This is a genomic window from Leptolyngbya boryana PCC 6306 (assembly GCF_000353285.1).
In the GTDB taxonomy this organism is placed as follows: domain Bacteria; phylum Cyanobacteriota; class Cyanobacteriia; order Leptolyngbyales; family Leptolyngbyaceae; genus Leptolyngbya; species Leptolyngbya boryana.
On record NZ_KB731324.1, the window covers coordinates 364,605 to 479,947 of the forward strand.

The window sequence follows — 115,343 nt, forward strand, 5'->3', positions numbered from 1 at the left end:
TGGACAGTCGGTTAAAACTAGATTGGTATTTGTAACTTAACTGACTTAACTGATAGATTCAGTCTATTTATACGATAGAAGTTTGTCTCTTATCGTCGCGCTAACTTCAATTAGAAATTCAAGATTTTCTTTAGAATTAATTAACTGATTTATTCTGGCTAATTGTCGGTTAATCTCAGTATTTTCTGACTGATTTGATTTAAATAGTAAAGGGATATTGTTATCTGAAGCAGAAAAACTCGCCTCCTCTGATTTAGGGAAGTTATAAATCCTACATAAGAGGGTTGACACTCTATCTTCTGAACATTTCTTGGCTTATGATGCTTTTAGTTTAATTCGCTTAGTACTTGCAATAACCTCGCGCGTACAGCCAGTTCAGCAATCAATTAAGCTCCGATTTATTCTTCTAAAATCAGGCGCTACTAAGCGCAATTAATGTACGATTTCTTGCTCTCCACATTCCAATAATAACTAGGGGGCTTTCTTGAAATGAGGCTTAAAAATTCTCTTCTAGCAGTAGCAGTCTCGATCGCATCTCTCAGTCCTGCAATGACTGCAAAAGCGGACACTGTGAATGCTCGTTGCGATGTTTATCCAAAAGGAGAAGATCGCGCAAAATCTTCCGGCGCTTGTACCTTTTCACAACGACAAGGCTTTGTCAGCATTCAACTTAAGAACGGCAGACGCTATGAACTACGTCCGCGAGGAAATCAGCCTGGTACCTATCTCGACCAAAACGGTCGCGCTGCTTATCGGCAATCGGGACTCGGCAACAAAGGACAAATCTATCGCCTTGCAAATGAGTCAATTTACGTTTATTGGATTCCCACTGCATCTCCTAAACCCAAGCCTGCAAATCCGAATACGATGCAATCTGCAACTCCAATCACCCAAATGACTTCTCGCAACGCAAACGAGATAGCAGCAACCATTACAGAAGCAGAGTTCAAGTTCTCTGGTATCTTGAAGCGCACCTCTGGCAATATGTTTGTGGGATCGGATGGACGGGTGCGAGTCATGTACGATCGCGGTACTGCAAGAGTCGTCATCATCAATGAAGTAACCGGAACTGAGTTTTATAACTATCAGTTCTCGGATGTCAATGAAGGCGGCTTGTAGATCTTAGTGTCGATCGCGAGTTCTGAATGCCCCGCGAACTCGCGATCGCATTATCGAAAACTAGAAGTTTAAACTATGATGAAACGTTTCTTGAAGGCGCTTTTGTTGAACTACGCCCTAGTTCCGATTGTGGTTCTTGCTCAGGCTGCCTCTGGGCAAACTCAGCAGCTTACTGTGAAGCCAATTCGCAATACTCAGATTCCTTGCCCAACCCCGATCAATCCGGATGAAATCGAAGGAAAAACCACTATTTGTGGTGTAGTTACTGTTCCCGAAAACTACAGTAAACCCAACGGGCGGCAAATCGAGCTAACTTACGCGCTCTTGCGAAGTAAAAGTCTCACGCCCCAACCTGATCCCCTAATCGTCTTGCACGGAGGACCAGGTGGAAGTGATATTTCAGCGCTATCATTCTTTACTCAGGCTCATAACCATCAGCGTCAGACCCGCGATGTGATTCTGTTTGACCAACGCGGATCACAGTATTCTGGCGATTTAGCTTGTTCTCAAACCCTCAACATCATTGCACAGGTGCTCACGGTTCCAGGCAGCCCGTGGAAAAAGAAATTTGAAACGTTTGCTACAAAATTCAAAAACGAGCTTGATCCGACAGGTGAATCTTTGGCACAGTTCGCGCTCTGTTCTAATGTTCTAGAACTGCACGGGAATGATCTCACTCAGTACAACACCTCCAACAACGCGAAAGATGTCGTCAGCCTTGCTTCTGCTCTAGGATATGATCAAGTCAATCTGTATGGGATCTCTTACGGAACTTACTTAGCGATGCGCGTTATGCGGGATCATCCTCAACGGGTTCACAGCGTAATCTTAGACTCTACTATTCCACCCAATATCAAGAAGTACGAAGCTAATCCGCTTGACCTTGAAGTGGTAACCCTTAACTTGATTGAGGATTGCCAGAAAGATGCAGCCTGCGATCGAGCCTATCCAAACCTCAAAGCCCGCACGATCGCACTGCTCAAATCCCTTGATAAAAAGCCGATCCCAATACCTAAACAGAATTTTAAGTCAGACAAACCGATTCCAGAGAGTGTTACCCCTGATGCCTTTGCCGATCTGATCACTTCGCTCAATACAGATGCAGACAATCGAATTCGTAACTATGTGCCCTTGATCATCTCTGAACTCGAGCAGGGAGTCACGACAACATATGTCGGGGTTGTATCAGGCAGCATCTTTAAAACCCCTGCAACCAAGCTCATCCCCATTGGTGAACCTCAGAATTTGATCGCTAAATCAGATAAATTAAGGGCAGAGGCTCGAAAGCTACTGACTCAAAGAATTCAGTTAGCAGAATCACAACGACCTTCTCGAAAGTGGGTGAAGCAAGTCCTAGATGCGATCGAGACTTTGCCAGAAGCAGACCGCACCATTGCTAGAGGCAATTTTTACGGAGTAGGCTTTCTCAAGGGACAGCCGCGCGATCGCAATACCTTGATTGCCTCGATCGCCGAAATCTTTCCCAAACAGATGAGAGAGCCGTTAACTCAGCCTTTGAGAACGCTGCCCGATGCAGAAATTCGTCACACTTATGAGATCATTTCAGGGATTCTGACTTCAACATCTTCTGTAGATCACGGGATAGCTCAGGGATCCTTTCGCTCAATGGACTGTCAGGATATGATTGCAGGCAATGATCCCGCCCGGAGTGCTGCGGTGTCCAAAGCAATGGAAATGCCTGAATTGGGACGAGCGCGAGTCGATGCAGGCAGGGCAGCTTATGCGATCTGTCAGTTCTGGTCAGTCAAACCTGCTGCCTTCGCTGGCGTACTCAAGAGCAACATTCCAACTCTCGTGCTACAGAGTCGCTATGATAGCCAAACCCCAACCCTAATCGGCAAAGAGGCAACCGCGGGATTAGCCAACGGCACTTACCTAGAATTTCCGAATGGTGGGCATGGTGCATTGTTATTTTCGCAATGTGCGCGAGATGCCGGGGCTGCCTTTGTCAATAACCCGGCTCGTCCTCCCAAAGCGGAATGTAGAGCGGAGTTGAAGCCTAAGTTTGTTCTACCGCGTCAGTAAGCTCATGATCTGATCTTAGACGATGCGCTGGGAGCCTCGATCGTTGCATTGCTCCCGATTCCACACATTGATGTTCTCAAAGCGATCGCGCTGATTGTTCTCGATTTTTTCCTGATTCTCATTCTTTACCTGCTCAATGACTAGGATGATTACTCTAATCGATCCGGTGGTCAAAGACTACCTGCTGTACAATTCTCGCTGGCGATCGCCTGTCAGCAAGGCGATCTTATTGGGGATCATGGTCGTCGTATCGGTGCTAGCGTGTTTCGGTCTCTACGCAACCAACAACCCATTTTCCGTTTGGCTTTGGGTTCCCTATGCTGCCGCAGGCTCGATTTTGGGCTATTTCCTACTTGCTTTTCTAGATCGAGAGCGGCGCGTTCGCTTCTTTCATTTCCTCACCATCACCAGTGTTGTGTTCATCACTGCTCCTGCTGCTGCATTCTTTAACGATCGATCTCCTTTTCCAAGGGTAACCGTTGGATTTGTCGAGGAGGGGCTAAAAATTTTACCCGTCCTCTTGTTAGCAATTTACATCCCGAACCTGATCCGGACTCGAAAAGACGGTATCGTTTATGGAGCGCTAGCAGGGATGGGCTTTAACGTTATCGAGATAGGAGCCTATATCGCTGATTTGATCCATAAATCTCCTGTGTTGGATGTTATGGTTCAACAATCGACGCGCTTCGGATTGTGGGGATTAGGCACTCACATTATCTGGTCGGCTTTTATCGGAATGGGAATCGGGTTCGCAGCAGAGTCAACACAGCGTAGATGGCACAAGTGGAAACGATTTGTTCTATTTTATTTGCTCATTGCTGTGATGCACAGCGCCTATGATCTGGGTCTGCTTATTGTTGGCATGATGCTTATTGCTAGTGCTGTGGCTTTCTTGCGAGGCATTCCTGTAGACCTTAGCAGCACAAGTCAGATGTATAGTCCGATATGGGAAGGAATGCGATATGGGGCATACATCTACAACATTGTTTTAATCATTATTCTAGTGGTACAAATCAGACGATCGTTTCGGTTGGAGAACAGACTGCAAGCGGCCGAGCTGTCTACTGAAGAATTGACTGTGGTTCCAGAAGAAGAGTTGAAAAAAGTCATGAGCGAACGACTGTTCTTTAAGCGAAAGTATCAGAACTTTCCAAAAGCGCTCGGATCAAAGATGGTACTTTACCAGAATCTATTAGCAATGCAGAAACACACAGCAACACAGTTCGGGCTTCGCATAGACGAAGTAGAGCCTGTTAGCAGACTACGAAATGCAATTCGATCGCTCAGGACAAATCATTGATTCTTGTTCACAAAGGCAGTTTGAGCGATTTGATCATTCTTCAGATTTTCTCCATGTTCAACAGTCTCAGCATGTCCGTAACATGATTCTTAGCTTCAGCAATGTAAACCAGTTTGAAACATCATTTTTAGGAGTGTCATTCCAATGAAACGAAACCTAATTTTACTGTTAACCACGATCGCTTCCGCTAGTTTTGCTGTACCTGCTAAAGCTGATACTGTAAATGCCCGTTGCGAATACTATCCAAATGGACAAAGTAAAGCAACCGTTTCAATGTCTTGTAAGTTCTCTCAACGGCAGGGCAATATTTCCATCGAATGGGCAGATGGAATTCGCAATGAGTTTACACCGACTGGAAGCAGCCCTGGTAACTTTGTCGATCAAAGAGGTGGTGCTGTTTATCGTCAGTCAGGACTGGGAGACAAAGGGCAGATTTTCAAACTGCCTAGCGGTTTGGTCTATGTGTACTGGAGCACAGCTTCTACAACCACCCGACCTGCACCCGCGGCTCCAAGAGGCATTAGTACACTAAAAGCCAGCAGTGCGAATGCTCAGATTAATGTGCGATCGCAGCCGACCGTCAACTCCAGTTCATCCAGCTACGGAGTTCCAGGCGACAAAGTGAGTGTTCTTCAATGTGTCCAAGACAGAGATACTGCTGGGAGTGACCTGAATTGGTGCAAGGTGCAATTTGTCCAATCGAAAGCGATCGGCTGGGTTCGCAGTGACTTCATCCTCTTTGCAGAATAGTAGATCGCGCAGCAGGTAGATCTCCTGCAAAAAAATCAACAAACTGTCCAAATCAATTTGCTTTAAGACAACCCATGAAATCCTCAAAAATTTTAGCTCCTATCTTCCTCGGTTTGCTCGCTCTTACCGGAACAAGTTCTGCTAACGCTCAAGCTGTGATTGATACCTTAGACAATGGCAATCTAAGCGTAACTGGAATGAGACCCAGAAGTGGCTGCACGGTACTGTTTAATCCTCAAGGAGAACTTCTACAAAATGGGCGCTCCTGTAATTTGAGAGACATCAGTGAAGCTCAATCTGTGATCGATAGCTATCTGCGGGAACAAGACTCAGGTCTCTATTAAATTGAATCCGGAGTGGTTGCGTTACAGCGCAATTCGTAGTTTAGTTCCATAGCGGGGTTAAATCTGTAGGAGCTATCTATGCGTAGATTGTTTTTTCGTTCTTCTCTGATTCACTTTGCCTTAGGCAGCGTGTTTGTCTTCAGCTTAGTTCTTGGCTGGACTCCGTTCGCTCAAAGTCAACTGCCCCCACTGCCAACGAATGCTGCTAATCTCAAGGGGTGACAACGAAGCTAGAGAGCAGACTGGATCAAGGAAATGGCATTGAGACCTCGCTGAAAAAAGGGACGTTTTTGCGGCTTGAGTGCCATCAACTTGGTCGCCAGAGTTGACCACAATTGCAAGGGTTCAATCCACAACCTGCCATACAAGCCAATCCAGAAATTGCTATGTCGGTTTCGGGTTCGCTTCGGCTCCTTGACTCGACCGACGTAGCATTGCACTTGCTTTTGGCGAATGCGTCGTCCCTGAAGCGTTGAGAGCGAATAAGCAATGGCAATCAGAACCAGTAGTGCATTGAATCGGCGTGAATCGGCATGGCAATCTTCGAGATGATAGCCACCGGATTTGTAGTCTTTGAACAGCGGCTCAATGGAGAAGCGATTAGAGTAAGCTTTCAGAGTTTGTTCGGCACCGACGAGATTGGTCAGCAGATACCAAGCATCAGAATTCGATTGACGGTAGGCGCGTTTTTGGCGCAAGACTAAATTATGCTTGCCGAACCCGCGATTTTGCGTGACTTGAATGTGCAGATATTGCTCAGTGATTCCGGGCGTTTGTGGCAAATCGTCGAGGCGAGTAAACGCATCGCTGTCATTCGGTTTGATGGTCGTACTTTTCGGTAAACGGAACACGAATTTGACTTGTTTTTCCACACACCAAGCAGCAAGCTCGATACTGTGAAACTCACGGTCTCCGAGCAAAATGAAGCGATACTTTTTCAACAGATGAAATACCGGACATAACACTTTTCGTTGTTCAGCCAGCGAACTCTGTCCTTGCTTGTTCAGCCACATCCAGTGCAATGGGATTGCCCGCTTCTGGTATACAAGACTCACCATGATCAAGTTATGGTTTTGCCATTGCGTCCGGTCAACCACCAGGTGAAGCGGAGTTCTACCTGAGTAATGTCGTTTGATCCACTGCTTGACAATCGGAAACCAGATCGCTTGTGGAGTCAGTTGCGGCAGACTCAAGAATCGCTGAATATTCCGCCGTCTGCTCTCAAATAGAATCGGTTGCGGAAACAGGGTCGCTATCCGTTCAATCGTAATTCTTCGCTCTTTTTGCAACAGTTCGACCAAGATTTCTAGCGTCACAAATTGCGCTTCCGTTAATTGCGATTGTAAACAGGTTTGATAGAATGAGGGCAACATCTTTTAGATTGATGGGGTGAAACAAGTGGAATCACCTCATTTTTTCTGTCTCTCAATGCTGCTATCCGGCATCCTTTCTACCGTTCAGTCGTGTCGTCACCCCTTAAGGCTGCTAATTCTTCGTTCACTCTACCTGATGGGGTAAATCGCTATGGGGAATATGAAACGGCTGCGATTCGATCGCCTTTAGATAGCAAAGTCTTATTTGAGGTAACTTCACCCACGATTCTGAATCGAGACAAAGTTCCAGACGATAAACTACCGATCGAGATTCGAGCCAGTGAGGTGAATGAGCGGTTGTGGCGAGTACTATCTCGAACAATTGAGGCGAAACAGCCTCCAACAGTAGCGATCTCAACTTTGAATAAACACCTAATCCTTCAGATTAGTGACGGTCAATCTACTCGCCCGATTCGATTAGTAACAGTGACAGAACCGGATGCTGACTTCAATGGAAAACCTCTGGACGAATTAGCAGAAGAGTGGAAAAAAATTCTTCAAGCTGAAATGGTTCGGTTCAAGCAGATGACCGCACCAGAAGTCTTACGGCAACGCATTGGACAAGCATCACAAATCTTACTAGGATTGCTAGTGTCGAGTGGAGTGATCTGGTTACTGAGGCGAAGTCTAACTCATCAGCAAAACTTAATAGAAACTCGGTATCAGCAACAATTAGACGCGCTTGTAGAAGAAGAAAAAGCGCAGCAATCAGAGATCCCCGAAGAAACAGAAGCAAGAGAAATTGCAAATCTACGATCGCGGTTTTTAGCAACTTTGCAACATCAATTTAGCCTAAAGCGGCAATTAGACTTTAACAAGTTTCTCAAATGGGCACTGCTGTGGATATTCATCCTGATGTGGTATGTCGGCATTGCTCATATCCTGTCGATCGTTCCCGTTTTGATGAGGTGGGGCTTTTACTTATGGGCAACGCCCGTCGCACTCTTAATTCTCTGGTTTGGCATCAGTTTAGCGATCCGAATCAGCAAAAGTTTAATTGATCGCTTGATGCACTCTTGGAAACAGAGTTCGCTGCTTCCGTTAGGAGAAGCTCAACGGGTCGTCATGAGAAGTACGACGATCGCGGAAGCCTTGAAAGGACTAATTACTTTTGTTTTAGTCATGGTTGGAATCATCTGGACACTGGATCTATTCAGCGTTCCGACGAGTTCAATTTTGGCGGGAGGCGCAGTCATTGGTTTGGCGATTTCTTTTGGGTCTCAAAGTCTGATTAAAGATCTCGTCAATGGTTGCTTGATTTTAGTGGAAGATCAATTTGCGGTCGGAGATGTGATTCAAATTGATCAGCAGAGCGGTTTGGTAGAAAATCTCAATTTGCGGGTAACTCAACTGCGAAATAGCGAAGGTCACCTGATTACAATTCCGAACAGCACGATCGCAAATGTTTGTAATCTCACCCGTCTCTGGTCACGGATTGATTTTTCGATCGTAGTTGCTTATGAAAACGACCCCAAACGAGTGCTTGATGTCCTAAAGCAAGTTTCACAGCAAATGTATGATGATCCCCAATGGCGCGATCGCATACCCGAACTGCCTGAAGTCTTAGGAATCGATGATCTCTCGCATACCGGAATGCTCGTGCGCGTTTGGATTAAAACAGCCCCAATGGAACAATGGAGCGTTGGGCGAGAATTTCGATTACGAGTTCGGCAAGCTTTTGAAGCGAATCAAATTCAGATTGGCAAACCTCAATTGATCACTTATCACACAGATTTCAACAAAATTTCCTAACCTGGAGCATGATTTCGCTCATCATCGACGGAGCAGAACAGGTCTGTTGAACTCATGATGAGGGCAAACTGCCCCCACAACTTATGAGTCAAAATTCCACATTGCTACCAATGAGATCGATCGCTTGATCTGCTGTAATTAACCGTTTCAAAACCACTTGCCCGATCGAGCTTGACTCGACATTTTCAGTAGGCTTGACTTCGACCATTAAAATTTCATCTTCAACACGATAAAGCCAGAGCTTTTCGCCATTTTCCCAAATACAAATATTCAATCGATCAATTTGAGGTTTGCGTCTCCAGGCGGTCTCATTCCACAAGCCACCTAGCTCCCAGACTCGACCCACACTCCAACCATCGGATAGAAAAAAATACTTCACCAGCGTCACCAAAAGCTTAAAGAGCAAAAATTTGCCTAAACCTTAGCGCTAAACTGGGACGATTCAGCTGAATTTAACCAATTTTTCCAAGAGTTCAGAGAAAGCGGGTGCTGTTTAAACTTGAAATCAATCAGCACCCACACTTAACCCCTGCATTTCATCTACTTCCAAACGCGAGTTTGATAGTTCTGCTTGCACGTATTCAAAATTCGCTGATCGTTTGCACTCACTTGTTGAATGCGGTGGTAGCCTTCTAGGCTCACCGGAGATGCAACCGGATTTAAGCGCGATGCAACGGTTGTCTCAGGTTGCTCGGTTGCAATCACATAAGGATTCTCAGAGCGATCGTATGTGTCGATCACCATGAGCGAAAGCTTTTCAGGCTCAACTGAACCATAGGTACAATCGAACGAGGAATTTGGCATGTAGAGTGCGCCAACTAATTTGCCTTGCCGAGATTCAAACACAAAGTAAGCTTGACCAAGTTGATTCGGCTGTGCAGATTGCCCATACAGGTAAACTCCATCCGGCAGTGTGGTTGCCTGCGCCATTGCAGTGTTAACCAGAGTGCGGGGAGCAGCTTGAGCAGGTGCATTCATCGCCATTAAACCTGCAACCGCAAGCGAGAAGCCAGCAATCACGGGGGTTACCTGTTTAACAGGGGCGAGGAGGTAAGTCAGTAATGCTTTCATGGAATGCCCTCTCAATAAATAAAGTCTTTAACAGGGGGTGCGAGGATGCGGTTGACTGAGTTTGATTTCACCACGGGGGCTAGTGAATAGTTTCAGTCACGGTCTACGTATTACTACTCCCTCTTAGGAAGTCATTTCGGAAAGCGGAAGGCAGATATCTGAAAATTTTTCTGATGGGATCAGTCTGATCAACACGGCGGAAAAATGAGCGATCGAACATGCAAATATCGACTCTGCTATTGCATAGCGTTGCCGACACCTTGCCCTAAATCTGCTACATAACCATCAAATCATGCCTGTCATGTTGGGATTACTTGACAACGTGACAGTCCAAATTCTGACTACTTAATCCCTAGCTTCACAATTCACTAATCCTTACTCTGTCTTGAACAATCCAGTTTTGTAGCGGAGCTAACCTTTATTTAAGCTACCATGCGGAATTAAACAGATTTGTTTTAGTAATAATCGTTTACTTATCCGAGATAACCGGATGGCGATAGAGCGATTTAGCCTAGAGATCCAGCAATCCAGGCGGAGGGGTAATCTCAATTCGGCGTTGCGCTAAGTCAACTACGGGCACGATCGCTTCGACAAATGGGATTAAGATCGTTCTGCCTTCCGGCGTAACTTTTTTGACTTCTAATAAATCATGTCCAGCCGGAATCACATCGCTGACTGTTCCAATTAATTCTTGACTAGCTTGTTCATATACCGATAAGCCCAGCAGGTCCGCAACATGAAATTCGCCTTCTTCGAGATCTGGTCGATCGCTATCAGGTACGAGCAGTTGACAGCCGCGCAGAGCTTCAGCAGCATCGCGATCGCGAATGCCTTTAATTTGAATCACATATAAACCTTTGCCATCGAGATAGCGACCGGAGACGAGTTCGATCACTTCGGGTTCGGTTTGGTTAGGGCGCAATAGCCAGCGCTCTCCTGGTTCTTCAAATCGCTCGGGAAAATCTGTGTTGGGATAGACTCGCAGTTCGCCTTTTAGTCCTTGCGCCGCAACAATTTTACCGATTTCTAAATAACCCATGCTTTATCTTCCATAAACTTGCTCTGCAACTTGCGCGAGTCGTTCCATCGCAGTTTGTAATTCTAAATCAGTTCCAGTCAAACTGATTCTTAAGCATTGTTGTTTGTGTTGCCAGTCCTCTCGTAAGCCTGGGAAGAAAGTGCTACCCGGAACAACAATGACTCCAACTTGTTTCAATGCTTGATAAAATTCCCAATCCGTGATCGGTAATTCGTCCAACCAAAGCCACGCAAAGATTGCGCCTTCTCCACGGTGAAGATACCAAGGCAGCGTTCGCGGCATACTACGATCGAGCGTTGCTTCAACAATCTCAATCTTATGTTGGTAGAACGGTCGAATCACATTGGTTGAAATTTCAGCAAGTCTGCCGGATTGAATCGCGCGCGCTGCGATCGCTTGTCCATATCGCGGGGAATGAATGCAGAGATTCGTTTGAAAACATTCGAGGGTGTGAATAATTTCGGGTTCGCCAATGGCAATTCCAATCCGTTCTCCAGGCAATCCTGCTTTCGATAAACTCATACAGTGAACAACATTCCCTCCAAAACGCGGAGTCATGTCTGTAAAGTTTAAGGCTGGATAAGGCGGAGCGTAAGCAGAATCAATCAACACTGGCACATCATACGTTGCTGCCAGTGTTGCAATTTTATTCACTTCATCGTCACTCAGCACGTTCCCCGTAGGATTACACGGACGGGAAAAAATGACACATCCCGTTTGTTCATCAATTTGTAACTGATTGAAATTTGGACGATACTTAAAGCGATGGTTTTCTTGATCGATTTCTAACTCAGGCCGATAGGCAATCAGCGCTTCTGGAGTCAGTGTGACCCCGCCATATCCGGTATAGTCTGGACTCAGAGGAAGAACAATCTTTCTCAGTTCTCCGCTCGCGGTGTAACCCCCAAATGCATTAGCTGCATAGAAGTAAAGGCTTTGGCTGCCGGGCGTGATCAAGATATGTCGATCGCTCAAATTTAAGCCATATCGTTGATTAAAATCTTGAACGATCGCATCAATTAACGGTTGATACCCTTGACTTGCACCATACCGACAAACAACCTCACTGTATTCGGAACTAGCAAGCAGTTCTGTCGTGCAATCTCGCCAAAGTTGTTCTACTTCGGGCAAAATTACTGGATTGCCAGCACTGAGATTAATGAAAGTTTGTCCGGCTCCGGCTCGTAACGTCTCAATAATGTCCTTCATGATTGCCCGGACTCCGGACAGACGCGACATATCGGTTCCGAGTTGGCTTAGCGCAGGATTCATCAGAGATTACAACTAATAAGGGAATCTTGATGCTACCGACGAAAGGCACACTTCAAACATTAATTTTTGCTGCTACCGTGCTTAAGGATGGCGAAACACTTGCTCAATTTTCTGAACCGCTTCGACTTCGCTCAACAAGCGATCGGCTTGACGAAGGGTTTCACAAGTTTTTGGGGCATTACCGATCGCATGATAAGTGACACCAAGCTGATAAAACGCTTGAGCGACCTCGACTTTGAGTTGATAAACCTGTGCCAGTGCCATAACACAACGCTTGGGGAAGGGTGACTGATGCGGAAATTACGGAAGGGGCAAATCTCTCAGGGGGAGTGAGAGATTGCAGATAGATATCGGAATTGCCCTGATATCAGGATCTTAGGGAAAGTCTCACACTTGAGGGCTGAGGGGTGAGACCCCCTAAACATAGACGACCTTACTTCGGTAGACTTGCCTATCTCTACGTAAAAGCATACCTACGCATTTTCCTCAGCACATCCGTAGATACGCATAGGTTTCTCAGTAATTTCTAGTCAGTGTACGGAATTTTAACTGTCACACAGTTCCGACTTCCATTCCGTCTGGCAGTTCTAGCGTGTCACCAATCCGATCGCCAGTATGATACGCCGCTAAAAGTACCTCGCTGGTTTTCCCCCAGCCGATCTCTCCGGTTGCAGTCAGTCCGATTGCGCCAAAATCGCGGCGGTTTTTCTCGGCTTCTTTGAAAGATTTTTCAAACGAGCTGTATAACGAATGTCCATCTGTCACACGAATGACGATTTTTGCGGCTAAACATTCATCGATAATGTCCTCGCCGATGCCAGTACAGCTAATCGCTGCCTCTGAAGTTGCGTAATTTCCCGCAGGCATTGCAGAATCGCTGACGCGTCCAATCCGCTCAAAGCCTTTTCCGCCTGTCGAGGTGCCAGCAGCAAGTCGTCCATGATGATCCAATGCCACAACGCCAATTGTGCCTCGTCCAGCCGATTCCGAGATCAATTCTTTTTCAGCGACAACGCCTGCCATGGCGCGGTTAAAGTTGCCTTCGCGCTCTTGAATCCACTCTTGTAAGCGCAATTCGGTGAGGGGATCATAGAGAGGAAGTTGCAATTCTCGCAGCAATTCGGCTGAACCCATATCTGATAAAACGCGATCGTCAGACGTTTGCAAAAATAAGGCAAGTTCGATCGGGTTTTTGACCCGTGAGGTGTTAATCACTCCGCTAAATCTTTGCCGTGCGCCATCCATTAAGGCAGCACTCATGCGAATTTGACCATCGGATTGCAAGACCGAGCCAGTTCCAGCGTTAAACCGGGGATCATCCTCTAAAAGTTGGCATCCGGTGACAACCGCTTCGGTTGCGGTCGCACCTGCAAGGAGAAGGGCATAGACTTCTTCAACAACTTTGTGCAGCGATCGCCGAACCGCCTCGGCTCCCCCTTTACCTTTGAGCGAACTTCCGGCTCCACCATGAATGATCAACTTGGGCTGAACGCGATCGACAGACATGCTAGGCATCCTCGTAATTGGGATTAGATAGCACAAAAGCTTATCATGTCAGGGTTCTCCGTTACTCAGAGGCACGCTGATTTTTGCGGTTTCGACAGCGATCGGAACAGTATTTCACCTCGTCCCAGCAATCTGCCCATTTTTTCCGCCAAGTGAAAGACAGACCGCAGACGGGACAGATTTTGGTGGGAAGATCGGATTTGGCGCGATGGCGGGGCATGACAGTAGGCGGGATAAGATGAGGTTTGCTTTTCTCTAGCTTACTTTTTACGATTTGATCATGCCGGAAGTTTCTCAAGTTCGGATTGTCTTAGTCGAGCCTGCGGGTGCGTTAAACGTGGGGTCGATCGCGCGGGTGATGAAAAATATGGGGTTGCATCAGTTGGTTTTGGTAAATCCCAAATGTGATTTGCAATCGGATGATGCTCGGAAAATGGCGATGCGCGCGATCGACGTTTTAGAAGCCGCAAAAATTGTGGAGTCGATTCCGGAGGCATTGGTGGGATGTCATCGGGCAGTAGCGACTGCGGTGCGATCGCGGCTGGACACGACATTGGAACATCCTCGTCAGGCATTGCCTTGGTTGTTGGAGCCGGGATTAAATACAGCGATCCTTTTTGGGTCTGAAGATCGGGGCTTAAGTAATGATGAGCTTAAATATGCTCAGCGATTTGTGTATATTCCGACGAGCGATCAGTATCAATCTTTGAATTTAGCTCAGGCTGTCGCAATTTGTTGTTATGAGCTTTTTCAAATGCCAGTAACTTCGGAGACATTCACTGATTTGTGTTCGTTAGATGCACTCGATCGCTATTATCAACATCTCGAATCGGTTTTATTGAAAATTGGATATTTGCAACCGCACACCGCAGCAAGTCGAATGGAAAAATTTCGCCATCTGTTTAATCGGGCTGAACTTTCAGAAGCGGAAGTTTCCTTGCTGCGCGGGATTTTGCGGCAAGTGGAATGGGCGATACAAACAAAAACTTCTGAAGATTAGACAATTGGATCGGATCAGTTTCACGAAGTCAATGTAAAATCCCTAAGACATGTAAGGTGACACAACGCAAATCTCGGATTCAAAAACGAAGACGGATAGCGTGCATTTTGCGAAAAACTTGACGCTTGATCAACGGAGAGAATTTTCAATGTGGGACGGAACTGACGAGTCAGGATCAAATTCAAACCGCTCTGAGATTGGTGTGCGTTCTCGTATTGCACAAGCGCCACGATCGCGCCGTCGTCCGGTTGAACCCCGCCGCAGTTCTGAACCTGAACCGCCTCGCACTCGTCGAGCACGGCGCACGGACAAAACAATGGAAAAAACAGCGGAGTTTCCTAAGTCTCGCACTCAGCAAGCTCGTCGCCGTTTAGAAGTGGTTCCACCGCCTGAGCCGCGTCGTTCTAAACCTGCACGCAAAACAGTAGCCCCGCCCCGTCCCAAAAGCGCATCTGCACTAGCCTTTCTCTACGGCACTCGATTGCTGATTTTAGGCATTGGAATTGGGGTGATTGCAGGAACGAGTTTATCGATTTTTGATCCAGCCAGTCGCACGACAGCAGAAGCTCCTAAAACTGAACAATCCCCGCCTGCTGCTCCCAGCACGCCGACATTGCAGCTAGAACTTGCTCAAGAGATTGGCGGACTGAAAACTCAGATTCAAAGCGCGATCGCACCGCAAACTCAATTAACCCCTGGCTTAATGGTGGTTGATGCAGATACGGGTGCTTACTTTGATATCAATGGCTCGAATGCGATCCCTGCTGCTAGTACGATTAAGTTTCCGATTTTAGTTGCTTTTTTTCAGGCAGTTGATGAAGGTAAAGTTCGATTAGATCAACCTCTGACTCTCAAAAAAGAACAAATTGCAGCAGAGTCTGGTGACTTGCAAGATTCTCAACCGGGTTCGCAGTTCCCGGCAATTCAAGTTGCAACGAAGATGATTGATATTAGTGACAATACTGCGACGAATATGATCATTGATCTCTTGGGTGGAAAAGAGGCAGTGAACCAACGGTTTCAAGCTTGGGGACTGACCAATACCGTCATCCAGAATGCTCTACCAGACCTGCAAGGCACGAATACGAGTAGTCCGCGCGATATGGTAACACTCCTCAGTGCAGTCAATAGTGGCAAATTAGTCTCAATGAGATCGCATGAAAGAATGCTGACCATCATGCGGAAAGTAGTGAACAATTCATTGATTCCACAGGGGCTAGGACAGGGAGCAGTGATTGCTCATAAAACTGGCGATATTGGCATGATGTTGGGAGATGTGGGCATGATTGATTTGCCAAATGGGAAGCGGTACTTTATGGCTGCAATGGTGAAGCGTCCTCACAATGACGATCGCGCGGGTGATGCAATTCGCAAAATGTCTGAGTTGACGTACCAATATTTCAATCAGCAGCCGGAGGCGAGTTCACCGAGTCCGACGCTGAGTCCACAGACGAACCCAACGATGAGTCCGCCTGTCAATCCACAAGGCGCAGAGCCATCGAATCCATCGACGATCGCGCAGCCTTGATGAAATTTTCGGGGTCTAGACCTCGATTTCAGCAGCGCGATCGGCATTAAACCAAGTGCGATCGACCGTACAGCCGAGATGTTGCTGAATGCGTAAGAGATCGGTTTCCGCATTGCCTAAGCAGGTCGTTGCTCCAGGTGAAGGCGTCACATTAAACCGGATTCCGCCGCCTGGATCAATCTCTGCTTGTCCTAGGATTAATTTACCTTGGGTCTTATCAATCAATTGCGGACGAATTCCACCGACTTCGTTCGCAAACTCAAGATCTGAAAGCCGTAATGATGGCACGATCTTTTGAGCATCCTTGAGAAACAGACGACGATTGACAACAGGAATTTCAAAGGCAAAGTTTTTGAAAATGTAATTGCGAATGTCTCGAACCTTGAATAAATCCCAGAGCACACCACTGACACTCCGATCGAGACGCAGCACTTCTAAATAATCTACAAAAGTCTGCAAATTGTAGCGCTCTAGCAGCGGTAACGGCAGTGCTGTCGGTCCAAAGCGCGTCTTTCCAGGCATGGTGACATCTGGATCGCCATGAATGGCAGCAAAAGGCAGTTTGTCATTCTGCACCGTGTAGACTTTGCCATTGAGCACTTGCGGCGTGTAGTAAAAGTTTCCTGCGATCGGTAAACACGAATATTCCAAACCGATGCCCATCCGGTGTGCAAATAGTAAACTGTGTCCGCCTGCTGAGACGACCACAAATCGAGCCGTAATCGTAGCATCTGCGGTCGTAATACGATAATTTTCGCCGACAGGCTCGATCGATTGCACAGGATTGCCTAATCTTAGATCGACGGTCTTGCCTGAAACTTCCTGTGCTTGCTTCACCATCGCCTGTGCCAGAGCACCATAGTTCACGGCAGTATATTCATTCTGAATCGCGATCGCGGCTAATTCTTCCGGTCGCTCCTGCCCATTGAGTTGCACCACATTCGGTTCAAGCTCAGCAATTTGAGCTTTTTCGAGCAGCTGCATGTTCTGAAAATGCGGCTTAAAGTTCTCGTACCGTTGCCGGACAAGATCACTCTCTTGAGATCCAACACCCACAACCATTTTGGGATAGCGGTAAATCACGCGATCGCGAATTGCAGGCGGTAGTTGGGTGGCATAACGCACAAGCATATCTGCGGAACGACGAACTTTCAGCGCTTTTTCCAAGCTGTAATTCGTTTCGATATCGCCGCAATGAATGGTTTGACTATTGTTCGTTGATTTGGAATTGACCGTCGCAACCTGTGAGTATTTTTCAATCAGTGCCACACGTTTCAAATCCGTGAACGTTGCCAGGGAATAAAGTAAAGCGGCTCCTGCAACGCCACCGCCCACTACAACCACATCATAAACTTGCTCTGTCATTTCCTAAGTGCCGATCGAGATTTACCTAGAGGGTGTTTTTAAAGGATAGAAAGACTCTGCGCTCACATTATGATTCCGCACCGAAATAGAATGCTATCAGCGCTCACCTTTAAAACACCTTACCTAGACTAACGTATGCCCGTGTAGAATATGCGCTGGTTTATCAGGGGATCATCACGGTTAATTGATTAACTGCATCCAAGTCACTTCCCAGACAAGCTGCGGCTGAACGTAAGCCAGTAACATTGTTTTCGCTTGTTCTAAAAGTTGCAGAGGTCGCTCCTGATGCTGCATCTGTGCCCAATAGCCTTGCTGCAAGTAATCAATCAGCCAAAGTTGTGTTTCACTATCGGTGTTTTTCGTGATCGCTCTTGCCGTGGTCAAGGCTTCTCGTAATGTTCTCGGAAGGGTCATTGCAGCCTGTAAGAGTTCTGGGTCAATTGAATCGAGCTTTTGCTGATGTGCGATCGCGGCTCCAGGACTGCCCTGTGCTAGTGCTAGTAACTGCGGCTGTGCCAGAATCGCTTCATGTCCAGTTTTACTCAAGACTTCTGCCATTGAAGTCGCATCGAGTCGGGAGAAAGGAATGCGTTGACAGCGAGAAACAATTGTTGGGAGAACTGACTCAAGACTGGGCGCGAGGAGAATAATGGTTGCTCGTCCGGGTTCTTCTAAGGTTTTGAGTAGAGCATTTGCCGCCGCTTCGGGCATGGTTTCAGCTTGCTCAATTACAACGGTCGATCGAACCGCTTCTAATGGCGGACGACTGAGAAATTGGCTGACCTCTCGAATCTGTTCTAAGCGGATCATTGGGGGAGTTTTGCGCTTGACTCCAGCAGCCTCAGCTTCGGCAGCACTTAGTCTTTTACCTTGATGGAGATAAGTCGGTGCAACCCAAAGCAAATCAGGATGATTACGGTTGAGAATCCGCGATCGAGACGATGCGAGTAAGGTTTCGAGAAAACATTCAGCAGCTAGACTTTTCCCAATGCCCGGAGAACCCACAAATAGATAAGCCGGAGCGAGACGATCTTGCGCGATCGCACTTTCTAGCAATTCGACAGCTTGAGATTGCCCGATTAACTCAGCGAAAACAGACATGGACAGCGCTTGTGAAAGACAGAGATCCAGTGTAATCGAAGCGAGTAGAGAATTGCGCAGATTCGCTTGAGAGAGTGCTAGTTTTCTTGCTCCGTTCTATCTCGCCCCGGAATGGAATTCCAGGGCTAACGGTGCGAAGTCCTTAAAAGGACTGAAGACTTGATTCTAATTGGCTGTTAGTCCCTTGAGTGGACTTCGTTCAACTAGCCCCGAATTCCATTCCGGGGCGGGTGAATGCGATGAACGATTACTTTTCTGGGGCGGGTGAACTGCAATGAACGGTACTGTTCAAACATCATCTAAAACACGATCGCATAGTTCCATCAGTCGCCGCAAAATCGAATACTAGCGGCGACTGATTGATCAACTAAGCACCCACTGCTTCTTTCGCAGCGTAAAGAACTTCGGCAGTGATCTGAGTAATATTGCGATCGCGGGCAAATTTCTCAGTGTTCCGCTTCACCTTACCGCGCACAAAGCCCGGAATACGGTTCAGTTCTGCCAGTCCGTCTTTACTCCAGTTCAAATCAGAGTCGGCTGAAACAGATTTGGTAATCACTTCTTTTGTATCGTGACCGCCAAAGATCTCCAGCAGATGATCTTCCATGCCCAAAGTAAACGAGTTGTAGATCAAATCCACAATCTGATTGCTTCCTTCGTAGCCAACAAATGGCTTGTAGCCCACTGGGAAGTTTTGAATGTGAATGGGAGCCGCAATCACACCACACGGAATATCGAGCCGTTTTCCAACGTGGCGTTCCATCTGAGTTCCGAAGATTGCAGCAGGTTCAAGCCGCGCGATCGCATCTGCAATTTGTCCATTGTCATCGCTGACTAAGACATCATCACAGTATTCGCTGACTTGTTCTCTAAACCATGCTTCATCGTATTTGCAATAAGTTCCTGCCAGCAATACGTGAATTCCCATCTCGCGTGCCAGAATCTTGGTCAAGGCTGCTGCATGAGTGTTATCTCCGAAAACGACTGCTTTTTTGCCTGTGAGATTTTGGCAGTCAATCGATCGAGAAAACCAAGCCGCTTGAGACACAAATCGCGTTTGCTGATCAATGAAGGGTTCATAGTCAACATTTGCACCTTGAGCATTGATCACTTGCTGAATTTTGCGAATACAGCGTGCCGTTTCCACAATGCCGATCGGCGTAATGTCAACATAAGGCATGTTGAATTCTTGCTGTAAAAATTCGGCTGCTAGTAACCCTGTTTCGCGATAAGGCACCAGGTTAAACCAAGCCCGAGGAAGGGATTTTAGTTCATGAACACTTGCGCCTGCAGGCACAATCGCATTGACTTCAATGCCCAAATCCGACATTAACTTTTTCAGTTCAGTCGCATCGTGATTGTTATGGAATCCGAGCGTCGTCATTCCGAAAATATTGACGGAAGGTTTTTCGGTTTTCTCAGTGACGAGATTGCCTTGCTTGCGAGCTTTGGCGATATAGAACTGAACGATTTGCTGTAACGTGCGATCGGCGGCTTGTAGCTCATTGACGCGGTAGTGATTCACATCCGCTAACATCACATCGCCTTTGGCTTCGAGTTGTGCTCGCTCGACGAAATTCTGCAAATCTTCCTGCAAAATACTAGAGGTACAAGTCGGAGTCAGCACAATTAAGTCAGGATGTTCTTCAGCATCTTTCCGGGTGATGTTATCAACGACTTTCTCTTGAGAACCCCGCGCCAGCACATGTCGATCGACGACACTGGTTGTGACTGGAGTATAATCACGCTCTCGTTCCAACATCGATCGCATGACGTTGAAATAGTCATCGCCGAGCGGCGCGTGCATGATGGCATGAACATTTTTAAAAGAGCTGGCAATGCGGAGAGTGCCAATATGCGCGGGACCTGCGTACATCCAATAAGCTAATTTCATGAAGCGTGAAATGATGATGTGGAGATTGCTCTTGCATTCTCTCAAAGTTACTGACCGCGTTTGCGCTTGCTTTGTGATGTGTTACGCGATCGCACTGCCATTAAAAAAGCTGCAAACCGTTCTCAGGAGCGGCTAGAGCGTGATTTCACAGCCAGTGATTCTTAATAGTTCGTTGCTAAACTACAACAAACTCTATGAATGAATTTGGAGCGGGGAGAACCTAGAATTAGAGTAATCCCTATCTTCCTATCAGATTTATCGTGGTGAACTAGTTCTGTCGATCGCAGTTTCACAAGCACACGAGCGTGAATATCTCTTGCTCAGAATTGCACAAATAATAGTTAAGCTCACCTTTTGCATTGCCATCAGAAAATACTTCGTGCAAGTTATTCGTACTTATATACTAAACGATGACTCAGCCTAACGTTCCCAATCACCCGCCGCAGATAAGCTCGACCTCTAACCGATAACTTCTCGGCGGTCGGTGTGCATTGGGATTGTTATGGTGCTACATGCTCTGGAACAGGCAGCATATTTCGCCAATAAAACGTTTCTTTGGGTAAGACTAAAGCATCAACTCGCTCAAAGTCTGACCGAACTGGATGAAAGTCAAAATCGGAGCGTGAGTAGTTAAGGGGCGTTTCATTGCAATCGGGAAGATAAGCTCCATAGTGCTGAAGAGTTGCATGAAGAAAACCAAATTTGCCTGTTCCAGATTTAAGCACTGATTTCATTTCAGATTCAGTAACTTTTCGCATGACGCTGCTGAACAAATGCCGCGTCTGAATTGGGAAAGTAGACTGTTGAGATACGAAGTATTCATAAGTTATTTCAAGATCCCAGTAGCCAGCACCCCAACCGCGATCGCCAATCTTCTCATTAGGGTCATCATAGTCATCAGATCCGAAGTGATAGTATTCAGTCCACCTGTCCTGATAGAAGATTTTTACAGTACTCCATTCACTAGTTCCTTGATGAGTAATGACAATAGCCTTGGTTTCTAGGAAAAGAGCAAGTGCAAATGCTACCTCTTCAGACGAAAATGCCCACCAAACTGTCCAGGTATGTCCAGCATATTGCCAAAGAAAATGTTTCTCCTGTTCATTAAATGATGCAGGAAAGATGTCGGCATCATATTCTGCTCGAAAGTAGTTAGCAAGAGTAGAAGTAAAAAGGTGAATTGGAGCTTCGATGAGAACTACACCAAAGCGATTCCAGAACCCATCAGTAAGACCAAATCCTCGCTTTTCTGCAAGCTTCCAACTAAGCATAGAAATTTAGGTAATCACCTCACCAATAATCTCAATCTACCCACCTATACCTAACGGTAACTTGCTTCTTGACTTTGGCAAATAACTTTAAGGTACTGTCTCAATCAAGGACTTACGGCATAACAATTTATTACACTGAAAATTTCGATATATCAACCCAAAGTGGCATACTATACGGAAAAAATCGGTATATCGCACCATTTTGGGATGCTATGCGGAAATGCTTCTGTATAGTACGCTCATATAGATGAATATACGGAAATTTTCCACTTCACATTGAAAAAACAGCTTATCGTTAATATAAACTTACTGTTTTAACAATGGAACCACAGCCTATTTAGTCGTCCTTGAAAAACACTATGCGAAATCGTAGAACCTAAGCAGGTTCTACCTCTAGAACCATCACAGCGCGAAACAATTTGCGAAGATTGAACCCGCACCCTGCGAGTAAAGCATTGAGACTATCGCCAAGCTGCCCTTTGAGATAGTTGCGCCCTAAACAGTGGTCGCTTTTGCTATGTCCAATCACAGGCTCAATGGCACTCCGCCGTTTGAACAATCGTCGCGCCTTCCCGGTGCGTTTGCGGGTGTCACAGACGAGAACTTCGACATCCTGCGGGTGATGGTCTTTGCCCCGAAATCCCTGATCCACGGTGGCATGGTTGGGACGAATGTCTGTGAGTCGCTCGACTTGCTCAATGGCGGGAGTGAGAGTGGAGCCATCATACGGGTTGCCATGCTGGGCAGCAATGCCCACAATCCAATTGCTGGCGTTCGTGGTCGTCAGCACGACTTTGCAGCCAAACTCGTAGGGTTTGTGCGCTTTGCCTTTGGCGATGCACTCGACTTCTGGAGCGTGAATGCTGTAGCACTTGCCTTTGTCCTGCTTCTGCTGTTGATAGATTCGCTTGGCAGATTTGAGCAAGACCGCAACGGCTTCGGGCATCGGCTTCAGTTTGCGTTCTAAATCTCGAATCACTCGTCCCAAGTAGGTGCGTAAGATGCGGGTTTGCTTCTGAGCGCGTCGTCCTTGTCGAGCAGCGGCATAGCGACTTTGTTTGAGCAGTACTTGTTCGCCCACCCGCACGTAAGTTTGTCGCAACTTCACCTGATGTTTTCGGGCCATCCGCACCAGCGTTCGTCTGGCTTTGTCGTACAACCGCGCATCGGTAGGAAACGCGATGGCTTTCTCTTGCACGGTCGTATCGACAATCACTTGCTTCACATCCTGGGGTGACAATGCCTCGCATTGCATGGCGGTCTTGATCACTTGTGACAGCAGTTTTTCCAGTCCATCGACTCCGACTCGTCGTCGCCAGTTCCCTAAACTCGATGGATGACAAGGCAACTGATGCTGAAAGGTCTCTTCTCCGCAAAAGTACTGCCAGTATGGGTTTTCCACCCATTTTGCCACGACTGATTCATCGCTCTCGTTGTACAACGCCTTCAGGTAATGCAGTCCCACCATCAACCGTACAGGCAATGGCGGTCGCCCTCCGTCGGTGGTCATCGTTGTGCCAAAGTCTTGCTCCAAACTCTCCCAGTCCAGCAGATTTGCCAGTTTGAACAACGCATGCTGCGCGTTCAGTTGGGCTTTCAGTTTTGGAGCTTCTGAGCTTGATTTTCCGGATGGTGTTTTCGAGAATCCGGTCATGGGTTTTGCAAGATTTTGAACAGTTTGAGTGATTTTCTTGCAATATTATCATTGTTGCTCATTGCTTAGAAGCCTCATCCCGATTACGCTTCTAGGTTTTTCAAGGACGACTAGGAAACTGCTTGATCGACTTCGCAACACAATTCGTCTGAAACACTACTCATATAGCACTGAGAAAACCTATGTAAACTGGAATCGGCGCTACATTCTGTTTCACAACAAGAGACATCCTCAAGAAATGGGTGCTGCTGAAATCGAGGCTTTTCTCACTTAGCCTTGCGGTTCAGAAAAATGTCGCTGCTTCCACACAAAATCAAGCACTTAACGCGATCGTCTTCCTCTATCACGAAGTCCTCAAACAAGACAAATGCGAAAGGCTGGGAAAGTCGAGTCACGATGCCCCCTCGATCGTCATTCCGCCGTTGCAAGAGCATCTTTGTCGAGTCAGACGACTGCATCAGCAAGACTTGGAGCGCGGATTTGGCTCCGTTTATCTCCCCTTTGCCTTAGCGAAAGTATCCCAATGCAGATAAACGGTCAGTTACGCTTCAAAAGCGACGGTAAGATCAGCGCTTGATCAGCTTTGACCCAGATCTTAACTGAAGAAATCATGGAGTCACGCAGAATTAGAGTCAAGCAGCAGTTAACCTTTCTTGCGGAGAATGTCGATCGTAATCTTGCCATCAAACCCAGGAATCGGAGCGGCTGGCTTGACCACTTTGACTTGCACTTGATTAACCTGCTGATAGTTCAAAATCTTATCTGCGATCGTTTCTGCTAACTTCTCTAGCAAAAGAAACTTTGAAGTTTTAATCAGCGTTTGAACATCGTCAATCACATTGCAATAGTCGAGCGTATCTGCCAACACATCACTGCGTCCTGGCTTGGATAAATCCAACCACAAAGTAAGATCAACCTCAAACCATTGACCCAAAATTTGTTCTTCTGGTAATGCGCCCATGTAACCGTAGCCACGAATTCGGCTTAAGTGAATGCAATCCGTCATGATTTCAAGCCATAGCCTTTACGAACATAGTAATTTTTGATCCAGACTCCAAAGCGTTTTACAGAAATCGTGATCGGCTCAGAAGTACGATCGAATTTTGAGAGTACCACTAATTCCGCCGGATACCAATCATCCGAAACAATGACTGCATCTTTCCCATCAGGTAAATTCCGATGCCAAAAGTCAAATTGATCAATGCGATCGCTAATTGCAATCACATTGCGATTGTTCATTTGATACGCCAAAGCTGAAGCAGACCGATAATCAGAAGTGACAAGCAGCGGTGCGTTCAGCGTTCGAGCTTCAGATTCAACGATCGCTGCAACCTCTTTCCATCCAAATAACATTCGTGAATCTGGATCACTCTGTTGATCAATCAAGGCAGTCAGCGGGAAGACCGTATAGTGAAAAACAAGTACTGCCGAAATAATCAAGCCATAGATTGCCTGTGCTTTGAAATTTCGGAACACAAAAGGCAGCAGCGGAAATAATAATAGATACGCTGTAATGTTCCAGTAATACAATGCAGCCGAAACAAGCGAAATGATAGTTAATCCAATTGTTGAAGGAACAAACACCCAAAACGCTACAGTTGGATAAATCGATTGAATGGGTAAGCGAGTTTTCAACAGTTGATAAAAGCCAATCCAGCTAAACGGCGGAACAACAAACAGTGAAACTAATGTAAACCCTAGAAATGGACCAATTTTGATTCCAGGATCGACTGGGCGAACACTACGATCGACATAATATCGAAAAGACAGAAAGTCGTTTGAGACATTCCAAATGATGATTGGAATTAAAGCCGTCAGCGCGATCGCAATTGCGATATACAGCCTGCGATCGCGAAATAACGGTCGTAATCGAGCCTCTGTGATTACCGTTGCAAAAAAGCCGATCGCGACAAAAATCGCATTGTATTTAGAAAGAAACGCGAAAGAAAGCGCGATCGCGCTTGCGTACAACCGCCAAGTTTCTCCTCTGCCATCTGTTAAATAAGTATCTAAAAACCGAATCAATAAATACGCAGATATAAGTGAAGCTGTGATCAACAAATGATCATGCCAAGCAAAGCCTAGAAATATAAAATAGAGCGGCGATGATACTACCAAAAGCATCACTTTCCAAAACTCTAGATTTTTATGAAGATAAATAACAATTCGATAATAAGTGTAGAAAAAAGCAACATTACTGAACAAGTTCGGGAGTCGGAGCACGAACGCTGAACGTCCGAACAAAGAAGTGCACAGACCTTGTATCCAAGCCTCTAAAGGCGGATGGTCATAGTAAGACCAATCGAAATGTTGTCCCCATAACCAGTAGTAAGCTTCATCCGAATTCGGGAACGCAAACCACCAAAATATTATTCGCAGTAGCAAAAAAGCACAAAAGAAAAAGATCATTAAAACCTATGACACTCTGACAAAACGTCAATTTAGACACAGTGAAAACATCGTGAATATGAAAGGATGACTTCTCAACTGTAGACTTCGCCCTATTCAGCATAGGGTGTTTTGATATGCTTACCACCGGGACATGGCGGAGAACTTTAGAGGCGATCTGTATTCCGATCGGCGCTCTACTGTTTTCACTTTTTCTATTTGGTCTATTCTGCTTCGCAGTTGGGACAAATCCTTTTGAAGTATATGGAGCGATTTATCAAGCTGCATTCGGCAGTTGGCTGTCCTTCCAAAATTCCCTGATCCGCGCCGCGCCGCTGATGCTCACTTCTCTCTGTACCGCCTTGCCCGCCCGCTTGGGGCTAGTGATCATCGGCAATGAAGGCGCACTGGTCATCGGAGGAATTGCAGCGACGATCGTTGGACTCTCTGCGGTCAATCAAGCTCCAGCCACGATTACGCAACTGATGATGGCGCTTGCAGGAATGGGTGCAGGCGGATTGTGGATTGCAATCGTTGGTGCTCTGCGCCATTACCGAGGTGTAAATGAAACCATTAGCAGCTTATTGATGAACTATATTGCGATCGCGCTGTTAAATCATCTCGTCGGTGGCCCGATGCGCGATCCAAGCTCGTTAAATAAACCTTCTAGCTATGCAATTCCAGACCTTGATCGCTTAGGCACAATCCCCCTGTTTCCCAGAGTGCATTACGGTTTGATCTACGGCATTATTGCCTGTGTGATTGCTTACTTCTTAATCCAGCGCACAACGTTTGGATTCGCGGCTCGAACGGCGGGAGGCAACATTAAAGCTGCCCGCATTGCTGGACTTCCAGTCGGACAACTTGCGATCGCCATTTGTTTTCTCGCAGGCTCTTGTGCAGGACTCGCGGGAATGGTTGAAATCGCCGCAGTGCATGGACGAGCCAATGAATCCCTGAACGCAAACTACGGTTATTCTGGCATTCTCGTTGCATTCGTTGCCCGAAATAACCCGATCGCAGCCGGGCTAATTGCCATCTTATTCGGCGGCATTCTCGCCAGCGGGAGCATTTTGCAGCGACGGTTAGGAATGCCCGATGCCACCGTCTTTGTCCTTCAAGGGTTAGTGTTCCTCGTGGTTCTGTACAGCGAATCTTTGTACGGTCGATTCCGAGTGTTCAAAGAACCCGCACCGAAAGTACCCGCAGCGTCCGCAGTTTTAGGAGGTTAATTCAATATGGCAACAGAAGCGATCGGTTGGTGGGGAGTGCCCTTAGCCATTGTGGCGGGAACCTTGAGAGGTAGCGCGCCCTTTTTGTTTGTCAGCTTAGGAGAATGCTTGACCGAGAAAAGCGGCAAGATCAACCTCGGCTTAGAAGGAACGTTGTTGATGGGAGCGATGAGTGCTTATGGCGTTTCTTATCTTACACAAGGGATGGTTGGCAGTGCTCTTTCTCCCTGGCTCGGTGTCTTTGTCGCTGGACTTTCGGGAGTGTTTTTGGGATTCATTCATGCGTGGCTGTCTCAACAACCCAAAGTCAATGATGTCGCCGTGGGGATTGCCATGATTATTTTTGGCAGTGGCTTGGCATTCTTTTTCGGAAAGCCGTTCATTCAACCTTCTGCGCCGCAACTTCCGGCAATTGGACTCGGAGATTGGAGTTCGATCGCACAAATCCAGCAGACTTTCAAAATTAATCCATTGTTTGTCCTGGGAATTTTAATTGCACCTGCGATGACCTGGTTTTTCAAAACAACGCGCTGGGGTTTATTTATCCGCGCTGTAGGAGACAATCCAGAAGCAGCGTTGGCAATGGGCATTTCGATCAAGAAAGTGCGGATGCTCTGCACAATGGCAGGTGGATTTTTAGCCGGAGTTGGAGGCGCGTATTTGTCGCTGTACTATCCGGGAAGTTGGTCAGAACGGATTTCGAGTGGGCAAGGACTGATGGCAGTGGCACTCGTGATTTTTGCACGATGGAATCCCGTTCAGTGTTTGTGGGCTTCGCTGTTATTTGGGGGAGCACAAGCTGTCGGCCCTGCCCTGCAAGCAGTCGGCATCGACGGGGGATATTATCTGTTTAATGCAGCACCGTATGTGCTGACGTTAGTGATTATGATTTTGACTTGTTCCCCGAAACGAACCATCTCAGGAGCACCGGGAGCATTGGGAACTTTGAATTAGAAGGGTAGAGATCCGGGAAGAACCTCCAAAAATCGCCAGGCTTCCCGTCTCAGGATGACAGTCTCGCAGACTGGAAGATTGAAACAATAAGTCAGCCAACGGAACCGAAGCGCAAAGATAACCGCATTAGTAATCATGACAACCGAAATTGAAACCTCTACGATCGAGACTCGAAACGCTCCGCCACTTCTCGAAATTCAGGAAATGACGAAGCGCTTCGGAACGTTTACCGCTCTAGACCATGTGGCATTGACCCTCAGACCTGGAACGTTCCACGCCCTACTCGGTGAGAACGGAGCCGGGAAAAGCACCCTGGTCAAATGTGTGATGGGATTCTATACGCCAACCAGCGGACAGGTGAAATTAGACGGGCAGGCTTGTACGATTGCATCTCCGCGCGATGCCCAAAAATATGGAATTGGCATGGTCTATCAGCATTTCACCTCTGTTCCCGCGATGACGGTTGCAGAAAATTTAGTGATTGCGCGATCGGGAGGAAATTTAGTCATTAATTGGAAAGAAGAGAGTGAAAAGCTCTCGGCTTTCATGCAAACTTCGCCCTTTCAATTGCCGTTAGATGCGCTAGTTGGACAATTGGCAGCCGGGGAAAAACAAAAGCTAGAAATTCTGAAACTGCTTTATCTAAAGAGCAAAATTCTGATTCTCGATGAACCAACCTCAGTCCTGACTCCCAACGAAGCCGATGAAATTTTAGGACTGCTTCGAGAGCAAGTTACTGCAGGCTTACTCAGTGTCTTACTGATTAGCCACAAGATGCGTGAGGTCACAGGCTTTACAGACGAAATCACCGTACTGCGACGCGGCAAATTAGCTGGAACAGGCAGCATGAAAGTTCTCACCGTACCCGACATCACAGAAATGATGATGGGCGAACGGCGCGAACCCAAGCCCGTTGAGAAAGTGACGCATGATGCTCCGATTCCGGTTCTCGAAGTTCGCGATCTGCACGCCGATAAAGATAACGGACTCGAAGCCGTTTCGGGCATTAATCTGAATGTTCGCAGTGGTGAAATTGTCGGAATTGCTGGAATTTCAGGCAATGGTCAGCGCGAATTTGTGGAAGTGCTAGCTGGACAGCGACAGCCCACAGCGGGAGAAGTGCTCGTCAATGGAGAACGCTATCAAGCCACACGAGCGCAAATGTATGAACATCGCGTCTTTGTCCTCCCTGAAGAACCGCTAAAAAATGCCTGCGTGCCGCATATGAGTGTGGCAGAAAATTTAGCCTTAAGAACCTTCGATCGTCCTCCCCAATCGAAAGGAATTCTGCTCTACTTCAAAGCGATTCGAGACGCAGCCCAATCTCTGATTCAAAGTTTCAAAATTAAAACGCCAACGCCTGAGACACCCATTCGTGACTTATCGGGCGGAAACGTACAGCGGGCTGTTCTGGCGCGCGAACTTTCCTCGGATCACATTAAACTCTTGATCACAGCCAACCCCTGCTTTGGTCTAGACTTCGCAGCCGTCGAAGATATTCATGGGCAAATTCTGCAAGCCCGCAATCGCGGCGTTGCGGTGCTGCTCGTCAGTGAAGACTTAGATGAATTGCTGAAATTGTCCGATCGCATTCTTGTGATTAGCGGCGGTAAGTTTTTATACGAAAGTTCAATTGACAATGCTGACTTTAATGAGATCGGACGCAGTATGACTGGGCACTAATAAGGAAGTCACCGACAAGTTCTGTAAAAAATTACGAATTTGTCGCCTTTCCTTACTGAAATCCCGCTATGAAGACACCCCAAGGTGCTCAGATTTGTCTGTTTACATGTTTAAGCCTGATGATCTCACTCGGCGGTTGGCAGCCGTTATCTTTCGCTCAAGTGTCGCCGACGGCTCCGAAATTAATGGAGCCGAGCGAAAGCGATCGCGCCTTTGAACGCGGATTGCAGCAGTTGCGAAGTCGCAATTATGAAAATGCGATCGCGAGCTTTGACCAAGCGATCCGACTCGATCCAAAATTCAAGGAAGCCTATAGCGGCAGAGGATTTGCCCAACTGCAAAGTGGACAACTTGCACAAGCCATGGAGAGCTATAACCGCATTTTGCAAATTGATCCAACAGCCGCGATCGCGTACTCTGGTTTAGCACTCGTGCGCGCGAAATTAGGCGACGATCGCCAAGCCAAACTCGATACTGAAAAAAGTGCTGCACTTTTGGCTCGTCAGACTTCCAGGCATTTATATCAGAGCGAGTTGAGCCTACTCGAACTGCGTGTTGCCACCGCAGGACAACCTCCCAACTCCCAACTCTGGACATTGATCGAGCAAGGCTATCAGCAGATTGATGCACGCAATTTTCGGGCGGCGATTAATTTGTTCAATCAAGCTGTCAAGTTGCTCCCCTCTGGGTCGGCGCGTCCGTATATCGATCGCGGGGTTGCTTATTTCTGGATGCAGGATTATCGAGCCGCGATCGAGGATTTCTCAACTGCAATTCGGTTCAATCCCTTTTATGTCAAAGCTTACGAGTACCGCGCTCGGGCTTATGAACAAATTGGACAAAACCAAGCAGCAAGAGCAGATACCCAGAAAGCGATCAGGCTAGCCCGCCAATTTGGCAGCCAGCCTTTTATCCAAGAGCTAACTCAAGGGAATTCACCCACTAAACTCACGGCGAATTGATCGCAGTCCTAATGGGTTGAGGGAGGGGGGAGCTATTTTCCTCATTCCCCCAACTTGCAAGCTCTGACATATCAAAAGCTTGCTCCAACGAGACTCTATTACACTGACATTCTCTAAAGATCAGACTTTCTAAAGATTTTGTTCACACTGACTCGGTAAGCGACACGATACCCTAGAGGAGTAGATCATTCGTCTCAAAATCCCACTCCTTAACCCGCCCTGGGATTGAGACTAATTCTTCTCAAACCTCGCAAAGTTAAAGGTATCTTTTGTGACTCATTTTATGGCATCTGAGCAGCAAGTTAGACAGTATCTCGCCTACTGGTTACAGTTAGGAAAGCGGCTCATGACACATAATGGACAGCAAGCCGTCAAGCCGACTTCTGTGATTGCAGGCGATCGTTATAGCGATGAGTTTGAGGCTTGCTGGAAGTTAGTGACTTCTCCTGAAGCCGGAGACTGCTATATCGAAGGCACAACTCAGACGATTACAGATTTACTTTCACCCATTTGGGAAATTAATCCTTGTGCGCGGTGTGCAATGCCCGTTCCCACTCGATCTCTGGGGATGCCACCTACCGAATGTCCTTGTTTTGACTTGCCTAATTGGCCTGACAGTCACCTTCCACAACCGCGATCGCCGATCAATACCTCTAATTCTTTGCAAAAGATTCGCGATCGTCTGTCTCGCCCAAGTAACCCATAATAGAAAAGTTGAGTTTGGGAGTTGTAATGCGATCAATTCTTTTCATAAGCGCTGCATTGCTGATTGCGACTCCCGCTCAAGCCGAAACCTTCGAGCTGCAAAATCCAGCTTGGAAGCCTGTTCCGAACACTGAAGTAAATGGGACTTCCTACATTGAGACAAATAGCATTATTAAGTCTGACGACAAAATCATTTACGATCTGGTGAATGCGGAAGCAGCCTATTCGAGAGTGGAAATGAATTGCGAAGCGCAGCAGTTTAGAACGATTCGGATGGGCTATTTTGCCACGCGATCGAGAATCAATTATACAACGGTCAATGATCCGTGGATGAAGCCTGAGACGAATTACCATAAAGCTCTCGCCGCCTTTATTTGCAGTCTGCAATAAGAGAATGTCGAAGTATCAGAAAATCTACTCTGTCGTTCGCCAAATTCCTTATGGGCAAGTCGCAACGTATGGACAAGTTGCAGAGCTTGCAGGACTGCCGAGACAAGCGCGTTTAGTCGGATATGCCCTATTTCGCGCCACAGATGACACGTTAGCTGTGCCTTGGCATCGAGTCGTGAATGCTAAAGGAGAAATCTCGATGTCGCCGCGTCGAGAAGGGATGGATCATATTCAGCGATCGCGTTTAGAAGCCGAAGGCATTGTCTTCAAAGCGAATCAACTGAGTTTGAATCGCTATCGCTGGCAACCGGATCTCACGCAGTTTGATTGAAGACTTCTAAAACTCGCTGACAAAATTCTTTCAATCGCATCACCGATTCGGGTGCGGGTTGACCTTCTCCTTCAGCAATCCAATCCTGAACGGTGGACATCTGCCACTGTTTACCTTGGTGATCAAATCCAGCGGTCTCAACGCCAATCGCTCGTCTGATGTGAGTTTCATCATCTGAGTGAAAGCGAATCTGAATTAGGACACTGCGGCACTGAAACAAGCGACTGCGCCCTGGAAAATGAAATCCGATATCGATCGAGTCTGGATCAACTTGTTCACGGGTGTCTGGGTCATTTGCCCAAGGTTTGAGATCGACTCGTGCATCTGGGAAGTCAGTTTTAATTAAATTTGTAATCGTTGCAATCTTGCTTGCGGTTTCTAAACTAGTCGCTTGTTCTGCTGCATTCACGATCGTGCGGCTCCCAATCAGCGTGAGATAAAAAACTAGATTTTTATCTCTTCATCATACGCAACATCTCAACTCGGAAGCAGTGCGACTTGATACCAAGATTTGTATGTCTCTAAAAATTCTTGACATATTCTTGGGGTTTAGTGTTAATATACGTAAGGCAGCGCGTTGGGGCGTAGCCAAGCGGTAAGGCACCGGGTTTTGGTCCCGGCATTTCCTAGGTTCGAATCCTAGCGCCCCAGTATCTAAACAGTAAAAGGAGCGAGATTTAATCTCGCTCCTTTTACTGTTTTTGAGCAAAAAGAGGAGAAGGAAAAAAGTTTTTCCCAGATTAGGGATTGACTCCCTATCTCCTCATCTCCCTACCCTTAGCGGCGTTGAAAAATCCGAGGAGTCGATTGAACTGCCGGACGATTTGTCCGAGTCTGCACCCCACCGACTAATTTTTCCCCAGTTCCTCGATCTGAACGAGATAGGAAGGGCTTGAGATTAATTGGACCATTCGTCACCGCAGTCGATCGACGACCTCGAACTCCAAGCAGATTCCCCAACTGGTCAAGCACATCAGAACGACCACTGCCATAAGTTAGAACGCCTTGGGTTTGCTGACCACTATCCGCTACTGAGAGATTTTGGAAAACACGATCGCGGGTCGCTAACGGATCTTGTCCATTGGGAACCGTCAACACAATTCGGCAGCTTGGCACCCGATCCGTCGTGACACAAATCGTGTTGTAGCCATTCTCAACGCCAGTCGTCATTTCTCGCAGACCATCAGGGCGATATGATTCAAGACGACGCGCGATTTCATTACACCGACGTAGAGCATCCCAGCCCCCACCCATATTGCTGGGAACTGCCCACGGATAAGCCTGATTCGGCTGATTTTCCGGGAAATACATCACCGTATTTTGTCCATTGTTCACCCGGCACGCAAACCGAGTGCCCGCAGCCGTGGGAGAAGGAATCGTAGTTGAACCGTCCGGATTGGGAACCGGAATCGTGGTTGAACCGCCCCGATCGGGTTCAGTGGGAATGATGACATCGCCTGGAGCCGTTTGTGCTACAGCTGCACTACTTGCGATCATCATCGCACTCAACGAAAGTAACGTTCCTCGAACTACTTTATTTTTATTTTTTGCCCAGCTTACAGGTCGTAGCGACATGGGAATCAACCTCGATCGTTGTGAATTAATTTAGAAAGATTTGAACTCTGAACGGCGTTCTAACTGGATTGACCTAAATTGATCTTCTGAAGTTCCCAACTGCAAAAGAATCTACCTTTAGAGAGAAGCGAACGGGTCGATTGCAAAATCTTAGAAAGCCGTTACTTAACTTAAAGACATGCCTTGACGTATACTTTTCTGAGTATTCGCAAGGAGAGACGGTGTGATGTCGGAGGCGGCAACGAAGCCCCTGACGATTCCAAGGGAGTTACTGGGAGCGCCTGGTGATTTTAATCCAACGTTGTTGATCTTTTTGCTGTCGGTCGCGATCGCAATTATCTCGACGTTAGGATATTGGTTTTGGGGATGGGTGGATTGGATTAGTTTCTGCCTTAATGTCTTGGCATTACATATGGTTGGAACAGTCATCCACGATGCCTGTCATGGTGTGGCTCATCGCAATAAAGTGATGAATGCAATTTTGGGTCACGGGAGCGCATTCCTCCTCTGTTTCTCTTACCCCGTCTTTACGAGGGTTCATATTCAGCACCATGCTCATGTGAATGATCCAGAAAACGATCCAGATCATGTTGTATCTACATTCGGACCCTTGTGGATCATCAATGCACGGTTTATGTATCACGAGTTCTTCTTCTTCCAGCGCAAATTATGGAAGAAAAATGAACTCTTTGAGTGGTTTTTGGCACGGCTATCTTTGGCGCTCGTAATCTACGCTGCGTGCCAGTTTCATTTTCTGGGATATGTGTTCAATTTTTGGTTTGTGCCTTTAGCGATCGTGGGGTTAGTCTTGGGATTATTCTTTGACTATTTGCCTCATCGTCCATTTAAGGAACGAGATCGTTGGTTGAATGCGAGAGTCTATCCGAGTAGGATTTTGAACTGGCTGATTATGGGTCAGAACTATCACTTGGTGCATCATCTATGGCCTGCTGTCCCTTGGTATAAGTATGAAGCTGCTTATTATGCAGCGAAGCCAATTTTGGATGAGAAGGGATCACCCCAATCGATCGGGCTTTTGAAAGAAGATTTCTTAGGATTTGTCTATGACATCTTTCTAGGCATTCGGATTCATCGCAAGCCAAAACGCGAAGAAACTCCGATTTCTGAAGAACCCAAAGTTTCTCTCTCATCCAAGCTATAAGCCATCGTCGATCCGGATCAACTTGGGGATGACTGGGTACATAGAGTAGGCACAGAGAGCTAACAGAAAAATTCCAGTGCTGTTTGTGCTGGAATTTTTTGCGCCTTTGGGTGTTCGAGATTATCATAAGGATCTTCTACTAGTCGGGCAAGACTTAGATCGAGGTACAAGGCTATGCTCACTCTCGAAAAGATAGACGGAGCTAGTTTTTTTGTTGCTAAGATCTACCTGTGGAGTGAGACAATATGGTTCGTATTCTTAGTAATGTACGAAATGCTCTGGTAGAATTCCTAAAATAATACATCTGTTTCTCAGCTTCTTTAAGACCGCTCGGTAGTTTGAGATCGACGATTTCGCCCCTTCTACCGTTTCATTCAACCCTCCTGACAGCACTTTGAATATGAATGGCGAAAATACCGATCGCGCTGGATTCGCTCAGACAGATGCCCCAGTTTCAGAATTGCCGCCTCGTCGTCCGCGCTGGCGTAAATTTCTGATTCCAGGGTTAATTGGACTTGCAGTTGTTGGCGGATTGGGTTGGATTGTCTTTAATCGGATTATTCTGCCTCTGATGATTGTGAGTCAGATGAAGCCTCAACCGACTCCAGTCCCGTTGGCAAACCCGAAAAGTTCAACGATCGAAGATAGCTCTGACTATGCCGCTACCTTAGATTCTCGGCAATCCATTACGCTTCAACCGCAGGTCAGTGGACAGATTTCGCAAATCTATGTCAGACCTGGTCAGCAAGTGACTGCCGGGCAAGCTATTTTACAAATTGACAATCGCGAACAACGTGCTCAAGTTGCGAGTCGGCAATCGGCATCGCAAACGGCAGCAGCGGACATTGATTCAGCCCAAGCAGATGTTGAAAACGAACAGCAAACTTTACGATCGCTGCAAGCTCAGCGTGCGACAGCACTTTCAAACGTGCAATTGAACCAGAAAGAGTACGATCGCTTTGTCGAATTGCAAAGACAGGGCGCAACCAGTAAACAAATTCTTGATCAGCGTTTAAATGCTCTACAGACTGCTCAAGCAGCCTTGAGACAAGCAGATGCAGATATTGCTGCGCAACGTTCTGCGATTAGCCGTGCGCAATCCGTCGTTGAGCGAAATCGCCGAGCTTTTGAACAATCCCAAGCCAATATTGCAGAGGGACAAGCTCAATTGCAGTACTATACGATCACTGCTCCTTTTACTGGAACCGTTGGGGAAATCCCGATTAAAGTCGGTGATACAGTGAGTCCGACCTCCCAATTGTTGAATATTACTCAGAATCAGCAATTAGAAGTTCAGATTCAAGTCCCGTTAGAGCGATCAAGTGCTTTGCGGTTAGGCTTACCTGTCAAACTGCTCGATGATCAAGGCAAAGAAGTACAGACAGGTCGAATTTCCTTTGTTGCCCCGAATGTTGATTCGACTACGCAATCAGTGCAAGCAAAAGCAGTCTTTGAGAATGTGCGGAACTTGCGACCTTCGCAATTTGTGCGCGCGCGCGTTGTTTGGAGTAATCGACCTGGCGTACTCGTGCCCACAACGGCAATCTCTCGATTAGGGGGAAGAGATTTTATTTTTGTTGCTGCTCCGCTAAGTGCATCGGGGTGTTCAGAGCCAGCCGCACCTCAAGGGGGCGGAAAATTTGAAGCGAATCCGGACATGTTAGTTGCAGCCCAAAAGCCGATTCAACTCGGCAGAATTATTGGCAATGAACAAGAAGTCGTCGAAGGACTGAGTGCCAACGATCGCATTATTACTTCTGGAATTTTGCAACTGCAAAATTGTGCTGCGATCATGGATGCTGCTCAAGTTCCTGCTCAACAGTCTTCTCAGCAATAGCCCTCTCACAATAGTCCTTTCACAGGCGTGAATCTATTATGGTGATTTTGTCTGTTTCCGATTTTTTTATTAAACGTCCTGTGTTTGCGACAGTGTGTTCGATTGTCATCACACTGTTAGGGATTGCTTGTATTCCGACGTTACCGATCGCGCAATATCCAGACATTGCTCCGCCTCAAGTTGGGGTAACGGCAAACTACGTCGGTGCGAATGCTGAAGTCGTTGAATCGACCGTCACGAACATTCTAGAGCGCGAGTTGAACGGGATTACTGGCGTTAAGTTCATCAAATCGACCAGTGCCAATAATGGTGTAAGTAACATTAACCTGACGTTTGACTTAGGACGAGATCAGGATTTAGCTGCTGTTGATGTGCAGAATCGCGTTTCGACTGTGCAATCGCGCTTACCTGGTCCTGTGACTCAAACTGGAGTTCAGGTCACTAAAACAAACAATAATTTTCTACTCGCGATCGGGATTTACTCGGAAAAAGACCCCAAGAAAAATCAAGATTTCTATGATGATCTGTACTTGAGTAACTATGCAGATTTGTATTTGAGAGATGCATTGCGACGGCTGAAAGGCGTAGGCGAAGTCCAGATCTTTGGTGAACGAACTTACGCCATGCGGATTTGGCTCGACCCAGAACGGCTTGCTGCTCGAACGTTAACGCCGCAAGATGTCGTGCAAGCGCTCAGACAGCAAAACGTGCAAGTTGGGGCGGGACAGATTGGGCAAGCGCCAGCAGTCCCCGGACAGGAATATCAATATTCAGTCACGGCACAAGGACGACTCAAAGAAGCTGAGGAATTTAATAACTTAGTCATCCGAACGGCACAGTCTGGCGCTTTAGTTCGGCTGAGAGATATCGGTCGGGCTGAGCTTGGGGCTGAGAATTATGGGTCATTGCTGCGATTTACGACGCAAGATCGCGTGACGCATCGAGGCGTTGGGTTAGGAGTGAACCAACAGTTTGGCAGTAACGCGCTAGATGTGGCAAAAGCTGTCAAAGATGAGATGCAACGCTTATCGAGTAACTTTCCGCCTGGACTAAAGTATGACGTAGCATTTGATACGACTGTCTTTATTGAAGCAGGGGCACGTGAGGTTGTTGATTCGCTGATTCAGGCAATTATCTTAGTTGTCTTGATTTTGTTCTTGTTTCTCCAAGACTGGAGAGCAGCACTGATCACGTCGATCGTGATTCCGATCGCATTTCTTGGCACCTTCATCTTTGTCAAGATCCTGGGATTTTCGATCAATACGCTGACGCTATTTGGCTTAACCCTAGCAACGGGTTTAGTAGTCGATGATGCGATCGTGATTATTGAAGACATCACTCGGCGGATTCAAGATGAAGATATGAATCCAGTGGAAGCTGCGATCGCATCAATGAACACTTTATCTGGAGTGGTGATTGCAACTTCATTGGTCTTGATGACCGTGTTTGTTCCGGTGGCATTTTTCCCAGGAACAACCGGACAACTCTATCGACAATTTGCTTTAACAATCACATTTTCGGTCGCAGTTTCTACCTTTAACGCATTGACGTTTACACCGATGCTGTCTGCGTTACTGCTGCGTCGTGGACAAACGGCTAGCAATAACTGGTTCTTCCGGCGGGTGAATTTGGGCATTGATAAAACTCGTGATGCTTATGCAAGAAACCTCGATCGCGTCGTGCGCAAAAAAGGATTAGTCTTGACTTTTTTTGCAGGAGCATTAGCGCTGACCTACTTTGTCTATAACCTTGTGCCGCAAGCCTTTATCCCTGATGAAGATCAAGGGGTATTTATCACAATTGTGCAAGCGCCTGAAGGGGTTTCGCTTGGCTATACCGAAAAAGTTTTAGAAAAAGCAGAAGCGATTCTCAAAGCTCAACCAGAAGTTGCCAACATTTTTGCAGTCGGCGGATTTAGCTTTAGTGGCGCAACTCCGAATAACGGAATCATCTTTACTACCCTGAAACCTTGGGATCAGCGTCGCGGTGCAGATCAATCTTTAGACTCGATTATTGGTGGGTTTTTCCCAAAACCTTTCGGACTGTTCCCCAAGATGGCATCGATTCAGGAAGCGGTTGTGCTGCCGTTTAATTTGCCTGCTATTTCTGGAATTGGCAACTTTGGTGGATTTGAGTTTCACTTGCAGGATCGCACTAATTTAGGCTTCCAAGCAATGGGTGAGACTTTGGGTAAATTTATCGGTCGTGCAACCGCTTATCCTTCACCGCAAAGTCCTCAGATTGCTCAATTACGTCCGAACTTTAACGGAAATACGCCGCAAATCTCGGTAGAAGTGGATCGCGATCGCGCCAATCAACTGCAAGTTCCGCTCGATGATATTTTCAATACCTTACAAGTCTTTCTCGGGTCTACCTATGTGAATGACTTTAACCAGTTCAACCGAGCGTATCGCGTCTATGTTCAGGCGGATCAACAATATCGATCGAACCCTGAAGATATTAAAAAGCTGTATGTTCGTAGTACAACCGGGCAGATGATTTCGATGGGGAACTTAGTCAAAGTTACCCAAAATACAGGGCCATCGATTATTACCCACTACAACTTATTCCGATCGATTGAATTAAACGGTGCTCCGGCACCGGGGGCAAGCTCTGGGCAAGCCATTCAAGCGATGGAGGCGGTTGCTAGAGAAACCTTACCGAGAGGCTTTGGCTTTGAATGGTCAGGGCTTTCACTGGAAGAAATCGAATCAGGGGGCGCAGCATTCTTTATTTTCGGATTAGCGATCGTCTTTGTGTTTCTTACCCTAGCTGCTCAGTATGAGAACTACATTGATCCAGTGATCATCATGCTGACTGTGCCCCTAGCAATTCTAGGCGCACTCTTAGCTGTTCTCTTGCGGGGGACTGCAAATGATGTCTACACTCAAATCGGCTTCGTGATGCTGATCGGGATGGCGAGTAAAAACTCGATTCTGATTGTTGAATTTGCCAACGAGGAGCGTGCTGCCGGTAAAGGAATTGCGAGTGCAGTCGTTGCAGCAGGACGAGAACGGTTAAGACCAATTCTCATGACTGCGATCTCAACTGCGATCGGCGCACTTCCTTTGGTGATTGCAACTGGACCTGGAGCGGCGGCTCGTCAATCTTTGGGAACTGCGATCGTCGGTGGGATGGTTGTCGCAACTTTCCTAAGTTTGTTCATTGTTCCTGTTCTTTATATTGTGATTAAAGGATTTGAAGATCGCTTGAGAAAACCTGCAAAACGTCTAGCTCCAGTTGATGGAAGTTTGGACGGCAATAGTAAACATCCCCGTGAATCAGCAGCGACTTCCGAAAGAGATTGAAATCTACCTGGATGGAGAGGGGATTTCCTCAGCAGATCAGTCACGATTAGGGTTAGAAAAAATCCGTATTGATAGATTTGAGGGAAAACTCATGGGATATGTTCTAACGATTTTAGTGACTGCACTGAGCTTACTTGTCGTCGATATTGTTTTACCGGGCGTGAATATTGAAAGCTTTGCAGTTGCGATGATTGCAGGGATTGTGATTGGTTTAATCAATACCTTTGTGAAGCCGATTTTGTCGCTTTTGACGTTGCCGATTAACTTAGTAACGTTGGGCTTATTCTCGATCGTGATTAACGGTATTTGTTTTACCCTAGCGGCGGCTTTAGTTCCAGGTTTCCAAGCACACGGACTGATTTCATTCCTCGTGGCTCCGGTGATTCTGTCATTGGCAAGTACCTTCTTGAATAAGTACTTTGCAGAACGCAACGCTGATCTGAAGCCAAACGTCTAGATGACTCGAATCTGATCAACCCCCAGTCGGTAGGCGCGACCTCTGGGGGTTTTCAGGTAACTTTCTAATACAGATCCTGCCCTGAAGGATAAAAAAATGTATTATAAGCTACAGATTTGACTCTTCGCTTCAGAGAAGTTTGCTTATGTCTCTTAATTCAGAAATTTATGGGTTCGATCGATCGGGTGCTGGCTGGCAGATGCTTCAAGCACAATCGATTTCCTGCGCTCCGCGATTTACGCCATCGATGTGGGTGCAGTTGCTCAATCCCCCGACAGCTTACAGTTCTGACCAGGGGCGGCTTCTTTGCCAAGTGGCTGAGGATCAATGGCTCGCTTGGGTTCCAGAGTATGGCGAACTTTTGCTGACGACTGATGAGTTTTGCAGCTTGAGCGAGGACTGATTGGCGATCGTCAGCCAGAATGCTGAATTCTACCTGTGCTTTCTGAACTGCATCATACTCTCAGCTTAATATCTATTTCAGCGCCAGTTCTGCAAGAGGCTGGCGCTATTTTATGGTTTTCAAGGAATCTGTAGATGTTTAAGCCTCGGTCTATTAGCCTGATCATCATTGCCTGTATTACGTTTTTCTGGTCAGTTGCTTGTTCTCCTCAATCGACTCCTCTCGCTGTTTCTGCAACGCCTTGGTCTGGCTATTCAGGGCATCATATTGCCATGAAAAAGGATTTTTATGGACAAGCAGGACTGAAAATTCAAGACCTTTTATATCAGTCAACCACTGAGCAAATTGATGCGTTTCTAGCCGGAAAAACGGACTTAGCTTGGGTGACAGCCGGGGATGTGATTGATATGGCTGGAAAAGATCCCAGTCTGAAAATTATCTTTCTGTGTGATTACTCGAATGGGGCAGATGGCATTGTCGGACGTGGAATTAAGACTGCGGCAGATCTCAAAGGCAAAACAGTAGCTCGTGAAAATGTATTGTTTGAGAAGGTTTTCCTGCGGGCTTATCTGGAAAAAGGGGGGCTGAGCGAAAAGGATCTCAAGATTAAAGATATGTCTGCTGCTGCTGCTGCTGCTGCGTTTAGTGCACAGCGAGTAGATGCTGCTGTTACTTATGAACCGTTTCTGACCAAAGCGTTGAAGGAAAGCGGTGGAGAGCTTCTCTTTAGTACCAAGGGCACAAATTTGATTGCAGATGTACTGGTCACACGATCGCAGTTAATTTCCGATCGCAGAGCCGATTTGCTGACATTTCTGAAAGCAGCCGACAAAGGAATTAAATTGCTAGAAGCCGGAGATGAATCTGCGATCGCGCTTGCTGCTCAACGTTTAGGGACTTCCTCTTCAGAACTGCGCGCACAGCTTACGGGAATTGCATTGTTTGATATTGAGGGCAACAAAACGATCGGGTTCAATCCTCAAAATCCGAACAATGCGATTAAAAATTTTGAGCTAGTTGCGAAAGCTGCTTACGATTTCAAAGTCGTTCAACAACCGCTGGATGTGAAATCTATCTACGATGATTCGCTTGTGAAAGCGCTTTAAGAGCGCATTGTAAAAACATCACTTTGCGTTCAATGCTCAAACTTTTTAAGGGGCGACGATCCGCCCCAAATAGTGCATTCTACCGCTTTGATCCTTGATAGATCCGTTGGGCTTGCTCAGCCGTCAACCAAGGCATAACCTCGGTTTGAGGGACAGGCTCAGCGGATTTGACTTGAGAGCGAATCGTCACAGGTTGGCGCAACTGACCATTGCCATTGTCCTCTTTGTGAGGCAAATTACAAGCCACGGGTGGCGCGCTGGTTTTCTCATAAAATGCGCCCAGTTCACGCGGCGAAAGCTGGCTTTGAGGTGGCACATAAGCATGGGTCTCCGGATCAAATGCCAAAAGCTCACCCGTTTCAATGTGATAAACCCAGCCGTAAATTTCTAGCTTGCCTTGATATAGACGGGAATGAACGACCGGATAAGTTTTGAGATTTTCGATTTGAGTCAGGACGTTTTCTGCGATCGTAATTTCAAGCAATTCTTCGCCGCTGTACTGACTGTAATTTTCTTTGACTAATCTGCGAGTTGCCTCAGCATGTTTGAGCCAGTCATATACTAGGGGCATGTCTTCCTGAAGCTTGTTCAACTTCAACAAGCCTTTCATTGCGCCACAATGCGAATGTCCACAGACAATAATTTGCTGAATGTCTAAAGCCGCGATCGCATATTCAACCGCTGCTCCTTCTCCGCCGTTCGCGGCTCCAAACGGTGGAATAATATTGCCTGCGTTGCGAATCACAAACAGTTCACCAATACCCGCTTGGGTGATCAAATTTGGATCAATCCGCGAATCCGAGCAAGTAATGAACAGCACTCTGGGCTTCTGCCCATGCGACAGTTCCTCAAGCTGATCCAAATGAGACGGCACATAGCTTTCCCAAAACTGCTGATGTCCTTGAATTAACTTTTTCATTCTCCCTTCCTGTTATCATTGCCACTCATCGATCGCTTCATCCTTGGTATTCGTATTGCGGCTGGGGGTTTCGCGATTGAACTTCAAATGAATCGATCGCGTTTGTTCCCCATCTTTCGCGACTGCCAAGATCGGATAATCGATTAAACCATCTTGGAAGGACATCTGGAATCGGAAGGTTCCGTCTGGATTGAGCGGAATGATTTGTCCGCCGATCGAGACAGTCGCATCCGGTTCTGTTGCCCCGTAGATAATCAGTTCCGCATCTGCAACCAGCCAGAATTTGCGCGGACGAGCCGGAATCGCACTACCTGAGAACATGCCGACTCCTGACATGCCAATGCCTGACATGCCCGAAACCGTTGGCAACGCCCACATTCCCATCCCCGACGGGAACACAAACGAACTGACAGCGGCAGCGGGAACCTGCTGCATTGAACCGAAAATCGATCCAGCCATGCGTTGCAGTTCTGCGCCTTGTGACAGGTCGAAGATCTGATCATACATGCCATTCGGACTGCCTATTTCACTTTCAGCGGCGGGTGATCCTAATGTCAAGAAAGTTTTACCTGTGAGTTCTTCTTCCCAATCGATCGTGACGAATTGATCGTTTTCCCAGGCAGACGGATAAGCCGGAGGAATGCGTACAGAGTGTGATCGCGCCAGCATCAACCAGCGTCCATCCCCGCTCATGTACCCAATTTCTGCAATGTAATCGCGATCGCTGACAGGAATCGGCAAATACCAATCGCGCGCCATTTCGTCACAGGCAAACTGCTGCAAACTGTGCGGGCTTTGATGCGCTAAATCGACATCCGTGACATCGTACAATCGCAGCACTAAATTCTGTCCGCCTTGATTACGCAGTTCGGATTTGTGTTCGTTAGGAATGTCCCAATAGGCGTAAGCCCATTGCGGATCGCGCGGCATCAGCACAATCCGACTGTCCCCGTAGCCATCTGGTAAATCTGGTAAGCCTTCATCCACATCCGCTAAAGCTTCACTCGACAAATCGGTCTGTCCGACATCAAACCGCGCCGATTCCACGATCGTTTGACCCTCATCCGATCGTGCCATTGCCATACCGACCATTCCGGTAGCGATTCCGCCGACTGCGGCGATTCCGGGTAATGCAGATTCGTCTGTAGATTCGTCTGAAGATGCTGCGCTTGCATCGGGTTGAGAAGGATCAATCATGGCAGGTGTCTCCTGAGTGTCGGGCACTTCTGGCTGAGGAGATTCAAGATTGGCTTCTTGATCTGCTAAGCGAGAACCTGCGATGCCTGCTAACCCTGCTGCTGTTGCGGCTCCACCTAAAGCAGCAATTTCTGGAATAGAAGAACTTGCTTCTACAGATTCGACTTCAGAAGTTGCCGCAATTATAGGTGGCTCCTCAAGTTCGATCACTTGTGCTTCAGAATTATCCATAATTGAGCGCGCTTCATCGTCGGAGATCGGCTCAGCATCGATAATTTCTAGATCAGAAGATTCAACACTCGCAGGAGTTTCGTCGGTGTCCTCTGGCTCGATCACTTCTTCTAACTGCGGTTCTGGATCAATCCCGGAAAAATTATCTCCCGCTTGCCCCATTCCTGCCACTCCCAAGGCAGCAGCACCACCGAATGCAGCAATTTCTGGAATCATGCCTTGAGCATTGTTTGAGTTTTCGACCAGCGGTTCTGTCGCGTCAGTAGCATCGATCGGTGCAACGCCTTGCTCAAACGCTAACTGCTCGTAAGAAGGTTGTGGAACTGCTTCGACAACGCTGGGTGCATCATCAAGATTCAGCTCGATCGCAGGTTGGTCGAGTATGGCATCTTCTGGCGCGTCTAAATCCTCGATCGCATCTAACGTGACAAGGGGTTCCGGCTCGGGTGGGACTCCCGATCGAGTCCGGTTCATCCAAGCCGCAGTCCCTAATCCAGCTAACCCTAAAGCGGCTGCACCAGAGAGATCAAAATCGGATTCAGGCGGAGCTTCGGGAGGTTCGATCGAGGGTGCTGTCATTTCAATCGGCGGCATCTCTCGAATTTCAACTAAGGGGCGCTCAGGCACAGCAGTCGGCTCGACCTCAATTGCAGATGCAGCAGTCGTTGATTCAGGAACGCCCTCGACATCAGAGTGCTCTAATGCTTGCTCTAATTGTGATGCTGCGGCAGCGGCTCCAGCACCCGCAACCTCAGCAGGTGGCTCGACTTCACTTGTGGATTGTGGGATCGGTTCAGGACTGTCACCCGCATCAGCACGTCCTAATTGTGATGCTGCGGCAGCGGCTCCAGCACCCGCAATGACGGCTGCTCCACCCATTGCAGCCGAGGGAATCGTCGGGGGTTGAACTTCCGCGATCGCTGCGCGATCCGATGAAATCACAGATTCCGCGCGAGAAGCCAGACTGATATCAGGTTCGCTCGGAGTCATGAGTGGTGGAGGTGGGGGCGGTGCTGTTGGAGCAGGGGATAGAGAGGGCGCAGCAGGTGGAACTTCAGCAGTTGAGGGAGTCGATCGCCGACCGCGTAAAAGCCAACCTAAAAGCAGTGCTCCCAATCCGAGTGGCAGTAACCACCAGAGCCATCCTGGAATACCACTATCGTTGTTACTCGTGTCGTTGTTAGACGATGGTTGCGCATTGGCAGATCCAGCCGGAACTTGCCCGACGATCGTTGGTTCATTGGCAGATCCAGCCGGAACTTGTTCTGCAATCTTTTGCGCATTAGCAGTTGAATCTGGGGCTTGTCCATCTGGAGCTGTGCCTGAAGTTGAATTTGGAGTAGCAGCCCCAGCAGGAGAGGGGGCGGGAGCGGGAGAAGAACCCGCACCTGCGCCGATATTTCCTGGATTTCCTGGATTCAATGAGGCAACCGTTGCAGCCGTTCCAGCGGCAAAGAGAGTCGCAGGATCTAAAGCGAGTGAAGCCGGATCGCTTTCTGTGGTTTGAACTAAGTTACGTCCTACATCCGAAGTAATGTAACCCAACAGTGCAGCGGCTCCCGGAGAAGGCGTCGCCTTATGGACGTAGTAGAACGGCTGTGAGAACGGATAGCGGGGATCATTGGGCAACGTGTTGTGCATGGGCACGATCCGGACGCTGGAATTCCCTAAAACTTGATTGGCAGGGGCAAAACTGATGCCGTCTTGACCGAGCTGTTGGGCAACCGCTTGGGTGCTGTCTTCAGGGGTACGAATTGGACTGCTGCTGCTGACTGACTCAGACGGTTGAATGAAGACAGAATAGTTCCGAAATGCTGTCCGGGTGTCACTGAGATCGGGGCGATCGATAAACCGAATCTTTCCAGGTGCGCCGCCTAATTCTGACCAATCGGTGATTTCACCCCGAACGATTTTGACGAGTTGAACAACGGTGATCCCGCCTTTGAAGGGATTGTCTGGACTGGTGATAATGGCAATTTTGCCGCGTTCGAGGGCAACAGGCACTAAACCTTCTTGGCGTTCGGATGCGGTGAGCGGACGACCGATCGCAGCGAGGTCGATTTTGCCATCGCGCAATGCCTGTAATCCAGCTGGCGTGCCCGAGTAGTTGAGATTAATGGTGCTGCCTGAAAATTGCTGCTCAAATCGTTGTTTCAAAGCCTGGTTGATGGTTACCATACTGCTCGAACCATCAATTTGAATCGTTGTCCCTGAGGGCACAGAAGACGGAAACGGGAAACTTGTGGGCGCGGCTTGAGCCAAAGTTTGAGGAACAAAGATCGATTCTAGGGGTTTTACCGTTGCAACAGTCGTTAACAGCAGCGCAAAACCGAGCGCAGACGATTTTTGGTTTGGCAACATTAATTCAAACGCCTCTTACACCAGTGCAGATCTTGGATTTTGCAAAGTATTATATAGCGATCGCTCAAAATCCGCCTCTGCCAATGCGTTGAGGATCTTGCGATGTGATCGAGCGCACCCGTAAGGATGATTCTATCGCATTGGTAAGCGCCTAGTTTAAATCGGGAACTCTACGAAAGATTCCTGTATGAAGATAGGCAATGAGTGTTGAGCAGTGGACAAACCCCAGTTCCAGCGGGCGCGATCGCGATTATCAGATTTTATTAGACGCAATCCCAGATTTAATCTTACGGATTGATCGCAACGGGGTTTGCCTCGACTATCACCTCCCCAAAAACTTCAAAGCATACGGGCGAGAATTCGATTGGTACGGTAGACGCTTAGATGAAATCATTCCAGCAGAAGTCGCTCAACAGCAGATGGAATATGTTGCATCTGCGATCGCGACGAATGAGATGCAAGTGTATGAACAGCAGATCGAATGGAACGATGAAATTCGATACGAAGAAGTTCGAGTCCGCCGTTACAGTGAGACAGAAGCTTTAGTCCTGGTTCGCGATATCAGTGCCCAAAAAAATGCGGAGAAGGCACTGACACAAAGCGAAGCTCGATTTCAACGTCTGGCAACGAATATTCCCGGTATGATTTATCAGTTTCGGCTTGAGACGGATGGAACTGTGAGTTTTCCGTTTGTCAGCCGAGTTTCTGAGCGCATCTATGAAGTCGAACCCGAATTAATTCAAGAAGATCCAGGCTTGCTAATCGGTCAAATTCATCCCGATGATCGCGCATCATTTGAAGAATCGATTCGACACTCAGCAGAAACGCTTGAACCCTGGAAATGGTCAGGGCGGAATGTTCTGTCTTCTGGCAAGATCAAGTGGATTGAAGGACATTCACAGCCGGAACTGCAAATTGATGGAGCGATCGTGTGGGATGGCATTGTCACTGATGTCAGCGATCGCAAGCAGCTTGAAGCCCAGCGCCAGCAGGCAGAATGCGCGATCGCAGAAAGTGAAGCGCGGTTTCGCAGCTTTGTGGAAAATGCCAATGATTTAATTTGTGCCTTTTCGCCCACGGGTCTCTTTACTTATATTTCTCCTAAAGTCTTTGAAATTTCTGGATTCTTAGCCAAAGAGCTGCTCGGCAAACCCTTGTCCGACTTTATTCATCCTGAGGATTTGCACATTGTTCAAGCTTCCATCGAGGAGCTTTTGAAAACTGGAGAGCGGCAATCTGCGATCGAGTTTCGGGCTAGACGTAAAGATGGAGACTGGTACTGGGCGTTGTGTAATACGTCTAGCATTAGAGGCTCGAACGGAGGAGTCGTCAGTATTTTGAGTATTGTGCGCGATATTAGCGATCGCAAAGCCAATGAAGAAAAGCTTAGACAACAAGCGATCGATCTAGAAAATGCCTTGCAAGAACTTCAAAAAACGCAAGCGCAACTGATCCACAGTGAAAAAATGTCTTCTCTGGGGCAACTCGTTGCCGGAATTGCTCATGAAATCAACAATCCCATTGGGTTTATTCACGGCAACATTATTCACGCCATGAATTACTTTCAGGATCTTGTTGCGTTGATTAAGTTGTATCAAACTCATGAGTGTCATTCAATTCCAGACATTGAAGCGTTTATCGAGGAAATCAATCTCGATTTTATTTACAAAGATCTGCAAAGTATCTTTGATTCAATGCAAACCGGAACAGAGCGAATTCGAGAAATTGTGTTGTCTCTGCGTAACTTTTCTCGACTCGATGAAGCGCAACTGAAGCCTGTGAACATTCACGACGGGATTGAAAGTACCTTAACGATTCTGCAAAGCCGACTGCATCAGGCTGAATCGAAAATCATAGTTTCAAAGTTCTATAACCAACTGCCGAAGGTAGAATGTTTTGCGAGTTCTTTAAATCAAGTCTTCCTCCAGATCTTGACGAATGCGATCGATGCAGTCAGCGAAGTTTGTGCGCCAGTGATTGAGATTCACACCGAATTTATCAGTGCAAACTGGGTGCGAATCCGAATTCTAGACAGTGGTGTCGGGATTCCTGAATCGGTACAAGCTCGCATGTTTGACCCATTCTTTACGACGAAACCTGTGGGCAAAGGTACTGGAATGGGTCTGGCAATTAGCTATCAAATTGTCACCGATCAACATCACGGCAGGTTGAAGTGCCAATCTAAACCCGGTCAGGGGACAGAATTTACGATCGAACTTCCCATTCGTCAATCACAGTAGAGGCTGTTGTTTGACACACTGCTCCAAATCAAGCTGGGCTAATTTCTCGTAGGCGTGATCGATCGCCGTTTTGCCTCGCAGTAAGCCAATATTTCCACCCGGACAAATCCAATTCAACGTATCGCGATCGAAGCGATCGAGTAATTTTTGCACATTGCGAATTTGCCGCAGCCAGTGAAACGTTTTCGCAGTCCTGAGCGGTACAGGATTGCCTTGAGAATCTGCGACTAAATGCCGTCCCGAAAAGAGCACACCGCCGCACGCATTCAAATACACACAGGCGGTTCCAGGCGAATGTCCTGAAGTCCAAATGACCTCTAGATGTGGCGAGATCATTAAATTTTCCTGAAATGGAGTGACGGTAAGATTCGGGAGTAAATAGGCTTCTTGCTCTTGAATGATCACGTCGCAGTGAAACGCCGATTGGATGTCGCGAACTTTGCCGATTCCGCCGCGATGCGTGATCACAAGCTGTTTTACACCCCCTTGGGCATCGAGAAACGATCGCGACTGCTCATCCCACGCTGGGCAGTCGATCAGCACATTTCCCTCTTTTTCTACAATGAGATAGGATGTTCCACCGAGTGTGTCACGATTCGGTGGAAATGCGAAAATTGGGACAAGACGATCCTGCGCACAGGTTTCCTCAGTCAAAACCAGACGTGGAGCTTTTGCAGGGCGTGACTGGGGTGTTAAAGGAATTGAAGATTCTAGGGGCACAAACTTCTAAATCGTTCAAACTAAAGAATATGGCAAACCGCCACCGTTGATTGTGCCAGATCCTGCAATTCTCTTCCATGCCCTAGACCCCTTTTTTTCGGCTCATGATTTGGCTTCTGCTGCTCGGACTGATCACCTATCTATTTATTACCCAGTGGGTCGCAAGTCTCACGCGCACGCCCGTGTGGCTACTGTGGCTGGTGGCAATGCTGCCTGTCTTGATTCTGTTGATCTGGACCGTTGTGTCACAAGGACAGACGATGCCCCTGAGATATACCGCAATTTTATTTGCAGGCTGTTTGGTGTTGTACTTATATCTGATTCAGCGAGGGCGCATTTCTCGATCAGAGCCGATCGATGAGCCAGTTCCGCCCGAACCGATTCCCGATCTGCAACCTCCTAGTCTTGCCAGCCTCCGCCCTCTCAATCCAGCCGAAGAATCGAATTTGCAAACCTGCTTTCCTTGGTCAGTTTTTTACCTGCGGCATTTGGAGTATCATCCGCAGGGAGTTGTTTGCCGTGGACAACTGAGAACTGCGCCGGAAAAGGCATATGACATCATTCGGACCAATATTGAGGCGCAGTTTGGCGATCGCTTTGATGTGATTTTTCAGGAATATTTTCCAGGAGAGCCATTTTTTGAATTGGTGCTGAATTCTGTGCCCGCGTTTGAAGCAAAACATCAGCCGGGTGCGCTGCGTCCTGGATTTGCGTTTGTGCTAGGATTTCTCACGCTATTTACGACGACTTGGGCAGGATTGCAGGTGGTTGGACGAGTGCCAACGATTCCGGCACTATTGGAGGATGGGTTTCCTTATTCGATCGCAATTTTGATGTTTTTTGGTGCGCGCAGTTTTGGGTATTTCATCACGGCACGGAAATTTCAGGTTGCAACGACGTTGCCGTATTTTATTCCGATTATTCCACTGCCCTTTTTCCCCGTTGGGACGATTGGGGGCTTTACGCGGTTGGCATCGCGGATTCCGAATCGCAAGGCGTTGTTTGATATTGGGCTAGTTGGGGCGTTTTTGGGGTTGAGTGTGAGCATTCCGCTGTTAGCGTGGGGCTTGGTGCAGTCGGAATTGGTCGGGGTTCAGGGACAGGCCGGAATTTTTCAGTTTCGGGCGCTTGATCCAAGATTGTCGATCGTGCTTGCCTTGTTTAGTAAGTTAGTCTTTGGGGAAGAGTTGACCGCGGAGGCAGCGATTCGATTACATCCGACGGCGATCGCGGGGTGGATCGGATTATTATTCACGGCATTTAATCTCATGCCGATCGGGCAGCTTGATGGTGGGAGAATGGTTCATGCTATCTTTGGACGGCGGATCGGGGCGAGAATTGGTCGGATTTCGCGATTTTTATTGCTTGGGTTGGCGATTGTGTATCCTCATCTGCTGCTTTGGGCGGTTTTATTATTGTTGTTGCCTGCATTAAATGAACCGACATTAAATGATGTGGTTGAGGTTGATGGATGGCGTGAGGCGATTGGATTTATGGCGTTGGTGATTTTAATCCTTTTAGTGTTGCCTGTGCCAAAGTTTTTAACGGCTGTGTTGGGAATGTAGAGTGATGAAAGGATTGGTTCAGAAATGTCGATCGCTATTGGTGTATCGCGATGTCTTTGAAGATGCGATCACTGGTGCTTTTCTCACTGTACTAGAGAATCTCGATCGCCCTGAAATTGCAATTCAGGCTTACGCAGATTGGTTTTCAGCGTTAGCAAAACTCCGGCAAGGCTGGAAAGATTACTTGCTGAATCGAATTCTGCTTTCAGAGAATGCGTTTACTCAGCAAGCGCATGAAAGTTTTATTCCCGATGAATTGATCCATGCGGTTCGGCGTGATGCCCGAATTCTGCAAGAGGTTTATCAACTTGGGTGTGCTCAATTTGCTGAGTTATTGGATCTCGTTCCTTGGCGAGATCATTTGATTCAGGTCGATAGTCGTTCTCGGTATCAGGAGTTTGAACGAATTCAGAAACGCTTAGAAGTTTCTGAAGATTGGGCAGGTGAGTTTATTGAGTTACTCTCGTTCTATCGCAAGTTTGGAACTGGAAGGTTTGCCGAGTACTCTGCATTCCGTTGGCAGAATGGGAAATTAAACGCGATCGCGACTCCTGATCCGGTGCGAATCGATGCCTTAGTCGGGTATGAGTCTCAGCGCGATCAACTGTTGCGGAATACTGAATTTTTGCTGGCTGGATTACCTGCACTGCATATTTTGCTGTATGGCAGTCGCGGTTCAGGGAAATCGTCGCTGGTCAAATCACTACTGGGTAAATATGAGAATCTGCGATTGATTGAAGTGGCAAAGTCAGAATTGAGAGATTTGCCTGCGATCGTTGAAGGATTACGCAATCTGCCTCAGAAGTTTGTCATCTTTGTCGATGATTTGTCGTTTGAAGAAGATGACGATGCGTATAAGGCATTAAAAGTGGTTCTAGAAGGCAATTTAACGGCTCGCCCTCAGAATGTTGTGGTCTATGCAACGTCGAATCGACGGCATTTGATTCGAGAATTTTTTGACGATCGCCCTAGACCTAGAGATGCCGATGAGATTCACAACTGGGATACTGTGCAAGAGAAACTATCGTTTAGCGATCGCTTTGGGTTAACGTTAACGTTTGAACCTGCGGATCAACCGACTTATTTGAAAATTGTGCATCACCTTGCAGAGCAGGCGGGCATTTCAGTAGATGATTTAGAGTTTCGGGCGTTACAGTGGGCGACGCGACACAATGGGCGATCGGGAAGAACGGCTCGCCAGTTTGTTGATTTTCTCAAATCCGAACTGACGCATGAGTGAATTACTTTGGACAATTAGCGCGATCGCGCTCTTGGATAGTATTAATCCGAATGCAGTTGCAGCGCAGGTGTATCTATTGACCACACCAAAGCCTGTTCCGAGATCGATCGCATTTATTTTGGGTGAAATCTTAGCGGCTTGGATTGCCGGAATGCTGATTGCATTCGGCATGATGCAATTAATTGCAAAAGTATTCAATCAATTGGGTGCAGTTCTATTCATGTTGCAATTTCTTTTAGGAATTGCACTTTTATATCTTGGCTGGAATTTTCAGAAATTGATATCGAAAACAGCAGTGAAACGCCCAAAGTCATTGAAACCGAGCGATATGTTTCTCTTTGGATTCATGCTTGCCTTCACTGAAGCGCCAACGGCACTGCCTTATCTCGCTGCGATCGAACAAATGACTCGCACGAATCCATCTTTGACAGAGTTAGCATTGCTCTTACTGTTTTACGATGTCATCTTTGTTTTGCCGTTGATTCTGCTCGTGGTCGTCTATGTCATCGCTCAAAATCGTTCTACTCAAGCGATCGCGCTCATTCAAGAATTTGTAAGCCGCTGGTTTCCGGTTCTGTTTCAAGTTGTGCTGATTTTACTCGGCATTGTGTTAATCGCTGATAGCATCGCACAGGGATTTGGGCGATCGGTGATTTGAATGCTGCATATCGACGAGTTCATCACAATCAATCTGATAGGGGGGTAGGAAAATCGGTTTCTTTCTCCCCATCTCCCCACTCCGCAAAATTCATGCGATCGACGACTACATTCCCCGCTCAAATCTCAGATCAATTTGCCAGAACCGGAGCCGCCGCGACCCTTGTATCAGAATCCTGGAACACAGTCTGCCAAGTTGCATAGCCTTGAGCTGTGAGATGAATTCCATCGGTCGTATATTCCGATAGGATCTGACCATCGTGATCGGCAAATTGTGCAAATAAATCGAGATAGGTTGCTCCTTCTTGGCGTGCAAGTTCTTGCAATTGCTGATTGATATTGATAATGCGATCGCTGGGAATCCTGGGGGTGCGAGTCGGTAAGATTGATTCGACAATCACCTTGGTGCGAGGATGCATTGCGCGAAGCTGCTTGAGAATTCGCTGCATATTCCAAATAATTTCAGCATCGCTTGCCCCCATTTTCAAATCATTCACCCCTGCCATTACGTAAATTTGATCGGGGCGGGTGTTCGCAATATCCGGTAAGCGCGCCAAGATATTCCAAGTCGTATCACCAGAAATGCCTTGATTCAGCCAGATTTGAGACTGCGGTAAGCGATCGCCCGGAAACCATAAACTTAAGGAATCACCGAGTAGAATCGAGAGTTGACGATCGCCATTGCGTCTTGATACCGCCTTCGCTTCTAGAGCAAGTAATTTTCGCCACTGTTCATACGTCGGCTGAACAGAGGAATTTTGCCAAATTTCTCGGAAACTGTCGCTGGGCAATCGGGTGTAGAGTTTGCCGATTTTCAAAGCAGATAAGCGTTGCAGGTAAAGTTGTCCACCTGATCGAGGTACAGACACTAGCGGGGCAACCTCTGAAGAAAACTCAGGCTGGATCTCCACTTCAGGTCGAACTGAAACCGTCGAACTCAACGGAGAAGATGCGATTCTGGGTTCAGTAATTGAGATCGGGAACTTTTCTGGCGGGAGCGAAGTCGGAGGAACGGATACCGATGGTGTGGGTAATACCGCAGATGCAAACGTCAAGGCAAAGACGGTGGGGGCTGTCATAGACTGCTCGGAGGATTGCTGTTTATCCCTAATAACGTGATAAATATTACACAGTCAGTAGGGTTTTGCAATCCTTCACAGAAGATTTGTCTAAATTTCACAGTGGTTTTGCGTCTAAGTAGTGGCGGTAGCGGATTTCCAGATTTTCGATCGATAAGTTTTGTGTCCAATATTCGGTTAACGCATGCCCAAATGCCCATGCGACTCGATCGGGGGTTGATGAGCTATCGCTCAGGATCGACCACAAGGCTTTAAAATCAAGCGGAGTTGTGGGTTGCAGCAATTGGTAGAGGTCATACGCCATTTGCAATTTACCCACGACGATCGGTAATTGTTCGATCGGGATTTGTTCTGCGAGTAATAGGGCTAATGTGGGTGAACCTGTCGCGATCGTGGACAGAAATCTCAGAACAGGGCTTTTTAGAAATGCGGTTAAGCCTTGAGTTGTCGCCATTTGAAAGGTATAGCGATCGATAATCTTAGCGGCGCTTACAGTGCGGGCATCAATATTTTTGAGAAATCGGGCGAGACGCGCTTGTTTGGCTGGATCAACACTGTTCAGAATCGCGATTGACAATTCATCCACACCCCAAGCTTCTCGATGTTCACCCGCTGTGACGAGTGGCAAGACGAATGAAGCAACTTCACCAAACACGTCTTGACGATAGGCAACTGCTTCTCGAATCGAGACTTCTTTGGGGCGATCGCCAAATTGCCAGTTGTAAGGTGGATTCCATTCTCGAATCGGACGTAAACGATCGACTTGCGTGACGATCGCAAGGGTTGGCAGTTCTTGTGCCTTCAGTGCATTCAAGAAGTCCAAATCCATTTGCAATGCTGGATCGAGTGCAGGCGAAACGAGTAAAACTAAGTCTGTTTTTGCAGCATAATCGAGGACTTGCTGCCGAAAATCAGAGCGTTCAACCTGCTCATAGCCCGGTGTATCCCAGAGCGTTAAAGTCTCTCCACTCTCTGTTTCCCAACGATAATCTTGGATTTGATCCGTCGAAGGCAGTGCATCGACTTTTGCCTGTGCTTGCACAAACAAGGTATTGATCAAACTACTTTTTCCGGCTCCAGTTCGACCGACGAGTAATAAGCTGACGGGTTTTTGTGCGACTGTTTCGACGGGTGTTGCTTGAGCAATGACTTCTTTTAAAGTTTGGAATTTTTCAGGTGTTTCAATCGCAGGGAGAACCAGTGGAGCCTTGCCGCTATAAAGCGAGATCGCTTGTCTTGCTAGATTTCGCAAAACTGCTTCTCGCAGCATTTGGCTCAGATTGCCTAGGAGTTCTTGAGTTGCTTTGCTACTACTACTTTGTGTCGCAGTTCGAGCAACTGCAACCGCAGGATTGAGAAACCATTGTGCCCAGTTCCACGCTTGCAGCACTTTCCGCGCAGAAGGCTCTAGTTTTTGATAGATCTCATAAGCTTGAACGGCTTGCCCCACGGTGACTTGATTCAAGACAGGTGCAAGTCTTTGCATCCATTGATCTAAGTCATCCACAGTTCCACGCAACAACGAGTAAGCCTGTGGAACATAGATATTCAGCAGCGGCTTTTGAGCATCTGGATAGTAAATATTTGCGATCGCGCGAATCAAACTCTGACAGCGTTGCCAAAAGATGTTCCAGTCTTGCCAGATGGGCGGATCGAATTGTGCTTCAGCTAAGATTTTCTGAACTTCGGTTTCGGCTTGTCGAGTCGCATTGGTTGCAGGAGAGTCGCTGAGTTCGATTGTCTCTTCTGAGAGTTCAGCAACGATCGCTTCGACTTGACTAAGTGCAGGCTGTGTCCATTTCACCAGCAGCCAGCGCCACCCGACGAAAATTAATGCCACGATCGCCCAAATCCAGTTGATTCCCCATTCATGGATTTGAAGTCCTGCTGAAATCAGCAGAAACCCGATCACAACTGCGATCGGGAGTGCCAAAACGATCCACTGCCAAATCCGAAGTCGCACCATAGTCTGAGTCCAATGGTTTTCTCCATGCTAGGGCAGATTGGGGAGAAGATCGTTGAGAAAAAATTTGAAATTTTGAGATGGAGAGTAGAGAGTGAGGAGTAAGAGAATGTTTGAAAAGTATCGTTCATCGCATTCACCCGCCCCCGGACTGGAAGTCCAGGGCTAGTTGAACGAAGTCTACTGAAGGGACTAACAGCCAATCAAAATCAGGTCTTCAGTCCTCCCTCAATATACAAGCCCGGAATTCTATTCCAGGGCGAGCTAGAACGGAGCGAGGAAATTGTTGATGCTTTTCAAACACCCTCTAAGGCATCATTCTAGTTTTCTCTCTATCTCTCTACTCAAATCAACCCAATCCCAAATCCGTCACTGCCCCCAAACTGCTCGACGAGACCAATTTGGCATACTTTGCTAGCACGCCTTTGGTATATCTCGGGGCAGGGGGTTTCCAGGCAGCGCGGCGTTTTTCTAACTCTTCTTCAGTGACATTCAACTGAAGTAAACGCGCGGGAGCATCGATCGTGATTTCGTCGCCTTCTTGAACCAGTGCGATCGTACCGCCGACAAATGCCTCCGGTGCAACGTGTCCGACAACCATACCGTAGGTTCCGCCTGAAAAGCGCCCATCGGTGATCAAGCCAACTGAATCGCCTAATCCTGCGCCAATAATCGCGGAAGTTGGTGCAAGCATTTCTCGCATTCCAGGGCCGCCTTTCGGGCCTTCGTAGCGAATGACGAGGACATCACCTGGATTGATTTGGTTTGCCAAAATCGCATCCAGACATTCTTCCTCAGACTCAAACACACGAGCGGGGCCTGTAATCTTCGGATTCTTAACGCCTGTGATTTTCGCAACCGATCCTTCTGTCGCTAAATTGCCTTTGAGAATTGCTAAGTGTCCAGTCGCATACATCGGTCGATCCCAAGGACGAATCACATCTTGATCCGCACGCGGTTCTTCGGGAATGTCTTTCAGCCGTTCTGCGATCGTTTCTCCAGTAATTGTCAAACAATCTCCATGCAGCAAGCCATGAGCTAACAGCATTTTCATCACCTGCGGAATTCCACCCGCCCGATGCAAGTCTGTTGCCACATAACGACCCGAAGGTTTGAGATCACAGAGCACCGGAACCCGTTCGCGAATCGTTTCAAAATCATCAATCGTCCAAGGCACACCCGCTGAATGCGCGATCGCTAAAAAGTGCAACACAGCATTCGTCGAACCACCCACTGCCATGATCACTGAAATCGCATTCTCGATCGACTTGCGCGTAATAATGTCTCGCGGCAGGATTTGATTGCGAATCGCTTCAACTAAGACCTTTCCAGCCAGTGCGGTATTTTCTGCTTTTTCAGGATCCACCGCCGACATCGTAGACGAATACATCAAGCTCATGCCCATCGCTTCAAATGCCGAGGACATCGTATTTGCGGTATACATTCCACCGCACGAACCCGCACCCGGACAAGCACTTCGCTCCACGGCATACAGCATGGCTTCGTTAATTCTGCCAGCACTGTACTGTCCAACCGCTTCAAACGAACTAACGACAGTCAAATCTTGTCCGTCTAAATGACCCGGCTTAATTGTGCCGCCATAGACAAAAATCGCTGGAATATTCATTCGTGCCATCGCAATCATGGCTCCCGGCATGTTTTTATCACACCCGCCGATCGCGATTACGCCGTCCATACTTTGCCCGGTGCAAGCAGTCTCGATCGAATCGGCAATCACATCTCGCGAGACGAGAGAATATTTCATCCCTTCCGTACCCATCGAGATCCCGTCACTAATCGTAATCGTGCCAAACATCTGCGGCATACCGCCTGCCGCCCGAATGCCTTCTTCTGCTTGAATGGCAAGCGGTGCAATTCCCATGTTGCAAGGCGTAATCGTACTGTGAGCACTTGCAACCCCGACGATCGGCTTTGTGAAATCGGCATCTTGGAATCCCACAGCGCGCAGCATCGCACGATTGGGCGATCGCTGAACCCCCTGAGTGATAGCTTGGCTTCTTAGATTTTCGGGCATGATCTTTCTCGCTAGTCTAAAATCGGTCAGTATGATACAGACTGATCATTTTAAGACGTTGTGATCCGAAACGGCGCGGCTTACGTCTGATTCCTGAGTTGACATCGCTTATCCGGAGTAAACTGCTAGCGTCAGGGAAGCTTAATCTTATGAAACTCAAAGTTCTGCAATCTACAACATTCAAACAGTCCACAGCGGATTCTTCTAAGCTATCGGCTCAAGATAAAATCAGTGTCCCAGTTGGTGAGGAGTTTACCGTTCACTCTTACAAACCCGTGGGCAATAATCATGTTCGGGTTGCACTCGTTGATCAGTTTTTGGGCAGACCTCCGCGCAATACCTGGTATGTCTTTCAGCCGCATGTTCAGATTTTTAATCAACGCGGACAGGTAAAAAACTTTGAGCGCAAAGCCAGCATCGGACTGCCAAATTTTTCCCTACCGTCGTCGAAGCTCTTAAATGTCCCTTATCATACGCAACTCAACAATGCTGAGAATCCGAAAGGAGCTTGCAATGTCACAAGTTTTGCGATGGTGATGCGGTATTTCCAGATTCCGAAGCGAACAAATGCGGTGCAGTTTGAGGATGAACTCTATCGCTACATGGAAAATAAAGGCTTAAGCCGCCATGATCCGCATGATTTGGCGATCATGGCAGAGGATTATGGATTAAAAGATGACCTGACTTTACAAGGGCGAATGCTCGATATTCGTAAAGCGATCTCCGAAGGCAAGCCCTGCATTCTGCATGGATACTTTACGAGCTTTGGACATATTCTAGTCGTGCGCGGATACGATCGCGTCGGCTTGCGCGTGAATGATCCGTTTGGCGAGTGGTTTGAGGACGGCTATCGCAATGATTTGCCGGGCGACAATCTCTCGTATTCTTACAATCTGATTCAGCGCTGTGCTTCGCCAGAAGGTCCGAACTTTATGTGGCTACATCGGTTGTCGAGAGCTTAAAGGACTTTTGCTCTCAGCCAAGAAATCGGTAACAACGACATTTTTTTCAACCCGGGTACATAAGCCCGACGGTTGAAATTGTCATAATTATTGTTCTCGATTGCGTTCAAAATTTGGCTATACAGCATCAAGGCTGACCAAACTGGCCAGCGGGCATCTTCATTTAATGAACCAATGCCACGCTCTGCCATTGCATAGAACTGCCGCGCTCGCTCAATCTGAAACTTCATCAGGGCTTTCCAGCGATCGTCATTCACACCCTTCATCAAGTCGTCTTCGGTGTAATTAAACCGCGCTAAATCCTCAAGCGGTAGATAAATCCGACCCCGACGCGCATCTTCACCCACATCGCGCAAAATATTCGTTAACTGTTTCGCGACACCGAGCGCGATCGCATCGTCTAACGGCGAATAGCTAGGTTCAGGACGATACCAGGGCGCAGTCGTATCTGGCTCAGCTAGCCCCATCACATCCGTGGACATCAAACCAACCGTACTTGCAACCCGATAGCAGTACAAGTAAAGCTCATCGAACGTCTCATAGCGGCTGCGATAGAGATCCATCCGTTGCCCCGCAATCATGTCGCGGAACGGTTGAATCTCGATCGGAAAGCGCTCCACCGTGTCAACCAGTGCGACATCGAAATCATCTTCGGGATAGCCCGCGAAGATTTTTTCTAAGCGCTCTTCCCACTGATCAAGCGTATCGTTCGTGGCTTGCTTGCCATTAAAGCCATCGACAAGTTCATCTGTCCGGCGACACCAGACATAAATTGCCCAGATTGCCCGCCGCTTTTCGAGCGGGAATAGCAGCGTCGCTAAGTAGAAAGACTTCGTGAAGTGTTCCATCAGTTGGCGACACTGTTCGTAAGCCTCATCGACAGAAGCTAGCGATCGCAGGTAGGAAGAGGGTTGTTCGGGCAATTGCAGCATTCGTAAGACGGAGGAAAGGGTGGAAGTTGACAAAGTGCGAATTGCTACTGACTGGTCACTAATCGGGGTGATTCAGTGGCAGTTGAAGCAGGCGCGTTCGTAATTGCCTGCGCTGTCAGCTTACCAGAAAGCACGGCTCCTTCCATACTTCCTAGATATTGCTGCATCGTGTAGCTTCCTGAAAGATAGAAGTTTGCGATCGGCGTTTCCTGCGATGGGCGGTATGCCTGACGACCCGGAGAAGCCGTGTAGACTGATCGCGGCGTTTTCACAACTTTATATTTTCTTAACTTAGCAGGATTTTCCCCAGTTAAATGTTGCGGGAATAACCGCTCTAATTCTTTCATCGTCGCTTCGATGATCGCTTCGTCGGATTTGTCGATCCAATCTTTTGCAGGAGCTAGGACAAATTCCAGCATTGAGCGATCGGGGTCTTCGTACGCCTTACAGGTAATGCTCATGTCAGCATAGACACTCAGTAAGTCGGAGCGAGAGAACAATAGCTGATCGATATCTGTCAATTTGCGATCGAACCAGAGATGTAAGTTGATCACCGGAACGCCTTCTAAGCCTTCGAGCTTTTGGAAAAATGGCATTGCTTTCCAAGGCTCTGGCATCAGGACTTTCATCACATCTACAGACATGGCAGAGACGTACTTATCTGCGGTGATAACTTCATCGGGTGCGCCATCTAGTCCCCGAATCAAGAAGCCTTTCACAGACTGATCTTCATTCAACAAGACCTGCTTGAGCGGCTTTTTCAGGTGAACTTCGCCCCCGCCTGCAACAATGTGATCGACGATCGGTTGGCACAATCTTTCTGTGGGAGAACCATCTAAGAAAGCAATCTTAGAGCCGTAACGTTCTTGTAAAAATTTATTGAGTGCTGTGAGGATAATCGTCGCTGAAACTTCGTCAGGATTGATAAACGTCAGTGCTTTCGAGGCAGCGATAAAGATATCAGAACTGACTCGTTCGCCAATGCCTTGACGCTGTAGCCATTCCAGCAGACTGTACTTATCCATGTCTTCGACGTACTTTTGACCGCGGAGTACACCCGGCCACAGCCCGATCGCGAAGCGGATTTTCTGCTCCCAGGTCAGCATGTCATTGTTTTTCAGAATCGAAGCAATGACGTTAAAGGGAGCGGGAATGTCGGGAACGCTGAAGTAGGAATAGGTTTCAGGCTTTTCAGGCTGATTAAAAATCAGAGCATGCTCTTTCCACTGGAGTCGATCGAGGATGTTCAATTCACCCATTAATTGCAGCATATTCGGATAAGCGCCGAAAAAGGCATGAAGCCCCGTTTCGTACCAGTCGCCATCTTCATCTTTCCAAGCTGCAACTAATCCACCTAGTACATCGCGGCTTTCCAGCACGATTGGCGTGTGTCCAGCATCGACTAAATATTTCGCGCAGGCTAATCCTGCTAAGCCGCCTCCGGCGATCGCTACTCGCATGTAGTCTGTTCACCTAACCTGTGATCGACAATTGGGTTTAATTATACGTTGCAATCCGTTACATTTTCGGAGTTTTTTAAGAAAGTTGCGCAATAAAACCGCGAATCTTCAAGTTCTGTAGGGTCTCGCAGGTCTTCTCAGTGTTCAGCTTCGTGAACGGCGTTACGAATCCTACAGAAGATTCAAAGTGGAGACGGATGATCGAATTTACGTTTGGATGAATGATCATTTCAGATAACGAAATGATCTCATCCTCATTGATGATTCATCGAGTCTAATCAATGCTTCAAATTTTCATTCAGTTTAATCTGGCTCAATCGACAGCAATTGACGTCAGGCTTGATAACCTAACTGAATAATCTAGATCTCAAACTGCTCAATGAGCGAAGCGATATTATTAGTCCCTCTGATAGAACTATGATCGAATCAATCGCTGCGGTTTTCAGTGCAGGAACATACGCACTTCAGGTGTTTACAGGTCAGCCGCTCAGCACAGATTATGGAATGACGGTCGCGATCGCGAATACGGTTCGAGAACGTGCAAAACCTGCGGATACGTTTATTGATTCGATAGGGATTGCGACGCATTTGCGCTACATCGATACGAGCTATGGACGCTTTGAAGATGTGGTTGAACCCCGACTGCGAGAGTTGGGGATTCGACATATTCGCGACGGCGGGAATGATCCCAAAATGTATGCCAAGATGCGCCGCTTAGGAGCACAGGGGATTCGATCGACGTTAGTGATGGATCCACGTGACAACATTACACCGCAGAATGTCGTCGATCAGGTAAAGCAGGCACTACCTTATGTAGCAGGGATAGAAGGACCGAACGAATGGGATGTAAATGCGGAAAGGATGAGCTACAAGGGTAAGTCTTTTCCAGAGGGATTGCGCAACTATCAAGCGGATATGTTCCGCGCGCTTAAGAGCGATCGAGCCACGGCAAATATTCCGGTGCTGGCTCCCTCCATGGCACAACCAGAAAATGGGAAAAAAGTTGGATCGCTCGCGGCTTATAGTGAACTGGGCAATATGCACAGTTATTCAGGGGGACGTGTGCCGGGGCAAGATTTTGATTGGCGTTGGTTGCCGCTCACAAAACAATTTTCAGGCGATCGACCGATTATTGTCACCGAGACGGGATACCACAATGCCATTCACGATCGCGTCACAACGCACAAAGCTGTGACCGAGCAAGTCTCTGCGAAGTATATTCCAAGAACGTATTTGGAGTTTTTCAATCGTGGGATCAAACGCACGTTTATCTACGAACTCATGGATCAGCGTCCGGCTCCAGATCAAGAGAATAACTTTGGCATCATTCGCGCTGATGGCACTCCGAAACCTGCCTTTTATGCGGTACGTAATCTGATTCGGATTTTGAATGATCAGTCTGGCAGCAGTGCTCCTGGAAGCTTATCTTACTATTTCAGCGGCAATGTAAAAGACTTACGGCATACCTTGTTGCAGAAGAGGAATGGTGACTTCTACTTAGTCATGTGGCTGAACACCGAAAGTACAGACGCGATCAAAACTCAGCGAGTGACCGTGAATTTGTTGACTCCAACTAAAGCAGCAGCGACCTTTTTACCGAATCGATCGTCGAGTGCAACAGCGACATTTTCGGCTCCGAGAAGAGTAACGATGGATGTACCAGATGCGCCGATTATTTTAAAAGTGGTACCGAAATAATCCGCTCACCCAACCTGCTGCAATGTAGGAAGTAATGCTAAGCCGGATAGAAAACTACATAGATTGATCAACAAACTTAACCAGTAAGAATGATAGTTCGATAGACCACTTTGCGATCGCGCTAATAACCATCCTTCCCAAATCGCCACGCAGATTTGAGAAGTCATCAGTGTGATCAGACTGGGAACGCCTAAAGCTGTCGGTAGAAATTCTGCATAGCCAACCAGCACCGCGAACAAGAATGCAGCAATTAGTACGATCGGTAAACAGAAAAACCAGACGATTCCAGTTCTAATGATTGTTTTCGTCGTAATTGTTTTTTGATGAACCAGTGCCAGGCTAAACCCGATCGCATTGAATAAACTGAATACACCAAAGACACGAGTCGATCGATACTGAAACGCTTGCAAAGATGGAAAGAAAAACCACACGACTGGAAAGGTTAGTAGATTCACAAATCCGATCCAGAGCAACACTCTTGCAACTTGAGATCGATTAAATCTGAGAACACCCAAGCAGAGCAGCGCGATCGCGAATTCACTGCACTGTGTAATCGTCAATGCGATGCCAAACACTTCCCAACGGGTTGGCTTCATTGCTTCGTCAGGTTCGACTTGGAGCGATTGATTCTGACGAATTACCGTGAAATGGCGATCGCGATATCCCGCAATCCGACTACGAAAATCAGCCGTAAAAGGCGGAGTGGAGCGAGCTTGATTGGAAAATTGAACAATCAATTGAAAGATCGGATCTCTAGAACCTTGACTCTGAAGTGGTTCCTGATAGAGACAAGCCGTTTCTGCACATTCAAATTTGTATGGAGATCGCAAAACGGGCTGCGTTTTCAAACAGACGACATCGGTACAGTTCCCATACTGAATTAATAACTTGGGCTGATCACAGAGCAGAGAACTTGTCGATTTGCATTCCACAAATTGCACCGCTTCAGGAGCACGATCAAAGTAAAACCACAGTGAGTAAGGCTGTGCAGGGGTATAAGCACTTGCACGTTGAGTCAGCAGTAATGCGAAACCCAAAATCAATAGCAGCAGTCGCTTTCTCATCGCCTTTGATTAAAATCTTTCTGATCCTCGGTTAGAGCAGAAGCAGAAACGCTATTATGTTACGTAACTTCACAATTCTTGAGAGGCTTAAGTCTTGCGTTCTGCCTATCTTCTCGTTACGCATGGAAGTCGGGATATTCGCCCCCAGATCGCGATCGATCAACTGCGCGATCGCATCGAACAGCAACTTTCTACTCCAGTAGGAGCGGCTGTTTTAGAATGCGCTCCCACTCCCTTACATGAGCAAATCGAGGAGTTTAGCCGTCAGCATCCTGACATCTCTCAAATCCAGATTGTGCCTCTCTTTTTGCTACCTGGCGTGCATGTGATGGAAGACATTCCAGAGCAGATTGCGATCGCGCGATCGAACATTTCAGCCGAACTCAAAGTGATGCCTCATCTGGGCAGTTATGCAGGATTGGAGAAAGTTTTAGCCAAGCGAATTCGTCAGATTCCTTCAGATGCAAGAATTCTGCTGTCTCATGGAAGCCGTCGCCCTGGTGGAAACGCTGTCATTGAAGAACTTGCAACCGCGATCGATGCTGTTTCCGCATATTGGTCAGTTGAGCCGAAATTAGATTCACGTTTGGCGGAATTGCAGGGATGTCAGGAAATTGTGATTTTGCCTTACTTTCTCTTCTCAGGCGGGATAACAGATGCGATCTCGGCTTCGGTTCAAACGCTTGCCGAGAAATATCCAGACTCGTCTTTACATTTACTCAGTGCATTTGACTTTTGCGAGGATCTTGTCAATCTGATTGTGGAATGGATTGCGCCAGAATTAGCAATGCGATCAACGCAGTCCGCTAGTATTCTGAGATAATCATTTCACAATTTTTCAATTATCCAGTTTCAAACGTAGTAGATATCACTTCTTAAGATTGAGTAGACTCTTAAATTGAGTAGACTGAGCCATACTCGGTTTTTCCCCTTCGCAAACTTCGCCACACTCATGGTAGATACAACACATTCGGCTGGTATCGGTAAAGTATATTTAGTCGGTGCGGGACCTGGCGATCCCGGTTTGATGACGCTGAAAGGTAAGACTTTGTTAGAGTGCGCGGATGTTGTTGTTTACGATGCGTTAGTGAGTGAGCCGATTTTAGCGATGATCAATCCGATCGCTGAGAAAATCGATGCTGGAAAACGTCGCGGACGGCATTCGATGGCACAGTCTGAAATTAATCAGTTGTTGATCGATAAAGCTCAAGAAGCTGCGATCGTAGTGCGCTTGAAAGGGGGCGATCCGTTTATTTTTGGGCGCGGTGGTGAAGAAATGACGGATCTAATTGATGCAGGTGTGCCTGTCGAAATGGTTCCTGGAGTTACTTCCGGAATTGCGGCTCCTGCTTATGCAGGAATTCCCCTGACGCATCGATCGTATAGTTCATCGGTGACGTTCGTAACCGGGCACGAGGAAGCAGGTAAATATCGTCCGGCAGTCAATTGGAGCGCGATCGCTCAAGGGTCAGAAACGATCGTGATTTACATGGGCGTTCACAATTTGCCGACGATTATTGAACAGTTAAATCAAGGTGGATTGAGTTTAGAAACGCCGATCGCGATGGTCAGATGGGGCACTCGACCGGAGCAAGAGGAATTGATTGGAACCTTAGCGACGATGCCTGCACAGATGGAAGCCGCAAATTTTGGTGCGCCAGCGATCGCGGTAATTGGCAATGTCGTGAACTTACATGAGATTTTGTCTGAGTGCCGTCCACAATTTCCAAATACTTTGAGAAATGGAGATGCTCTGCCATGATTGCGATCGAGCTACCAATGGAGAAAATTGCTGAGTTTTGCGATCGCTGGCAAGTGATTGAATTCGCTCTGTTTGGTTCCGTTCTACGGGAAGATTTTCGCTCAGATAGCGATATTGACGTAATGGTGCAATTTCATCCAGATGCTCATCCGACTCTATTTGACTTAACTTATATGGAGAACGAGCTAAAAACCCTTTTTCATCGAGACGTTGATTTAGTCACTCGTCACGGGATTGAAACGAGTCGCAACTACTTGCGTCGAAATGCCATTCTCTCGTCTGCTCAAATTATTTATGGATCGCGACCTTCAATCTCTGCTTGATATGTTGCAATCTGCCCAGATTGTGATGAATTACATTGCTGGACGGACAAAAAATGAATTGGCAACTGATTTGCAATTTCAAGATGCCGTGATTCGTAGACTTTTGGTTATTGGAGAAGCATCAAACCGAATTTCTAAAGCAACTCAACAAGCTTTAACGACAATTCCCTGGATTGCGATCAATGGAATGAGAAATCGGCTTGTCCACGAATACGATGAGCTTGATCTGAATGTGGTCTGGGATACTGTTGTGAACAGCTTACCCGTTCTGATTCTAGAGCTAGAGAAAGTCATTTCAGTAGATAAATCACAGTAAGATGTAGCGTAGATAGTTTGGTGAAAGTACCTTAAAGTTGATTGAATTTTACGTCGAAGAAAGTGATATTCGCATCGATCGATATCTGGCGGATCAACTGCCTGATCTGTCACGATCGCGGATTCAAAAATTAATCGAATCCGGTCACGTTCAAGTGAATGGAGAACTCTGCCAATCGAAAAAAGCAGAGGTCGCAGATGGAGATTTCATTCAGATTGAACTACCCGAAGCTCAACCGCTTGAACTCAAACCAGAAGCGATCGCATTAGACATTCTCTACGAAGACGATTCGCTGATCATCGTTAACAAAACGGCAGGTATGGTTGTGCATCCTTCAGCCGGACATGATTCAGGAACATTGGTGAATGCTTTACTAGCTCACTGTGAAAGTCTGCCCGGAATCAATGGAATTCAACGTCCAGGAATCGTGCATCGACTGGACAAAGATACAACAGGCGCGATCGTCGTTGCAAAAACAGAAGCTGCGTTTCATCATCTGCAAGAGCAATTTCGGACGAAAACAGCGCGGCGAGACTATTACGCGATCGTCTATGGCGCACCCAAGCAAGAGAGTGGAACAGTTGATCAACCGATTGGGCGGCATCCCGTCGATCGTCAAAAACAAGCGATCGTTCCCGAAGAAAAAGGCGGCAGACGCGCGATCACGCATTGGAAAATTAAAGAGCGATTGGGAAACTATACGCTGTTAGAGTTTGAGCTAGAAACAGGAAGAACCCATCAAATTCGAGTTCATAGCGCTTTTATGGGCAATCCGATTGTTGGAGATCCACTTTATAGTTCAGGACGATCGATCGGTGTGAATCTTCCAGGACAAGCTTTGCACGCTTGGCGATTGAAATTAATTCATCCGGTTCGAGAGGAATGGATTGAAGCGATCGCACCTTTGCCGGAGTCATTCACAAAGTTAGCAGACGTACTAAGACGGCGATCGCAGTCCTAACAAATCTACTCTTCGCGTCCCACAATCTCCCGGATTCGATAAATCGGGCGACCTTGCGATTCGTGGTAGGTTCGCATTGAAATCTCAGCGAGTAAGCCAAAACTAAACAGATTTAAGCCTGCTAGAAAGAGCACCACTGCCAAAATCAAGAGCGGGCGCTGTCCAATATCTTCGCCAAAGCCAATTTTGATCAATGCTAAATAAAACCCGATCGAGAGTCCCGCAACCAACGAAGCTAATCCAAACAAACCAAACACATGCATTGGACGGGTCAAAAACTTCCGCATAAACGAAACCGTCAGCAAATCCATCACAACCCGAAATGTTCGATCGAGTCCATACTTGCTTTGACCAAACTGCCGTGCATGGTGCTTCACCGGGATTTCTGCAATTCTTGCACCTTCAATGAACGCGAGAGCAGGCAAGAACCGATGCAATTCACCGTAGAGATTCATATCGGCAACCAGTTCAGAGCGATACGCTTTTAAGGAACAGCCGTAATCATGCAGTTGTACGCCTGTCACCTTGCCAATCAGCCAGTTTGCAATCTTCGAGGGTAAAACGCGAGTCAAAGAGGCATCTTGGCGATTTTTTCGCCAACCACTGACCAAATCGTATCCTTCATCAAGCTTCTGCAAAAGATTCGGAATATCACTTGGATCGTTCTGTAAATCACCATCCAAAGTAATAATCACTTTACCCCGCGCCTGCCCAAATCCGGCTGCCATTGCCGGAGTTTGTCCATAATTTCGCCGCAGAATCACCGCTTTCAAATCACTCCGCAGTTGCGCCTGCTGTTTTAAGAGTGCATCCGAACCATCTCTAGACCCATCATCAACGCAGATAATTTCGTAGCTTAATCCTGCATTGCTCGCACTTGTCCCGATCGCGTCTAGCAGTCTCGGAATGCTCTCAACCTCGTTATAAATGGGCACGACGATCGACACATCAGGTTGAACAGTTACGGGTAGCGCGATCGACAATTCACTAGAAATCATGGAGGTGAGAATTTTAAACAATCAGCAAGCTTTAGCTTATGTCAAAAAGACCATTTTTTCTCGAATTAAGTTGCCGGTTTGTCTTGTGCAATTGCTCCCAACGTCCCCTTTACCGCCCGAAGATAATCGCTCGGCGCTAATAAAATCTGCAATCCGCGCATTCCTGCCGAAATCGAAATCGTGTCAAACAGTTCAATCAATTCATCGACATAAACGGGGTAATCCTTCTTACAAGCGAGTGCCGTGACTCCGCCGCGAATGTAACCTGTGAGAGGTTGAACTTCTTTGAGTGCGACAGTTTCAATTTTGCGATCGCCCGTTAATTTTGCCAGTGCCTTCAGGTCAAGCTGCATATCGCCCCCAATGACGGCAAGACAAATGCCATTTCTATCCCCGCGCGCGACTAACGTTTTGAACACTTGTTCTGGAGGCAACCCAATCTTTTTGGCAACCGATTCTGCTGCCAAATCATCTGGATCAACTTCGTATTCTTTGAGTTCGTAAGAGATTCCTAAGTTATCTAGAACTCGAACCGCATTCGTCTTCATCACCAAAAATTTGAGAGGCTTGATCATAGTAATCAAACCTCTCAGCTTTTGTCACTCCTCACCAGCCTTCCATAGTCAAGTTAGAAACAGCCAAGTTAGAAATGTTTCTCCTTGGTTGGTTCTCCTTCAAACGGTTGCACCCCAGTGGCAGGATAGTCATCATCACTCGTGCCAAAGATCCGAACGATCGCGCCTGACATAAACTGAATCACGTTATGCGGAATCGATTTCACCGTTTGCCATAGAGATCGATCGTGTGTAGTAGACATACCATTTCTCCTCAAAATCAAGTTAGCCTTCGCTCTTTGCTCGCATATGAACAGCGTCTTGCCGATGTTCTTCGTGTTGTCGATCCTGAGTCACAGTTTCTCGAACGGCTTGATCCAAATCGCCTTCCGACATCGTTTCCAGCGCATCTTCCGCTCGGCGATGCGCGGTCTGCTGACGATGTTCATCATCGAGACGATTTTGGGTGGCTGTAGTTCGCAGCTTGTCTTCTAGATTTACTTTGAACACAGGTTGCTGAGTGGGTTCAAGTTTCGGCAAGGTCAAAGTAAGAATGCCATTCTTGAAGTCTGCTTTAGCTTGCTCATAGTGGACAGGTGTTGGTAGTGGAACCCAACGCTGAAACTGACCATAACGCAACTCACAGTGAACCATGCCTTCTGTTTCAGTTCGTTCTTCAGCGTGATGGCTGCCCGCGATCGACACAGCATTCTCGGTCACTTGAACATCTAAATCTTTCGCGTCCACACCTGGGACTTCTGCTTTGAGAACAATATCAGTTTCGGTTTGTTTTAGCTCGATCGCAGGTGTCCAAGTCATTCCACGTCCCGGTGCACCTCCCGTGTCATGATGCGTCCACGTATCAAACATCTGATTCATCTGATGACGCAGAGTTTCCAAATCTTTCAGCGGTTGCCAATGAATCAGCGACATATCTGTTCCTCCTGGCGTTCTTTCGATGAGAGCGAGGGAAGATCGCTCTAAGTTCAGGATAAAAAAACACTGTGAGGAACTTGTGAGGAAGCACGATCGCTCAAGACTTTAAAACGACATCCGATTCGGCTGGGAGAATTGAGCTAATCGTATGCTGAGAATGGGTTTCCTCTCGCAAGCGTTTCGCTTGACGCAGCGCTAAATCTGCTGTGCGATAGAGAGTTTTTAAGTCTTTGCCATCTTCGGGATATTGTGCCACTCCAGCACTAAAGCTCACATGTACGATTTCTCCGTTCTCGGTCGTTAAGGCTTGCTGATTCAATCGCTCTAGCACTTGCATCAAGCGTTGCACACCATCTTCGCGCGTTACGCCATACATGCCAATCACAAACTCTTCTCCACCCCAGCGTGCAACAATGTCCTCGCTACAGAACGATTGCTGGAGTAAATGCCCAAACTGTCGCAAGACCGCATCGCCTGCGGCATGACCATATTGGGCATTGACACTGCGTAAATGATCGACATCAATTACCGCGATCGCGACAGATTGGTGAGAGCGATCCGACGATCGTAAAAATGCTTCTAGTTCCTGCGTTGATTTCTGCCGATTCATTACGCCCGTCAGCGGGTCAGTGTCTAAAATTTGTCGAACGAGTCTGACCCGCTCTAACCGATTGAGAATCCTGGCGACCAGTTCTGCACCCACGATCGGTTTACTAACAAAATCATCCGCACCCGCAGCAAAGACTTGAGAGATCGTTTCTGATTCTGAATGAGCAGTCAGAATCACAACGGGTAGGTGATGCCAATGCAAATCGTTCCGCACGACTTGACAGAGTTCAATCCCCTTAAAATCAGGAAACTCTAAGTCAAGCACTAACACATCCGGCGAAACCGTTTCTAAAGTTTCCCAAAAGCGATGCGGATCATTGAGCGTATACACCTTCAATCCCCAAGGACTAAGCAAGACTGTCAAAGCATCGAGGAGAGCGATGTCATCATCGACAACTAGAATCTTCGATGGTGTGGGTAGTGCGCGTTGAAGGACTTGAGAGACTGCCTCTAGGACTTGTGGAATCGGGGTTGTTTTTTGTAAAAGTAACCGTCCACCATGTCGGGAAACTTCTAGGCGTTCTGTCAGTTCATTGTGCGAGGTTAGGACAATCGTTGGAATCGTCGAACAGCATTGCTGCAACGAAGTCAGCAATGCCATGCTGGTTGCGATTGAATCAAAACAGTCGAGATCGAGGAGAACAAGGCTAGGAGCATCATTTTGGCAAATCTTGATTACCGCTTTCGCAGTCGTCGCGATCGTGCATTGATAGTTCCACAACAAAAATTCACTCTCTAGCGCATCCAGAAAATCACGATCCTGCGAGATGACCAGGATAGAGGGCAACTGAACAGTTGCTAGATTCGCGATCGCCGGAGTGACTTCTGGACAAATCGGAGCAGAACTCGAAGCTGGAACATCAATGACTCGACGGAGCGTTGCAAGCAGTTCTTGCAGTTGGGTCAATGCTCTTGGCTTTAAGGGGCATCCTGCCAAGATTTGTTCGATGTTTCGAGCAATCTGTGAGCCTTCTGTAAACCCAAACGTGCCCAAAGCTCCAGCTAAGGTATGGGCTTGTCGAGTCGCTGATGCCTGTAGTGTCCAATCAGACTCACAAGCAACGCGCTCGATAATTGCAATCTGTTCATTGATCCGCTCTTTATAGCTTGTCCAAACTGCTCCGAGCTTCGATCGAACTTCTTGCTCGACCGAAGTCGGAATCGTCGATGTCAGTAGAGCAGCATTGCTTAAAGGTTTGAGCCGATATCCAATCCCATAAACCGTTTCAATAAAATCCGCAGGTGCGCCCACTGCTTTGAGTTTCTGACGCAAGCCTTTGATATGCGTTCTAACGGCTTCTTCTCCCGGCGCATCATAAGCCCATAAATGTTCGAGAATATTGCCACAGCTAAAAACTCTGCGACTGTTGCGTAAGAAGAGTTCTAAGAGTCCGTATTCTTTTGGCGTTAAGATCAACGGTGTAGAACCGTAACTGACCTCACAAGAGCTAGGATTTAATTCTAAATCTCCCCATTCGAGCATCGGAGCCCCTGTCGAACTCGCTCGACGAAGCAGTGCGCGGATTCTGGCGACTAATTCTTCTTCATCAAAAGGTTTTACGACATAATCATCCGCGCCTGCATCCAGTCCAAGTGCGCGATCGTGAGGACTTTGGTAAGCCGTGAGGAGCAGAATCGGAAGTTGAGGAGTGTGGGGTTTGTCAGGGGTCGGGGCTGCACTGCGGACTTGTCGGCAAACTTCGATCCCGTTTAAGTCCGGCAGTCCAACGTCTAGGATTAATAGATCGTATTCAAAACTGTCGAGGAGTGCGAGTCCGGATTTGCCATCTTTCGCGACTTCTACAGCATAGTGGTGGGCAGTAAGAATCGTAGTCAATGCCTGAGCCGTTAGTTCGTCATCTTCAATGACTAGGATCCTCATAACGCCTCTTGATAGCCAGGTTGCCATTTCTATTGTGTGACAGTCTGAAGATGCTGACAGTTTCTAGAAAGAATTGGTAACAAAAATTCAATGAAACAGTTTCGCAAACCGTTACACAAGCCGATACAGTTTCATCCTCACAAGTTCCTCAATTTTTTGATTTAGAGTAAAAGCTAAGAGAGCAGTTCCTGCCTCTGAACCATGATTCTCCGGACAGGAGTGTCTTATGAAACTTCAGATCCCTCGTTCCCCTCATCCTGATGTCATTGCTGGATTATCGCTGCTTTTAGCTTTAACCGGAGGCACGGCTTGGATCATCTGGCAAACGAACCATCCTCGCTTGGTGATACAGTCTCAACCCTCGACTCAGATCGAGCAATCTGCAAACACAGTTCCGAGTACAGGTCCACACTCGACAGCAAAAGCTCAGCCAACCTCAAAGACTCCAATTTCCTCTGCGCCTACTGCACCGAAACGGGTTCCATCTGGGGAAGAAACGGTCACCCAACCGATCTTTGAGCCTCCTGCTCAAGTTTATTGGCTACAAGCTAGAGGACAACAGATTGAGATGGTTCCAGTTGCCATGTCGCGCGTTCCTCAACGAACTGAAACTGCTACCCTGACTGAAGCACTCAATTATCTCTTCACGCATCCGAAGCTCGATCGCTTAGACAGTACGATTCCCAAAGGAACCCGATTGTTAAGCTTGCAGATCAAACCGGATGGCATTCATCTCAACCTGTCGCAAGAATTTACACAAGGCGGTGGCAGTACTTCGATGATCTATCGAGTCGCACAAGTGCTTTATACGGCAACCAGTCTTGATCCACAAGCCAAAGTGTACTTGTCTGTAGAAGGGAAACCATTGAATGAAGACAATCCGCTAGGCGGCGAAGGTTTAATCTTGCGACAACCGCTAACTCGTCAACAATTTGTCAACGATTACTTAACTCAGGAGTAAATAATGTCTGATCCCAAAAAACCTTGGGTTTTCACTGTTGAGCCTGGCACATTGCTTCTGATTGTTGCTGCTCTATTGCTCGTTCCTCTGCTATTGGCTGGCTTCTTTTCTCAGTAATTGCAGATAAGAGCGCGATCGTGCCCCTATCTAGAGATGGATGAGTAAATTCATTGCATCCGTCAATATCAAGCGAACAAGGCTTTTTTACTCGTTAATCACACTTGCAGGAAATGTCCCATGACTACGGATTATCTGATTGTGGGCAGTGGTTTATCCGCATTGGTCTTTGCAGCTTTAATGGCAAACTCTGGCAAAAAAGTGCAGCTTTTAGAAGCTCATGAGTATCCAGGCGGATTTGGGCATACGTTTACGTTAGCCAAGAAGTATCGTTTTAATGCCCAGTTGCATTATGTTTGGGACTGTGGAGAAGGGCAAACCGTCAATCGAGTCTTAAAAAAACTAGGCTTAGATCAGGATGTCACCTTCAATCGATACGATCCCGATGGATTCGACCACATGCGGATGCCTGGTTACAAGCTAAACATTCCTTCAGACCCGCAAGAACTGATTCGTAGATTATCAGCCCTTTTCCCTGAAGCAACCGATCAAATTCGTCGGTTTGTTTTAGAAGTAGAAAAGACTAGTGCAGGCTTAAAGCGATTATCGCCACCGATCAATCCAGTTGAATTGTTACAGCATTCTGGGGAAGTGTTCTCTACAGTGCTCTATCTCAATAGTACGCTTCAGGATGTGTTTGATAAATTCAAGCTCCCGAAAGAGGCACAAACTCTACTAGCTCTGCAATGGCAAGACTTTTTACTTCCACCGAATCAACTGTCATTTTATGCTTGGGTGATTCTGTTTACAGGGTATCAAAACGGCGCATTCTACCCTGTGCAGCATTTTGAGCATGTGATCAATTCCCTCGTCAAAGTCATCGAAGCAAATGGCGGCGAAGTTTTGCTTAATCAGGAAGTTACCAATTTTAGGCTTCAGGATAATGCAGTCATTGGGGTGCAAACCTTCGATCGCGTTACGCATCAACTGCATGAATTTACAGGCAATACGATCGTGTGTAACATCGACCCGAAGAAAGCCGCCAAAATGATTGGAGAAGAGAAGTTTTCGCGATCGATTCGGCAAAAACTGAACTATGACTATTCGCCTTCAAACTACATGGCGTACTGTGTGGTGAAAGATTTAGATTTGCGAGACTATGGCTTTGGAAGATGGAATACATTTCACACGGAGCATCCAGACTTAAACGAAGCTTTCTATGAGATGTATGAGAAGAATGATTTTTCTCGTCCTAGCTTTGCGATTACAACACCCACATTGATGAGCGACACACACCGAGATTGCCCGGAAGACTGTCAGATTGTTGAATTTCTGACGGTTGCGAACTACGAGTACTTTCGGAAGTTGAAGGAGAGCGATCGTAAAGCGTACTACCAGAAAAAAGAAGAGATCTTAGACTCGATCTTAGATGTGGTTGAGCAGTACTATGTTCCGAATTTTAGGGAGCATATCGTCTTCAAAGTAACAGGTAGCCCAACGACAAATGAACGGTTTTGTGGATGTCCTCAGGGGAACTCCTACGGCTCAAGTTTAACCCCAAAAAACATGACGCTCGGCAGACTCAATCACGAAACCTCGCTCAAGAACTTCTACTTCTGTAATGCTTCATCTGGATATCCCGGATTTGCTCCGACCTTTTGGACGGGAGCACTTTTGTATCAACGATTATCAGGCGATGTGATTTTATCGAAAGGCTAAGAATTCATAGGTCAAAACGTCCGATTCATCTGGAAATACAACTATGAAAATCGCGATCGTAGGCGGCGGAGCAAGCGGGTTAGTCACTGCCTACTTGCTCGATCAACAAGGTCATCAGGTGAGTGTTTTTGAACGTCAGTCGATTTTAGGCGGACACATTCGCACGCTCAATCAAAACGTTCAGCCTAGCTGCTCTGACTGTAATCAGGTACTAGAAGGCGGTGTACTAGAATTTCCAGTTGCTTTTCGGAACTTTCTGCAATTGATGCAAGAGCTAGAAGTAGAATTAGCGCCTGTTCAGGTAGGTTCTGCGTTGTATTTTCAGAATGGGCGGCACTTTCTATCAAGGGGTGTGATTCAGCAGAATTTTACTGGAATGCGACGCGCGATCGAGACATTCAACTTGACTCTGCTTTATGCTCGCTCAATCGGATTGTGGAGGAAGACGCGCCGTGCTACACCTCAATCACTACATGGGAAATCCATGTCTGAATTTTGGCAGAGATCGTGCATTCAAATGGATTGGCTGAAGTTGCTCAGCATGTATAGCTACTCGATGCCGTTTAGCTCGATCGATGGCTTTCCCGCAGAGCTAGCAATTCCAGCGCTACGAGATTATGTGTTTGTTGATTGGGTGAGAATTAAAGGCGGTGTTTATTCTTATATTCAAAAAATCTTAGAGCGTTTTCAGGGCGAGATCTTCACCAATTGCAGAATTACAGAGATTCTCAGAACACCCAATAGCGTCAGAATTTCGTTCAGCGATCGAGCAACACAGGTCTTTGATAGAGTCGTGTTTGCAACGCCGCCTGATCAAGTCTTGAAATTACTGGGTGATCCAACGCCAGAAGAAATTCAACGGTTTGCGAATTGGAAAGAGAGCTATGCTCAAACCCTGATGCACACAGATAGTTCAATGTATCAACGGCATGGGGTGAAGCAATTTTCAGAATTTGATTTCTTTCAAACTGACCGAGGATGGGGATATAACGCTTATCTCAATCAACTCTGCGGCATCTCCTCATCGGTGCAGTATAGCTTAGCGTTTAATCTGGAGAGTTTGATTGATCCTGCGAAGGTGCTACATATTCAACAGCACCATACTCCGTTCTATACGGTAGAAGCTTTTCGATACAGAGATGAGGTCATCCGCACTAATGGAGAAAACAATACGTATCATGCTGGCGCATACCTTGGGGATGGTTTGCATGAGGGAGCCATTACTTCAGCGCTGCGAGTTGCACATCGGATAGCGGGAATTGAGCGATCGTCAAGTTTGCGAAATCAGGAAACTTATGCAAGCCCATAATCTAAAAATTGCTTCGGGGATTCTGCCAGTGTATAGTCAGCAGTGAAGAACTGGTCAAGAATCATGCCAACCTTTGAAGTCTTTCCGGTGACATCTGCAACTGAGCAAGACATGTTTGTCAATGTGCCTTGGGTTGTGTACTCCGGAGATCCAAACTGGGTTCCTCCTTTACGGAGCGATGTTGCGAAGCAGTTCAAGCCTGAAAATACCTTTTTCCAATACGGCAGGCTCAAACAGTTTATTGCGATTAGTCGAGGCACCGCGATCGGGAGAATCGTCGCAGCAGTGAACGATCGCTTAGTGGAACGAGAAGGAAAAGCGATCGGGATTTTTGGCTTCTTTGAGTGCGTTGATGATATTGAGGTCGCAAAAGCACTATTTGAAGCTGCAGAGAATTGGTTGCGATCGCAAGGCATGACCGAAGTTCGAGGCCCGATTGATCTCTCGACTCACAATAACTGTTTATTTCTAGTCGATGGCTTTGACTCACCTCCAATGGTGATGATGCCTTACAATCCAGCCTACTATCCAACTTATCTGGAAACACTCGGCTGGACAAAAGCAAAAGATGCCTATGCCTATGATTTCCCACTTGATAAGCCTCTTTCTCCTGAGTTTGAAAAAGGCTACAGAATTGCATGTAAATCAGGAGTCACATTCCGACCGTTAAGAACTAAAGGCGAGGAATTTGAGCAAGATTGTGTGAGCTTATATAACCTCTTCAATAAAGCATTTGCGAATAATTGGAGTTCGACCCCTCGAACGTTAGAAGAATTCTTAGACGAAGCGCGATCGCTGCAAGATTTAGTCGATCCCGATGTCTTTCCGATCGCAGAATACAACGGTGAAATGATTGGCTTCTGGATGGGATTACCTGATTACAACATCCCGCTGAAATACGTGAACGGCAAGCTAAATTGGATCGGAATTCTCAAATTCCTCTGGTATCGTCGGCAGATTAATCAAGGTCGGGTGATTGCAATTTGTTCCTTACCCGAATTTCAGAGAAAACTTGTGCCGCTTGGATTAATCTATCTAGGACTTCAAGGAGGAATCAAAAAAGGCAAACCCTACAAACGAGCAGAACTATCCTGGGTCTATGAAGACAACGATCGCTCCAGAAAACTGATCGAAGCATCAGGCGGTAAAATCTACAAAACCTATCGCATGTACGAAAAGCAATTATGAGAGCATTAGTAACTGGAGCAAATGGATTTACTGGATCTCATTTAGTCAAATTACTACTAGCCCGAGGCGATTCAGTCACTGGATTGGTTCGCAAATCTAGTAATGTCTCTCGTCTTGCTGACTGTGACGTCAAATTTGTTTATGGTGACATTACCGATCGTGCGGCTTTAACGGAAGCCATGACGGGTGTAGATGTTGTTTTTCATACAGCCGCTTATGTTGAACTTGGAATCGTGAATGCGGTTGAAATGGAGCGAGTAAATGTTGAAGGAACTCGCGCTGTTTTAGAAGTCGCAAAAGCCGTCAATGTCCCAAAAATGATCTATTGCAGCACGATCGGGATTTTTGGGGATACGCAAGGCAACGTGATTAATGAAACCTTTCAGCGTACTCAAGCAGAGTTTTCTTCTGCTTACGATCGTACTAAGTACCAGGCTCAACAACTCGTCGATCAAGCAGTAAAAGATGGCTTATGGGTTGCTAGTGTGATGCCTTCTGGCATTTTCGGTAAAGATGATCCACATTTCCTGCCTGTCTTGAGTGCGTTTCAAAAAGGTCGGCTGAAAGTATGGGCAGGAGGCAGCAGAGTCACTGGCATTGTCCATGTCGATGATCTTGCAGAAGCGATGATCCTTGCCGTCGATCGCGGAAAATCAGGCGAGTACTACATCATTTCAGCAGGTGATCTCACGACCCAAGAAATGTTCGAGATCTTTAGCCAAGAAACCGGAATCCCTGCCCCTCGCGAAGCTCCAAAAGCTTTAGTGCGCATCGTTGCGAGCATTCTTGATCCCATCGGTCGCCTCTCAGGTTGGCAACCTCCAATCGACAATGAGCGGGTGCATTATCTCTACGATCGCTGTGTTCGGGTAGATGCGACGAAAGCTCGGCAAGAATTGGGGTGGAATCCGCGATCTCCGGAAGTTACCCTTAAATCGCTGATGAAGGGGTAGACAGAGTGGGGAGTGGGGAGTAATTTCTCCACTCCCATAACTTGATTGAGTCCGATCTCACTCGCTCGCGTTTAGGTCTACCGAGCCGAAGTATTTTGCGTTTCGTTATAACGTCGCGCCACTTGTGCAAACTGATAATTTGTTAAGCGGCTAGCAGTCGTGAAATGCTGATTGATGATGGGTAAGCCATTCGTAACCACATTGATCAAATCAGGATTGCGTCCAAAAGCAGCTTCTCGCTGAAACAATGCTGCAACCTCTAAGTGAGCATTTACCCCACCTTCATCGAGATAAGCATTGTCGAATTGAGTCCCAGAAAGCTGAGATAACCGTGCCATTGCAGCTTGAAACTTCGCACTTGTAGCCGTTGGAAGTGTCACCCCAATCTGAGGAGCAATTTGCGTCAAATTCGCCTTTACGCCTTGCTGCTCTTTGATTTCAGCTTGGGCAAATTGTTGCACAGCTTGGTTCTTCGATTTCTGTAGTGCCAACTCACCCAGCATAATATTGCCTAAGCCAGACTGTGCTGCTTCGTTCACAAACGCCACATCAATTAAATTCACTTGCCGCGCCGGAGTTGCAGGAACGCGAGGAGTTTGAGCCGTCGCCTGCAAAGAAAATAGAGAGCTACCAAACGCAAAACAAAGTCCTACGATCGCGCAAAAAGCCAGAACTAAATACTTTTTCATCTTGAGAGTTTCCTTGATTCCGTCTAATTTATGGGCAGCATAAAGCCGCTTCATTCATAGTCGTAATCTGAATGAAAGTTCCCTCTCTCTCTAGAAGTGATCTATCGCCATCCTCAATCGGCTGTGAAATGGGGGAACAGGGAAAATTGCTCCCCATTCCCCCAACTTGCACGATCTGACAAATCCAACAGGAGTGCGATATCAGAAATTAAATCCCAGCGCCGTCGAGAAATTCATCAATCACGCGATCGCGCAATCGACAAGCCTCTCCATCCTGAACCGCAGCCTCTTCGACAGCAGGTTCAGAAGCTTCAGCCGCAGGCATCGCATAGCAAACAGCTAAAGAATCACGAGTTTGCAGAATCTGAATTTGTTGCTCTAAAGATTCAATACGATCGACAAGTGCCCGAATTACTTGCGCTTCTGAATCCGGCAGTCGTCCATGCTCTAACGGCTCAACTCGCTCTCCCGCCCGGTAAACAATCCGTCCCGGCACACCCACAACGGTACAATCCGAAGGCACATCGCGCAGGACAACCGATCCCGCCCCGATCCGCACATTATTACCCAGTTGGATATTGCCTAGAACTTTCGCTCCGGCTCCCACAATCACGTTTTCGCCCAGGGTCGGGTGACGCTTTCCACACTCTTTACCAGTTCCGCCTAGCGTTACCCCTTGATAAATCAGCGCATAATCTCCGACGATCGCCGTTTCACCAATCACAACACCCATGCCGTGATCGATAAACACACCCTGTCCGATTGTTGCTCCAGGGTGAATCTCGATCCCAGTAATAAACCGGGAAATTTGCGACATAAAGCGCGGCACAAACGGAATGCCGACTTTGTACAACCAGTGAGCGAAGCGATGGAACATCAAAGCTTGCAGCCCTGGATAGCAAAACAAAACTTCCAGCCAGTTCCGGGCAGCAGGGTCACGATCGAAAATAATTTTGAAGTCAGCAATCAGGCTTTTCAGCACAGTGGCATCCCTATGTGGCGTGATAAGACCAAAGTTTATCTTAGCGTGTCAAGGAGCCTCATTGAGTGAAGTGATCGTGAATTTCAAAGATCGTGAATTTCAAATTGATAATTGCGATGTCCACTTCTTTGCCCGTTGCACTTCTATAATAAAAGGCTGCATTCTCTCAATTTCTATGTCAGACGAACTTCGCCAAACTCGGATCGAAAAGGTTGATCAACTCAAGCAGTTGGGGATCAATCCCTATGCCTATCGCTGGGAATCAACGCACTCTGCGGCACAGTTGCAGGAAAAATTTGCTGAGTTGCCGAGCGGTGAAGAAGACCCGATCGAAGTTGCGATCGCAGGTCGGATTATGCTGCGCCGCTTCTTGGGTAAGTTGGCATTTTTTACTATTCAAGACGAAACCGGAACGATTCAGCTTTACTTAGAAAAAAAGCGGATTCAAGAAAACATGGGCGAAACTGCATTCAAGCAGCTCGATAAGCTCTCAGATGCAGGTGATTTCTTGGGCGTGAAAGGCACCATCAAGCGCACCGATAAAGGCGAATTATCGATTTACGTGAAAGAGTACACCATCCTCACGAAGTCGCTGTTGCCCTTGCCGGATAAGTGGCATGGTTTAACAGATGTCGCAAAACGCTATCGTCAGCGCTACGTCGATTTGATTGTGAATCCTGAAGTGCGCGATACCTTCCGCAAGCGGGCTTTGATCACGGCTGGAATTCGGCGTTATTTAGATGAGCAAGGCTTTATTGAGATTGAAACGCCTGTGTTGATGAGTGAAGCGGGTGGAGCGGATGCGCGTCCGTTCATCACGTATCACAACACGATGGACATGCAGTTGTATCTGCGAATTGCGACAGAGTTGCATCTCAAACGTTTGATTGTGGGCGGATTTGAGAAAGTGTTTGAACTGGGTCGAATTTTTAGAAATGAAGGGATTTCGACTCGGCATAATCCGGAGTTTACGTCGATCGAGGTTTATCAAGCCTACGCTGACTATCACGACATGATGAACCTGACTGAGGCAATCATCACAACCGTGACCCAGAATGTGATCGGGACACTCAAGCTAACGTATCAAGGTGAACCCGTTGATCTGACTCCACCTTGGCGACGAGTCACGATGCATGAAATTGTGCAGGAAAAGACTGGGATCGATTTTGCAGCATTCACCGATTTAGAAGCGGCAAAGGCTGCGGCAAAAGCGGCTGGATTGCAGAATATCGAGGATTGTCCTTCGATCGGTAAATTACTCAATGAAGCGTTTGAACAAACGGTCGAAACGACCTTGATTCAACCGACATTCATTCTGGATTATCCAGTTGAAATTTCTCCGTTGGCAAAACCGCATCGATCGAAGCCCGGACTGGTTGAACGCTTTGAATTATTTATGGTCGGTCGTGAGACTGCCAATAGTTTTTCAGAGTTAACTGATCCCTTAGATCAGCGTGAACGTTTAGAAGCTCAAGCTGCTCGAAAAGCGGCTGGAGACTTAGAAGCCCAAGGCGTTGATGAGGACTTCTTAACAGCGTTGGAATATGGGATGCCGCCAACGGGAGGTTTAGGAATTGGTATCGATCGATTAGTGATGCTGCTCACTGATGCTGCAAGTATTCGCGATGTCATTGCCTTCCCATTGCTCAAGCCGGAAAAGGTGGAGGCGGATGAGGTGGAGAAGAAATCGAGTTAGTCGTCAACTGCGCTCAGTTTGGGAGTGGGAGTAGGGAGAACCTAGGCTCGGATTGCTCCCACTCCCATTATCAGATTCACTTCTCAACTGAACGGCTAACTGCACTTAATGGCACACCGAGCCAGCCTTCAAAATTGCTTTGTTGTAGAGGAGAAGGTTGCTCGATCGCTTCGATCGCAAATTGTGTCGCGCGCGGAGATGCCAGTGTCAGCGATCGCGTTTTCAATTCATCGCCATGAAACAGCGTCAGTTCGATGGTATCTCCGGGTTTGTAATCTCTTAAACGCTCCTCAAACTGACCCGGCGCAACTCGTAATCCGTCGATTGCGAGCAGTTCATCGCCCGGATCGATCCGAGCTTTCTGAGCCGGTGATCCCGCTTCAACAAACTTGATCATTTCTCGCCCGTTCTCGGTTTTTACTGTCATCCCGGTTAATGGAGGCAGCGTTGCAGCAGCAGCATTTGAACTGAGCCGTAATCCAAATCCAGCTAAGTATTCGTCAAATGGCAGTTCTTCTGTGCCGTGGAGATAGCGATCGAAGAAATTCGTCAAATCAAATCCAGCGATCGATTCAATCACGCTCGTTAAGTCTTCTGGAGTAAAGCCGATCTCGTCTTTTCCAAACTTCTCCCACATTTGGCGCATTACATCGTCGAACGATCGCTGGTTCGCATGTTTGATCCGAATTGCCAAATCGAGCAGCAATGTCACCATCTCACCTTTGAGATAGTAAGAAATCTGAGAATTTGCGCTGTTCGCATCCGGTCGATAGAGTTTGATCCAAGCATCAAAGCTCGATTCACTTAACGGCTGAACTATCCGACCTGGCGTATTCAAATAGCGTGTAATTTCCTGACTCAAAGCATTTAAATAGGCTTTTGCATCATAGACCCCGGCTCGATACGGCAGAATCAAATCATAAAAACTGGTCGTTCCTTCGCTAAACCAGAGAGACGGGGTGTAGTTCTCACCTTCATAGTCGAATACTTCCAAAGCTTTTGGACGAATTCGTTTTACATTCCACAAATGGAAGAATTCATGGGCAACGAGCTGGATAAAGCGATCGTATTTGTCCTTCGCTCGAAATCCCAACCGAGAATAAATCAACGAACAGCAATCTTTATGCTCCAATCCGCCAAAAGAATTCGCCGTTAAATGGAGCAGAAAGAAATAGCGATCGTAGGGCAATCCACCGAATAGTTCTGCTTCGACTTCGACCACTTTTTTCGTGTCGTGAATTAAGCGATTGAGATCGAATTTTCCTTCTCCCCAAATCACAAATTGATGAGGTTTTCCTAACACATCAAACTCATAAGATTGATGTTTTCCAATCTCAAATGGGCTGTCAACTAATGTATCAAAATCTTTTGCAACGAATGTATTTTTCGCGATCGCGGGTAAAGCAGTGACCACTTTCCAATCTGGATATGGAGGCTCGATCATGACTTGAATCGGCTGATTCTGAAATCCTGGAACGTAGAAAAATAGAGCAGCTCCGTTGAAATAGCCGTGATTTTCATCCAGATGATTCGTTCTGACCGTCAGTTCGTTCGCAAAAATTTGGTAACGCAGCTCGATTGAGTCTTTGCCTTCAGTTGAAATTTGATAGTGATTTTTCGCTAATTTTCGCCAGGGTGAGGCAGACTTAAAGCCTTGGAGATGCCGAGAATACTCGCGCACCAGATACGATCCCGGTGTCCAGACTGGCATTTTGAGATCGACTGTAGCAGATTGGCAATTCCGGATTTGTAGCGTCACCTCGAAAAGATGCGTCTCTGGCTGAGGCATCGCGATCGCATAATGAAGCGTGAAAGGTTTTACAGGATCGGAAACTTCTTGAGACTGCTGTGATCCTGCCCAATCAAAATCTTCACGGTTCATGCTGATGCTCACTTAATTCTCAAAACGGCTCTCCCCTATCATACGAATCTGATTCCAAAAATAAAACGGTGTCAGATCAATCGACCCGACACCGAAATTTCAACTCTAAAATCGAACTAAGGTTTTTTGGTTGCTAACTGCATCAACTGTTTTAAATTCACTAAATGAATCACTTGCTGATCGGGATTAATTTGAATCCAGCCTTTGCTATTTAATTTTTCTAGAATCTTGCTCGTTTCCTCGGTTGAAATATCCGACACATCTGCCAAATCCTTCGCTGGAATGTTGAAAATATCAACTCCTGATCCCGAAGTCTGTCCATAATTCTCGCCTAAGCTGACTAAGGTATTGACTAACTTGATCGCAGGCGGTTGATGTCGTAACTGAAAACGAAAATTCGTTTGGCGTAACCGTCTGACCATCAACTGCAACATACGATGATGCAACTGAGGATCTTTGAACAAGGTCTGGATAAAGCGCTGCGCCGAAATGCTCATCAGTCGGACATTCGAGAGGGCAATCACATCCGTCGATCTCGGAGATTCGTCTAAAATTGCCATTTCTCCGAAGAAATCCCCGCGCCCTAAAATTGCCAGCGTCGAAACATCTTCACCTGTTCCAGAATGTCGGCGAACCTTGACCCAGCCCGATACCACAAAATACACTGCATTGCCCCAAGCATCCTCCATCAACACGGCTCTGCCAGAGGGGTACTCATGCTCGGTTGCGACAGAAAGTAACCAGTCTAAGGTTTCTGGATTTGCTGCCGCCAGTAACGGAAATAACTCACTGAATACTTCGGTCTGCATTGCACGATCCATGGAGAAAAGGGGTCGGTATTAACGTTCCCTTTTTTCTCACCGTGATATCTATCACAGCCAAACTCAATATGAGAGTTGGGGATCAAGAACATCTCTTAAGCGCGGCAGTAAGAATTCGATCGCAGCAGGTTTGCCAATGACGATCGCTTGCTGATGCGCCAAACTCTCTAAATCCAAAACTTCCGGCGTAAATTCAATCGGTTTGCCATCGAGATCGAGACAGACTAATCCCGCAGCTTCGGCGATCGCCATCGGAGCCACCGTGTCCCAAATTTTGACGCGGCGATTCAAATAAATATAAACTTCGGCTTTGCCTAACACCACATTCATTACTTTCAAGCCGAAGCTACCAGGGGATCGCAAAAATTCAATTTCAGGGATCGCAGCCCCAATTTTCTCAGATGTATTTCTGAAATCCTTGTCGCCAATAATGACGCGATACGAATTCGGAGGTGAGAGCGGGCTAAAGCAAGGTTGGGGATCTGCGTTACCCAAAACTTCCCAGACTCCAAGATTTTTTCCGCCGTAGTAAAGAATGTCGTGCTCAGGAGCGTACACCCAACCCGCGATCGCACGCTGCTGCTCTAACAGTCCAACTAAAACGGCGTAATCGGGATCGCCATGAATAAAGTCCTGCGTTCCATCCAGGGGATCAATACACCAAAATCTTGGATAGTCAGACTGATAGCGTTTTCGAGAGTCGGCATTTTCTTCTGTGATAATGCCGTCTTGAGGGAAAAGCTGGGTAAAAAATTCAGACAGTTGGCGATCGAGCGTTTGATCCACCGTGGTGACAAAATCACCGGGCGCTTTTTGAAACACTTCAAACTTTTCAGCAGAGAGAGTTTTTGCTTGTTGTCCACACGATCGAACAATTTGGCGAATCTCGGTCAGTTGGGCAGAATTCAGAGACATGGCGGATAGTAAGGAATTTAGTGATCTTAACGTTTGTGGGCTTTCCAAGTGCCGCCATAGAGATAGAAGGGATTGTCTTGACTGACTTGATTCCAGCAGTCTCGACATACAAAAATCCACTCCCCTAACTCATCGTATTGAATACGGTAGAGCACTGGAGCGGATTTGTCACAGAGCGCACATTGTTTTTCTCGGACTCGACTCATTTCAAGCGACAGCCGATGTTTTCGGCTTGGCAAAAATCATGCGACCTGCGGAGGTCTGCAATGAACTAGTCACCACGACTTGCAGCTCACCACCAACATAACTGCGCCCATCTTCAACCACAACCATTGTGCCGTCGTTTAGATAGCCAATGCCTTGAGCAGGCTCTTTGCCTTCTCGCAAGATTTTCAGGTCGATGCTGTCGCCCGGCAAGTATGAAGGACGAATCGCTTGGGTCAAATCGTTGACATTCAAAACCGGAACTTTCTGAACCGTTGCCACTTTATTCAAGTTGTAATCCGTGGTTAAGAGCGTTGCGCTGATCTCTTGAGCCAGGCGCACCAGTTTTGCATCGACGGTTTGAATATCGTCGTAATCTGCTGAATGAATGATCACTCGATCGGGATAACTTTCTCGAACCCGATTCAAAATGTCGAGTCCACGCCGTCCGCGCACTCGTTTTTGATCGTTGGATGCATCTGCGACTTGCTGGAGTTCTTGTAAGACAAACTGCGGCACGAGCAATTGACCTTCTAAGAATCCTGTATCTAACAGATCAGCAATTCGACCGTCAATGATGCAACTCGTATCGAGTACTTTCGTAGTCGCAGGTTTAATCGTTCCCTCAGACAAAAGCAGCGTTTCTGCACTGCTCGGATTGATTAACCGTAACAGCGATCGCCCATGCACATCCGCAAGTGACATGCCTGAAACCGAAAACATAATGCTGCCAACTACAGCAACCAGCGGTTTTAAGAATGAAAACTCTGGAGGAATCGGCAGTAAGAACGTTGGCGCAAGGAGCAAATTGGCAACGAGCAGTCCCATGACTAAGCCGATCGCGCGACTCAGAAGCGTATAAGCTGGAAGTTGACGGATTTGGCGCTCGATACGGCGGAATCCGCTTTGCGCGATTAGCCCGATCGCTAAGCCAAACATTGCCCCAAATCCCGCACAGACCCAGCGCAGTGCATCTGGATTTGAGACTTGTTGCAGTACACTTCCCGGCAATGCTTCAATGCCATGAAAGCCAGTTCCCGCCCCTGCTAGGATGAATGAAATAATGATGATTGCGTCAAGCATAATGGGTAAGATGAGACGCATTTGATCGCGTCTGTACGGGAAAATTACGAGTCAAACCAAGTGCCAAGTCTCTAAGGCGAAATTAAAGACAGAAATTCGCCAGACTAGAATTTTAGAGTATGTCAGGCTTAGCGATCGGGCTTGACTTTGCACCATTATATCTTGAGAGCTTATCGATTCCTGTGTCCAAATACCGATTACATGGGAGGTTTACCGTATCTTAGTCGTAGTTTGTGATACAAATGCTGGACTTTCTGAGAGGCAACCGTCAGAGAGTTTTGAAAAACCAATATTTTGGTCTAAAAAATGAGTGAATTGTTATGGAATTTAATGTTCCAACTTCCGCATATGTGCATATTCCCTTCTGTCGAAGACGTTGTTTTTATTGCGATTTTCCGATCTCGGTTGTAGGGGATCAACGAAATGGCAGGAATTCTGGAACTATTGCTCAATATATTGAAAAGCTCTGTGAAGAAATTGATCGCTCTCATGATTTTGGTGAACCGTTAAGAACTGTTTTTTTTGGCGGGGGTACGCCGTCACTTTTAGCAGTGTCACAGCTTGAGCAAATTTTAGATAAGCTCGATCGCCGATTTGGCATTCTTTCAGATGCCGAAATTTCAATGGAAATTGATCCAGGAACGTTTGATCTCGAACAAATTAAAGGCTTCAAATCAGCGGGTGTGAATCGATTTAGTTTAGGCACTCAGGCATTTCAATCGGACATTTTGAAAGCCTGCGGAAGAACACATACAGTCGAAGATATTTACACTTCAGTAGATCTGATCCGGCAAGCAGGAATTGAGAACTTTAGTTTGGATTTGATTTCAGGTTTGCCGCATCAAACGATCGAGAGTTGGCAAGAGTCGTTAGAGCAAGCGATCGCGCTTTCTCCCACACATTTATCCACATACGATTTAACGATCGAGCCGCAAACTCCATTTGGAAAGCAATTGAAACCGGGTGAAAAGCCGCTTCCGTCTGATGAGTTAACGGCTGATTTATACCGATTCGCACAACGCACGTTGACGAATGCGGGCTTTGAGCATTACGAAATTTCCAACTATGCGAAACCGGGATATCAATGTCAACACAATCGCGTGTATTGGGAGAATCGATCGTTTTATGGCTTTGGCATGGGAGCAACCAGCTATTTGAATGGCGATCGGGTTTCTCGCCCCCGCAAACTGAAAGAGTATTACGACTGGATTGGCACAGCACAATCTGAAGCCGAAGTAAGTCAAACTGATCTGATGTTAGATAGTTTGATGGTTGGCTTACGGCTCAAAGAAGGCATTGATTTAGCACAGTTCAAAACCCAATTTGGAGAAGCTGCGATCGCTGAAATTGTGAAATGTTTAGCACCCTATCAAACATCAAATTGGGTCGAAATCACAGCAGCAAGTATCCGACTCACTGATCCAGAAGGATTTCTATTTTCCAATGTTATTTTGACAACATTGTTCGCAGCTTTTGAAGAAGATGAGTCTACTTTTTAGACTTTTTCTTACCGTTGGTTGCTTTTGTTTCTGCTGAACTTCCGTTAGTTGAAACTGGAGTTCCCTCAGCTTGCAAATGTGCTTCTAGAAACCACAGACGTTTGTCGATCGCTCTTGAGATCTCAGTATATAAATCTGCTGTGTCTGCATCTCCGAGATCGTCTGTTTCCGAAATCCCATCTCGTAATAGTTTTGCGTAGGGTGCATACCGATCTGCTAAAGCAGTCAGATGAGATTTTCCGTCAAAAATATCGATCGGATATTCGGGGATCTCCGATGTCTGCGCTGCAAGCCTTGCAGTTCCAAGCGCTGTGCCACCCAGAGCAGTCACTCTTTCAGCGACCAGATCGATAAACTCTTCCAACTCAGATGACATTTCATCAAACAACTGATGAAGCTGATAGAAATCCATTCCCTTGACATTCCAGTGAGCCTGCTTCACTTGAGTCTTGAGATCAAGTGTATTTGCTAAGGTCTGATTCAAAATGTCGATAATTTGCGATCGAACATTCGCTGGAAGATCAATTCGCGTGAAATGAAGCGGAGTGCTACTCATATTGTTTTTTCTGAATGTTTCCTAATAGTCTAATCGCAAATCGGAACTTAGGAAATCGCCAAAAAATTCCCTCCAGTCGCTCTCAATCATTGCTTACTTATAGTTTTGTATAGACTACAAAATGATGAATTAGGGAACTCTACACCTACCGTCCTATAGCTTTAAGAGTGTGGTAGTGATGAAGGGTATATTCCAGCTGTGTTTGGCAATCTTGGGGGCAGTTGCAATCTCAGAACAAGTTTGTGCGCAAGCCGTTGTGCCTGATAGCACCCTTGGCACAGTTGTGACCGGAAATCCTAACTTCATGATCACAGGCGGAACTCGTCCAAATAATGGTTCTAACCTGTTCCATAGCTTCAGCCAATTTTCTGTTCCGACGGGTGGCACAGCTTTTTTCGATAATGCACTCGATGTGTCAATGATTTTCAGCCGGGTCACAGGCGGAACAGTTTCTAACATTGATGGCATGATTCAAGCCAATGGCACTGCCAGCCTATTTCTGCTTAATCCTGCCGGAATTCTGTTTGGGAACAGTGCCCAATTGAACATTGGTGGCTCTTTTGTGGGAACCACTGCTAACAGTATTCGGTTTGCAGATGGGACGGAGTTTAGCGCCGTAAATTCGAGCCAAACCCCATTGTTAACGATAAGCGCGCCAGTAGGGTTACAGTTTGGCAGCAATCCAGGGAGCATCACGCACCAATCCACAACAGGCTTCCAAGTTGCGCCAGGTAAAACTCTTGCATTAATTGGCGGATCTCTCACCATAGCGGGTGGAACACTCAGTGCGCCATCTGGCAACATCGAGCTAGGAAGTGTTGCTGCGAATAGTCAAGTGGGTCTTGAGCCGACAACCTTTGTCATGAATTATGCTGGAGCCACAGGCTTTCAAGATATTCAACTGACTCAGAAGGCACAAGTAGATGCCAGTGGCAGTAGTGGGGGGCGATTCAAATCCAAGCTCGACAATTGAGCCTCAAACAAGGGGCACAAGTGCGATCGAATACGCTTGGCTCGGATCAGGGAAAACCTATCACGATTCGGGCATCCGAGCGAGTCGAGATTGTGGGCACCGAAGATTTATCTCTCTACAACATCTACTATGGTAGTGAAGACTTTGATACCAGTGGTTTAAGTGGCATTTATGCTGTTGTCAGAGGAGGAACCGGGAATGGGGGCAGCATTCAGATTGACAGTCCCTATCTGTCCGTAAGTCAGGCAGGGGCGATTGTCGCAAACACAAGAGGGCAAGGAAATGCAGGCAACCTGACGATCGAGAGCCAAACGGTCGAAATCAATGGTAACCCGGATGGCAATGGTTTTCCGAGTGTTCTCAATACTGGAACGTTTACTGAGGGTCAGGGTGGCAATCTCACGATCAATGCAGATCGACTTTTCTCCAAGGACTTTGTGCTTGTTCAATCCAATTCCAACGGTTCAGGGGATGCGGGGAATTTAACGGTGAATGTTCGGCAGTTCCAAGCTTTCGGTGGTAGTCAATTTTCGTCGGGTGCTTTTGCGTCAGGGAATGGCAGCAACTTAACGGTGAATGCTACCGAGTCGGTAGAGTTGATCGGGTTTAGCACCTGGGATGGGGGACCCTTTTCAACAGGGCTATTTAGCAGTGTTGAACCCAGGGGGACAGGACATGGCGGCAATTTGAGAATCACAACAGGGCGGTTGAGTATCCAGCAGGGAGCCAAGGTTACTGCAAATTTGGTAGGGAACGGGAAGGCTGGAAATATTGTAATTCGAGCGAACGAAGTTGAAGTCAGCGACCCTTTAGTAGATTTTACGGGAGCGATCAGCGGCATTGTGACCTCAGTGCAAAATGGCTCGACTGGGCAAGGTGGCAACTTGGATATTGTCACCGATCGATTACGAGTCTTCCGAGGAGGACAGATTACAGCGGCAACCGATGGATTTGGCAATGCAGGAAGTATCAATCTCCAAGCTGGGGATATCGATATTAGTGGCTTCTCCCAGGATGGACAATTTCGCAGTAGTATCACTGCGAGTTCAACGACTAGCTTTAATGCTGGCTCTATCAATCTTCGGAGCGATCGTTTGAGTGTTCGGGATGGAGCCAATATCACAGTCAGCAACACCGGAACTGGAGATGCAGGTAACCTCAATATCAATGCGGGGACTGTTTTCCTCAACAATGGCGCGAGTTTACAAGCTGAGGTCAATGGCGGAAGTCAAGGTAATATCCGGCTTGCAGCCCGCGATTTGCTCCTGCTACGGCAGGATAGCCAAATTGTCACGAGTGCCACCGGAGCTTCCACGGGCGGAAACATTACTATCAATGCGCCCATCATTGTGGGATTAGAAAATAGTGATATTGTTGCTAATGCAGTGCAGGGTCAAGGTGGAAATATTCAAATTACCACTCAGGGCATTATCGGCTTGCAGTATCGCGATCGCACAACGCCAGAAAACGACATCACTGCGAGTTCCGAATTCGGCGTGAATGGTACTGTTGAAGTCAACAATGTCGGAGTTGACCCAAATTCTGGCTTAGTCGAGCTATCCACAACGCTGATCGATTCAACTCAACAAGTCGCGGCTGGCTGTTCCGGGACTCAAGGGAGTAGTTTTGTGATCACAGGACGCGGTGGAGTGCCGCAAAATCCGACTCAGGAGGTGCGCCGAGATCGTGCCTGGAATGATGTACGCGATCTCTCGACATTCCAAAAAACCGCGATCGCGCCAGCCCCAACTCAGACTGCCATGCTCGTAGAAGCGACGAATTGGCATCGCAATTCCCAAACTGGAAAAGTTGAATTAGTTGCAGCACATTCTACTTCCAGCACTCCATCTGCCACTTGTGCCAGCACGCTGAACTCAACTCGAAGCCCTATCTAAATCTCCACTTCCCAGAAGTAGACTTCTTCTGACATTGCGATGATGTTGTTTGAGGGACGGGCACCCTACGTTTGACACTCCAGAATTTGAGGTTAAATGCAATGAGGCAGGCTGTCGCTGGATTAGTATGGGTTGGTCTAAGTACCATCGCACTTGGGTATACCGACCATATCCTCAGAATAGATCGAGTTGATGCTCAAGTCCTTCCCGACAGCACCTTAGGAACGACAGTTCAAACGCCGAACAATCTCGACTTCACGATCGATGGGGGGACTCGATCCGGTAACAATCTCTTTCATAGCTTCAACCAATTCTCTGTTCCCACAGGTGGCTCTGCCCTCTTCAATAACGCTACGGATATTCAGACTATCTTTGCTCGCGTCACTGGAGGCAGTGCTTCCAATATTGATGGACTCCTCAAAACGAATGGCACTGCTAGTCTGTTTCTGCTGAACCCCAATGGCATCCTGTTTGGGAGCAATACCCAGTTGAATGTTGGTGGTTCCTTCGTAGGAACGACTGCCAATAGTATCCAATTTGCAGATGGCACTGAGTTTAGTGCAGTGAATCCCAGTAGTCTGCCCTTGTTGACCATGAGTGCACCGATCGGTTTACAAATGGGACATAATCCAGGAGCAATTACTGTGCAGGGGCGAGGCAATCAGTTATTTGATATCACTGGTTTTGGTCAAGCCAGCGCGATCAACAGTCCTGCTGGCTTACAAGCTGGCGCAAATCAAACGTTAGCGTTGATTGGTGGTGCAGTGACCTTCTCTGGTGGAGTTGCTTCTATCCAGGGCAGTGGGCATCTGGAAGTCGGGAGTGTCAGTCGTGGAACGGTTGGACTTCAACCCACTCCAACGGGCTGGGTTGGTGATTACTCAGCAGTACAGCAATTTAACGATATTCATTTGGGGCAGGAATCGCTATTGAATGCTAGTGGGAGTAATGGTTCCATCCAGCTCCAAGGACAAAACATTCGCTTGACAGAAGGATCTGCGGCTTTACTTCAAAACCTTGGTTCACAACCGGCAGGGGGAATCACGGTCAATGCAAAAGGATCTCTAATATTGCAAGGCAATACTTCCAATGGTGAATTAGGAAGTTTGATTCAAAGTAATAACTTAAATAGTGGTCAGGTTGGAGACATTCTCATTTCTGCGGCTCAGCTATTTCTTCGAGATAGCTCTAGAATTATGTCTAGAACCCGAAGCGCCACTGCTGGAGCAAACATCAATATCAACGTTAATGGTACGACTGAAATTACTGGGTTTAACAACAGTAATCCAGCAGTGTACACAGCAGTTGCCACATTTTCAGTTGGCAGTGGCAATGCGGGTAACATCGCATTATCTACAGAAAATCTCAAGGTCTTGGATTCTGGCGCAATGATTTCGGTTGCTGCGCGTGATGGGAACACAGGCATAATCCAAGTCAATGCGGCTAAACAAGTCGAAATTGCGGGTTACAATCCAGTGGCATTTTCAGAAAGTTCTCTGTCTACCTATACCCAGGGGGCTGGCAATGCGAATCGTGCCGTGATCAACACAGCAAGATTAGTAATAACCGGGGGTGCATCTTTAGGATCCTCTACGACTGCAACAGGTTCAGCGGGTAACGTAGAAGTAAATGCTTCAGAGTCCATCGAGATTGAAGGTCAGGGAACAGCAGGAAATGCGGTTGGAACGGTCTCTCGCATCTATTCCAATGCTGAAGAGGTCAGTCCAGAGATTCAAGCTGCATTTGGATTACCCCCCATTCCCAGTGGTAATTCGGGATCTTTAACGATTAATACTCCCTCACTCCGCCTCAGCAATGGCGGCGCTGTGAGTGTCCAAAATGATGGCCCAGGCATTGGAGGAAATGTACAAATTATCGCCAATGATATCCAGCTAGAAAATCAGAGTCGCATTACTGCGGCAGCTGAATCAGGCGAGGGGGGCAATATTAACCTTCAACTTCGTGATCTCTTATTGATGCGTTCTGGTAGTAGCATTGCGGCAACAGCAGGCGGACAGGGAAATGGAGGGAATATTACCATCAATACACCCATTATCGTAGGATTAGAAAATAGTGACATTGTTGCCAACGCTGATCAGGGACGAGGCGGAAACATTCAAATTACCACTCAGGGCATTATCGGATTACAATACCGCGATCGCTTAACGCCAGAAAACGACATCACTGCTAGTTCTGAGTTCGGCGTGAACGGCACCGTTGAAGTCAACAATGTCGGCGTAGATCCCAACTCTGGCTTAGTCGAGCTATCCACAACCCTCATCGATTCAACCCAACAAGTCGCAGATGGCTGTTCTGGTTCTCAAAACAGCCGTTTTGTGATCACAGGACGCGGTGGAATGCCAGAAAATCCGGCTGAAACTGTGAGAAGTGAGCGTGCCTGGAACGATATCCGCGATCTCTCGGCTTTTCATAAACCTGCGATCGCTCAGGCTCCCAATTTATCACCCTCGATCGCTCAAGCAACCGCTTGGTATCGCCATCCCCAAACGGGCAAAGTCGAGTTGGTTGCCACTGGACCAACTAAACCTCACATTGCCGCAACCTGTGCGGCTCCTCTACAACTGCGCTCTAGTGTCAAGTAATTCGACCCTGCAATTAAATTCCTTACACAACATTTCTCTTGATGATTTTTGGGGCACATTGACTGAGTCTCCTATTTGTCAAGAGAAGCTTCTATGGTGCGATCCGTGCTACACTCCGTACTCTTGGGAATGTGTTTGACCCTCACTCTTCCGGTTCAAGCGCAACAAGTCCTTCCCGACACGACCCTCAATACTCAAGTCACACGATCGCTCAACGACTTCACCATCACAGGCGGCACGACTTCCGGCACGAATCTTTTCCATAGCTTCCAAGAATTCTCTATTCCCACAGGTGGGTCTGCTCTCTTCAACAACGCGACTAACATTCAAAATATTTTCAGTCGTGTTACGGGTAGCACCATCTCCAACATTGATGGCTTAATTCAAACCAATGGCACTGCCAATCTATTCTTGCTCAATCCCAATGGCATTCTCTTTGGTGCGAATGCTCGTTTGAATCTGGGTGGCTCATTCTTGGGAACAACTGCAAATCGTCTCAGATTTGCCGATGGTACAGAGTGGTATGCCGACAATGTAATGGCATCCCCTTTGTTAACGATGAGTGTTCCTGTGGGATTGCAAATGGGGAGCAATCCGGCATCCATTACTGTTCAAGGAACAGGACACGCTCTGAGTAATCCCAATCCTAGTGGGTTGCCTCCCATCGCTGTAATTCCCAGTGCGACAGAATTGCGCGTTCAACCAGGACAAACCCTCGCCTTGATGGGCGGCAATTTGAATCTCAATGGTGCAACTCTAAGCGCCCCACAGGGACGAGTCGAATTAGGCAGTCTGAGTGGTGCAGGTCTGATTCACCTCATTCCTACCGCCCAGGGGTATCGATTGGACTATGAGCAGGATCAGAGCTTTGGAAATATTCAACTCACCCAAAAGTCGCTTCTCGACGTGAGTGGCGTTAATGCCGGATCGGTACAGCTTCAAGGGCGAGAGATTCAATTCACCGATGGTTCACTGATCCTGTCACAAAATTTTGGTTACCTGCCGGGTGGGGAAATTCGCCTGCGAGCTTCAAACGCGATCGACATGATTGGTGCAACGGACTCACGCATTTGGAGTGGAATTCGGAGTGAAACGTTTGGCATTGCAGCAGGAAGCAACGTCAGTGTTGTTACTCCCAAGCTAACTGTCCAAGCAGGGGCAGGATTGAATACTTCAACGATAGGAACGGCTACAAGCGGGAATATTGACATTCAGGCAACTGCCATTGAAGTATCTGGTTTTTCACTCAGCAATCCTAGGAGTGTGAGTAGTCTCAGCACCTCTAGTTACTACAGTTCGGGAAATGCGGGTGACATTCTGGTCAATGGGGATAGTTTAGTCGTTTCCGGTGGCGCTTCCTTGAGTTCAGCAACCTTTGGCAGCGGTGCGAGTGGGCAAGTTGCAATTCACAACAATCAAACAACGATCACGGGCGGCAACGGCTTCGGATTCCAGAGCGCTATTGGTTCAGTCACGTTTGCAACCGGAACTGCTAAGGCTCTCACCCTGGAGACAGATCGGTTACAAATTCTCGATGGCGGAACCCTTGCAGCAACGACATTCTTTATGGGAAATGGCGGAGATCTGAGAATTAACGCGGCAGAATCTATCGAGATCAGAGGATACAATCAGAGCAATAATAGCAGCATCAACTCTTCTGTCCTATCCTTAAACCCACAACTGCGGCAGCAATTTGGGCTTCCCGATATTTTAATCGCAAATGCAGGCAGTGTTAGCATTTCCACACCTAATCTAATCTTGACAGATCGCGGCACCGTCAGTGTGACGAATCAAGGGGATGGCAATGGTGGTACGCTGAGCATCAAAGCTAATACTATTCAATTAGATCGTCAAGCTAGCATTCAGGCACAAACAGCGTCAGGAAATGGCGGAAATATTGATTTAGCAGTTGGTAAGCTGTTACTGCTACGGAGCAATAGCGCGATCGCGGTAACTTCGGGTGGAAATGGTAACGGTGGGAATATTACGCTCAATTCGCCTGTGATCGTAGGATTAGAAAATAGTGATATTGTCGCCAATGCAGCACAAGGTAAAGGCGGAAATATCCAAATTACGACTCAAGGCATTATCGGATTACAATACCGCGATCGCACAACACCTGAAAGCGACATCACTGCTAGTTCCGGAATCGGCGTAGATGGCACCGTCGAAGTGAACAATGTTGGAGTTGATCCGAACTCTGGCTTAGTCGAGTTATCCACCACATTGATCGATTCAAACCAACAAGTCGCGGCGGGCTGTTCCGGCACTCAAGGCAGTAGTTTTGTGATCACAGGACGCGGTGGAGTGCCTCAGAATCCGGCTCAAGAGGTGACCCACGATCTCACCTGGAATGATGTGCGTGATCTTTCAGCTTTCCACAAACCCTCGATCGCTCAGCCGCCAAATTCATCACCCTCGATTGTAGAAGCATCGGCTTGGTACCGCAATCCTCAAACTGGAAAAGTCGAATTAGTTGCAGCACATCCTACTTTCAGCAATCCATCTGCCACTTGTGCCAGCAAACCTCGCTCAACTGAAAGCCCTTCCTAAGTTTCTGCTTGCCAACAGCATCTTTTTTATACGGCAAGATGATGTTGTTTGAAGCACGGGCACTCTACGTTTGACATTCCAAAATTCAAGGTTAAACGTTATGAAGCAGGCTGTAGTTGGATTAATGTGGGTTGGACTCAGTACGATCGCTCTTGGATATGCCGACCATATTCTCAGAATGGATCGAGTTGATGCTCAAGTCGTTCCCGACAACACCCTAGCAACGACAGTTCAAACGCCGAACAATCTTGCCTTCACGATCGAGGGAGGCACACGTTCTGGCAACAATCTCTTTCACAGCTTCAGCCAGTTCTCAGTACCCACGGGTGGTTCAGCAGGTTTCAACAATGCCTTAGATGTGCAGAATATTTTTGCACGCGTCACGGGGGGAACTGCATCCAACATCAATGGACTGATTCAAGCCAATGGTTCTGCTAGCTTATTTTTGTTGAATCCCAGTGGCATTTTATTTGGACCAAATGCATCACTGAATCTGGGCGGGTCATTTGTCGGAACGACAGCCAGTAGCGTTAAATTTGCGGATGGTACAGAATTTAGCGCGGTTAATTCTGGAACGCCTTTACTGACGATCAGCGCACCCATAGGCTTGCAGATGGGGGCAAACGCAGGCCCCATTCAAGTACAGGGTGCTGCCACGGCCAATCCTTCATTCCGACCACCTACCCTGGCAGTAGCTCCGATGCAAACCTTAGCACTGGTGGGTGGTCAGATCGATTTGAGTAGTGCAACGATATCTGCCCCTGGAGGACGAATCGAACTGTGGGCCTTGCGAAATGGACAGATCGCAACCAACACCCAGTCGTGGCAATTAGCCAGCCCAGCAACAGCAGCGACTTGGGGCACTATTACTCTACAACAAGCTGCCTTGGTCGATGCTAGTGGAATGACTGCTGGGGGAGGCATCAATGTGCGAGGACGGGGATTGACCTTGCAAGAGAGTTCAAACGGTAGTGTTCTAGATATGTGGATATATGGCAGAATGAAAACGATGTGTTAGAGGGCTGAGTCGAGATGGTCCTAGAACCTGTTCAATGTCCCGATTGCCAGAGTGTGGATGTCGTTAAGCATGGTCGCAGTGCTGCTGGAAAACAACGGTATTGTTGCCGTAACTTAGAGTGTTCGAGACGATCATTTATCTTGAACTTTAGCTATCGAGGACGACTGCCTGAAGTCAAAGCGCAAATCAGCGACATGGCAATCAACGGCAGTGGTATTCGTGATACCGCCAGAGTGTTGAAGATTAGCCCAACGACTGTGATTGAAACGCTGAAAAAAAGTCAAGTCAACTTGAACAAGTAAACATAAGTCTGCTCGAACAGCACCAACCGGATAACACTGCAGTCATGGTCGTCAGAGTCGAGGCGGCGGAGATGGACGAGATGTGGAGTTTTGTCGAGTCAAAGCAGCATCAACGATGGTTGTGGCACGCGATTGACCATCAAACTGGAAAAGTCCTTGCCTATGTGCTAGCCACCCATGAAGACTCAGCTCTTAAGCAACTTCAGCAACTGTTAGCTCCTTTTTCGATTCAACGGTTTTACACCGATAGTTGGGGAGCTTACTTGCGATTGCTAGATGAGCAGCACCATACGGTTGGCAAAGCCAACACACAGCGCATTGAGCGGAAACATCTAACTTTGAGAACTCGGATCAAGCGGCTTGCCAGAAAGACGATCTGTTTTTCCAAGACTGAGAAGATGCATGATACTGTGATTGGATTATTCATCAATCGTCATGAGTTCGGGCGAGCAGTATAACGTTATGCCCACACATCTAGAACACTACCACTTCAAACATGACATCTTTTACCTTCTCTGGAGAAGGACACGATATTACAGTTAACACGACGGAGTTTGTTGATCTTTTAGGTGCAACAGATTCTAATTTTCCCTTTGGATTCGATGGGATTTCCACTTCGGTGGGCAATTCATTTGGTATTGTTGCGCTGCCTGGGCCGCCTGCCACTGGACGAGCGGGCAATGTAACTGTTGAAACGGGGCGCTTACAAGTCGCTAATTCGGCTACTCTGCGATCGGCCACTGCGGGGAATCACTCTAGCTCCGGGAATGTGACGGTTCGGGCGACTGATGTGGAGATGCGAGGATTTGAAACTTTACCCACATTGACTGCAACTACGATTATGAGTGTGATTGTGGCTGGAAACAATAATCAGAGTGGTCAGGTCACGGTTGAGGCAGATCGGGTACGTCTTCTGGGCGGTAGCCGTATCGCAGGTAGTATAATCGGGGGCAATGGCAAAGCTGGAGACATTATCATTCGGGCTGCCGAGAGTTTGGAGATGCAGGGCACCACCTTTAGTGGCCTATCTAGTTCAGTTCTCACGACCTTGGAAGCAGGATCATCTGGACAAGGGGGGAATATTTTAATTGACACAGGACTTTTAAAACTATCTCAGGGTGGAGCCATTGCTAGTGAAGTCGCAGGTTCTCAAATCAACCCATTCTTTGGTGCCTTACCAGGTGCACAAGGCACAGCCGGAAGCATTGATATTCGAGCTAGGGAGGTACAAGTTAGCGATCCAATCGTGGATGGATATAGCCAAACGCTCACAGGAATTACTACTTCCCTTGGCAAGGGGGCAAGGGGGACAGGCGGAACTATCCATCTGACAGCGGACAGTCTGCGCGTCTTTAATGGAGGACAAATCAGTGCATCTAGCCAGGGGCAAGGTGCAGCCGGAAATGTGAACTTGAACGTGAACTCGATCGATGTTCAGGGAGGAGCCCTGTCTCAAATCAATGGTCAATATTTGCCCAGTACCATTACAGCCTCTTCCTCCTCCTCGGCTGCCGCAGGCTCAGTCAACATTACTGCAAATTCTGTTGCCGTTCGTGATGCTGCCCAAGTTACTGTTAGTAATACCGGAACCGGCGATGCAGGCAACCTCAATATCAATGCGGAGACTGTCTTTCTTAACAATGGTGCGAGTCTGCAAGCCAAGGTCAATGGTGGTAATCAAGGCAATATCTGGCTGCAAGCCCGTGATTTGCTACTCCTCCGGCAAGGTAGTCAAATTGTTACGAGTGCTACAGGAACTTCGACTGGCGGAAACATTACCATCGATGCACCCATTATCGTGGGATTAGAAAATAGTGACATTATTGCCAATGCGGTAGAAGGTCGTGGAGGGAATATCCAGATTACGACTCAAGGCATTATTGGGCTGAAATATCGCGATCGCTTAACCCCAGAAAATGACATCACCGCAAGTTCTGAATTCGGCGTGAATGGTACTGTTGATGTCAACAATGTAGGAGTTGACCCGAACTCTGGCTTAGTCGAGCTATCCACCACACTCATCGATTCAAACCAACAAGTCGCCGCTGCCTGTTCCGGCACTGAAGGGAGTAGTTTTGTGATTACAGGACGAGGCGGGATTCCTCAAAATCCAACTCAAGAAGTCAGCCACAATCGTTCCTGGAATGATATGCGTGATCTCTCGGCTTTTCACAAATCCGCGATCGCTCAAGCTCCCACGTCAACTCCAACGATCGTGCAAGCCACAGATTGGTATCGCAATCCCCAAACAGGCAAAGTGGAGTTAACAGCCGTAAGACCTCTCCCATCCAATGCGATCGCGACTTGTGCAACTACACCCAACTCCTGAAACTGTTCAAGTTCCGCTTAAATGATGAGGATTGTCGTACTCTTGTTTGGCTCAAAAATCATCCCGGTTGTGGTCAGCGTCGATCGAATATTAAGAAGCGAAAACACCCAGCGGCAATACCAAGCTAGGCATTTTATACTGTTAGTAGCAAAGACTGATCAACTCCTCTTCAAAGCTAGTTTAACGCCTTTGCCTACAACATTTAGGAGAATCGTATGTTCCACAAGATTTTAGTCGCGCTGGATCACTCTGATTCGAGTCAAGCCGTATTTGAAAGAGCGGTCGAGCTTGCCAAAACAAATCACGCTGAATTGATGTTACTGCATATTATCAGCCCGATCGACGAAGGTGTGCCAACTCCTGTTTATCCAATGCCCGATGGTCTCTATCCGATGCACCATGAGGCTTTACTTCAATCTTCAGCCCAGCTCTTTTCCCAAGTTGAACAAGCTGGATTGGACATGTTACGGGCACGAGATGCCGCTGCAACTGCGGCTGGAGTCCGGTGTGAATTTACACAACATGTCGGTGATCCGGGCACATCTATTTGTGAGATCGCGCAAACTTGGAACGCGGATCTAATTGTGGTGGGACGTAGAGGCAGATCAGGACTAAGTGAATTCTTTTTAGGCAGTGTCAGTAATCATGTCATGCACCATGCACGATGCTCAGTGCTCATTGTTCAAGAAGCCTTGGTTCCAGCTTCTAGCAATGCCTGAAATTGCGAACGGTTGTGTAAAAAGTTGAAAATCGGATCTGTAGCAGCAAGGTTGCGATAGATTGAAGCTGAAAGCTCGATCGCGTGGGTTAAATTCTCGATCGTTGCTTCTGCATCTCGCTTGAGTGCATAGCAACAACCCATACCATACCAGGCACTGGCACTCCGAGAATTAATTTTCACGGCATTCTCAAAACTTGCAATCGCTTCCGGGATTCGATTTAACTTTCCAAGCACTTGCCCTCGATAATTCCAGATGTAGTCTGAGACGGGCTTGATCTTCAGTGCAATGTCTAAATTCGTTAAAGCCGCCTCATGCTCATTGAGAGATGATAGTGCGATCGCTCGGTTGTACCAAGCTTTGTAATTTTGTGGTTTCAAGGCAATGACTTGATCAAAACTGGCGATCGCATCTTGGTAGCGATACAAATTCATCAGCGTTTTGCCATGATTTTGCCAACTGCGATAATCATCTGGCGTAAATTTCAAGGCTTGATTAAAGCTTGTCAAAGCTTCTTCATATTGTCCGATTCGACCTAATGAAATTCCGCGTCCTTGCCATGCCAAAGCCATGCGAGGGCGAAGTGTAATCACACGTTCAAAAGTTGAGATCGCCTCTTCATAGCGACCTAACTTTTCTAGTGCATAACCCCGACACAACAGCGCATTCGGATGATCAGGATCGATCGCTAAAATTTGCTCAAATCTCGCATACTGTTTTCCATATCGACCGAGCAGAGATAGCGATCGTCCCGCATTGCGATACCGAATTTCATCAGAGGGAAGCATGGGCAGAATTTACGACTCGCGAGGCGCGCGAAAGCTCAGCAACGATAGAAATCGATTATCTCGACGCAAAGCGGCAAAGTCAGCATTGCTCTGAGCTAAATCGCGATATTCATCAGGATTGAGTTCGATCGCACGTCGCAGATGTTCATAAGCAAGGTCAGACTTGCCCTGAAGTGCGTAACAGCAGGCTTTGTTGTACCAGATCGTGGCAGAATCTGGTTTGAGCGCAAGCGCGCGATCGTAGCTTTCGATCGCATCGTCAATGTTGCCCATGTGGTAGAGTGCGTTGCCGCGATTTGTCCAGGATTCCTCGAAGTCAGGTTTGAGTTCGAGTGCCCGATCGTAGCTGGCTACGACTCGTTCTAATTGACCCAGTTTTCGTAAGGCGAGTCCACGACTGTACCAAGCCCAGTAATAGTCCGGCTTGAATTCAATCGCGCGATCGTAGCTATTGACCGCTTCTTCATAACGCTCCATGTTCCGAAGCGAAATGCCTCGGTTGTACCACGCCCAGTGATAATCAGCGCGGTACTTGATCGCATTGTCGTAACTATAGATCGCTTCTTGATAGCGTCCTAATTCATCTAAAGCATTGCCGCGATTGTTCCAGGCTTCAGGGAAACCCGGTTGGTATTCAATCGCTTGAGAGTAGCTGTCGATCGCTTGCTCGAATCGTCCCAAATGGTAAAGCGAGTTGCCCCGGTTGTACCAAGCATCCGGATAGTCAGGCTTTAGATTTAGTGCGGCTTCATAGCTCGCGATCGCGGCTTCGTAGGCTTTCTGTTTATTGAGATATAACCCCTTCTGAAAGAAGAGCGTTACTTCAACGTCTTGAGCTTGGCTCATCACCCAATTCCGTCTTATACACGTTCCTTGTTAAGGTTCCCAGAAGATGTGCTAGGAATCACAAACGTTATGAAAATTGATAAGGCGAAATCGAGAGAAAATGGGTGTGATTTTAATTACAAATCGGGAACTTTTCGCGCGTGAATTTCAAGCTCAGTTGTTAAGACTTTATTTTTAATTTCTAATGCTTTACATCGAAATGCAACGCCTTCGATTTCATAGTAGGGTTGATTGAGAATTGATTCCATCCATTGCAGAAGTGCAATCATAAAGGGAATAGATTGCCCAGCATTTGGGGTACAACAGAATGTCTCTAATCGAACAGGACTTGTCTCAGTACGTGGGCAAATAATGCAGGTGAATGCTAAGGTCTGCGATTGCTTCGCACGCTTAATCTCTACAGTTCCCGTAAATCGCAGCTTATTATCACTTAAGAGGCGAATCGCCGAGGGAGGCAATAATTCAAGGGTAATAATTTCGCGATCGACGGTTAATTCAATGGGTTTTAATAAAGACTTTCCATACTCTGAATTCATATTTTGATTCAGATCTTGTTCAGAGAGAGTTAGCCGGATTTCACTATCAATTGGCTCACTTAATCGGATTTTTCCTAATAACATACTGAGCGGATCAATTGAAATTTGATCCGTCTTGACTTCCAATTCTTGGACTTGAATTTCATCTTTAACAAAATCGCGCGCTTGAATTGAAACGTCATTGATTTCGCCTTGAAAGAGCTTACCTAGATTCGTTCTCATCGAAACTGCTATTTTTCTGAATTCATCGAGTTGAGTTGCCAAAACTAGCTTTGTAAATTCCGCAAAAATATTCTCTTCAGTTCGCGATCGCTCAGACATAGCTTTTTTAAATTTAATTCCTCACTAATCTAGATTTCTTGCTGATAAAACATCTCTACATTTTGGAAGAAACTCTGGAGATCTCATATGAATTATCCCCTTGCCCCTTGGATTCTCAGAGGTTACGGCTTTTTGACGCTGCATCTAGTTGATGTTGCCCAAGCAGAAAAATACATCCCAACTGATCTCGAAATTGTTCAAGTCTTACCTGGAAAAACGATCGGCGGCATTGTGCTCGGAAAATATGAACCTGGCTCAACTTTGACGTATGGAGAACTCATTGTTGTACCTGCTTTAGTTCGCCAAGGCGGAAATATCGGAGCTTGGATTTCGCATATTTATGTTGATGATTTGAATTCAATCGCAGGAGGACATAAGATTTGGGGTTTGCCGAAAGAAGAAGCACAATTTGTCTGGCAATCGAACGGAGGTGCAATGGTCAAACAAGGCGATCGCATTCTGTGCGATTTCATGCCAACCTGGCAGTTCAATCTTTGGCGACAGCGGGGACAATTCGGAACTTATTCCAGTCTGGAACAGCTTGCAAGGTTTGAGAGCGAAGCGATCGCCAATTTATCACTGATTTCTGCTCGACTCGATATTCCAGCATCTAGCCCATTTGCTCACATGATCAGAACTCAGCCCTGGCTTGCCCTACGTGCCGAATCTCTGGAACTTACCGTCGCGGCTCCGAAGCGAGTCGGGTAATCCGAATCACGAACCCCTAGAAGAAAACGCTGAAATTCGGCGATCGCAAGGTAAGCTGTCAGAGTACGAAAGTTGAAGAAAAGGTTACAGAAATTAAAGTAACCTGAATTTTCAACTTCACTTTATTGGGTGTTAGACATCACAACCTATGTCGGAGAATTCTTGGCAAGAAAACGAGCTTGAATCGCTGGCAGCACTGTTATCAGACCTGCCCGAAGAACCCAATGGGTCTAAAGAGCCGGATACGTTTCGCGGTTTTCAAGGACGTAGGAAAAAAGCAGCGATCGTCTTTGCGGCGATTTGGAGTGGCACGATCGCGCTGCATTTAGTGACCTGGGGCTATTGGTTTGTGTTGGGTGTGACCACCTTAATGAGTATTCATGCCATGCGCTTAATGCTTGCCCGCCCCGCTGCATTCGCAAAGCCGCTTGAAGATGATGATCTATTCCCTACAGTTTCGCTGATGGTTGCGGCAAAGAATGAGGAAGCCGTGATCGGGCGCTTGGTCAAAATGCTGTGTGAGTTGAATTATCCGCGCGATCGCTACGAAGTTTGGGTAATTGACGATAACAGCACTGATAAAACGCCTGAAGTGCTCGACCATTTAACGACTCAATATCCCCAACTGAAAGTTTTCAATCGTCCTGAAAACTCAAGTGGCGGCAAATCTGGCGCATTAAATCAAGTCTTTCCACTCACTTCGGGTGAATTCTTAGTCGTCTTTGATGCCGATGCTCAAGTCGAGCCAGATTTCTTGCGTCGAGTTATCCCCGTTTTTGAGCGAGGAGATATCGGTGCGATCCAAGTGAGAAAAGCGATCATTCAGGCTGAACCGCAATTTCACTCCAACGAGGCGGAGAATTTCTGGATCCAAGGACAAATGGCAGAAATGGCATTGGATGCGTTTATTCAGCAGCAGAGAGCCGCGATCGGAGGATTAGGTGAACTGCGCGGAAATGGACAACTCGTTCGTCGAGAAGCGTTGCTCGACTGTGGGGGGTGGAACGAAGAAACAATCACAGACGATTTGGATTTGACATTCCGATTGCATTTGAGCGGCTGGGATATTGAAGTCGTGACAGAGCCAGCCGTTTACGAAGAAGGCGTGACAAACGCGATCGCGCTTTGGCATCAGCGAAATCGCTGGGCAGAAGGCGGCTATCAACGCTATCTCGATTACTGGCGACTGATTTTACGCAATCGCATGGGCAGTCGCAAAACAATCGATCTCGCGATGTTTTGGATGCTGCAATATGTGATGCCAACTGCAGCCATTCCCGATTTTCTCATGGCGGTTTTGCGCCATCGGATGATGCTGACGAGTCCGATTTCTGCGATGACGCTGTTCTTGTTCTTATTTAGTGCGATTGGTGGATTGCGTCGAGTTCAAAAACTGAAAAGTCAAGATGATATCTCAATCTTGACTCAGATCTTTCAAGGATTACGAGGTGCGGTTTATATGTTGCACTGGTTTGTCATTGTCTCAACTGCAACATTGAGAATGTCCATCCGTCAGAAGCGGCTGAAGTGGGTGAAGACTGTGCATCACGGTGCAGCAAACTGAATCTCACAAAACATTCTACAAAACAAACAAAAGAGGGTTAAACACTTCTAACCCTCTTAAACCTATTAATTTTTACAATCCCTGCGCCGATCTGGATTTGTCTGGATCGGCGCAAATTTTATGTCTCCCTCAAACCGCGATCGCGGCAGTATCGAGTTCAATTACCTTTGAGTCTGGCGAAGAATGCCACACTTTACCATCGAGTGCCATCTGCTCAATCAAACTCGCCAGTCTAAGTGCCTTCAATGCCTGAATTCCGCCAACTGAAGGAGCCATACCACCCCGGACACACTGGACAAAGTGCTCCAATTCAGCATGAAGCGGCTCGATATTGCTCGTTTTCACTTTCTCAATTAGACCATCCTGGCAATATAAGACCTGTCCATAATCCGTCTTGTAATTCGAGGTCGTTTGACGGTGAATCAGAATCTCATTATTGAGAAAATCTGCTTCCGTCAGTGAATTCTTACAGTGGGCTGAAATTTGTCGAATCTTCCGATGGGTCACCTTACTCGCGGTCAGTGTTGCTACAATGCCATTGGCAAAGCCCAACGTCGCTGTCACATAATCCAACTGACCTGAATTCGAGGCACGCCCACCACTTGCGGTCAATTTCACGACCTTAGAATTTGCCAGTTCCAACAGCAAATCAATGTCGTGAATCATCAGATCCAAGACAACCGATACATCATTTGCACGATCGCTATAAGGACTCATCCGATGAGCTTCGAGCGCCAAAACCTCTTCAGTTTTCAGAACCTTACTGAGTTCTTGAAACGCGGGGTTAAATCGCTCAATATGTCCAACCTGCAGAATACACTGACATTCTGCTGCCGCATTCACAAGCGATTCTGCTTCGGCAATACTTGCTGCAATCGGCTTTTCAATTAAAACATGAACCCCTGCCTTCAGAGCCGCCATTCCGACCCCATGATGCAACCGTGTTGGTACGGCAATACAAACCGCATCGACATGATTCAACAAATCATGGTAGTCCTCAAAAAATCGGACACGATACTTGCTAGCCGTGTCCAACCCGCGTTCTACATTGATGTCCGAAACTCCGACCAGTTCAACATCTTTCAGCAGACTTAACACCCTGGTATGATGTTGTCCCATATTCCCGACACCAATCACGCCAATCCGCAAAGGTTCTGGCTGATTCCGGGATACACCAAACTGGGAATACCCAATTGGGATATTGTTTTGCACTCTTATTCCTCCTCCACCACCGAAATTGTGCTGATTAAACAGCCGTATAATCTCCTCAGACATCCAGATACTATCACAGCGACATTATTTATGAAGAATTCCAAAGTGCATGGTAAGTTCCCTTTTACAATAGTGCGCTGATTTTTTTAATTTCTACGCCCAGAGACGGAGTTTTGAATTGCTTGGTAGATCTGCGATCGAGAACTTCCCGCCCTTTATTAAGCGCTTCAATCGATTCAAAAGCATTCGATTAAATTGCTATGTCGCACTTTCTGACTTCCAAGTCTATTTGCATCAGGTTGAAAGCTACTCTGCGTGAAATTACGACATGTCATCTCTATAGATGCCGAGGTTTTTATGAAGTTTTCGCCAAAATTACGTAAGGCTCAGATGACTCTATTGCTATAGAGCATTATGACTGGCTAGAATCTGGGATCAAGTCATTCCGTTGTCAAATTGACATGAAATCTCCCGCACAACCTGTACCACCTGAAGTCGTGCAGCAAGTCTCTGATTATTTTAGTGTGTTAGGTGAACCGATGCGTCTTCGCATTCTCAATTTACTACGAGATGGCGAAAAATGCGTTCAGGATCTCGTTGAAGCGACTGATACGAGTCAAGCTAATGTTTCTAAGCATCTCAAGGTGATGCTGCAAGCGGGAATCTTAACTCGGCGATCGAAAGGGACGCTGGCATATTACAGCGTCGAAGACGATCTGATTTTCGAGTTATGTAATCTGGTCTGCGATCGCTTAGCGACTCGGATTGAACAGCAAGCTCAGTATTTCCGAGCCTTCAGCTTAGCCAGTCGTCGGTAGGATTTATTCCTGCTTCGTGCCTGTGTCTTGTTCAAACTGCGCTCGCGTCAAGGGTTGCTCAACGATTAGCCCTTCTCCCCCTAAAACTGTTAAAGGCTTTCCTTCAACCGATAAGAAGACCTTTGCTTTTGGGTTAAGGCTAGTTGTCGTATAGAGAATTTGAGCCAAGCGACCCGTCATCGACAAACTGCCCCCACCTGCGGTAAACGGTCTGGTCAGATCGACATAGATCGAATCTGCCTTGACCTTGAGACTGCGAAGCTGGGTTCCTTGCGGGATTCCAGTCATTAAATCCTGAGTCGGCGGATTGTTCAGAAGGTTATTCACCGCAGCTGTGAGTAAAACTTCTTGGCGATCGTCAGATTTCACTTTGATGGCAACTGGAACGAGTTCCATATCGGTTGCACTATCTTTGAGCCAGAAGACCTGCGCTGTTTTTTCAGTCGTTGGGGCTTGCGGCTTAATTTGATTTTGCGAAACTGATGGGACAGACGCAGCGGTTCGGGGATCTTGGGTCTGAGGCTGCTCTACAGCAACAGGAGTGGGTGCTTGTTTCTGGGCTTGTTGCCAAGTGAAAAATGCAGTTGCACTACCGGTCGCAACAACCAGCGTGGATAATCCAACTACGATTCCGAGTGGAAAACGGCGCGGATGCTCTTGCATGTGAGAAGTCCTCAACTAGGGCAGAAATTGCCAGGTCTGAGTCCTGACAGATTGTAGAAGTTCTACAGCTATGTTTAGCGCAATTTCGGATGTTTGACACAAACCGTTATTGTTTCCTTACGTCGGGTCGGATTTGTACAAAAGCCGCAATCTCTAAGTTGGAGGGATTGAGTACCAAAGTTAAAATTCGAGCGGTTGTATTGGACGCTTCCAATCGCCGCAGATCGAGACGATCGCGAATCAAATTGGCGATCGCTTCAGTGATTTGCTTTGGACTTTCTTGACCATTTGCCCAGATTCTCAAATCATTCAGTTGTAGCGATCGACCTGAAATAATTTGCGGTTGAGCCTCTGCGACGATTTTTAATTTAGCGGGATCACCTTGCTCTTGAAGTTCGATTTCAAATCGAGCGCGATTTTGTGGCAAAAGCGTGATTTGAGGATTGAGAAAATCGTAACGCTCAGCTTGTCGGGCTTGCGATCTCGTTAGCAATTGAAGACTCAAATTTTTAAGTCGAGCAGTCACCTGTGGAGATTGCAAGGCGAGATTGAGATCGTCTTGAGTGAGACTCGCTCGAATTCCAGCCTGAAGCGGTTGAGTCAGTTTGCGACGTTTTAGGTCAAGTGCGATCGCATCGGTTTCCAGTTCAAATCGTTCAAGTCGCACTCCTTTTACAGGTACAATTCCGCGACCTGCGATGAGAATGCGATCGATTCTTCCTTGAGCAATTTGATAATTGGGCGCATTGTCTATTCGGACTTGAAGCTGTTCTGCACCGACAAGTTGCTTGCGGATTTGAGATTCTGCAATGCGATCGACGACGACACCTGCCGGAGAGACTAATCCAAGCAAGCTAGAAAGCAAAATTGTGAAAAATTCCATGGATTCAGAGTAATTTTTGCATCACGTAATTCTTGAATTGCTCACCTCGACAATAGACTTCTTGTTCTCTCACAACTGAAAACCCCATTTTTTCAAAGAAAGGTTTTGCTGTGATGCTTGCTTCTGTGACGAGTTGTGTAAGATTTAGTGCGATCGCTTTTGCCTCAATTTCTTGATAAATTTGCTTTCCTACTCCACAACGTTGATAGTTTTTGTGGCAGTAGAAACAGCCAATATGACCGTTCGATTCGAGTTCACCAAAGCCAGCAATCACACCGTGATCATCAGCAACATAAGTGATTCGCTGTGAGCAGACTGCAACCCAATCTCTGAAGTAGATGTCATCCGGTGCCCAGGCTGCGACTTGAGACGGCGAATAATCACGACGATTAATTTCTCGAATCGTGTCATGAAACAGTTGTGCAATCTGTTCAGCGTCTCGTTCTTCAAACAATCGAATGTGCATCGCGGTTGCCTCTTTAGTCCAGTTCACTCCGTTTCGTCAAGCCTTCGACAAAGCTCAACGCAAACGCGCAAGAACAAAAATTTTTCGTGGGTTGAGCGAAGTCGAAACCTAATTCCAACGTCAGTTCGTTAACGTTTAGGCGTGAATTCAATTCACATCGGCACAAGAGCGAAATCCCTTATCCCGAATTCACGTTAATCCCACGAAAAATTTGAACGTTACCCATTTAACTGAGAACTTGCTGCTCAAAATTTGCTCAAAATTATGAATGCAGCGCTTCTGTCACCCATTGCTTCAGAGTTGGCACAACCTGATCGAGTGCAAGTTCCTGCACCGCCTTAGTCGCCCGTTGTACGACTTCAACCTTGCCATCTTTCAAAGATTTCCCGGTGACAATTCGATATGGAATTCCAATTAGTTCAGAATCCTTAAACTTCACGCCTGCCCGCTCATTGCGATCGTCTAACAATGTCTCAACGCCTGCCTGATTCAATTCTGCATATAGCTTCTCAGCAGCGCTGACTTGATCCGCATCATTGACATTGGGAATCACAACGACCGCGTGATAAGGCGCGATCGCAACCGGAAAAATAATGCCATCTTTGTCATAGGACTGCTCCACCGCAGCTTGCGCTAATCGCGAAACCCCAATCCCATAACAACCCATCACTAAAGGCATTTCCTCCCCTTGCTCGTTGGTGTAGGTCGCATTCATCGCCTGCGAGTACTTCGTTCCAAGTTGAAAAATATGCCCGATTTCAATACCTCTAGCGGTTTGCAGCGTTTGAGATGGATCGTGAACTGCGCGATCGCCTGCTTTCGCCTTGCGCACATCGACCACTAAAGCAGGTTTCTGGAATTCTTTCCCCCAGTTTGCGCCGACAACGTGATAGCCAGATTCATCTGCACCTGTGACAAAATTTTCTAAATCTGTCACCGTTTGATCCACGAATCGAACAAATTTCGATGCAATCTCTTTACTGGGCTTGATGTAATCATCCGCGATCGCGGGTGAGATATATCCCAATGGCAAAGATTTTGCTGCCCACTTCTGTTGAGCTTCCGCGTCGGGAACCGTCAGCGAAATCACAGTTTTGCCGCCAAACTGATCAGCAAGTTTGGTCAGTTCATTTTGCAGTTTCACATCATTGACATCTTGATCACCGCGAATGTGAACTAAGACCAATGCAGTGATGCCACTATCAAATACGGCTTGATAGAGAACATTTTTAACAACATTCGTAGGGGAGCATTTTAGAAACTTGCAAACCTTTTCGATCGTTTCTGTTCCTGGCGTTTCGCGTTTCTCATAACTGGAAAAAGGAGAGGTCACAACATCTGGCGGAAGCGCGATCGCTTTTTCCACGTTTGCTGCATATTTCCCATCTTCGGTGTAGAGAACTTCGTCTTCTCCGGCTTCTGCAAGCACCATAAATTCTTGTGACCCAGAACCCCCGATCGCGCCTGAATCCGCATCAACTGCCCGAAACTTCAAGCCTGTTCTAGTCAGAATCTTGCAGTAAGCCGTGTGCATTTTCTGATACGTCACTTTCATCCCTGCCTCATCTGCGTCAAATGAGTAGGCATCTTTCATAATGAATTCGCGCCCCCGCATTAACCCAAATCGAGGACGAATCTCATCACGGAACTTAGTTTGAATCTGATAAAGATTTTGAGGCAATTGACGATAGGAACGAATCATATCGCGTGCGATCGTCGTAATAACTTCCTCATGGGTCGGTCCCAAGCCCACTTCTCGATCTTGGCGATCGATTAACGCGAACATAATTCCTTCAGCCTTGGTATAGGTATCCCAACGCCCCGATTCTTTCCACAATTCCGACGGCTGCAACTGCGGTAACAGGCATTCTTGTGCGCCTGCTGCATTCATTTCCTCCCGCACAATTTGCGAGATCTTCTGCAACACCCGCCACATTAAAGGCAAATACGAATAGATGCCGCTGCCAATTCGCCGGATATACCCTGCTCGTACCAAAAGCTTATGACTGGGAATCTCCGCTTCCGCCGGATCTTCGCGCAGTGTTACAAATAGCATCTGAGATAGCCGCATCGATCGTGCCCTTGTTGCAAAAAACCACATCCTATTCTAGAAGGCAATGGCAATTTGCTCCGGAGTTGAGCGATCTATTTTGCAAAACTATTCGATCGCTAAAGACACGCTATCTCCACCCACTTCTTTCAAAGTTGCCAAAACCCGAATGACCTGTTGGTAGGGCAATCCTTGATCAGCCTTCAAAACAACCGATCCTTTCGGATTCTGTACAAGATAGGTCTGAATGGCTTGTGCTAACTGTTCACGAGTTGCAGGATTGCCTTGCAATAAAATTTGCTGCTGTTGATTCAGCCCCACAATCATCGGATCAACAGGTCGTTCTCGATTGACTCCAGATTGAGCAGTTGGCAATGCGACATCAACTGACTGAAAGTTAGTCAACGTCATCGACACAATGATGAAAAATGTCAGGATGGTCATAATCACATCCATCATTGGTACGAGATTGACCTCAGGCATCGATGTGCCACGCTGCCTTGCTTTAGATCTCATTGCGTAAGTGACTCCTGTTGTACCAGACCTGCCGATAAGTCAGCTCTAACTCACTTCCAATCTCAGCAAAATAGTCCATCTGCTTCGCTTGCAGAGCCACACACACTCGAAAAATGGCTAACGCCACGATCGCAACAATCATTCCTGCCGCAGTGGTAATCAATGCCTCTGCAATTCCCAGTGCAGCTTTAGAAGTATCCACTGCACTGCCAGATCCACCAATTTTCAAATTAAAAAACGTGACAATGAGTCCCGTCACTGTTCCTAAGAGTCCCAACAACGGAGCCATTGCAATTACAGTTTCGAGCAGCTTGTCGCCCTTATGCATTTTGACGAATTCGCGATCGCTAGCCGCTTCCAACGCCAGCCGAAAGGTTTCCGGCTCAGGACGATCCAGCTTCAATGCTGCATATAAGAATCGCGCGATCGCGATTTCCGAAGCAGATTCGGCAATCGATCGCGCTTGATTCAAATCAGATTCAGCCGCCGCCAAAATTTGATGTGCCAAGCGATCCTCACCCCTCAACACATGCCACCAAAACCATGCCCGTTCTAAGGCACAAGCAATCGTGAGCACAGATAGACCTGTCATCGGAATCATCACAGGTCCACCTTTTGCCGCTAAATCAAGTAGCGTTGACATTACTTCCAGCCAGCCCGATCCATAATTTGCAGCGCCTTCGCATTGTTGCGCCCAAAGATTTCAGCATTCAGCTTATCATCCTTGAACGTTCCATAGCTCTGCAAGACAGAATCAACCGGAACGCCTGCAACCGCAGGATATTCATTGTTGCTTGCAGCAAAAATTTGCTGTGCTTCTTTGCTGGCTAGAAACTCCAAAAATTGAATTGCCGCTGCCTTGTTCGGAGCAGTCTTCAGGACGCCTCCGCCACTAATATTGATGTGAGTTCCGCTCCCATCTTTACCCTGATTCGGGAAAAACACGCCGATCTTGGAAGCAATCTCTTTCTCTTCAGGCTTATTTGATTTTGCTAAGCGAGGTAAATAGTAAGTATTCACTAACGTCAAATCACCTTGGCCTGCGGCGATCGCTTTAATTTGAGCCGTATCATTTCCTTCTGGAGATCGCGCAAAGTTTGCAACTAATCCCTTGACCCATTCCTCAGCTTTCTGCTCGCCATGCTTTTCGAGCAGTGCACCCGTGAGGGATTGATTGTAAACGTGACTCGACGATCGTACAATCAACCGTCCTTTCCACTTCGGATCAGCTAAATCTTCATAAGTGCTCAGTTCAGAAGGCTTAACACGGTCTTTGTTATACATGATCACCCGCGCCCGCTTGGTGAACCCGAACCATAGGTTGTTGGGCGATCGCAGATTCTCAGGAATGGCAGACTTTAAGACCGCAGAATCAACAGGTTGGAACAATCCCGCGTCTTGAGCACGCCACAGTCTGCCTGCATCAACGGTGATCAAAACATCTGCCGGACTGTTTGCACCTTCACTTTTGATCCGCTCAATCAGTTTGTCTGCATCTGCTTCGACCAGATTCACTTTGATGCCCGTTTTCTTGGTGAATGCTTCGTAGATCGCATTATCTGTATCGTAGTGACGTGCAGAATAAAGATTCACCACTCCCGCTGATGTGCCTGCTTGCATTTTGACAAGCTGATGAATTGCGATCGCTGCCACTGCTGCGCCTGAAGCCAAGAAAATCCGCCGTTTAATCGCCATAACACTCCATCTATGTTCTTAAAAGTCCGATAGCACTTCTTGCTGAGCTTGTCGTCATTATTGAGACTTTTTTCTAGTAAGTAATTTAAGAGAGTTCCAAATCTTTGTCAAGTGAATCCGCATTGAGAATCCCTAAGTCGATCTAGAATTTATATTTTGCAAGGGTTCTGCGCAATATCACTGGCAAAACTTCTTCAGACTATTGACAATTTATTTAGTTACTGCTTTATGATCAGACAGGAATAATTTGCAAATTGAGTATTGTCTTTGCTCCTGTGTCGCGATCATGATCTTCAAACTGTCCCATCTCCAGCTTTGGCACATGCTCCCGATCGCAATTGGGCTGCACGGATTCCTTTTCGCAATGCCAATTCCATCGACTGACTCAGACATTGAGCCACCGAAGTCTGAGAACTCAGTGAATGTGATGAACTTACCAAAGCCGTCGCCTTCTCCATCCGCGATCACTTCTCCAACTCCAAAACCTTCCCCTAAAGTCCAACCTTCTAAGACAGTTCAACCTTCGCCGACTGCAACTCCCACACTTCAGCGAGCAGTTCAACCTCAACCGCAAGTCAGCCCATCTCCACAGCCTTCGATCAGCCCGTCCCCGACGGTCAGCCCATCTCCTACCGTAAGTCCTTCACCAACCATTAGCCCATCTCCTACAGATGTCCTGCAAATTACTGGAGCGACTCCAGGCTGCCAAGGTCGAATCGGATGTTGGCAAATTGCGGAATCAAATGGTCGAACTGTCGCTGGAACACTTGAGCAACAGCTTGAAAAGCAAGGCTTTGTTTTGACAAGACAAGAACTAGAACCAGACACA

104 protein-coding genes and 1 tRNA gene (1 of these 105 only partly in view) are annotated in these 115,343 nt (G+C 47.1%); 55 read left to right on the forward strand and 50 right to left on the reverse strand.

Translation table 11 applies throughout. From position 1 onward, the window contains the following. The first annotated feature begins 489 nt into the window (after positions 1 to 489). From LEPBO_RS43590 to LEPBO_RS42760, 6 genes are all read left to right on the forward strand, one after another. The gene (locus LEPBO_RS43590) at positions 490 to 1,119 is read left to right on the forward strand and encodes a hypothetical protein (RefSeq protein ID WP_197693296.1); all 630 of its coding nucleotides are present in this window, start codon (positions 490 to 492) and stop codon (positions 1,117 to 1,119) included. A 75-nt stretch (positions 1,120 to 1,194) separates the two neighbouring features. Further along, positions 1,195 to 3,165, forward strand: a complete 1,971-nt coding sequence (locus LEPBO_RS0101690; protein WP_017285795.1) for an alpha/beta fold hydrolase — start codon at positions 1,195 to 1,197, stop codon at positions 3,163 to 3,165. Between the two features lie 145 nt (positions 3,166 to 3,310). Further along, complete coding sequence (locus LEPBO_RS0101700) at positions 3,311 to 4,465, forward strand: PrsW family glutamic-type intramembrane protease (RefSeq protein WP_017285797.1); 1,155 nt, start codon at positions 3,311 to 3,313, stop codon at positions 4,463 to 4,465. Positions 4,466 to 4,609: 144 nt separating this feature from the next. Further along, complete coding sequence (locus tag LEPBO_RS43250) at positions 4,610 to 5,215, forward strand: SH3 domain-containing protein (RefSeq protein WP_017285798.1); 606 nt, start codon at positions 4,610 to 4,612, stop codon at positions 5,213 to 5,215. Positions 5,216 to 5,289: 74 nt separating this feature from the next. Further along, complete coding sequence (locus LEPBO_RS0101710; protein WP_017285799.1) at positions 5,290 to 5,559, forward strand: hypothetical protein; 270 nt, start codon at positions 5,290 to 5,292, stop codon at positions 5,557 to 5,559. 78 nt (positions 5,560 to 5,637) lie between these two features. Then, a complete protein-coding gene (locus LEPBO_RS42760; RefSeq protein WP_017285800.1) occupies positions 5,638 to 5,781 on the forward strand; it encodes a hypothetical protein in 144 nt (47 codons plus the stop codon). 8 nt (positions 5,782 to 5,789) lie between these two features. On the opposite strand, the gene LEPBO_RS0101720 is transcribed toward LEPBO_RS42760, so the two are convergent. Further along, positions 5,790 to 6,932, reverse strand: a complete 1,143-nt coding sequence (locus tag LEPBO_RS0101720) for an IS4 family transposase (protein WP_017285525.1) — start codon at positions 6,930 to 6,932, stop codon at positions 5,790 to 5,792. A gap of 90 nt (positions 6,933 to 7,022) precedes the next feature. Between LEPBO_RS0101720 and LEPBO_RS35825 the strand changes: the two genes are divergently transcribed. Further along, a complete protein-coding gene (locus LEPBO_RS35825; protein ID WP_017285801.1) occupies positions 7,023 to 8,684 on the forward strand; it encodes a mechanosensitive ion channel family protein in 1,662 nt (553 codons plus the stop codon). A gap of 88 nt (positions 8,685 to 8,772) precedes the next feature. On the opposite strand, the gene LEPBO_RS0101730 is transcribed toward LEPBO_RS35825, so the two are convergent. The 7 genes from LEPBO_RS0101730 to LEPBO_RS40765 all read right to left on the reverse strand — a co-directional run bounded on the left by LEPBO_RS0101730 (position 8,773) and on the right by LEPBO_RS40765 (position 13,792). Then, positions 8,773 to 9,063, reverse strand: coding sequence for a hypothetical protein (locus tag LEPBO_RS0101730; RefSeq protein ID WP_026148350.1), 291 nt, complete (start codon positions 9,061 to 9,063; stop codon positions 8,773 to 8,775). 161 nt (positions 9,064 to 9,224) lie between these two features. Continuing rightward, positions 9,225 to 9,755: a hypothetical protein gene (locus tag LEPBO_RS35830; RefSeq protein ID WP_017285803.1), complete on the reverse strand. Its 531-nt coding sequence runs from the start codon at positions 9,753 to 9,755 to the stop codon at positions 9,225 to 9,227. A gap of 511 nt (positions 9,756 to 10,266) precedes the next feature. Continuing rightward, the gene (rimM, locus tag LEPBO_RS0101740; RefSeq protein WP_017285804.1) at positions 10,267 to 10,794 is read right to left on the reverse strand and encodes a ribosome maturation factor RimM; all 528 of its coding nucleotides are present in this window, start codon (positions 10,792 to 10,794) and stop codon (positions 10,267 to 10,269) included. Positions 10,795 to 10,797: 3 nt separating this feature from the next. Further along, entirely contained in the window at positions 10,798 to 12,066 is a 1,269-nt protein-coding gene (locus tag LEPBO_RS0101745; RefSeq protein ID WP_017285805.1) for a valine--pyruvate transaminase, read from the reverse strand. A gap of 81 nt (positions 12,067 to 12,147) precedes the next feature. Next, positions 12,148 to 12,330: a hypothetical protein gene (locus LEPBO_RS0101750; RefSeq protein WP_017285806.1), complete on the reverse strand. Its 183-nt coding sequence runs from the start codon at positions 12,328 to 12,330 to the stop codon at positions 12,148 to 12,150. A 288-nt stretch (positions 12,331 to 12,618) separates the two neighbouring features. Continuing rightward, positions 12,619 to 13,581 (reverse strand): isoaspartyl peptidase/L-asparaginase, encoded by a 963-nt coding sequence (locus LEPBO_RS0101755; RefSeq protein ID WP_317135179.1) that lies wholly within the window; start codon positions 13,579 to 13,581, stop codon positions 12,619 to 12,621. 52 nt (positions 13,582 to 13,633) lie between these two features. Next, positions 13,634 to 13,792 (reverse strand): DUF2256 domain-containing protein, encoded by a 159-nt coding sequence (locus LEPBO_RS40765; RefSeq protein WP_071596137.1) that lies wholly within the window; start codon positions 13,790 to 13,792, stop codon positions 13,634 to 13,636. A 60-nt stretch (positions 13,793 to 13,852) separates the two neighbouring features. Between LEPBO_RS40765 and LEPBO_RS0101765 the strand changes: the two genes are divergently transcribed. Both LEPBO_RS0101765 and LEPBO_RS41625 read left to right on the forward strand, forming a co-directional pair. Next, on the forward strand, positions 13,853 to 14,572 hold the full coding sequence (locus tag LEPBO_RS0101765) for an RNA methyltransferase (RefSeq protein ID WP_017285808.1): 720 nt from the start codon (positions 13,853 to 13,855) through the stop codon (positions 14,570 to 14,572). A gap of 148 nt (positions 14,573 to 14,720) precedes the next feature. Then, positions 14,721 to 16,100: a serine hydrolase gene (locus LEPBO_RS41625; protein WP_051077752.1), complete on the forward strand. Its 1,380-nt coding sequence runs from the start codon at positions 14,721 to 14,723 to the stop codon at positions 16,098 to 16,100. Positions 16,101 to 16,115: 15 nt separating this feature from the next. On the opposite strand, the gene LEPBO_RS0101775 is transcribed toward LEPBO_RS41625, so the two are convergent. From LEPBO_RS0101775 to LEPBO_RS0101795, 5 genes are all read right to left on the reverse strand, one after another. Further along, positions 16,116 to 17,465: an FAD-dependent oxidoreductase gene (locus tag LEPBO_RS0101775; RefSeq protein ID WP_017285810.1), complete on the reverse strand. Its 1,350-nt coding sequence runs from the start codon at positions 17,463 to 17,465 to the stop codon at positions 16,116 to 16,118. Positions 17,466 to 17,645: 180 nt separating this feature from the next. After that, positions 17,646 to 18,566, reverse strand: a complete 921-nt coding sequence (locus LEPBO_RS0101780) for a DNA polymerase III subunit delta' (protein ID WP_017285811.1) — start codon at positions 18,564 to 18,566, stop codon at positions 17,646 to 17,648. A gap of 367 nt (positions 18,567 to 18,933) precedes the next feature. After that, complete coding sequence (gene bchB, locus LEPBO_RS0101785) at positions 18,934 to 20,460, reverse strand: ferredoxin:protochlorophyllide reductase (ATP-dependent) subunit B (protein WP_017285812.1); 1,527 nt, start codon at positions 20,458 to 20,460, stop codon at positions 18,934 to 18,936. 500 nt (positions 20,461 to 20,960) lie between these two features. Continuing rightward, positions 20,961 to 21,731: a hypothetical protein gene (locus tag LEPBO_RS0101790; protein ID WP_017285813.1), complete on the reverse strand. Its 771-nt coding sequence runs from the start codon at positions 21,729 to 21,731 to the stop codon at positions 20,961 to 20,963. A 376-nt stretch (positions 21,732 to 22,107) separates the two neighbouring features. Then, on the reverse strand, positions 22,108 to 23,385 hold the full coding sequence (locus LEPBO_RS0101795; RefSeq protein ID WP_017285814.1) for an IS5 family transposase: 1,278 nt from the start codon (positions 23,383 to 23,385) through the stop codon (positions 22,108 to 22,110). A 28-nt stretch (positions 23,386 to 23,413) separates the two neighbouring features. Between LEPBO_RS0101795 and LEPBO_RS44290 the strand changes: the two genes are divergently transcribed. Then, on the forward strand, positions 23,414 to 23,659 hold the full coding sequence (locus tag LEPBO_RS44290; protein WP_263970819.1) for a phage integrase N-terminal SAM-like domain-containing protein: 246 nt from the start codon (positions 23,414 to 23,416) through the stop codon (positions 23,657 to 23,659). Then, on the forward strand, positions 23,628 to 23,918 hold the full coding sequence (locus LEPBO_RS44295; RefSeq protein ID WP_242045254.1) for a phage integrase N-terminal SAM-like domain-containing protein: 291 nt from the start codon (positions 23,628 to 23,630) through the stop codon (positions 23,916 to 23,918). Before LEPBO_RS44290 ends, LEPBO_RS44295 begins: the two co-directional genes overlap by 32 nt. A gap of 110 nt (positions 23,919 to 24,028) precedes the next feature. On the opposite strand, the gene folB is transcribed toward LEPBO_RS44295, so the two are convergent. Both folB and LEPBO_RS0101810 read right to left on the reverse strand, forming a co-directional pair. Beyond that, positions 24,029 to 24,391: a dihydroneopterin aldolase gene (gene folB / locus LEPBO_RS0101805; RefSeq protein ID WP_017285816.1), complete on the reverse strand. Its 363-nt coding sequence runs from the start codon at positions 24,389 to 24,391 to the stop codon at positions 24,029 to 24,031. Then, the gene (locus LEPBO_RS0101810) at positions 24,388 to 25,794 is read right to left on the reverse strand and encodes an ArnT family glycosyltransferase (RefSeq protein ID WP_017285817.1); all 1,407 of its coding nucleotides are present in this window, start codon (positions 25,792 to 25,794) and stop codon (positions 24,388 to 24,390) included. The genes folB and LEPBO_RS0101810 overlap by 4 nt, the downstream gene beginning before the upstream one ends. Positions 25,795 to 25,910: 116 nt before the next feature. Here LEPBO_RS0101810 and LEPBO_RS0101815 point away from each other — a divergent pair, with 116 nt between their 5' ends. From LEPBO_RS0101815 to LEPBO_RS0101845, 7 genes are all read left to right on the forward strand, one after another. Continuing rightward, on the forward strand, positions 25,911 to 27,005 hold the full coding sequence (locus LEPBO_RS0101815) for an ABC transporter permease (RefSeq protein ID WP_017285818.1): 1,095 nt from the start codon (positions 25,911 to 25,913) through the stop codon (positions 27,003 to 27,005). Between the two features lie 6 nt (positions 27,006 to 27,011). Next, positions 27,012 to 27,959, forward strand: a complete 948-nt coding sequence (locus LEPBO_RS0101820; protein WP_017285819.1) for an ABC transporter permease — start codon at positions 27,012 to 27,014, stop codon at positions 27,957 to 27,959. Positions 27,960 to 28,094: 135 nt separating this feature from the next. Next, positions 28,095 to 29,642 (forward strand): ABC transporter ATP-binding protein, encoded by a 1,548-nt coding sequence (locus LEPBO_RS0101825; RefSeq protein ID WP_017285820.1) that lies wholly within the window; start codon positions 28,095 to 28,097, stop codon positions 29,640 to 29,642. Positions 29,643 to 29,710: 68 nt separating this feature from the next. After that, on the forward strand, positions 29,711 to 30,604 hold the full coding sequence (locus LEPBO_RS0101830; RefSeq protein WP_017285821.1) for a tetratricopeptide repeat protein: 894 nt from the start codon (positions 29,711 to 29,713) through the stop codon (positions 30,602 to 30,604). 283 nt (positions 30,605 to 30,887) lie between these two features. Further along, a complete protein-coding gene (locus LEPBO_RS0101835; RefSeq protein WP_017285822.1) occupies positions 30,888 to 31,310 on the forward strand; it encodes a hypothetical protein in 423 nt (140 codons plus the stop codon). Between the two features lie 26 nt (positions 31,311 to 31,336). Further along, positions 31,337 to 31,699: a hypothetical protein gene (locus LEPBO_RS0101840; protein ID WP_017285823.1), complete on the forward strand. Its 363-nt coding sequence runs from the start codon at positions 31,337 to 31,339 to the stop codon at positions 31,697 to 31,699. A 4-nt stretch (positions 31,700 to 31,703) separates the two neighbouring features. Next, a complete protein-coding gene (locus LEPBO_RS0101845) occupies positions 31,704 to 32,030 on the forward strand; it encodes an MGMT family protein (protein ID WP_017285824.1) in 327 nt (108 codons plus the stop codon). On the opposite strand, the gene LEPBO_RS0101850 is transcribed toward LEPBO_RS0101845, so the two are convergent. Next, positions 32,014 to 32,439: a hypothetical protein gene (locus LEPBO_RS0101850; RefSeq protein WP_017285825.1), complete on the reverse strand. Its 426-nt coding sequence runs from the start codon at positions 32,437 to 32,439 to the stop codon at positions 32,014 to 32,016. The genes LEPBO_RS0101845 and LEPBO_RS0101850 overlap by 17 nt on opposite strands. Before the next feature lie 169 nt (positions 32,440 to 32,608). Between LEPBO_RS0101850 and LEPBO_RS0101855 the strand changes: the two genes are divergently transcribed. Next, positions 32,609 to 32,681, forward strand: a tRNA-Gln gene (locus LEPBO_RS0101855). 126 nt (positions 32,682 to 32,807) lie between these two features. Here LEPBO_RS0101855 and LEPBO_RS0101860 read toward each other — a convergent pair. Then, positions 32,808 to 33,605, reverse strand: coding sequence for a COP23 domain-containing protein (locus LEPBO_RS0101860; protein WP_017285826.1), 798 nt, complete (start codon positions 33,603 to 33,605; stop codon positions 32,808 to 32,810). Between the two features lie 226 nt (positions 33,606 to 33,831). On the opposite strand from LEPBO_RS0101860, the gene crtR reads away from it, so the two are divergent. The 6 genes from crtR to LEPBO_RS0101890 all read left to right on the forward strand — a co-directional run bounded on the left by crtR (position 33,832) and on the right by LEPBO_RS0101890 (position 41,878). Beyond that, on the forward strand, positions 33,832 to 34,767 hold the full coding sequence (crtR, locus tag LEPBO_RS35840; protein WP_017285827.1) for a beta-carotene hydroxylase: 936 nt from the start codon (positions 33,832 to 33,834) through the stop codon (positions 34,765 to 34,767). Positions 34,768 to 35,167: 400 nt separating this feature from the next. Further along, entirely contained in the window at positions 35,168 to 36,604 is a 1,437-nt protein-coding gene (locus LEPBO_RS0101870; protein WP_017285829.1) for an efflux RND transporter periplasmic adaptor subunit, read from the forward strand. Positions 36,605 to 36,642: 38 nt separating this feature from the next. Further along, positions 36,643 to 39,912 carry an efflux RND transporter permease subunit gene (locus tag LEPBO_RS0101875; RefSeq protein WP_017285830.1) on the forward strand — a complete coding sequence of 1,090 codons (3,270 nt, stop codon included), beginning with the start codon at positions 36,643 to 36,645 and terminating at the stop codon, positions 39,910 to 39,912. Next, entirely contained in the window at positions 39,881 to 40,369 is a 489-nt protein-coding gene (locus LEPBO_RS0101880) for a phage holin family protein (RefSeq protein WP_017285831.1), read from the forward strand. The genes LEPBO_RS0101875 and LEPBO_RS0101880 overlap by 32 nt, the downstream gene beginning before the upstream one ends. Before the next feature lie 145 nt (positions 40,370 to 40,514). Continuing rightward, positions 40,515 to 40,772 (forward strand): hypothetical protein, encoded by a 258-nt coding sequence (locus tag LEPBO_RS0101885; protein ID WP_017285832.1) that lies wholly within the window; start codon positions 40,515 to 40,517, stop codon positions 40,770 to 40,772. A gap of 134 nt (positions 40,773 to 40,906) precedes the next feature. Beyond that, on the forward strand, positions 40,907 to 41,878 hold the full coding sequence (locus LEPBO_RS0101890) for an ABC transporter substrate-binding protein (protein ID WP_017285833.1): 972 nt from the start codon (positions 40,907 to 40,909) through the stop codon (positions 41,876 to 41,878). A gap of 79 nt (positions 41,879 to 41,957) precedes the next feature. Here LEPBO_RS0101890 and LEPBO_RS0101895 read toward each other — a convergent pair whose 3' ends face one another. Together LEPBO_RS0101895 and LEPBO_RS45015 are read right to left on the reverse strand one after the other, a co-directional pair. Further along, positions 41,958 to 42,797, reverse strand: coding sequence for a carbonic anhydrase (locus tag LEPBO_RS0101895; protein ID WP_017285834.1), 840 nt, complete (start codon positions 42,795 to 42,797; stop codon positions 41,958 to 41,960). 15 nt (positions 42,798 to 42,812) lie between these two features. Continuing rightward, entirely contained in the window at positions 42,813 to 46,586 is a 3,774-nt protein-coding gene (locus tag LEPBO_RS45015) for a DUF4912 domain-containing protein (RefSeq protein ID WP_017285835.1), read from the reverse strand. A 200-nt stretch (positions 46,587 to 46,786) separates the two neighbouring features. Between LEPBO_RS45015 and LEPBO_RS35850 the strand changes: the two genes are divergently transcribed. Then, positions 46,787 to 48,826, forward strand: coding sequence for a PAS domain S-box protein (locus tag LEPBO_RS35850; RefSeq protein ID WP_017285836.1), 2,040 nt, complete (start codon positions 46,787 to 46,789; stop codon positions 48,824 to 48,826). On the opposite strand, the gene LEPBO_RS0101910 is transcribed toward LEPBO_RS35850, so the two are convergent. Further along, positions 48,818 to 49,546: an MBL fold metallo-hydrolase gene (locus LEPBO_RS0101910; RefSeq protein ID WP_017285837.1), complete on the reverse strand. Its 729-nt coding sequence runs from the start codon at positions 49,544 to 49,546 to the stop codon at positions 48,818 to 48,820. The two genes, LEPBO_RS35850 and LEPBO_RS0101910, sit on opposite strands and share 9 nt — an antisense overlap. A gap of 104 nt (positions 49,547 to 49,650) precedes the next feature. Between LEPBO_RS0101910 and LEPBO_RS0101915 the strand changes: the two genes are divergently transcribed. From LEPBO_RS0101915 to LEPBO_RS0101925, 3 genes are read left to right on the forward strand one after another with little or no spacing between them, the layout of a single operon-like run. Then, positions 49,651 to 51,111 (forward strand): site-2 protease family protein, encoded by a 1,461-nt coding sequence (locus LEPBO_RS0101915; protein ID WP_017285838.1) that lies wholly within the window; start codon positions 49,651 to 49,653, stop codon positions 51,109 to 51,111. Between the two features lie 4 nt (positions 51,112 to 51,115). After that, a complete protein-coding gene (locus LEPBO_RS0101920; RefSeq protein WP_017285839.1) occupies positions 51,116 to 52,351 on the forward strand; it encodes an ATP-binding protein in 1,236 nt (411 codons plus the stop codon). Continuing rightward, entirely contained in the window at positions 52,344 to 53,009 is a 666-nt protein-coding gene (locus tag LEPBO_RS0101925) for a GAP family protein (protein ID WP_017285840.1), read from the forward strand. Before LEPBO_RS0101920 ends, LEPBO_RS0101925 begins: the two co-directional genes overlap by 8 nt. A 130-nt stretch (positions 53,010 to 53,139) precedes the next feature. Here LEPBO_RS0101925 and LEPBO_RS35855 read toward each other — a convergent pair whose 3' ends face one another. The 3 genes from LEPBO_RS35855 to ilvD form a co-directional block, all read right to left on the reverse strand. Further along, on the reverse strand, positions 53,140 to 54,087 hold the full coding sequence (locus tag LEPBO_RS35855; protein WP_017285841.1) for a GDSL-type esterase/lipase family protein: 948 nt from the start codon (positions 54,085 to 54,087) through the stop codon (positions 53,140 to 53,142). Between the two features lie 97 nt (positions 54,088 to 54,184). After that, on the reverse strand, positions 54,185 to 56,053 hold the full coding sequence (locus tag LEPBO_RS0101935) for a GTPase family protein (protein WP_017285842.1): 1,869 nt from the start codon (positions 56,051 to 56,053) through the stop codon (positions 54,185 to 54,187). Positions 56,054 to 56,399: 346 nt separating this feature from the next. Next, positions 56,400 to 58,085, reverse strand: a complete 1,686-nt coding sequence (gene ilvD / locus LEPBO_RS0101945) for a dihydroxy-acid dehydratase (protein ID WP_017285843.1) — start codon at positions 58,083 to 58,085, stop codon at positions 56,400 to 56,402. Between the two features lie 149 nt (positions 58,086 to 58,234). Here ilvD and LEPBO_RS35860 point away from each other — a divergent pair, with 149 nt between their 5' ends. Continuing rightward, positions 58,235 to 59,047 carry a C39 family peptidase gene (locus LEPBO_RS35860; protein WP_017285844.1) on the forward strand — a complete coding sequence of 271 codons (813 nt, stop codon included), beginning with the start codon at positions 58,235 to 58,237 and terminating at the stop codon, positions 59,045 to 59,047. Here the strand turns inward: LEPBO_RS35860 and LEPBO_RS0101955 are convergent. After that, positions 59,044 to 60,012: a phytoene synthase gene (locus LEPBO_RS0101955; RefSeq protein WP_316425900.1), complete on the reverse strand. Its 969-nt coding sequence runs from the start codon at positions 60,010 to 60,012 to the stop codon at positions 59,044 to 59,046. The genes LEPBO_RS35860 and LEPBO_RS0101955 overlap by 4 nt on opposite strands. A gap of 11 nt (positions 60,013 to 60,023) precedes the next feature. Beyond that, entirely contained in the window at positions 60,024 to 61,439 is a 1,416-nt protein-coding gene (gene pds, locus LEPBO_RS0101960) for a 15-cis-phytoene desaturase (RefSeq protein WP_017285846.1), read from the reverse strand. A gap of 417 nt (positions 61,440 to 61,856) precedes the next feature. Between pds and LEPBO_RS0101965 the strand changes: the two genes are divergently transcribed. Then, complete coding sequence (locus LEPBO_RS0101965) at positions 61,857 to 63,137, forward strand: glycoside hydrolase family 2 protein (protein ID WP_017285847.1); 1,281 nt, start codon at positions 61,857 to 61,859, stop codon at positions 63,135 to 63,137. A 5-nt stretch (positions 63,138 to 63,142) separates the two neighbouring features. Here the strand turns inward: LEPBO_RS0101965 and LEPBO_RS0101970 are convergent, their stop codons facing one another. Further along, complete coding sequence (locus LEPBO_RS0101970; protein ID WP_017285848.1) at positions 63,143 to 64,201, reverse strand: hypothetical protein; 1,059 nt, start codon at positions 64,199 to 64,201, stop codon at positions 63,143 to 63,145. 94 nt (positions 64,202 to 64,295) lie between these two features. Here LEPBO_RS0101970 and LEPBO_RS35865 point away from each other — a divergent pair, with 94 nt between their 5' ends. The 5 genes from LEPBO_RS35865 to LEPBO_RS0101995 all read left to right on the forward strand — a co-directional run bounded on the left by LEPBO_RS35865 (position 64,296) and on the right by LEPBO_RS0101995 (position 67,563). Beyond that, a complete protein-coding gene (locus LEPBO_RS35865) occupies positions 64,296 to 65,024 on the forward strand; it encodes a sirohydrochlorin chelatase (protein WP_017285849.1) in 729 nt (242 codons plus the stop codon). Positions 65,025 to 65,153: 129 nt separating this feature from the next. Next, entirely contained in the window at positions 65,154 to 65,963 is an 810-nt protein-coding gene (cobA, locus tag LEPBO_RS0101980) for a uroporphyrinogen-III C-methyltransferase (protein WP_017285850.1), read from the forward strand. Then, positions 65,960 to 66,286 (forward strand): nucleotidyltransferase family protein, encoded by a 327-nt coding sequence (locus LEPBO_RS0101985; protein WP_017285851.1) that lies wholly within the window; start codon positions 65,960 to 65,962, stop codon positions 66,284 to 66,286. The genes cobA and LEPBO_RS0101985 overlap by 4 nt, the downstream gene beginning before the upstream one ends. Next, entirely contained in the window at positions 66,258 to 66,602 is a 345-nt protein-coding gene (locus tag LEPBO_RS0101990; RefSeq protein ID WP_017285852.1) for a HepT-like ribonuclease domain-containing protein, read from the forward strand. Before LEPBO_RS0101985 ends, LEPBO_RS0101990 begins: the two co-directional genes overlap by 29 nt. A gap of 37 nt (positions 66,603 to 66,639) precedes the next feature. Then, positions 66,640 to 67,563 (forward strand): RluA family pseudouridine synthase, encoded by a 924-nt coding sequence (locus LEPBO_RS0101995; RefSeq protein ID WP_017285853.1) that lies wholly within the window; start codon positions 66,640 to 66,642, stop codon positions 67,561 to 67,563. 5 nt (positions 67,564 to 67,568) lie between these two features. On the opposite strand, the gene LEPBO_RS0102000 is transcribed toward LEPBO_RS0101995, so the two are convergent. From LEPBO_RS0102000 to LEPBO_RS35870, 5 genes are all read right to left on the reverse strand, one after another. Next, on the reverse strand, positions 67,569 to 68,561 hold the full coding sequence (locus tag LEPBO_RS0102000; RefSeq protein ID WP_017285854.1) for a glycosyltransferase family 2 protein: 993 nt from the start codon (positions 68,559 to 68,561) through the stop codon (positions 67,569 to 67,571). A gap of 65 nt (positions 68,562 to 68,626) precedes the next feature. Beyond that, on the reverse strand, positions 68,627 to 69,136 hold the full coding sequence (gene ybaK, locus LEPBO_RS0102005; RefSeq protein WP_017285855.1) for a Cys-tRNA(Pro) deacylase: 510 nt from the start codon (positions 69,134 to 69,136) through the stop codon (positions 68,627 to 68,629). Positions 69,137 to 69,204: 68 nt separating this feature from the next. After that, on the reverse strand, positions 69,205 to 69,378 hold the full coding sequence (locus tag LEPBO_RS43255) for a hypothetical protein (protein ID WP_017285856.1): 174 nt from the start codon (positions 69,376 to 69,378) through the stop codon (positions 69,205 to 69,207). A 22-nt stretch (positions 69,379 to 69,400) separates the two neighbouring features. Further along, positions 69,401 to 70,048, reverse strand: coding sequence for an Hsp20/alpha crystallin family protein (locus tag LEPBO_RS0102015; RefSeq protein ID WP_017285857.1), 648 nt, complete (start codon positions 70,046 to 70,048; stop codon positions 69,401 to 69,403). Positions 70,049 to 70,148: 100 nt separating this feature from the next. Then, positions 70,149 to 72,542 (reverse strand): response regulator, encoded by a 2,394-nt coding sequence (locus tag LEPBO_RS35870; RefSeq protein ID WP_017285858.1) that lies wholly within the window; start codon positions 72,540 to 72,542, stop codon positions 70,149 to 70,151. Positions 72,543 to 72,768: 226 nt separating this feature from the next. On the opposite strand from LEPBO_RS35870, the gene LEPBO_RS35875 reads away from it, so the two are divergent. The 5 genes from LEPBO_RS35875 (at position 72,769) to LEPBO_RS0102055 (ending at position 78,729) form a co-directional block, all read left to right on the forward strand. Then, positions 72,769 to 73,503, forward strand: coding sequence for a GerMN domain-containing protein (locus tag LEPBO_RS35875; RefSeq protein WP_017285859.1), 735 nt, complete (start codon positions 72,769 to 72,771; stop codon positions 73,501 to 73,503). Between the two features lie 237 nt (positions 73,504 to 73,740). Beyond that, the gene (locus tag LEPBO_RS0102035; RefSeq protein WP_017285861.1) at positions 73,741 to 75,279 is read left to right on the forward strand and encodes a phytoene desaturase family protein; all 1,539 of its coding nucleotides are present in this window, start codon (positions 73,741 to 73,743) and stop codon (positions 75,277 to 75,279) included. 43 nt (positions 75,280 to 75,322) lie between these two features. After that, entirely contained in the window at positions 75,323 to 76,588 is a 1,266-nt protein-coding gene (locus LEPBO_RS0102040; protein WP_017285862.1) for an FAD-dependent oxidoreductase, read from the forward strand. A 63-nt stretch (positions 76,589 to 76,651) separates the two neighbouring features. Then, the gene (locus LEPBO_RS0102050; protein WP_017285863.1) at positions 76,652 to 77,776 is read left to right on the forward strand and encodes a GNAT family N-acetyltransferase; all 1,125 of its coding nucleotides are present in this window, start codon (positions 76,652 to 76,654) and stop codon (positions 77,774 to 77,776) included. Next, on the forward strand, positions 77,773 to 78,729 hold the full coding sequence (locus tag LEPBO_RS0102055; protein ID WP_017285864.1) for an NAD-dependent epimerase/dehydratase family protein: 957 nt from the start codon (positions 77,773 to 77,775) through the stop codon (positions 78,727 to 78,729). The genes LEPBO_RS0102050 and LEPBO_RS0102055 overlap by 4 nt, the downstream gene beginning before the upstream one ends. A gap of 77 nt (positions 78,730 to 78,806) precedes the next feature. Here the strand turns inward: LEPBO_RS0102055 and LEPBO_RS0102060 are convergent, their stop codons facing one another. Together LEPBO_RS0102060 and cysE are read right to left on the reverse strand one after the other, a co-directional pair. Beyond that, positions 78,807 to 79,418 carry a DUF4142 domain-containing protein gene (locus LEPBO_RS0102060; RefSeq protein ID WP_036045149.1) on the reverse strand — a complete coding sequence of 204 codons (612 nt, stop codon included), beginning with the start codon at positions 79,416 to 79,418 and terminating at the stop codon, positions 78,807 to 78,809. Between the two features lie 208 nt (positions 79,419 to 79,626). Next, positions 79,627 to 80,400, reverse strand: a complete 774-nt coding sequence (gene cysE, locus LEPBO_RS0102065; protein ID WP_017285866.1) for a serine O-acetyltransferase — start codon at positions 80,398 to 80,400, stop codon at positions 79,627 to 79,629. Between the two features lie 175 nt (positions 80,401 to 80,575). Between cysE and lysS the strand changes: the two genes are divergently transcribed. Then, positions 80,576 to 82,096, forward strand: coding sequence for a lysine--tRNA ligase (gene lysS / locus LEPBO_RS0102070; protein ID WP_017285867.1), 1,521 nt, complete (start codon positions 80,576 to 80,578; stop codon positions 82,094 to 82,096). Between the two features lie 76 nt (positions 82,097 to 82,172). On the opposite strand, the gene LEPBO_RS0102075 is transcribed toward lysS, so the two are convergent. The 5 genes from LEPBO_RS0102075 to LEPBO_RS0102090 form a co-directional block, all read right to left on the reverse strand. Next, positions 82,173 to 83,978, reverse strand: a complete 1,806-nt coding sequence (locus LEPBO_RS0102075; protein WP_017285868.1) for a M61 family metallopeptidase — start codon at positions 83,976 to 83,978, stop codon at positions 82,173 to 82,175. 116 nt (positions 83,979 to 84,094) lie between these two features. Beyond that, positions 84,095 to 84,799 carry a Crp/Fnr family transcriptional regulator gene (locus LEPBO_RS0102080; RefSeq protein WP_017285869.1) on the reverse strand — a complete coding sequence of 235 codons (705 nt, stop codon included), beginning with the start codon at positions 84,797 to 84,799 and terminating at the stop codon, positions 84,095 to 84,097. Between the two features lie 63 nt (positions 84,800 to 84,862). Beyond that, positions 84,863 to 85,714, reverse strand: coding sequence for a 3'(2'),5'-bisphosphate nucleotidase CysQ family protein (locus LEPBO_RS0102085; protein WP_017285870.1), 852 nt, complete (start codon positions 85,712 to 85,714; stop codon positions 84,863 to 84,865). Between the two features lie 26 nt (positions 85,715 to 85,740). Then, on the reverse strand, positions 85,741 to 85,920 hold the full coding sequence (locus LEPBO_RS35880) for a hypothetical protein (RefSeq protein ID WP_017285871.1): 180 nt from the start codon (positions 85,918 to 85,920) through the stop codon (positions 85,741 to 85,743). A gap of 1 nt (position 85,921) precedes the next feature. Beyond that, positions 85,922 to 87,001 (reverse strand): PIN/TRAM domain-containing protein, encoded by a 1,080-nt coding sequence (locus LEPBO_RS0102090; protein ID WP_017285872.1) that lies wholly within the window; start codon positions 86,999 to 87,001, stop codon positions 85,922 to 85,924. 320 nt (positions 87,002 to 87,321) lie between these two features. On the opposite strand from LEPBO_RS0102090, the gene hemW reads away from it, so the two are divergent. Then, on the forward strand, positions 87,322 to 88,500 hold the full coding sequence (gene hemW / locus LEPBO_RS0102095; protein ID WP_017285873.1) for a radical SAM family heme chaperone HemW: 1,179 nt from the start codon (positions 87,322 to 87,324) through the stop codon (positions 88,498 to 88,500). Here the strand turns inward: hemW and dps are convergent. Continuing rightward, the gene (gene dps / locus LEPBO_RS0102100) at positions 88,490 to 89,056 is read right to left on the reverse strand and encodes a DNA starvation/stationary phase protection protein Dps (protein ID WP_017285874.1); all 567 of its coding nucleotides are present in this window, start codon (positions 89,054 to 89,056) and stop codon (positions 88,490 to 88,492) included. The two genes, hemW and dps, sit on opposite strands and share 11 nt — an antisense overlap. 178 nt (positions 89,057 to 89,234) lie before the next feature. Between dps and LEPBO_RS39705 the strand changes: the two genes are divergently transcribed. The 8 genes from LEPBO_RS39705 to LEPBO_RS0102140 all read left to right on the forward strand — a co-directional run bounded on the left by LEPBO_RS39705 (position 89,235) and on the right by LEPBO_RS0102140 (position 101,448). Beyond that, positions 89,235 to 90,029 carry a filamentous hemagglutinin N-terminal domain-containing protein gene (locus LEPBO_RS39705; protein WP_081614714.1) on the forward strand — a complete coding sequence of 265 codons (795 nt, stop codon included), beginning with the start codon at positions 89,235 to 89,237 and terminating at the stop codon, positions 90,027 to 90,029. Next, entirely contained in the window at positions 90,026 to 91,924 is a 1,899-nt protein-coding gene (locus LEPBO_RS35885; RefSeq protein ID WP_051077754.1) for a beta strand repeat-containing protein, read from the forward strand. The genes LEPBO_RS39705 and LEPBO_RS35885 overlap by 4 nt, the downstream gene beginning before the upstream one ends. Before the next feature lie 101 nt (positions 91,925 to 92,025). Beyond that, positions 92,026 to 94,527 carry a two-partner secretion domain-containing protein gene (locus LEPBO_RS0102110; protein ID WP_017285875.1) on the forward strand — a complete coding sequence of 834 codons (2,502 nt, stop codon included), beginning with the start codon at positions 92,026 to 92,028 and terminating at the stop codon, positions 94,525 to 94,527. Positions 94,528 to 94,620: 93 nt separating this feature from the next. Then, on the forward strand, positions 94,621 to 97,080 hold the full coding sequence (locus LEPBO_RS0102115) for a beta strand repeat-containing protein (RefSeq protein ID WP_026148355.1): 2,460 nt from the start codon (positions 94,621 to 94,623) through the stop codon (positions 97,078 to 97,080). 100 nt (positions 97,081 to 97,180) lie between these two features. Further along, a complete protein-coding gene (locus tag LEPBO_RS0102120; RefSeq protein WP_017285877.1) occupies positions 97,181 to 98,098 on the forward strand; it encodes a filamentous hemagglutinin N-terminal domain-containing protein in 918 nt (305 codons plus the stop codon). A gap of 14 nt (positions 98,099 to 98,112) precedes the next feature. Then, positions 98,113 to 98,858, forward strand: a protein-coding gene (locus LEPBO_RS45580) for an IS1 family transposase (protein WP_455565126.1) whose coding sequence is annotated in 2 segments (ribosomal slippage) — positions 98,113 to 98,368 and positions 98,368 to 98,858 — 747 coding nt in all. Because the reading frame shifts where the segments join, the coding sequence is not laid out codon by codon here. A 38-nt stretch (positions 98,859 to 98,896) separates the two neighbouring features. Beyond that, positions 98,897 to 100,729, forward strand: a complete 1,833-nt coding sequence (locus LEPBO_RS35890; protein ID WP_017285878.1) for a beta strand repeat-containing protein — start codon at positions 98,897 to 98,899, stop codon at positions 100,727 to 100,729. Between the two features lie 215 nt (positions 100,730 to 100,944). Then, positions 100,945 to 101,448, forward strand: coding sequence for a universal stress protein (locus LEPBO_RS0102140; protein WP_017285879.1), 504 nt, complete (start codon positions 100,945 to 100,947; stop codon positions 101,446 to 101,448). On the opposite strand, the gene LEPBO_RS0102145 is transcribed toward LEPBO_RS0102140, so the two are convergent. The 3 genes from LEPBO_RS0102145 to LEPBO_RS0102155 form a co-directional block, all read right to left on the reverse strand. Beyond that, a complete protein-coding gene (locus LEPBO_RS0102145) occupies positions 101,412 to 102,236 on the reverse strand; it encodes a tetratricopeptide repeat protein (RefSeq protein ID WP_017285880.1) in 825 nt (274 codons plus the stop codon). The two genes, LEPBO_RS0102140 and LEPBO_RS0102145, sit on opposite strands and share 37 nt — an antisense overlap. A gap of 9 nt (positions 102,237 to 102,245) precedes the next feature. Next, on the reverse strand, positions 102,246 to 103,082 hold the full coding sequence (locus LEPBO_RS0102150) for a tetratricopeptide repeat protein (RefSeq protein WP_017285881.1): 837 nt from the start codon (positions 103,080 to 103,082) through the stop codon (positions 102,246 to 102,248). 116 nt (positions 103,083 to 103,198) lie between these two features. Beyond that, positions 103,199 to 103,939, reverse strand: a complete 741-nt coding sequence (locus LEPBO_RS0102155; RefSeq protein ID WP_017285882.1) for an LmeA family phospholipid-binding protein — start codon at positions 103,937 to 103,939, stop codon at positions 103,199 to 103,201. Between the two features lie 87 nt (positions 103,940 to 104,026). Between LEPBO_RS0102155 and LEPBO_RS0102160 the strand changes: the two genes are divergently transcribed. Together LEPBO_RS0102160 and LEPBO_RS0102165 are read left to right on the forward strand one after the other, a co-directional pair. Then, entirely contained in the window at positions 104,027 to 104,647 is a 621-nt protein-coding gene (locus LEPBO_RS0102160; RefSeq protein WP_017285883.1) for an acetoacetate decarboxylase family protein, read from the forward strand. A gap of 148 nt (positions 104,648 to 104,795) precedes the next feature. Further along, a complete protein-coding gene (locus LEPBO_RS0102165) occupies positions 104,796 to 106,211 on the forward strand; it encodes a glycosyltransferase family 2 protein (RefSeq protein WP_017285884.1) in 1,416 nt (471 codons plus the stop codon). Between the two features lie 129 nt (positions 106,212 to 106,340). Here the strand turns inward: LEPBO_RS0102165 and LEPBO_RS0102170 are convergent, their stop codons facing one another. Then, positions 106,341 to 107,423, reverse strand: a complete 1,083-nt coding sequence (locus LEPBO_RS0102170; RefSeq protein ID WP_017285885.1) for a Gfo/Idh/MocA family protein — start codon at positions 107,421 to 107,423, stop codon at positions 106,341 to 106,343. Between the two features lie 461 nt (positions 107,424 to 107,884). Here LEPBO_RS0102170 and LEPBO_RS0102175 point away from each other — a divergent pair, with 461 nt between their 5' ends. Next, on the forward strand, positions 107,885 to 108,241 hold the full coding sequence (locus tag LEPBO_RS0102175) for an ArsR/SmtB family transcription factor (protein WP_017285886.1): 357 nt from the start codon (positions 107,885 to 107,887) through the stop codon (positions 108,239 to 108,241). Between the two features lie 3 nt (positions 108,242 to 108,244). On the opposite strand, the gene LEPBO_RS0102180 is transcribed toward LEPBO_RS0102175, so the two are convergent. From LEPBO_RS0102180 to LEPBO_RS0102215, 7 genes are all read right to left on the reverse strand, one after another. Then, a complete protein-coding gene (locus LEPBO_RS0102180; protein ID WP_017285887.1) occupies positions 108,245 to 108,904 on the reverse strand; it encodes a GerMN domain-containing protein in 660 nt (219 codons plus the stop codon). Between the two features lie 106 nt (positions 108,905 to 109,010). Continuing rightward, positions 109,011 to 109,787 carry an LmeA family phospholipid-binding protein gene (locus LEPBO_RS0102185; RefSeq protein ID WP_017285888.1) on the reverse strand — a complete coding sequence of 259 codons (777 nt, stop codon included), beginning with the start codon at positions 109,785 to 109,787 and terminating at the stop codon, positions 109,011 to 109,013. A 4-nt stretch (positions 109,788 to 109,791) separates the two neighbouring features. Next, complete coding sequence (locus LEPBO_RS0102190) at positions 109,792 to 110,280, reverse strand: GNAT family N-acetyltransferase (protein ID WP_239741262.1); 489 nt, start codon at positions 110,278 to 110,280, stop codon at positions 109,792 to 109,794. A gap of 235 nt (positions 110,281 to 110,515) precedes the next feature. Beyond that, on the reverse strand, positions 110,516 to 112,324 hold the full coding sequence (locus tag LEPBO_RS0102200) for a proline--tRNA ligase (protein ID WP_026148357.1): 1,809 nt from the start codon (positions 112,322 to 112,324) through the stop codon (positions 110,516 to 110,518). 87 nt (positions 112,325 to 112,411) lie between these two features. Further along, positions 112,412 to 112,819, reverse strand: coding sequence for an ExbD/TolR family protein (locus LEPBO_RS0102205; protein ID WP_026148358.1), 408 nt, complete (start codon positions 112,817 to 112,819; stop codon positions 112,412 to 112,414). Then, positions 112,809 to 113,462: a MotA/TolQ/ExbB proton channel family protein gene (locus LEPBO_RS0102210; protein WP_017285893.1), complete on the reverse strand. Its 654-nt coding sequence runs from the start codon at positions 113,460 to 113,462 to the stop codon at positions 112,809 to 112,811. Before LEPBO_RS0102210 ends, LEPBO_RS0102205 begins: the two co-directional genes overlap by 11 nt. Then, positions 113,462 to 114,514, reverse strand: a complete 1,053-nt coding sequence (locus tag LEPBO_RS0102215; protein ID WP_017285894.1) for a Fe(3+) ABC transporter substrate-binding protein — start codon at positions 114,512 to 114,514, stop codon at positions 113,462 to 113,464. The genes LEPBO_RS0102210 and LEPBO_RS0102215 overlap by 1 nt, the downstream gene beginning before the upstream one ends. Positions 114,515 to 114,800: 286 nt before the next feature. Here LEPBO_RS0102215 and LEPBO_RS0102220 point away from each other — a divergent pair, with 286 nt between their 5' ends. Beyond that, positions 114,801 to 115,343 carry the 5' portion of a hypothetical protein gene (locus tag LEPBO_RS0102220; RefSeq protein ID WP_026148359.1) on the forward strand. The gene runs 141 nt beyond the window's last position, so only the first 543 of its 684 coding nucleotides appear in the window; its start codon is at positions 114,801 to 114,803; its stop codon lies off the right edge, out of view.

Bases quoted from the DNA above. Each gene is read 5' to 3' on its own strand.
- LEPBO_RS43590 (WP_197693296.1), top strand. From the start codon at position 490: ATGAGGCTTAAAAATTCTCTTCTAGCAGTAGCAGTCTCGATCGCATCT.
- LEPBO_RS0101690 (WP_017285795.1), top strand. From the start codon at position 1,195: ATGATGAAACGTTTCTTGAAGGCGCTTTTGTTGAACTACGCCCTAGTT.
- LEPBO_RS0101700 (WP_017285797.1), top strand. From the start codon at position 3,311: ATGATTACTCTAATCGATCCGGTGGTCAAAGACTACCTGCTGTACAAT.
- LEPBO_RS43250 (WP_017285798.1), top strand. From the start codon at position 4,610: ATGAAACGAAACCTAATTTTACTGTTAACCACGATCGCTTCCGCTAGT.
- LEPBO_RS0101710 (WP_017285799.1), top strand. From the start codon at position 5,290: ATGAAATCCTCAAAAATTTTAGCTCCTATCTTCCTCGGTTTGCTCGCT.
- LEPBO_RS42760 (WP_017285800.1), top strand. From the start codon at position 5,638: ATGCGTAGATTGTTTTTTCGTTCTTCTCTGATTCACTTTGCCTTAGGC.
- LEPBO_RS0101720 (WP_017285525.1), bottom strand. From the start codon at position 6,932: ATGTTGCCCTCATTCTATCAAACCTGTTTACAATCGCAATTAACGGAA.
- LEPBO_RS35830 (WP_017285803.1), bottom strand. From the start codon at position 9,755: ATGAAAGCATTACTGACTTACCTCCTCGCCCCTGTTAAACAGGTAACC.
- rimM (WP_017285804.1), bottom strand. From the start codon at position 10,794: ATGGGTTATTTAGAAATCGGTAAAATTGTTGCGGCGCAAGGACTAAAA.
- LEPBO_RS0101745 (WP_017285805.1), bottom strand. From the start codon at position 12,066: ATGAATCCTGCGCTAAGCCAACTCGGAACCGATATGTCGCGTCTGTCC.
- LEPBO_RS0101750 (WP_017285806.1), bottom strand. From the start codon at position 12,330: ATGGCACTGGCACAGGTTTATCAACTCAAAGTCGAGGTCGCTCAAGCG.
- LEPBO_RS0101755 (WP_317135179.1), bottom strand. From the start codon at position 13,581: ATGCCTAGCATGTCTGTCGATCGCGTTCAGCCCAAGTTGATCATTCAT.
- LEPBO_RS40765 (WP_071596137.1), bottom strand. From the start codon at position 13,792: ATGCCCCGCCATCGCGCCAAATCCGATCTTCCCACCAAAATCTGTCCC.
- LEPBO_RS0101765 (WP_017285808.1), top strand. From the start codon at position 13,853: ATGCCGGAAGTTTCTCAAGTTCGGATTGTCTTAGTCGAGCCTGCGGGT.
- LEPBO_RS41625 (WP_051077752.1), top strand. From the start codon at position 14,721: ATGTGGGACGGAACTGACGAGTCAGGATCAAATTCAAACCGCTCTGAG.
- LEPBO_RS0101775 (WP_017285810.1), bottom strand. From the start codon at position 17,465: ATGACAGAGCAAGTTTATGATGTGGTTGTAGTGGGCGGTGGCGTTGCA.
- LEPBO_RS0101780 (WP_017285811.1), bottom strand. From the start codon at position 18,566: ATGTCTGTTTTCGCTGAGTTAATCGGGCAATCTCAAGCTGTCGAATTG.
- bchB (WP_017285812.1), bottom strand. From the start codon at position 20,460: ATGAAATTAGCTTATTGGATGTACGCAGGTCCCGCGCATATTGGCACT.
- LEPBO_RS0101790 (WP_017285813.1), bottom strand. From the start codon at position 21,731: ATGCTTAGTTGGAAGCTTGCAGAAAAGCGAGGATTTGGTCTTACTGAT.
- LEPBO_RS0101795 (WP_017285814.1), bottom strand. From the start codon at position 23,385: ATGACCGGATTCTCGAAAACACCATCCGGAAAATCAAGCTCAGAAGCT.
- folB (WP_017285816.1), bottom strand. From the start codon at position 24,391: ATGACGGATTGCATTCACTTAAGCCGAATTCGTGGCTACGGTTACATG.
- LEPBO_RS0101810 (WP_017285817.1), bottom strand. From the start codon at position 25,794: ATGATCTTTTTCTTTTGTGCTTTTTTGCTACTGCGAATAATATTTTGG.
- LEPBO_RS0101815 (WP_017285818.1), top strand. From the start codon at position 25,911: ATGCTTACCACCGGGACATGGCGGAGAACTTTAGAGGCGATCTGTATT.
- LEPBO_RS0101820 (WP_017285819.1), top strand. From the start codon at position 27,012: ATGGCAACAGAAGCGATCGGTTGGTGGGGAGTGCCCTTAGCCATTGTG.
- LEPBO_RS0101825 (WP_017285820.1), top strand. From the start codon at position 28,095: ATGACAACCGAAATTGAAACCTCTACGATCGAGACTCGAAACGCTCCG.
- LEPBO_RS0101830 (WP_017285821.1), top strand. From the start codon at position 29,711: ATGAAGACACCCCAAGGTGCTCAGATTTGTCTGTTTACATGTTTAAGC.
- LEPBO_RS0101835 (WP_017285822.1), top strand. From the start codon at position 30,888: ATGGCATCTGAGCAGCAAGTTAGACAGTATCTCGCCTACTGGTTACAG.
- LEPBO_RS0101840 (WP_017285823.1), top strand. From the start codon at position 31,337: ATGCGATCAATTCTTTTCATAAGCGCTGCATTGCTGATTGCGACTCCC.
- LEPBO_RS0101845 (WP_017285824.1), top strand. From the start codon at position 31,704: ATGTCGAAGTATCAGAAAATCTACTCTGTCGTTCGCCAAATTCCTTAT.
- LEPBO_RS0101860 (WP_017285826.1), bottom strand. From the start codon at position 33,605: ATGTCGCTACGACCTGTAAGCTGGGCAAAAAATAAAAATAAAGTAGTT.
- crtR (WP_017285827.1), top strand. From the start codon at position 33,832: ATGTCGGAGGCGGCAACGAAGCCCCTGACGATTCCAAGGGAGTTACTG.
- LEPBO_RS0101870 (WP_017285829.1), top strand. From the start codon at position 35,168: ATGAATGGCGAAAATACCGATCGCGCTGGATTCGCTCAGACAGATGCC.
- LEPBO_RS0101875 (WP_017285830.1), top strand. From the start codon at position 36,643: ATGGTGATTTTGTCTGTTTCCGATTTTTTTATTAAACGTCCTGTGTTT.
- LEPBO_RS0101885 (WP_017285832.1), top strand. From the start codon at position 40,515: ATGTCTCTTAATTCAGAAATTTATGGGTTCGATCGATCGGGTGCTGGC.
- LEPBO_RS0101890 (WP_017285833.1), top strand. From the start codon at position 40,907: ATGTTTAAGCCTCGGTCTATTAGCCTGATCATCATTGCCTGTATTACG.
- LEPBO_RS0101895 (WP_017285834.1), bottom strand. From the start codon at position 42,797: ATGAAAAAGTTAATTCAAGGACATCAGCAGTTTTGGGAAAGCTATGTG.
- LEPBO_RS45015 (WP_017285835.1), bottom strand. From the start codon at position 46,586: ATGTTGCCAAACCAAAAATCGTCTGCGCTCGGTTTTGCGCTGCTGTTA.
- LEPBO_RS35850 (WP_017285836.1), top strand. From the start codon at position 46,787: ATGAGTGTTGAGCAGTGGACAAACCCCAGTTCCAGCGGGCGCGATCGC.
- LEPBO_RS0101915 (WP_017285838.1), top strand. From the start codon at position 49,651: ATGATTTGGCTTCTGCTGCTCGGACTGATCACCTATCTATTTATTACC.
- LEPBO_RS0101920 (WP_017285839.1), top strand. From the start codon at position 51,116: ATGAAAGGATTGGTTCAGAAATGTCGATCGCTATTGGTGTATCGCGAT.
- LEPBO_RS0101925 (WP_017285840.1), top strand. From the start codon at position 52,344: ATGAGTGAATTACTTTGGACAATTAGCGCGATCGCGCTCTTGGATAGT.
- LEPBO_RS35855 (WP_017285841.1), bottom strand. From the start codon at position 54,087: ATGACAGCCCCCACCGTCTTTGCCTTGACGTTTGCATCTGCGGTATTA.
- LEPBO_RS0101935 (WP_017285842.1), bottom strand. From the start codon at position 56,053: ATGGTGCGACTTCGGATTTGGCAGTGGATCGTTTTGGCACTCCCGATC.
- ilvD (WP_017285843.1), bottom strand. From the start codon at position 58,085: ATGCCCGAAAATCTAAGAAGCCAAGCTATCACTCAGGGGGTTCAGCGA.
- LEPBO_RS35860 (WP_017285844.1), top strand. From the start codon at position 58,235: ATGAAACTCAAAGTTCTGCAATCTACAACATTCAAACAGTCCACAGCG.
- pds (WP_017285846.1), bottom strand. From the start codon at position 61,439: ATGCGAGTAGCGATCGCCGGAGGCGGCTTAGCAGGATTAGCCTGCGCG.
- LEPBO_RS0101965 (WP_017285847.1), top strand. From the start codon at position 61,857: ATGATCGAATCAATCGCTGCGGTTTTCAGTGCAGGAACATACGCACTT.
- LEPBO_RS0101970 (WP_017285848.1), bottom strand. From the start codon at position 64,201: ATGAGAAAGCGACTGCTGCTATTGATTTTGGGTTTCGCATTACTGCTG.
- cobA (WP_017285850.1), top strand. From the start codon at position 65,154: ATGGTAGATACAACACATTCGGCTGGTATCGGTAAAGTATATTTAGTC.
- LEPBO_RS0101985 (WP_017285851.1), top strand. From the start codon at position 65,960: ATGATTGCGATCGAGCTACCAATGGAGAAAATTGCTGAGTTTTGCGAT.
- LEPBO_RS0101990 (WP_017285852.1), top strand. From the start codon at position 66,258: ATGGATCGCGACCTTCAATCTCTGCTTGATATGTTGCAATCTGCCCAG.
- LEPBO_RS0102000 (WP_017285854.1), bottom strand. From the start codon at position 68,561: ATGATTTCTAGTGAATTGTCGATCGCGCTACCCGTAACTGTTCAACCT.
- ybaK (WP_017285855.1), bottom strand. From the start codon at position 69,136: ATGATCAAGCCTCTCAAATTTTTGGTGATGAAGACGAATGCGGTTCGA.
- LEPBO_RS43255 (WP_017285856.1), bottom strand. From the start codon at position 69,378: ATGTCTACTACACACGATCGATCTCTATGGCAAACGGTGAAATCGATT.
- LEPBO_RS0102015 (WP_017285857.1), bottom strand. From the start codon at position 70,048: ATGTCGCTGATTCATTGGCAACCGCTGAAAGATTTGGAAACTCTGCGT.
- LEPBO_RS35870 (WP_017285858.1), bottom strand. From the start codon at position 72,542: ATGAGGATCCTAGTCATTGAAGATGACGAACTAACGGCTCAGGCATTG.
- LEPBO_RS35875 (WP_017285859.1), top strand. From the start codon at position 72,769: ATGAAACTTCAGATCCCTCGTTCCCCTCATCCTGATGTCATTGCTGGA.
- LEPBO_RS0102035 (WP_017285861.1), top strand. From the start codon at position 73,741: ATGACTACGGATTATCTGATTGTGGGCAGTGGTTTATCCGCATTGGTC.
- LEPBO_RS0102040 (WP_017285862.1), top strand. From the start codon at position 75,323: ATGAAAATCGCGATCGTAGGCGGCGGAGCAAGCGGGTTAGTCACTGCC.
- LEPBO_RS0102050 (WP_017285863.1), top strand. From the start codon at position 76,652: ATGCCAACCTTTGAAGTCTTTCCGGTGACATCTGCAACTGAGCAAGAC.
- LEPBO_RS0102055 (WP_017285864.1), top strand. From the start codon at position 77,773: ATGAGAGCATTAGTAACTGGAGCAAATGGATTTACTGGATCTCATTTA.
- LEPBO_RS0102060 (WP_036045149.1), bottom strand. From the start codon at position 79,418: ATGAAAAAGTATTTAGTTCTGGCTTTTTGCGCGATCGTAGGACTTTGT.
- lysS (WP_017285867.1), top strand. From the start codon at position 80,576: ATGTCAGACGAACTTCGCCAAACTCGGATCGAAAAGGTTGATCAACTC.
- LEPBO_RS0102075 (WP_017285868.1), bottom strand. From the start codon at position 83,978: ATGAACCGTGAAGATTTTGATTGGGCAGGATCACAGCAGTCTCAAGAA.
- LEPBO_RS0102080 (WP_017285869.1), bottom strand. From the start codon at position 84,799: ATGGATCGTGCAATGCAGACCGAAGTATTCAGTGAGTTATTTCCGTTA.
- LEPBO_RS0102085 (WP_017285870.1), bottom strand. From the start codon at position 85,714: ATGTCTCTGAATTCTGCCCAACTGACCGAGATTCGCCAAATTGTTCGA.
- LEPBO_RS35880 (WP_017285871.1), bottom strand. From the start codon at position 85,920: ATGAGTCGAGTCCGAGAAAAACAATGTGCGCTCTGTGACAAATCCGCT.
- LEPBO_RS0102090 (WP_017285872.1), bottom strand. From the start codon at position 87,001: ATGCTTGACGCAATCATCATTATTTCATTCATCCTAGCAGGGGCGGGA.
- hemW (WP_017285873.1), top strand. From the start codon at position 87,322: ATGGAATTTAATGTTCCAACTTCCGCATATGTGCATATTCCCTTCTGT.
- dps (WP_017285874.1), bottom strand. From the start codon at position 89,056: ATGAGTAGCACTCCGCTTCATTTCACGCGAATTGATCTTCCAGCGAAT.
- LEPBO_RS39705 (WP_081614714.1), top strand. From the start codon at position 89,235: ATGAAGGGTATATTCCAGCTGTGTTTGGCAATCTTGGGGGCAGTTGCA.
- LEPBO_RS0102110 (WP_017285875.1), top strand. From the start codon at position 92,026: ATGAGGCAGGCTGTCGCTGGATTAGTATGGGTTGGTCTAAGTACCATC.
- LEPBO_RS0102115 (WP_026148355.1), top strand. From the start codon at position 94,621: ATGGTGCGATCCGTGCTACACTCCGTACTCTTGGGAATGTGTTTGACC.
- LEPBO_RS0102120 (WP_017285877.1), top strand. From the start codon at position 97,181: ATGAAGCAGGCTGTAGTTGGATTAATGTGGGTTGGACTCAGTACGATC.
- LEPBO_RS35890 (WP_017285878.1), top strand. From the start codon at position 98,897: ATGACATCTTTTACCTTCTCTGGAGAAGGACACGATATTACAGTTAAC.
- LEPBO_RS0102140 (WP_017285879.1), top strand. From the start codon at position 100,945: ATGTTCCACAAGATTTTAGTCGCGCTGGATCACTCTGATTCGAGTCAA.
- LEPBO_RS0102145 (WP_017285880.1), bottom strand. From the start codon at position 102,236: ATGCTTCCCTCTGATGAAATTCGGTATCGCAATGCGGGACGATCGCTA.
- LEPBO_RS0102150 (WP_017285881.1), bottom strand. From the start codon at position 103,082: ATGAGCCAAGCTCAAGACGTTGAAGTAACGCTCTTCTTTCAGAAGGGG.
- LEPBO_RS0102155 (WP_017285882.1), bottom strand. From the start codon at position 103,939: ATGTCTGAGCGATCGCGAACTGAAGAGAATATTTTTGCGGAATTTACA.
- LEPBO_RS0102160 (WP_017285883.1), top strand. From the start codon at position 104,027: ATGAATTATCCCCTTGCCCCTTGGATTCTCAGAGGTTACGGCTTTTTG.
- LEPBO_RS0102165 (WP_017285884.1), top strand. From the start codon at position 104,796: ATGTCGGAGAATTCTTGGCAAGAAAACGAGCTTGAATCGCTGGCAGCA.
- LEPBO_RS0102175 (WP_017285886.1), top strand. From the start codon at position 107,885: ATGAAATCTCCCGCACAACCTGTACCACCTGAAGTCGTGCAGCAAGTC.
- LEPBO_RS0102180 (WP_017285887.1), bottom strand. From the start codon at position 108,904: ATGCAAGAGCATCCGCGCCGTTTTCCACTCGGAATCGTAGTTGGATTA.
- LEPBO_RS0102185 (WP_017285888.1), bottom strand. From the start codon at position 109,787: ATGGAATTTTTCACAATTTTGCTTTCTAGCTTGCTTGGATTAGTCTCT.
- LEPBO_RS0102200 (WP_026148357.1), bottom strand. From the start codon at position 112,324: ATGCGGCTATCTCAGATGCTATTTGTAACACTGCGCGAAGATCCGGCG.
- LEPBO_RS0102205 (WP_026148358.1), bottom strand. From the start codon at position 112,819: ATGAGATCTAAAGCAAGGCAGCGTGGCACATCGATGCCTGAGGTCAAT.
- LEPBO_RS0102210 (WP_017285893.1), bottom strand. From the start codon at position 113,462: ATGTCAACGCTACTTGATTTAGCGGCAAAAGGTGGACCTGTGATGATT.
- LEPBO_RS0102215 (WP_017285894.1), bottom strand. From the start codon at position 114,514: ATGGCGATTAAACGGCGGATTTTCTTGGCTTCAGGCGCAGCAGTGGCA.